The sequence below is a fragment of the Planotetraspora phitsanulokensis genome (assembly GCF_016863295.1).
GTDB lineage: Bacteria > Actinomycetota > Actinomycetes > Streptosporangiales > Streptosporangiaceae > Planotetraspora > Planotetraspora phitsanulokensis.
Genome location: NZ_BOOP01000021.1, coordinates 1 through 110,873, shown reverse-complemented (window position 1 = coordinate 110,873; position 110,873 = coordinate 1). Strand labels below are relative to the sequence as shown.

Here is a 110,873-nt window from a genome sequence, read left to right as displayed (position 1 = left end):
GCGACCGTTCCGAGCGAGGCGAAGCGCGCCGAGCGGACCGGGAGCATCGCTCCGAGCACCGCGAAGACCAGGAGATTGCCCACGATCTGTACGAATGCCGCCCCCGGCGACATCAGTGTGATCTGGTCAGCGAGGTCGACCAGGGGGACGAGGTGGACAAGCTGCAAGGTCCCCGGCGTGAAGATCATCCAGATCCAGGGAGCGGTTCCGACGACGACGGCGACGTCCGCGACGGCCGTGCGCCGAGGAGCGGGATGCCCCCGGCGGCTGCGGAAGCGCGCGAGGAGCAACGCGATCAGAGCCGCGACGGGAAGGGTCAGGACGGCCGCGATGACCACGTGTCCCCATGCGTTCCATGCCTGGTGCACCGGATCATGATGCCAGGCATGACGCGGCATGACGGAGGCTCGGTCGAGGTCAGCTCCCCGTGGTGACGGGCAGGGTGACCGGCCGATAGACCAGACCATCGGTCCAGGTCACCGACTCGGGCGAGATCGCCAGGCGGAGGGCGGGTCGCTGAACGACCAGAGCTCTGATCGCCTCGGTGAGCTCGACCCTGGCGAGGCTGGCGGCCAGACAGCGGTGCGGGCCGTACCCGAATGCCACATGCGGGTTGGGGGGATGGTCGGTGAAGCGGTGGATGTCGAACCGACCGGGATCGGGAAACGCGTTCGGGTCGTGATTGGCCGCGTTCAGGTTCGGCATCACGACCGTCCCCGCGCACAGCGAGCCGCCGGGGAGGTCGATGTCCTCCGTGATCCGGCGCATGAAGGCACTGGCGGGCGGCCCGTCGAACCGGAGGATCTCCTCGACGGCGGTCGCCGCCAGGGACGGGTCCGCGACCAGCTCAGCCCACTGGCCGGGATGCAGGAGCAGCCGGAAGACACCACGGCCGATCATCGACGCCGTCGTCTCATGACCGGCCGTGATGAGAGAGAAGACGGTGTTGACCAGCTCGCCCTCCGACAGCCGGTCCTCCTCGTCTCTGGCCTGGATGAGCAGGTCGATGAGGTCCGTGCCGGGCTTGGCGCGATGCTGGGCGACCAGCTCCGCGGCATAGGCCATGAACTCGGCGTAGCCCTCGTACCGCGCCTGCTCGGTGACCGTGGAGGTGGTCAGGAACATGTCCGTCCACCGGACGAACTGCTCGTAGTCGTCCATCGGCACGCCGAGCATCTCGCAGATGACACGGCCCGGCAGTTGCAGCGCGTATCCCTGGACCAGATCGAAGTCGTCGCCCAGGCCGTCGAGGAGTTCTCGGGCGATGTTCGCGACGCGGGGGCGCCACGGTTCGATCTGGCGCGGGGTGAAGGTGCCGTGCATGATCCGGCGGTAGCGGGTGTGGTCCGGCGGGTCCTGATTGATCAGCGCGTCCGGGTCGTCGTCGATCCCGACGCCGCTGACGAACCGCGGCAACCCCGGAAGGCGCAGGTTGCGGCTGGAGGTGGGCGAGGCCAGCAGCGCCCGTACGTCCTCGTACCTGACGGCCACCGGGACCCGGTCGCCGCTCGGCATGGGCGCCGGCTCAAGCGGCCCCGACTCGCGCCTGCGGGCGAACTCCGGTGACGGCGTCGCGAGTGGTCCCGGCACGATGTCCGGCCAAGTCCCGTTCGGATCCAGCTCGGTGGTCATCGCAACCCCTTCCGGTTCCGGGCACCCAGGGGAAGGCCCACGCGCAACGTACGAAATGGACTGTCGACCGTCAACAGGCGAATCAGGGGCGCAGAACGGGAGGGGACCGGAATGGCCATCCGGGAGACGGCCGCACCGAGGCTCTGACAGGCAGCGTCGACAGGCGTTGACATCCCCGAAACATCCGTCATATTTTATGAAAACATCGGAGCAATCAAGGCGCAAACCGTCTAACTGGCTGGATAACTCCCCAGTTCCGTCAGTAGAGATCCGATGAATGTGTCGGAAGGGAAATCGCCCATGCTTGAATCCTCCCGTCGTGACTTCCTCAGCCTCACCGGGGCGGCCGGGGCCGGTCTCGCGCTTGCCGGCGCCCGGCCGTTCGCCGCGCAGGCCGCACCGGCCCGTCCGGCCGAAGCCGCGCTCGTCCCGGACACCAAGGCCACCACGATCTGGTACCGCACCCCGGCCCGCGAGGACCAGATCATCCGGGAGGGCCTGCCGATCGGGAACGGTCGTCTCGGTGCGCTGACTGGCGGCGATCCCGCCGACGACGTCGTCTACCTCACCGACGGCTCGTTCTGGACCGGTGGGCGCAACGACACGCTGCAGAGCGACGGTCAACTGCCGTACGACTCGAATGGTTTCGGCAGTTTCGGGCTGCTCGCTCAGGTGCGCATCGCGCTTACGGACCACACTCCGGAGGTGTATACGGACTATCGCCGGACGCTCGACCTCAGCAACGGGATCGTGTCGGTGAGTTACCGAATCGGGAAGGCGCACTACCGGCGCGAGGTCTACGCCAGCCACCCGGACGACGTGATCGTCCTGCGACTCACCCAGTCCGGCGGCGGCAGCCACACTGGCACCGTATCCCTGGTCGGCACACATGGCGAGATCACCACGGCCGCCGGAAGCCAGGCGAGCTTCGGCGGCACGCTGGCCAACGGCTTGAGGTACGCGGCGGCGGTCACCGCGGTCGGCACCGGCGGCCGGATCGGCACCGACGGCTCCAAGGTCACCTTCGAGGGCTGCAGCGAACTGTTGGTGGTGATCTGCGGGGGCACCGACTACTCCCAGGACGCGGCGAAGAACTTCCGCGACCCGGCGATCGACCCGCTCGCCCTCGCCCGTACGAAGGTCGCCGCGGCCGCCGGTGTCGCCGGAACCACGCTGCTCTCCACGCACGTGGCCGACTACCGGCGGCTCTACGACCGGATGCGGCTGCGCCTGGGCGAATCGACACCGGTGCAGCGGGCGCTGGACACCTGGTCGCGTGTCGCGGTGCGTTACACCGACCCGACCACCCCCGACCCGGAACTGGAGGCCATGTACGTCCAGTTCGGGCGGTACCTGACCATCACCGGGTCGCGTGACCGACTGCCGATGAACCTGCAGGGCATCTGGGTGCACAACAACAACCCGGACTGGTTCGCGGACTACCACACCGACATCAACGTCCAGATGAACTACTGGCTGGCCGACCCGGCCGGGCTCGGCGAGAGCGCGCATGCTCTGGCCGACTACTGCGTGTCCCAGTTGCCGGTCTGGACCGACGTGACCCGGCGGCTGTTCAACGACCCCAGCAACCGTTTCCGCAACACCAGCGGAAAACTGGCCGGCTGGGCGATCGCGTTCTCCACGAACATCTACGGCGGCAGCGGCTGGGCCTGGCACCCGTCCGGCAACGCCTGGCTGTGCAACTCGCTGTGGCGGCACTACGAGTACAGCCTGGACCGTTCGTACCTGGCGAAGATCTATCCCGCGCTCAAGGGCGCGGCCGAGTTCTGGCAGTCCCGGCTCATCCCGACCACCGTCACCGAGCCGGACGGTACGACCCGCCAGGTGCTGATCGACGACACCGCCTGGTCACCGGAGCACGGCCCGGACGCGAAGGGCATCACGTACGCCCAGGAGCTCGCCTGGGATCTGTTCCAGCAGATCCGGGTCGCCTCCGAGGTGCTCGGCCGGGACGAGGACTTCGCGGCCGAGGTCACCGATCTCCAGGCCCGGCTCTACCTGCCCCGGGTCAGCCCGAAGACCGGCTGGCTTGAGGAATGGATGACGCCGGACAACCTCGGCGAGACCACGCACCGGCACCTCTCCCCGCTGATCGGCGTCTACCCCGGCGACCGGATCAACACCGACACCGGCCCGAAGGAACTGATCGACGGTGTACGGGCGTTGCTCACCGCTCGCGGCATGGACAGTTACGGCTGGGCCTGCGCGTGGCGGTCGTTGTGTTGGTCCCGGCTCAAGGACGCGGAGAACGCCTACCAGCTCTACCTGACCGTGCTGCGGCCGTCGATGAACAACGGCAACGGCACCGCGGCCAACCTGTTCGACATGTACAGCCAGGGCAGCTACACCATCTTCCAGATCGACGCCAACCTGGGCGGCGCCACCGCGGCGCTGGAGATGCTGCTCTACTCCCGGCCCGGCGTCATCGAACTGGCGCCCGCGCTCCCCCACGCCTGGGCGCAGAGCGGTGAGGTGACCGGCATCGGCGCCCGCGGCGGCTTCGAGGTGGATCTCGCCTGGCGCGACGGCAAGGTGACCAGCGCGACGATCCGCAGCGTCGGCGGCACCGAGACCGAGGTACGTTCGGGCGGCTGGCGACGCCGGATCACGCTCAAGCCGGGCGGATCCGTCACCCTGACCCCCGGCCGCTGAATCGCGGCCCTGGTTGGTGATCATGGGCGCTTCGGCAGCACATGATCACGCCAGGGCCGGCGAGTCGCCGGCGCTCGCAGCGTGCACGATCTGCTCCATTCGGGCATCCTGCCACTGACCCTTCAGCGGCGGACGCGGTAGCGGATGTGGGTCGCCTCTGGGGTGTCGACGACCCGCACGACGTCCAGCTCGACACGGGACGGCAGTACGTCGAACAGCCGGCGGCCGCCCCCGAACAGCACCGGGATCTGGTGGATCTGCAACTCGTCCAGCACCCCGGCCTCCAACGCCCGCTGAGCCGTGTACGCGCCGTGCACCAGCACGTCCCGGTCCCCGGCGGCGGCCTTCGCCTGCGCCATCGCGCTCTCGATCCCATCGGTCACGTAGGTCACCAGCGGATAGTTCGCGACCGAAGGGCCGGGCGGCCGGTGGCTGGGCACGAAGATCTGCACCCCGCGACCGTGGTGATCGCCACCCCAGTGATCGACCTGCTCCGCGGTCCGCCGCCCCACGACGACCGCGCCGATCACGTCGTATTCGTCGGCGAATTGCCCGGCTGGCCCGTTTCCCCTGCGCAACTCCCCGTCGGGCGTGAGGCACCACTCGTGCAGCCGGATGAAGCCGTCGCCGCCGGGATTGTCCGGCCCGTCGTTCGTCCCCGCGATGTACCCGTCGAGCGACATCGACATGTAAAGCACAGAAGCGGCCACTTCGACCTCCTGGGTTCCTGATTCATCCTCTGCATAGATCGACGACGACGGCATTTCTCATCGCCGGACCACGCCCGCCGCACCGTGTCGACGCACCGCCTTGGACGATCCCCCGCAGGGCCGCCGCAGGCAGGGACTACCCCAAGAACCCGGCACGATCTGCCCTTGTGGCCAGGCCGTTGGGACTGGAGTGACAAGAGTTGGTCATGCGGCGGTCGGACGCCCGCGCGTCGGGATATCAACGACTTACCGGTCTGTCATCGAAAGCCGCGATCAACCGTCACGTCCGGCCAGCCCAGCCGAAACGGGGAGAGAGCTGCATTGCGTCGAGTCGGCCTCGTCATCACGACCATCCTGGCGGCCCTGGCGGTGGTCACGACCACAGCGGCCGCCGATCCCTCTGTGGTGGTCAACGTGGCCCACCGCGGAGCGTCGGCGTACGCGCCCGAGAACACCATCGCGGCCTTCGAACTGGCCGCAGAGCAGGGCGCGGACATGTTCGAGCTCGACGTTCAGGAGACCCGGGACCACGAGTTGGTCCTCATGCACGACACGACACTGAGCCGCACCACCGACGCGGAGACGGTCTTCCCCGGCCAGAGCCCCTGGAGGGTCGGCGACCTGACCTTCTCGCAGATCCGCGAGCTCGACGCCGGCTCATGGTTCGGGTCGGATTTCCACGAACCGGTGCCCTCGCTCGGCGAAACGCTGAGTGCGATGCAGGGAAGCGGGCTCGGCCTGCTGCTGGAGATCAAGTCCCCGGACCTCTACCCGGGCATCGAGGCCCGCGTCGCGGACGAACTGCTCCGCAACCCCCTGTGGCTCACCGGGAACCGGGTCGTCGTCCAGTCGTTCGACTGGGACTCCATGCGCACCTTCCACGAGGAATTGCCCCAGGTGCCGATCGGCCTGCTCGGCACACCGAAGGCCGCGGAGCTCGACGACCTTGCGACGTTCGCCGACGAGATCAACCCGCCGTACGCGGACGTCACCCCCTCCTACGTCAGGAGCGTCCACGACGAGGGCATGCAGATATTCACCTGGACCCTGGACGACCCCGGCGACATGAGCCGCATGATCTCCTACGGCGTCGACGGCATCATCACCAACAAGCCGGACGTGCTGAGCGACCTGGCCGTCACTCCGCTCCGGCGCGCCGGCCGTGGGAAAGCCGAGGGCAAAGTCTCGAAGAGCTGACCGCCACGGCCACCCGGCAGTTCAACGCCGCGCTGCCGGGGGCTGACCAGAGCAGCGTCACTTCACGAACTCCCGCGCACCGCGCAGCCTGGTCTTCAGATGACCCTGAGTCAGGACGCAGTCCAACCGCACGTCGATCGGCCCAGGCACGTCGGTTTCCGCACGTCGGCCAGTCGGCAGCCGAGCCGGGTCCAGTCCATCACGCTGCGCGATAAGACATCCGAGCTCATAGCGAGTCATCGCATCCGCCCCGGCTACGTGATGGATCCCTGCACGATCAGAGTTCGCAAGCTCCAAGAGGGCCGCTGCCAGATCACATACATGCACTGGGCAGCGCACCTCATCGGTGAACAACATCCCGTGCATGCCCCCCGTGGCCAGCGAATGCACCAGGCGTTCATGTGGAGAGCCACCGTCGTCGCCGATGATCAGAGACGTCCGTGCGATCACCGCCGTGGGATCGATGACCTGGACAGCCGCCTCTGCGGCTGCCTTCGCCGCTCCGTACGGAGAGACCGGATCGGGGACGCAGTCTTCGGCGTAGGTGATCGCCTTACCTGAAAAGACGGCATCGCTGGACACGTGCACCAAGCGGCCGCCGTTACCGGAGATTGCGACGGCCACATGTGCGGCGCCCACGGCCGTCGTCACCCAGTCCGCTTGCCGGTAGGCCGCGTTGACGACGACGTCAGGGCTGAACGCGCCGATCAGGTCGGCCACGGCCGTACGGTCACCAACATCGAGCGGCAGCCAGTCGACTCCGGGTGCCGTTCCCGGCCGAGTCAGATAGGTCGCCGCCACGACATGGCCGTCCGTTGCAGACTGCCGCACGAGTTCGTTCCCGAGAAAGCCACTGCCGCCGACGATGAGGATTCTCATGGGCTGTGACCGTAGCGGACCCGACCAGCCCAGACCCTCACCTCGCCCGCCATCGACCCGGGAGAAGCCGAGCAGCCCAGGGATCACGCCGTGCGCAGCTACTTCTGCAGTACGTGCCCGACCCGGTCAGTCGGTGTCCCCGTACTCGTCGACATCAAGTTCGGCGTTCGTCGCCTGCAAGAACTCCAGGATCGGGCGATCAAGATGCCACCCGAGAGGCCGGCGTGGAATCGGCAGTTCCAGTAGAGAAGCGGGCTCATCGACCTAGACGTCACCGCTCCTCTGTAGCCTCTGCCTTCGGGGAAGGGAGCAGGCCATGACCGTGCAACCACACGACCTCATGCCCGGTGACTCGCCGTTGCCGGAGAAGAATCTGCGGGCCATACGGGCCGCGCTCGTCGTCCCTCAGGACCGCGAGGCCTTCGATTCCGGCCTGAAGGCGGTGCTCCACGAGGCCAGAGTCAGCCTTGACCTCGGCGCGCTGAACGCCTTCGTACACCGCTGGTGGATTTCCGCCTGCGACTCTGTGCGTGATCCCGAAGGCCGCCGACAGATGCACATCCGGGCTGGAGAGATCATGGCCGGTGATGTCGCCCATGAGGGAAAGTCGTGGCGCGAGATCCTCGCCGCCCGCGGAATCGACGTATAGGCGTACGAACTCGTCGGCGATCCGGTCTCGCCAAGCCTCTACGTGAGCAGGCAGTTCTTACGGCACGACCGGATGATCACGACCTCCCGCCTCCAGCGGTACTCGTGGCTCCGGGCTGATCGCTGAGGACGTGCGCGATGTCGTCGGGCTACCACGTCACCGCGAGTTCGCCGGCCAGGAACTTACGCGCGTTCTTGATCTGCGCCTTATTGATGATCTTGATGCGGTCCAGCCGAGCCTGATTCTTCGCGATGATCCTCTGCTGGCTGTCGCGATATGCCACCTGCCGTACGCCGGAGTAGTTCGTCTCCACCCTGCACGCCTCATCAGCGACGGCTGTCGCGATCTCCGCCGGGCTCCCCTGAGGATTGCCGAACTGCTCGTCCACCGCGCCTTTGCGCCATCTCGGATCTCCGAAGGCGGCCCCGGGATCCGGGTAGTCGAAGCCCGCATCCTGCATGCATTCGCTCCACACGCGCTCGGCCTCACGGATGCGAGCGTCCTTGTACGCGCCATCCGACGCCTCGTCGGCCAGCACGAGAAGGCCCTCCTCCTCGCGCACCGCGGCAGCCTTGCCACCAAGGAGTTCCAGGGACCCCTGGCCAAGGAGCGCCTCCGCCATGCCCATGCATCCGCCGGCAGGTACGGCCTTACCGCGGAACGTCCGCCTCCTGCCCTCGATGACGATGAACTGCTCATCGGACACGGAGTATCCCCCGGCGAAGTTCACGACGGGTTGAGCGGGCGCGCCCGCATAGCCGTACCTCTCCACCTGCAGGTCACCCATCCAGTGGAGGTAATCGGCGTTCCTGTGCCGCTCGGGCCACTCGGGGGACGGCGGAGGAGTCTTCAACTCCACGCCGTACGCCCGGGTGCAGTCGGCGAGCATCATGAACCGGGCCTTGTCCACGATCTTGCGATCGGCCGCGGACAGGTCGTATGCGTCCAGGGGAAGAGTCAGGTCGGCAGCGGTCCGCGGAGTCGGGACCGCACTCGCGGCCCCTCCATCCCCGGCCACGCCACAACCCGTCGCACCGATGACCACAAGGAGACCCACCAGCAGACGGCGCGCATTCATGGTGATCGCATCGGTCACGGCGGAACCCCATCCGGCAGATAACGACATTTCACAAATACTGCCGCTCAGCCACCTACCTAAAGCGTGCCTTGATCATGATGTGATCGGAAGGCGCCGCCGTCGCGCCACAGCCCGGCACGGAGGCATCCCTCCGCGCAGAGCGGTGCACACGCCATGCGGACCGCGGGTCAGTCCCGGCTGGATTCGAGATAGCCGCTCAGGTACGTCAACGACGCGGCGATGTCCTCACCCGTGCCATGGGGCCGGCGCAGTTCGTCGACGAAGACGGCGATGTCGGCGAGCCGCCACCAAAGCGGATAGAGGGCGAGGCCGGCCGACGTGACGGTCCGGCCGGTGGCCCGGGTGTATCGGGCGATTACGTCGTCCGCATCGCCGGCCGGGTCGTCTCCGAGCATGCGGGCGAGTGCGGGGGTCAGCATCCACAGGTCCCGCTCCGGCGGGGCGATCTGCACGGTGTCCCAATCGATGAGCCGGACTCCAGCCGGGGTGCGCATGACGTTCCCGGGGTGCGGTTCGCCGTGGGTGACCACCCAGGCCGCCGCGGTGTTCCGTACTTGGTCGACCCTGCGGTCGAAGTCGGCGAGCCAGCGCCGGACCCGCCCGCCGTGAACGGACAGGAGCTCGCGGGCCGGCTCGGCGTGAGGCCCGCCGGTCCATTCCCGATCGAGATCCCGCAGCGCCTCCTCCAGCCTGTCCCGACCGGGCAGCACCAGGTCGGCCCGTGACGCGGTGTCCGCCACGATCGGGGTCGCCTCGTGCAGCTCGGCCAGCAGGTCGACGACCTCGACGCGGTCCTCGGGACGGTGCGCGCCGAAGTCTCCGGCCGCACCCGCGACCATTGGATACACCGACAGGGCGTACCGCGAGGTCAGCCGCATGACCGGGGCGTCGGTCGCGGTCGCGACGGGTGCGAGGACGAAGTCGAGCCCCGCGTCCCGGTGCAGTGCCAGGGCGGTGGCGAACGATCGGCCGAGCCGGTCGAACGCCTCATCGCGTCCGGCGACATCGACGCCGAGGTCGTCGACCTTGACGAACGACGCCGTTCCACGCCGATCCAGCACGGACCAGTGGTAGCTGCCCGCACCCACCGGGAGGTACTCGACCGAGTGAGGCTCGATGCCCCAGCCCTCGGTCAGCGCCACCATCAGTTCGGCCTCTGCCAGACCCGCCGGCCTGTCCCTCATGCGCCGATCCGGGCACGGCCAGCGGTCACCACGTAGATCTCATCCTCGGTGTGCGGGCTCTGGTCGTCGACCCCACCGGCCGGGATGCAGTACGTCCCGACGGACAGGTCCGGCACCTTGAGCTGCTCAACCCAGTCGTTGGCGGCCCCGGCGGCGGGCTGCGCCCACTCCCCCGCACCTGTGATGATCTCCATGGTGGCCAGCGTACCGACGACGTGGCGGGCGGTCTGGTGACCGTTGAGAGCGCATCAATGTGTGCGAGTGAACGGCGATCGCGACGTGCTTCGCGGGTCGAAACGTGAGGGTCAGTCACCACCGCCGGCGCGCACGAAAAATGACTCGGCTCTCGTCGCCCTTGGTGCGATCATCAATCCGCTGAGGGCCTGCCATCGCGTGAGGGAGATGTGATGAGCGCTGCCGGATCGTCGGGTCCCGAGGTCCGCGTCACGACCGGGAGGTTGCGCGGGCGGATGGAGGACGGCGTCGCCGTTTTCCGCGGCGTGCCTTTCGCCCAACCGCCGGTGGGCAGCATGAGGCTGGCCGCGCCCGTACCCGCGGAGCCGTGGGACGGGGTGCGCGAGGCCGCCGAGTTCGGTCCGCCCCCGCCGCAGTCCACGATGATGGGCCTGGCCACCCAGATCGGTGAAGAGGCGGGCGCGAACTGGCTGACCGCCAACGTCTGGTCGCCTGACCTGGGCGCCGCCGACCTGCCGGTGATGGTGTGGATCCACGGCGGCGGCTACATGTACGGGTGGTCCGGCGAGCCGACCTTCGACGGCGGCCTGCTCACCCGGCACGGCGTCGTCGTGGTGACCTTCAACTACCGGGTGGCCGCCGAGGGCTTCGGACACTTCGAGGGGGCGCCGGCCAACCGTGGGCTGCTGGACCAGGTGGCCGCGTTGAGCTGGGTCCGGGACAACATCGCCGCCTTCGGCGGGGATCCGGGCCGGGTCACCGTCTTCGGCGAGTCCGCCGGCGCCGGCAGTATCGCCGCCCTGATGGCGATGCCCCGCGCGGTCGGGTTGTTTCGCAGGGCGATCGCGCAGAGCGTGCCCGCACCGTTCTTCACCACCGAGCTGGCCTCCGACATCGCCCGCACGGTCGCCGGCGAGCTGGGGCTGCCCCCGGTCGCGGGCGAGCTGGCCCGCCTGGCGCCACAGCGGCTGATCGACGCCGGTGACGCGGTGGCCGCGAAGATGAACGGGATGCCGCACTGGGGCCGGGCCGCGTCTGCCGGGACCCTGTTCGGCCCGGTCGTGGACGGAGCGGTGCTGCCCTCGGTGCCGTGGCGGGCGCTGGCGGGCGGGGCCGCGACCGACGTGGAACTGATCGTCGGCCACACCCGCGACGAGTACCGGCTGTTCACCTTCTTGAACGGCGACACCGGCCAGATCACCGCAGAGCGGGCCGCCACCGCACTGCGGATGTTCGCCCCCGACCCGGCCGCCTACCGCGCCGCCCATCCCGGCGCCGACGCCGAGCGGCTGTACGAGCTGGTGTACTCCGACTGGCTGTTCCGGATGCCCTCCCTGCACCTGGCCCAGGCGCACCACGCGGGCGGCGGCCGGGTCCACCTGTACGAGCTGAGCTGGACAGCTCCCGGCATGGAGGACGTGCTGGGCGCCTGCCACGGGCTCGACGTGCCACTGACCTTCGGCAACCTGACGGCGGGGGCGCACGGGATGTGGTTCGGGCCGGAGCCGCCCGCGCAGGCGACCGAGTTGTCCTCCCGCATTCGTACCGCGTGGGCCGCCTTCGCCGCGACCGGCGACCCGGGGTGGCCGGCGTACGAGCCGGAGGGCCGGAGCACCTGGATCCTGGACGCCACCCCGCGAGTGGCGGCCTATCCCGAGGACACGTCGCGCAGGCTGTGGTCGGGACACACCTTCGATCCGCTTCCGCTGGGCGCCCGATGAGTGCTCACCACGTTGGATGAGTGGCCGCCCGCGTCAGATCCCCTGCTCTCGCTTGACACACAGCTGACCGCCCGCCGGAGGCCGCTGACGTCCCGGACGCATGAACGCCCAGGTCCTCGGTCGAAATCATGTTGCGGCGGAAGACCGGGATGCGGAACGCTCCCGGCGTGAAGATGCACGACGACCAGCTGACGGTGTCGCCGGAGACGGTGCGCGCATTGGTGGACGAGCAGTTCCCCGAGTGGGGAAGCCTGCCCATCACGGTCATCGCCGCCCATGGGACGGTAAACGCCATCTTTCGCATCGGCGAGCGCTTCACGGCGCGGTTCCCTCTGCAACCCGGGCACGTCGACGCGACGCGCCGATGGCTCGAGTCCGAGGCGGAAGCGGCTCGTGAGCTGAGTGGTCGCACGCGGTTTCCCACGCCGGAGCCGGTCGTGCTGGGTGAACCGGGCGCGGGATACCCGCTGCCGTGGTCGGTGCAGACGTGGCTGCCGGGTGCCGTGGCCGCCGACGAGGATCCGGGCGAATCCATCGCATTCGCGCACGACCTGGCCGAGCTCATCGAAGAACTGCGTGCGATCGACACGCGTGGCCGCACCTTCGCCGGCAGCGGACGGGGAGGCGACCTTCACTCCCACGACGCGTGGATGGAGATCTGTTTCAAGCACAGCGAGCAGCTCCTGGATGTCCGCCGGCTCCGCCAGATGTGGCAGAACCTTCGAAGTCTGCCGCGCGAGACCGCCGACGTGATGACCCACGGTGATCTCATCCCCGGCAACGTGCTCGTGTCCGCGGGCCGGCTGGCCGGGATTCTCGACGTCGGCGGTTTCGGAGCGGCCGACCCGGCTCTCGATCTCGTGAGTGCCTGGCACCTGCTCGAGGCCGGGCCGCGGCAGGAGCTCCGCCGGGACCTCGAGTGCGGCGACCTCGAATGGGAGCGAGGCAAGGCGTGGGCCTTCGAGCAGGCGATGGGGCTGGTCTGGTACTACCTCGAAACCAACCCGGCCATGAGCCGTATGGGCCGGCGCACCCTGGAACGCATCGTGGTGGACGCGTCGTAGCGGGAACGCGCCTCAGCGATCGGCGAAGGCCGCCAGCAACGTCCGCAGCGACGCGGCCAGTTCGGTGCGCTGCCGCTCCGGCACCCGGCTCAGCACGGCGGCCTGCTCCGCCAGGCCCGCGCCGACGGCCTCGTCGACCAGTTCCCTGCCTTTCGCGGTCAGCCGCGCCCGGAGCGCCCGGCGGTCGCCCGGGTCGGGCACCCGCTCGACCAGACCCGCCCGCTCCAGCTTGTCGAGCCGGCCGGTCATGCCGCCGCTGGTGAGCATCAGCGTCGCCGACAGCCGACTGGGCGACAGCGTGTACGGCTCGCCGGAACGACGCAGCGCCGCGAGTACGTCGAACTCCCCCCGGCCGATGCCGAAACGGGCATACGACTCCTCCACCCGGTCTCCCATCTGACGGGCGATCCGGTAGATCCGGCCGAACACCTCCATCGGGAGCGTCTCCAGCTCGGGGCGCTCGACGGCCCACTGCTGGACGATCGCGTCCACCTCGTCGGCATCGATCAGGTCTTCACCGCGCTGCTGCGCCATGCGCTCAGTGTGCCATGTCTCACAACCTCTCAAATACTTAGCATTAAGTATCTTGGCACTAAGTTAGTTAGTGGCTAACGATTTCGGGAGGAACCAGCATGGTCAGGCGGAACCCAGGCGAGCGCGCGCTGGTGACGGGCATGACGATCGACGCGCTCGGCTCGGGGATGTACGTGCCCTTCTCGCTGATCTTCTTTCAGCGGGTCACCGGCCTTCCGCTCACGGTGATCGGAGTCGTCCTGACCGTCGCCGGCCTCGCCGGCATGGCGCTGCTCCCGCTCGCCGGCGCCGCCGTCGACCGTTTCGGCGCCCGCCGCATGCAGCTGATCGGGTACGCGGTGCGCGGCCTGGGGTTCGTGGCGTACCCCTTCGCGACCTCGCTGCCGGCGTTCGCGGCCGTCGCCCTGTTCACCGCCGCCGGCGACCGCGCGTTCCCCGCCATCCAGCAGGCGCTCGTGGGCGAGATCTCCACCGGCACGGACCGCGACCGGCTCAACGCGCTGGGCCGCAGCCTGCGCAACGCCGGCCTCGGCGCAGGCGGCCTGCTCGCCGCACTCATCGTCGGGCTGGCCGGCGACACCGGGTTCGTCATCGCCGCCTGGCTCAACGCCGCGAGTTTCCTCGTCGCCGCGCTGATCGCGCGGCGACTGCCTCGCCGGTCTCCGGCCGCTGCCGTGACCGCCACCGACACCGCCGGCGGCTACCGTGCGATCCTCGCCGACCTGCCGTTCCTGAGCCTCACCGGAGCGAACTTCCTGATCGCGTTCGGCTACTCGGCCCTGTCCCTGTTGCTGCCCGCGTACGCCGTCACCGTGTTGCATGCCCCGGCCGCGACGACCGGCGGGCTGTTCGCCGTCAACACCGCACTCTGCGCGCTCGGCGGGGTGCCGATGTCCCGGTGGGCCCAGCGGATCGGCCGGCGCTCCCGGATCGCGGCCACCGGTGCCGCCGTCTTCGCGCTGTCGTTTCTCGGTTTCGCGCTCATCGGGATGATCCGTCCCGGCGGCGCCGCCGTACTGATCGTCGCGCTGATCGGCATGATGATCCTGTACACCACCGGGGAGCTGGTCCACAGTCCAGCCGCGAGCACGCTGGCGATCGAGGCCGCACCTGCCGACCTTCGCGGCCGATACCTGGCGTCGTACCAGTTGTCCTGGTCACTGTCCGCCGCCCTCGCCCCCTCGGTCTTCACCGCCCTGCTGGCCGTCGACGGATCGCTGCCCTGGCTGTTCCTGATCGGCTCGGCGCTGACCGGTGCCGCCATCCTGCTCCGCTTCGACCGCCGCCAGGTCACGGCTGACAGGACCGACACGGCCCTGTCCGGCGATGCGGCGCGTCCGCCGACGACGTCGAGCTCGAGGGACCTGCCGTCGAAGGCCGTGCTCACTTCACCGCAACCTTGATCATCTCCATGGTGGCCGGCGTACCTCCGACTTGGAGGGGGCGTGGCGGTGCCGACACGCAGGGCAAGGAGGTGTCATCAACCGGCAAGGGCCCGCATGGATCCCCACACAGACTGTCAAGTAGCGTGTAAGGACGATATCCGGCTCTATGGCGGCTCTCCATCGTGGAGATGCGACGTCGGGGGGGAACCAATGGCTGGCCGACGGCAGGGGCCGGTCATGCGCCAGAACTGGCGGTTCTGGCGCTCCATCCGTGCTCGTTACGCCCTCATCGTGGGTTCGCTGTTCCTGATCGTTCTCACGGTGGTGGGTGGCTTCGTCGACGGCTGGATCCGGAGCAAGATCGATGGGGACGTCTTCCGCGATACGCGTCATGCCACCTTCGCATGGGCCGATGCGATGCGGCCCGGCTATGTGCCGCCGACCGAGTCGATAGGTCACGTCGACTATGTCCAGCTCATCGACGACCAGGGGCGCGTGGTGGCGTCCAACGCGGCGGCGGCGGGCAAGCCCCCGCTGACCACGGTCCGTCCTCCCCCTGACGACCGGATCCTCAATCTCATCGAATACCCGTCGTGGGACGACAGGAGCCTCCTGGTCACGGCCATGCGGCTCAGCCCGCAAGCGTCCTCCATGGTGTGGAACGGCCGGCCCCACTACGTCTACGTCGGTGTCGAGGAACCCCCCGGCCTGGCCAACCACTATCTGGAGATCGGCATCGGTGCCGCGGTTCTCTTCGCCTCCGCCACCGCGGCCTGGGCCACCTGGGTGGTGGTGGGCCGGACCCTGCGCCCGGTGAAGGCGATCAGCGAGAGGATGCGCGTGGCCACGGCGAGCGACCTGAGCCTGCGGGTCCCGACGCCGCCCGGCGATGACGAGATCGCGCAGCTCGCGCACAATTCGAACCAGTACCTCGAACGGCTCGAGCAGGCGGTGACCGCTCAGCGGCGTTTCGCCTCCTCGGCCTCTCACGAGCTCAGGTCTCCGGTCGCCGCTCTGCACACCCAACTGGATGAGGCGCTGACCTACCCCCAGGAGGTGAATCCGCTCGAGACCATCCAGACGGCTCTGCGCACCACGGAACGCTTCCAGGCGATCATCGACGATCTGTTGGCTTACACCCGGGTCAAGGAGACCCGCGCATCCGCCACCGAGCCGTTCGACCTCTCAGTCCTTCTTCAGGAGGAGACGGCCGCCCTTCCCTTCGGCACGCCGATACGGATCGATGCGACGTGCCACCCCACCGTCCTCGGCACCCGGGTGCAACTGGCCGGCGTCCTGCGCAACCTTCTGACGAACGCGCAGCGGCACGCCACCTCTCGCGTCGATGTCACAGCGGAGTGCACCGGAGAGCAGGCCGTCGTGACCGTACAGGACGACGGCAGGGGCATCGCACCAGAGGATCGCGAACGGGTTTTCGAACCCTTTGTCCGCTTGGAGGAGGGGCGGCGCCTGGATCCCGGAGGTGGTGGGCTCGGCCTGGCCCTTTCCCTCGAGACGGTCAACGCTCACGGGGGGTCGCTCACGATCGAGGACTCTCCGAGGGGAGCACGGTTCGTGCTCCGTCTGCCGGTTGTGAACGCGGACCGAGAGTCGGCACTGCCGTAGCCTGGCCGCGGCAGGTGCTCCGTACGACAGCGCAGGTGACGGCTGCGGAGCACCCCTGGAACGACGTCACGCGCTGAGCGCGGATCAACCGATCGGTGGATCGACTCAACCGTCCGGTGGAGCGGCCGATTCAGCCGCGACCTCAGGAGATCGGGCGATGTGCGGCCTACCGGGCGATTGCGAGGCTGAAGCCCGTCTCCACAACAGGAAGGGCTCACCGTGAACGCCCGAATCGCACCTCCCGCCACGATCTCCGACGAAGCCCTGAACCACCCGCACAGCGTCGCGGCGTTCCGCGGGATGAAGCTCGCCGTCGGCGGCTACGCCGGCTTCAGCCTGCTCACCCTCGTGGCCGTCTACCTGCTGCGCCACAACCCCGCACTGGTGAACGACACGGCCTGGATCCGCGGCGGGATCGTCGCCGGCACCTCTGTGCTGATGCTCTCCTTCGTGACCGGCGCCGCCCGCGGCCGCCGCCGGGCCTACCTGCGGTTGCGAATCGCCTCGGCCCTCATGGTGGTGTCCATCGCGGCCCTCGTCGTACTCCCCGGGCTCCTGCCGGCGTGGATGAGGATCGAGCAGAGCGTCTGCGGACTGCTCCTCGCGGCCGTCGTCGTGATCGCCAACGGCAAGCACCTGCGCTCGATGTTCGCTACTGCGTAGAACGCGTCGATGCGGCTAGATTGTCCGGTTGGAAAGACCTACGGTGGAGGCCCCATGAGTCGTCTGGTACCGCCTCGGTCTGCGGTGGTGACGGCCATGCCGTACGTGCTGCTGGCGATCCTGGTCGTCGTCACGGTGGTCGGCAAACGCTCGGCGGGCCACTCCCTGTTCATCGATCTGGCCCTGTGCGCACTGGCCGCGGCATGGATGTTGTGGATCTTCACGCTGCACCCCGCCTGGCGGGAGCGCGTGCCGGTCATGGCGGTGTTCTTCACCGGGCTGACCGCGATCATGACGGTCCTGGTGATCCGGGACCCGTGGTTCGGGTTCTTCACCGCCGCCGGATACATCTACGCGTTCAGGGTCCTGATCTGGCCGTGGCTGCCCGTCGGCGTCGCCGCGGTGGCGATGGTGTCGGGGACGGCGCAGGCGTACGGCGTGGAGAAGACGACCGTCTTCGGCCTGATCACGTATGTCGCCGTCATGGCCGCGAACGTGATCCCCATGGTCGGCTTCGCCTGGTTCGCCCGCCGTAGCGCCCGGCAGAGCGACGAACGCGACCGCGCACTCGAGGAGACACGAGAGGCGAACCGCAGGCTGGAGGCGACTCTCGCGGAGAACGCGGCCCTGCACGAGCAACTACTGGCGCAGGCGAGAGAGGCCGGCGTGAACGACGAACGACAGCGAATGGCACGGGAGATCCACGACACCCTGGCCCAAGGACTCACCGGCATCATCACCCAACTCCACGCGGCCGAACACGCCGCCGACGACCCCGCGGCATGGCGCAGGCACATCGAAGCCGCGACCGCACTCGCCAAGGAAAGCCTGTCCGAAGCACGACGGTCAGTCCACGAGTTGCGCCCAGAGCCCCTGCGGACGGCGCGACTGGGCGAGGCCCTGGCGAACGTGGCCGAGCGCTGGTCCTCGCTGCACGATGTGCCCGTCCAGGTCACCACGACCGGTACGGCACGAGCCCTGCGCCCGGAAGCGGAAGTCGCACTCCTCAGAACAGCACAGGAAGCACTGACCAACGTGGCCAAACACGCACGCGCGACCCGAGTCGGCGTGACACTCTCCTACATGGAGCACCAGGTCGCCCTCGACGTACGCGACGACGGCCGCGGCTTCGACCCTGCCCGGATCCACGACGACGCCACCGACGATTCCCGCGAAGACCACGGAGGGTTCGGCCTGATCGCGATGCGCCAACGAATCGAAGGCCTGTCGGGAACCCTGCAGATCGAGTCCGAACCGGGCGCCGGCACCGGAATCTCCGCCTGCGTCCCCGCCGAACCGGTGCGGGTCCCCGCATGAGCCGCCCCACCGGCCCGATCAAACTGCTGGTCGCCGACGACCATCCCGTAGTCAGAGACGGCCTGAGCAGCATGTTCGCACGCGAGCCGGGGTTCGAAGTGATCGGCCAGGCCTCCGACGGAGCCGAAGCGGTCCGCCTCGCCGAGGCCCTCCGCCCAGACGTCATCCTCATGGATCTGCGCATGCCCGGCATGGACGGAGTGACCGCGATCAGGGAACTCTCCGCACGCGGGAGCAGTGCGCGTGTGCTGGTGCTGACCACCTATGACACCGACAGCCACGTGCTCCCCGCGATCGAAGCGGGCGCCACCGGCTACCTGCTCAAGGACGCCCCCCGCGACGACCTCCTCCGCGCGGTCCAGGCAACGGCCCGGGGCGAGGCGGTCCTCGCCCCGTCAGCCGCGGCCCTGCTCATGAACCGGCTTCGCTCCTCCACGCCCGGGCCGGCCACCGCCACCCCCGGGCCACTCAGCCAACGAGAACTCGAGGTCCTCCAGTTGGTGGCGGCCGGGTCCACCAACCGGGAAGCGGCGGCCAAACTGTTCATCACCGAGGCCACCATCAAGACCCACATGCTGAACATCTACAGCAAGCTGGGCGTGAGCGACCGCGCCGCCGCCGTCACCGAGGCGTTCAACCGCGGACTGCTCGTCCCACGAGCACCGAGGTGACCGGCACTGCCCGTGCCGGGACACCGGTCCGTCAGGGGCGGTCGTCCGCCATGGCGCCTTTCACGTGACCTTGCTCTTCGGGCTCGACCAGGTCTCGCACGCACCCGGCCTGCCCGAGCGGTATCCCTTCTCGATCCACTTCAGTCGCGTGGACTGACGGCCGTGATCGTGAGCGAACGGATCGTTGACGATGCCCATGAACAGGTAGCGGAACTGCTGCCACGGAGGCATCTCACGGCGCATCGCCTTCACGGCCACTCCGGCGAAGCACTCGGCCTGCAACTCGAGACGCCTGCTCGCCAGGTCCGCCGTCGCGCGCTTCCTGGCGGCGCCGACCTCCGCGGCCTTGTAATCCAGGATGTGCGTCGAGTACTGAACGTGATGACCGTACTCGTGGCTGATCGTCTTGGACACGAAGGCGGCTGCCAGGGGATGCCGCAGCAGGTCGTCGGGGATGAGCAGGTAATAGGTGGCGGTCCCGCCGCAGTAGGCCCCGGTGTCGTTCTTCTTGGGCAGCAGCCCGCAGATCGGGTCGCGCACACGGCGCTGGACGAACTTCCGTTTGGGCGGCTCGAAATACATGTTCTCCGCCTTGAACGAGCGGGCCCAGATCCGATCCAGGCAGCTCGAAACAGACTCCATGTACTTCTTCATCGACCGCCAACTACCGGACCTGAGCGCGGGGATCTTGCAACTCCCCTTCATCTGGGGTGCGGCATAGAGCGGGCTGTTGACCGCGGCGGGGCGGCCCCAGGGGATATCACGTAACTGCGCCGTCGCCGGCAACGAAGCGGAAGGTGAGGGGGAAGCCGAAGGGGACGGCGTGATCGCGGGGGCCGCGGCCGTCCGCGGAGCCGCGAGGGGGACCGACGAGGGCGCGGGATCGGCCGGCGAACACGCGGCCAGGAGGAGGACACAGACCAACAAGCGCCGGGAGAGGCGAAGCATTTGCGGATCTTATCGACCATCTCCCACAAAACGGGCAGCTGCGAAAGGCCCCGATCCGGTACGGATCGACCGTACGGACGACTCGAACCGACTCAACGGAGCGACCCGAGAAAGCGCGCCTGGAGCAGATCCAGACACCACGCCTCAGGCCGCCTCACGATGCCTCACTTCTAACCGGCCATGCCGAGGAGTACAGCCGCGGCGCCCACGCCCAGCGTGAGCGGATAAGCCCACCACCTGGGCGGGGGGCCGTCCCTCAGGACCCGCACCCCCAGTGGGACGAGCGCCACGCACAGGCCGATGGTGGCGACGATCGACATCGGGCCCGTGCCCTTGAGCACGCCGATCGGCAGCGCGCTCATCGACGCCAGCGCGACGGATCTGGCGATTCCCAGCACACCTGCCCGCCACGCCCCGACGGCGAGCACGATCCAGCCGAAGAAGATCGCGCCTGACAGTGAGTGGAACACGTGGAACGCGCCGTAGGAGTCGGCCATCACCTTCTGCGCCGCCTCGACCCCCTGGACGTCGACGACCTGGAAGGCCAGGTGGTTGATCCCGGCGTGGAAGGCGCGTGCGAACAGCCCGGACAGAACCAGCAGGCCACCCCACAGCGCCCACCTCGTCTGGGTCCCCCACACGCCCCTGACCAGCGCCATGACGGCCGGCCACAGCAGGACGTCGCCCGCGACGAAGGCGCTGTAGGAGGCGGTCATCCGGCCGGGGCTCCCGGCGAACGCGGCGAGTTGCCGGGGGAAGAAGCCATCGAAATCCGCACGGAGGAGCACGCCGCCAAGCATCAGAACCGGCCCGAGGACAAGCCCGGCGCCCTCGACCCAGCGGCCGGGGAACTCGAAAGAGGTCGTGGTCATGCCGTCGATCCAACCGACGCGACCTCCGCCGCGCATTGGCCCAGGGGCCCGGCCTTGGAGTAGACCTGGCACTACCTCGGCTCGGCCTGCAAGAAGGCGAGGACGGCCAAGACGCGACGATGGCCGTCGGCGGCGGGCGGGAGGTCGAGCTTGGCGAAGATGCTCGCGATGTGCTTGGCGACCGCCGCATCAGTGACGAAGAGAGCCCGAGCTATCGAGGCGTTGGACCGTCCCTCGGCGATCAGAGCGAGCACTTCCAGCTCTCTCGGGGTGAGACGCCGCAGCGGGTCGCGCCGTCCGCTGAGCAGTTGCCGCACCACCTCGGGGTCCACGACCGTGCCGCCCTCCGCGACCCGGACCAGCGCGTCGACGAACTCGCCCACGTCGCCGATCCGCTCCTTCAGCAGATAACCGATCCCGGCGCCACGGCCGGAGCCGAGCAGCTCGGCGGCGTAGGTCTGCTCGACGTACTGGCTCAGCACCAGCACGGCCAGATCCGGGTGGTCCACGCGCAGCACGAGCGCGGCACGCAGCCCTTCATCGGTGAAGCCAGGCGGCATCCGAACGTCGACCACGACGATGTCGGGCCTGTGCTCCTCCACCGCGGCGACAAGGGAGGGGGCGTCACCGACCGAGGCGACGACCGTGTGCCCGAAGCGCTCCAGCAGGCCGGCGAGGCCCTCGCGCAGGAGGACGGAGTCTTCGGCGATCGCTACACGCACGGGATCTCCACTCGCATCGTCGTCGGGCCGCCTGCCGGACTGGACAGGGCCATCCTCCCGTCGACCACGGAGACCCTGTCGGCCAGCCCCGTCAGGCCGGTCCCGCCCGCGGGATCCGCGCCGCCCACCCCGTCGTCGCGGATCTCCATGATCAGCATGTCGTCGACCAGACGGCCGTGCACCTGAGCACGGCTCGCCTGGCTGTGCTTGGCGATGTTCGACAGAGCCTCCGACACGACGTAATAGGCGGTGATCTCCACGGCCTCGGGCAACCGCCGCGGCAGAGCGAGGTCCACGTCCACCGGAACAGGGGAGCGCCCGGCCGTGTCGCGGGCGGCGGCGGCGAGGCCGCGGTCGGTGAGTATCTGCGGATGCACACCGCGGATCAGCTCCCGCAGCTCGGCCAGAGCTCGTTTGGCCTCCTCATGGGCCTGCGCGACCTGCTCCGCGACCGGTCCGTCCGGCGGCAGGTCGAGCCGGGCCAGCCCCAGCTTCATGCTCAGCGCGACAAGCCGCTGTTGGGCGCCGTCGTGCAGGTCGCGCTCAATCCTGCGGCGTTCCATCTCGAATGCGTCCACCAGGCGTGCCCGCGAACGAAGCACGTCGGCCAGTTCCGCCTCCCGTGGAGCGAGCAGCGCCCTGATCATGGCTTCACGTGCTCCCGCCCAGGCGGTGACGATGTAGGCGGCCACCGGGAGCAGAAGTAGCCCTGCGGCCGAGGCCGTCAGCGCGGCGGCGAGCGGCCATCCCGCCTCCACGGGCTGGAGGACCGGCGAAAGGATCAGCACGACGGGGCCCCCGACGCTGAAGCAGACCACCACCAGGTCGATCCACCAGAGCGCGAGGACCGAGACCAGCGTCAGGCTGATCTCCCGCCACCGCCCGGCGTTCACCCGGGTGACAGGCACGGAGTCGACCAGGCGCATCCGCCAGCGCTCGAACCCCGCCACCAGCGGCACGACCATCCCCGCGGCGGCGATCCCGATGACGGCCATGAGCGGGACGAACCCCAGAAGAGAGATCGACACCGCGGTGGCGGCGACGGTGACGCCCAGCAGGGCACTCGACAGCAGGTACGCCAGTGACCGCCACGGCCACCAGGACCGCAGGAAGGACAGCGGACGCAGGGTGAGGGCCTCCAGGGCGGTCCGGGTGCGCACCCGCCAGAAGCTACCCGCTTGCTTGAGCGCCCTGACCGTGCGGGCAGGCGGTCAGGCGACATTCGGCGTCGCGTCGCGCCGGGGACACCGGCCGCGCGCCCGCGATGCGCTCCCCCACGCGTTGAGCAGCCCCGCGAGGCGGTGGCTTCGCAGGGCTGCCGTCGTCCGTCGGCGCTACTCGCAGTGCTGGGTCTCCCACCTCGCGCCCCGGTAGCTGTAGCACATGTAGCAGTCACCCTTCCACATGCACGGCGGCGCCGGGCGGGCCGTGTCGATGGCAGGGGCGGTGCGCTGACCAGACGCGCAGACGCTCGGCTCGGATGCCTGCGCGGTGCCGGCGGCGGTTCCGGTGACGATGAGCGTGGACGCGGCCAGCGTGACGGCGAAGAGTAAACGCTTGAGCATCAGAGATCACTCCCTGAAGTGAGGACCGAACCCCCGATGGAGGGGGATGACGAGCGTCGGTTCCGAGTCTCGGGATACGCAGATGTGGCGCTGAACACTACTCAGACTAATCATGACATCAGACGAGATCTCCCCGTCCGAGGCAAAACATTATTTCCGGCTCATCACTCCATGAGTTTTATTATCCGCATTCACCAGAAAAAACGGCATCACGCCCCAGTCGGCCGCTGCGACCCTTCGAGCCGCCGATTCGCATCGACCGCGAAAGCCGGGACGGCGCTTCCCCCGGGTCGTCAATACGGCGCCACCGGCGCAGAAAATGACCGGCAAGGAAAGCGGCGACGTCGGCGGCGGACTCCGGTGAGAGCGCCGCTCAGGCAGTCGTGGAACGCCGAGCACCCCTGTTCACTGTTCTGAACGCAATCTCTCCCACACAAGGATCACAACCCACCGCAAGTCCGCGCGGGCGACAGGAAACACAAAGTCATGCCGCTCTACTGAATAACCGTGCCGTCGTCTCAATACCCGCCAACTTCCCTAGACGGGCCCGGAACTCAATGCCCACGATGGATGTAGATCCGCAATCGCCGCGTTCAGGCGATTCGGGGAGGAGGCATCATGCCCAAAAATCTGCTGTCGGCGTCGTTAGGCGCCGCAGTCCTCGGGGCTCTGGTGTTCGGACTCAGTCAGGCGCCGAATGGCTCCACCGGCCCGAATTCGATGAACACGACAACGCTCAGCATGGCGAACCACGCAAAGACGGCTGCGGCATCTCCAGCGCAGCCGCCCCGCCCTGACCGAGAGCGCCGGCACTACCGCGAGCGGTTCCGCGAGCACCGCGTCCACGAGCGGTTCAGAGAGGACCGGCGGTTCAGAGAGGGCCGTCGGGCTCCCGTCCGCGAACGCGAACGGTTCAGGGAGCACCGCGTCCGCGAGCGGTTCGGCATGGAGCGCGGCCGCGAGCGATTCCGCGAGGAGCGCGGCATGGAGCGCGGTCGCGAGCGGTTCCGCGAGGAGCGCGGCATGGAGCGCGGCCGCGAGCGGTTCCGCGAGGAGCGTCCCTTCCGCGAGCGGTTCGGCGAGGAGCGCGGCCGCGACCGGTTCGGGTTCATAGACGAGGACTAGGAGGCGGATGACCCCTGGCCCCCAAGGCCAGGTGTGGGCGGCCGTGCGCAGGACGAGTTCGTCGTGCGGCGGTCGCCCATCCGGCGTTCCGCCCCAGTCTCTTCCAGCCGACCGGCCTCGGAACACGCCGGGCGGACCAGGGCCCACCCCGTCCGGCCGAATATCACCGGAGGCGCTGTCCGTGCTCCCCGGAGAGAGCTACGGTGATCCGGTGTCGGACATTTCACCACGGGACGAACGGTTACGCCGGTACTGGGACCGGCAGGCCGACTCCTACGATCGGCAGATGGCGTTCGCCGAGCGCCGCTTGTTCGCCGACACCCGCCCCTGGCTGTGCGGGCAGGCGGTCGGCGACACGCTGGAGGTGGCCGTCGGCAGCGGCCTGAACCTCCCCCACTACCCCGACGACGTGCGACTGACCGGCGTGGAGTGGAGTGCCCCGATGCTGGCGACGGCCCGGCGTCGAGCCGGCGCCCTCGGCCGGGGGGTCGATCTGCGGCAGGGCGACGCCCGGGATCTGCCCTTCCCCGACGAGCACTTCGACACGGTCGTGTGCACGTTCGCGTTGTGCGGGATCCCCGACGAACACGCGGCTCTCGCCGAGATGGCACGAGTCCTGCGGCCCGGCGGACTGCTGCTCCTGGCCGACCACGTGGAATCGTCAGCCTGGCCGGTTCGCGTGCTGCAGGCGCTGGTGGACGCGTTCACCGTGCCGATGTCCGGGGAGCATTACCGCCGGCGGCCGATGCGCCAGGTGTCCGCGATGGGGTTCACCGTCGAGCAACACGGGCGCTTCAAGCTCGGCGTCATCGAGCGGCTCGCGGCCAGGAAACCCCCGAGCGGCGGCACCGGTCATCCGAAGTGACGTGGACGCCCCGCCGGGGGCGGCGGGGCAGTTTTCGACCGGGCTTCGATCCCGAGCGACCCGGATGACCGATGTGTCGGACCGGTCACTCGACCACCTTGTCCACGAAGGAGTGCAGATTGGCCCGGGTACGGGCGACCTTCTCCTCAAGGGTGAGGGACTCGTGGACGACTCCGGCCCCCGCGGTCTCCTTCTTCCCCCGCGTGTAGAGGGAGCAGGCGAGGTCGATGCACAGGTACTGCCCGACCGAGTTGCCCTGGCGGCCGGCCTCCCCGGTTCGGCGCGCGGTCATCAGCGCCACCCCGCCGCCGGTGTGCGTGCTCAGGCACAGTGAGCACATGCTGCGCGAGGTGAAGCCGCGGGACGCGCCCGACGTCACCCGGAGCGCGATTCCCACGAGGGGGCCGTCGCGTTCGGCGATCAGATAGGCGCGTCCGGGTGCACCCGGATCTCGCCATCCGAGGAAGTCGAGGTCTTCCCAGGGAAGGTCCGCGAGATCCTGGGGGAGATCGAGACGCTTGGCCTCTCCCTTGGAACAGTTGACGAATGATGTACGAATGTCCTGCTCTGTGACTGGTCTCATGGGCGTGAGGTTAGCTAACTTAAACCTATTAAGCAATCCATTAAAGTGTGTAGGCGAGCGGAGAAGGGTGACACATGGCACGGGCGGGGCTGACCGCGGAACGTCTGACCCAGGCGGCCGCGGACCTGGCCGACGAGATCGGCTTTCAGAACGTGACCGTCTCGGCGCTCGCGCGCGGATTCGGCGTCAAGCCCGCGGCTCTGTACTCCCACGTCAAGGACGCTCAGGACGTGAGGGTCCGGGTGGCGCTGCTGGCCCTCGCCGAGCTCGCCGACAGGGCCGCCGCCGCCCTGGCCGGTCGTGCGGGCAAGGACGCGCTGGTGGCCTTCGCGAACGTCTACCGGGACTACGCGAAGGAGCATCCCGGGAGGTACGCCGCGATGCAGATCGAGCTCGACCCGGAGACGTTGGCCGCCAGCGCGGCGGTCCGGCACTCGGAGCTGACCCGGGCGCTCCTGCGCGGTTATGAGCTGTCGGAGCCCGACCAGACGGACGCGATCCGGATGCTGCACGGCCTGTTCCACGGGTACGTGAACCTGGAGAAGGCGGGCGGGTTCCGCCACACCCCCCGCGAGGTCGACGCCTCGTGGTCCAGAACACTCGACGCCCTCGATAGCCTCCTCAGAAACTGGCCCCCAGCCTGATGACCCGGGGCAGGAGCCCCCGACGACCATGCCACCACGCCTCGCCCCCCTGCTGGAGCAATTCGACTTCGCCCGCAGACGTCTCACCAATCGGCTGGCGGGCCCGCTGATGGACAGCGGCAGCGGCACCGACGTCGGCGTCGAGCCCATGACCGACGACGAGTACTTCTGGGAGCCGGTGCCCGGCTGCTGGTCGGTCCGCCGACGTTCGTCCGGTCCGGGACCGGGCGCGACCCTGCTGACCGGAACCGGCGACTGGGGCCGCGACGCGGCGCCGGCCCCGCACCCCGAGCCGCCGCCGTTCACCACCATCGCCTGGCGGCTCAGCCATCTCAGCGAGCTCCTCGCCATGCGCGCCGACCACACCAACGGCAGCCACGCCATGACGCGGGAGGAGTATCCGGTGGCCGCGGACGCCGCCACCGCGGTCGCGGCCTTGGACGCGGGTGCCGAAGCGTGGCGGTCGGCCCTGCTCGCCGCCGACGACCGTGCTCTCGACACCGTGGGACACAGCACCTACCCCTACGGCAGCGACCCCGAGAACCCCTTCATCGACATCGTGTGGTGGGTCAACCAGGAACTGCTCCACCACGGAGCCGAGATCGCCCTGCTCCGCGATCTGTATCGGGCTCGCCACCGCTGACGCGGCTCCGCTCGGCCGCCGGGCGCCGAGGTGCCGCATCTCACCGGTTCGGCGAGCACGTCCCGCCCGGCGAGGTCGCTATCCCCAGACGGCTCGCGCCACCGCGGCGCCGACGAACGCCGCTCCGAGACCGGCGACCACGCTGGCGACGACGTTGGCGACGGCGAAGAACCGTGCTCCCGTCTCGACCAACCGCAGCGTCTCGTACGAGAACGTCGAATAGGTGGTCAGCGCTCCGCACAGCCCGGTGCCCACCAGCAGTTGCACAGAGGACGGGGCGGCGCCCGCGGCCACTGCGCCCGTCAGCACGCCGAGGATCAGGCAGCCGACGACGTTGACGGTGAAGGTCCCCCACGGGAAGACGGTGTCGTGCCTGACCTGGACGGCCCGGTCCGTGAGGTACCGCAAGGGTGCGCCCACCACCGCGCCGGCGATGACCAGCAGCCAGTTCACCGAGCGGCCGCCCTGATCGCATGACGGACGACCTCGACCTCGTCCAGGATCGCCAGCCCCTCACCGACCAGTTCGTCGAGTTGGGGCAGGAACGCACGGATCCGCTCGGCGGCGTCCACCATGACGATGCACAGCGGAAGATCCTCGCTCAGCGACAACAACCGCGCGGTGTGGATCCGTGAGGAGGCTCCGTATCCCTCCACCCCGCGGAACACGCTCACTCCGGCGAGACCCGCCTTGTGTGCGCGGTGCACGATCTCACTCGACAGCGGCTTGTGATGCCACAGGTCGCTTTCCCCGATGAAGATGGTCAGCCGCAGCGCCGTCCCGGTCAAAGCGGTCATCATGCCCTCCATCCGATCAGCAGGCGTGTCAGCCTGGCGGCCGCCCAGACTCCGGCCAAGGCGGTGACCAGCGTCAACATCAGATAGGCGAGCCCCGTGCCCGCGTGCCCGGAGTTCACCAGCCGCTGGATGTCGACGGCGTACGTGGAGAAGGTGGTGTAACCGCCCAGGATCCCGGTGCCGACGAACGGGCGCACCAGCCGGTGCGCCGTCCACAACTCCGTGATCGTCACCATGAAGACGCCGATGATCACGCAGCCGCTGAGATTGACCAGCAGCGTGGCCCAGGGAAACGCGCCGGTGAGGGCGGGCCACAACAGTGACGCCCCGTAGCGGGCGCACGCTCCGATGGCGCCGCCCACCGCGACCACGAAGACCACCGGCCCCTGACCCTGCCACAGGTCTCGCCGCCACAACGGGACCGCGAAGTCGACATCGGAGTCGATCGGCTCAGACTGGGGCGCTTCCATCCGCATACCTCCTACCCGTGTGCGCACGCAGGCGCGTTCGTCACCAGGTAGGGACCGTTGGCGGCGCGATTCGCCGCGGTTCGGGTACGGCGGGCCCCACCGCCGCGCGACCTCCGGAAGGGTGACCGCTCCCGGCCAGTCTATCGGGGGGTTCTCCTGGAGCCCCCGGGGGATCACTCTGGCGCGCGATCCTCCGGCCTCCGTCGAGCCTCCCGATCCGGCCGTCGTCCCGCACCGGCCCGGCCTACTTCTCGGCGGCCCTGCGGTAGACGCAGAGGTTCACGCCCGCGCCGCTGGTGACCGTGGAGACCAGTTCGAACGTGGACCGCGAACCGTCATCAGGGAAGATCGTCTTTCCGCCCCCGAGGATCACGGGCATGATCACGAGCCGGAGTTCGTCGACCAGGCCCTCGCTGAGGAGGGCGCGGCCGAGCGTGGGGCTTCCCATGACCACCAGGTCGCCGCCTTCGGTCTCGTGCAGCTTCCGGATGCGGGCGACGGCCTCGCCACCGGGGATGCGCGTGGTGTTCCACGTCAGGTCGCCGTCGCCCAGCGTCTCGGACACGACGTACTTCGGGATGGCGTTCATCTGGTCGGCGAACGGGTCGCCGGCCCGGCCGGGCCATGCCGCGGCCATCGTCTGCCACGTGCGGCGTCCGAACAGCAGCGCCTGGGCGTTCGTCATCGCGCCGTCGAAGGCGCCGCCCGCGATGTCCGGGTCGAAGAACGGGTGTGACCAGCCGCCGTGGGCGAAGCCGCCGTCGGTGTCCTCATTCGGTCCGCCGGGCGCCTGCACGACGCCGTCCAAGCTGATGAACTCGACGATCACGATGCGCATGGGACTCGCTCCTCCGGGTCGTGTCACTGGGTGGTGGTTGAACGCTACCAACCGACAAATTCATGCGTCAAGACAATTTTATTTTTCGGTGTGAGGATCTTCGGCGCGGCCGGCGAATACGCTGTCGAGCATGATGAGGCTGGAGCGACTCCGCACCGACCATGCGCCCGCCCTGCTGGTCTTCGAGCGGGAGAACCGGGAGTACTTCGCACGGTCGATACCGGATCGCGGGGACGCGTTCTTCGTGGAGTTCGCCGCCCGGCACCGCGCCCTGCTCGCCGAGCAGGCGATCGGGATCTGTCACTTTCACGTCATCGTGGACGACGAGGGAGACCTCATCGGCCGCGTCAATCTCGTGGACGTCAAGGACGGCGCCGCCGAACTCGGCTATCGGATCGGCGAGAGCGCCTCGGGCCGGGGCGTGGCGACGGCCGCGGTCGAGGAAGTGTGCCGCCTGGCCGCCGCCACCTACGGCCTCGCCTCACTCGTCGCGGTCACCACTGTCGACAACCACGCGTCCCAGGCCGTGCTCGAACGCAACGGGTTCACCGCTGTGGAGGACATCAACATCGAAGGGCGTCCGGGCGTGAGGTACCGGCGCCGGCTCGTCGACGCGCCTTGATCGCCCGCGCCGTCCGGCACGGTTCCACGTGCGCGCATGACCCCGCCGCGTACGACCGGCGGAGGCGTTCATCACCTCCGCCTCCGCGGAGTCCGGCGTCCGGGTGAGGGCGGCGACCTGGTCGAAGAGAGCAGCCAGGTCGTCGTCGATCGGCTGATCCGGCGCCGGCATCGCACCCCAGCTGTCCCACGGCAGGAGCTCCACGTTGAGCAAGGCGGCGGCGTCGCGCATCAGGTTGCCCGCGATCCACCAGTACCCGGCCTCGCCGATGACGCTCAGCCCGAAGACGCCGGGATCCAGTTCCCCGGCCCGGCACCGGGTCCAGGCTTCCCCGGCGGTCAGGAAACGATCGCGCGGGACGTCGGTGACGTCGAAGTCGATCGGGAACATGCCGCTCTGCCGCTGGTCGATCTGCGGATCGACGAGGATCCACCGCCCCCGCGCGTCGTTCCAGTACTCGCAGACCCAGTGGTCCTCGAACCTGCCGGCCACGAAGTAGCCGCCGAAACCGCACCGCGCCCGGGCGGGGACCCCCTGAGCCCGAAGCAGGGCGACCAGGAGCACCGTGAAGTGCCGGCAGTTGCCGGCGATCCGGGCATCCGGCTCTCGTGCGATCTCCAGCGGGCGATCGTCACGACCGGCGATGCGGTCCAGCAGCCGCTCCACCGGCCGAATGTGCACGCTGCCGCGGTCCTCGTCGGACAGTTCCACCCCGTAGGCCGGTGCGATGTGCTCGTGGACGATGAGACCGTGCCCGATGGAGGCCAGGCCGGCGACGTCGCGCGGGATCACCGCGTCGAAAAGCCGTTCGTGGCGGCCCGGGGAGGTCATCACCGACGGGCTGGTGTAGAAGGACGCGGACTGCCGGTGGAGCTGCATCGCTCACCTCGCGAATCGGGGGGCGTCGGGTGATCTGTCAGCTGCCGCCAAGCTTGCCAGAGTGGCCCGACACTTTCGGCGCGTCCTGTCTGCCCCGGCGCCTGGGGAGCCGCATGACGAATCGGGCGCCCCGTGCGCTGTCCTGGATGGTCAAGGTGCCCCCGTGCGCTTCGGCGATCTCCCGCGCGATCGCCAGCCCCAGCCCGGTCCCCCCCGCGTCCCGGTCGCGGGAGGCGTCCAGCCGGGTGAACCGGTCGAAGACGATCTCCCGATGTTCGGGGGCGACGCCCGCCCCGTCGTCGACGACCTCCAGGACGGCGTCCGTCCCGTCCGCCAGCACGGTGACGGTGATCTGCGAGGAGGCGTGGCGTTCGGCGTTGTCGAGCAGGTTGACCAGCACGCGGGTGATCCGCAGCCGGTCGCAGTCGATGACGACGCCCTGCCGCAGGTCCTTGACGATCATCATCCGGTAGGTTCGCCGGTCCAGTTCGGCGCTCACCAACTGGCCCAGGTCGGTCGGCTCGCGGCTGAGGGGCGCTCGCGCGTCCAGCCGGGCGAGGGTCAGCAGGTCGCTCACGATCGCCTGAAGCCGGTCCACCCCGGCGAGCACCGCCACGGTCATCTTCGGCCAGTCGGTCCCCTGCGGGTGCATGAGCGCCTCTTCCAGTTGCGCCCGCATGGCGGTGATGGGGCTGCGCAGGTCGTGTGAGGCGTCCGAGGTGAAGCGCCGCAGCTGCTGGTAGGCGCCTTCGAGACGGTCCAGAGTGTCGTTCACCGTCTCGGCCAGCCACTTGATCTCCTCGTACTTCCTGGGCACCGGGACCCGGCGGTCGAGGGCGGTGGCGGTGATCTCCGCCAGTTCCGCTCGGATGGCGTTCACCGGGGCCATGGCCTTGGTGAGATCACGGAAAGACCAGGCTGTCATCAGCGCCGTCACCAGCAGGGACACGCCGATCGCCAGAAGCAGCGCCGTGGTGCTCCCGTACCAGGGGACCACCCGGACCGCCACGTAGAGGAGCCAGACGCCTCCCGGCTGGTAGACCTTGTACGACGCGACGGTCATGCAGCCCTGCAGCCCCGCGGGAGGGCACAGGACCCGGGCGGCCCGCACGTTGCTGTTGGTCGAATGGAAGTCGGCCATCGGCGGCTTGCCGACGAGCTGGGGTGTCGCCGCGACCACCTGGCCGCGGCTGTTCACGACCTGGATCGCCTCGACCCTGCCCTGTGTCAGCACGGACGGGAGAGGGCCCTGCCGGATGAGGGGGACGACGCGGTTCCAGGCCGCGGTGGCCCGGGTCTGGGCGCCGTCGGCCTCCTTGTTTCCCGCGAACAGAAGGAAGAGCAGGCTGACCCCGATACAGAGCAGCACTGCCGCGACTCCGGTGGCCACTGTTCTCCGGGCCCTGAACGATGGCCGGTACCAGGCTGGCATCTGTCCCCCGAACGCGATTGCTCACCCCCTACTAGTCAAAGAAACCGCACATTTCAACAACAACGTCCCGAAATAGGGCAAAGCTTCGAGGGTGGGAGTGGCCCACCCCCTCCGTGAGGCACTCGATCCGTCACCACCCGTCCCCCGCCTCACACCGGCATTGACCTCGCCGGGCTTACCTGTCAGTCTTTACTTACAGGTGAAATCACGAGGCGACAGGATTGGGACTCTGACCAGTGAGGAGCTGTTGGCCCTGCTCGCCGCCGTCGGTCATCCGCAGCGGCTCCGGGTCATCGCCGGGCTGTCCGCCGGCCGGGTCCACGTCAGCGAACTGGCCCGGCGGCTCGGCATGTCCCGCCCCCTTCTCTACCTGCATCTGGAGCGGCTGGAGAAGGCCGGGCTGGTCACCGGAGACCTTGAGCTGTCACCGGACGGCAAGGCGATGAAGTATTTCGAGCTGGTGCCGTTCGACGTCCACCTGACGGTGGACGTGGTCCTTGCGGCGCTCCGCGCAGACGAAGAGGAAGGGCTCAAAGACGTGCAGGAGACCCCGAGTTGAAGAACATCATCGTTCCCGTCGCGGCGCTGTTCGCGGTGTTCACCGTCGTCGCCGTGGGCCTCATCTACTACTTCCGGTTTCTCCAGCACCGAGCGGACGCGGCCGTGATGGCGAGATACCAGGAGCTCGCCGAGCAGTCGGGCCAGAACCAGGAACGGCTGAACGCCCAGCTCGCCGAGCTGACCTCACGGCTCGCCGCCGTCGAGCAACTCCTGCGAAGCGTCGGATGACCGGGGCGCGGTCGCGCAGATCGGAGTCCTGAACCACCTGATGAAAGGCCGGGGCGGCGAGCGGCAACTCGCCACCCCGGAAACGGAAGTCGTGCGACCACGCCGAATCGGCGTGCCTTGAAGCGCACACACCTCCAAGGGAAAGGAGAGCAGCTCATGCTGCTCCGAGGCAAATCCCATCGAGGGCGGGCCGAGTCCGCCCAAGTCGTCCCCCGGCCACTCACGGTACGCATGGCGAGCTGGAGTGCCACCCATCCATGGCGGGCGATCGCCACCTGGTTCGTGTTCGTGGCGCTGTGCCTGGCAGCGGGCTCACTGGCCGGGACCAACAGCGCCACGAGCGCCGACTACCGGGTCGGCGAGGCCGGCCGCGCCGAGGCGATCGCGGCGGAGGGCCACCTGGCGCGCCCGCCGACGGAGCGTGTCCTCATCGAGTCCCCGTCCGGTCCCGTGGACGCCGTGGCGGCGGACCGGGCCGTCCAGGAGCTCACCCGCCGGATGCGCGCCCTTCCCGAGGTGGATCGGGTGGAACCCCCGGTCCGCTCCGAGAACGGCGAGATCGTCATGGTCTCGATCGTGATGAACGGCGAGGAACTGGCGGCCAAGCGGCACATCGGGCCGCTGATCGAGCAGACCGCGGCCGTGCAGGCGGCCAACCCGGGCCTGCGCGTCACGGAGACCGGCAGGCCGTCGATGAGCCAGGGCCTCGACGAGCAACGCTCCGACGACCTCCTCCTCTCCGAAATGATCACCTTCCCGGTGACGCTGGCGGTCCTGCTGCTCGTCTTCGGTTCCGTGCTGGCCGCCGGTGTGCCGCTGTTGCTGGCGGTCTCCTCGATCGCCGCCTCCATGGGACTGGCGATGGTCGCCTCGCACGCGCTGCCGGACGCGGGTGTGGGCAACAACGTGATCCTGCTGATCGGCATGGCGGTCGGCGTCGACTACTCGCTCTTCTACCTCAAGCGAGACAGGGAGGAGCGTGCGCGTGCGGGGGGCCGCGTCAGCCCGGCGGCCGCGGTGGAGATCGCCGCGGCCACCTCGGGACGGGCGATCGTGGTGTCCGGCCTCGCGGTGATCGTCTCGACGGCCTGCCTCTATCTGGCCGGTGACGTGATCTTCTCCTCCCTGGCCACCGGGACCGTGATCGCCGTCCTGGTGGCCATGGTCAGCTCGCTGACCGTTCTGCCGGCCGTGCTGGCCAAGGCCGGCGACCGGGTCGAGCGCCGCCGGGCCCGCCGTGCCGTACGCCCGGCTTCCGGACGCGCTGGACGTGCTGGATGGCGGGACGGCGAGCGGCAGGACGGCGGGCGGGTGTGGGCGGCGATCCTGCGGCCGGCCACGCGGCGCCCTGTCGTCACCCTGCTCGTGGCCACGGTGGCGATGCTGGCGCTGGCGCTGCCGGCCGTGACCTTGAAGCTGAACGTGCCGGGCACCGACACGTTCTCGCGGAAGATCCCGGCCGTGCGGACCTGGGACCGGCTGACCACCGCCTTCCCCCATCTGCAGGCGACGCATCTGATCGCGGTCCGGGCCGACCCGGCGCGCTCCGGCGAGGTCGTCACCGCGTTGCGGGACCTCGCGCGGCGTGTCCAGTCGGATCGGCGATTCGCCGCGGACCCGGTTCCGGAACCGAAGACCTCCTCCGACAGGCGGGTCAGCACGCTCGAGCTGGCGGTCCCGTTCCCGGCGGGTTCGCAGGAGGCGCGGCAGCCGCTCCAGCGCCTGCGGTCCGAACACCTCCCCGTCACGGTCGGCAGGGTCGCCGGAGCCGAGGCGGCCGTCAGCGGGGACGTCGCCAGGGACGTCGACTACGTCTCGCACCAGAACGAGAAGCTCCCCTGGGTGATCGGCTTCCTGCTGGTGGCGACGTTCGTCATGACGGTGGCGGCGTTCGGCTCCGTGGTGCTCGGCCTCGTCGGAGTGATCCTCAACCTGCTGTCGGCCGCGGCGGCCTTCGGCCTGCTCGTCGTGGTCTTCCAGCACACCTGGGCGGAGGGCCTGCTCGACTTCACCTCCACCGGATTCATCGGGTCCCGGGTGCCGTTGTTCCTGTTCGTCATCCTGTTCGGACTGTCGATGGACTATCAGGTGTTCGCGGTCAGCCGCATCAGGGAGGCCGCCCTGCGGGGCGTGCCGACGCGTGAGGCGGTGGTCGAAGGCATCGGCGGCTCCGCCAGGGTGATCACCAGCGCGGCGGTCGTCATGGTGTCGGTGTTCGCCGCCTTCGTGTTCCTGTCGCTGGTCGAGATGAAACAGATGGGCTTCGGCCTCGCCGTCGCGGTGCTGCTGGACGCCTTCGTCGTACGGACGATGATCCTGCCGTCGATCATGACGCTGCTCGGCGAGGCGAGTTGGTGGCCGTCACGCACGATGCGGCGGCGCCGAGCCGTACCCGGCCTGGCGGACGTCCGGCCGGTCGGCGCCGCGGATTGACGCTCGGCCGGAGGATCGGCGAGTCGCCGGGCGCCTGGTCACTGCGGCGTTCCCCGCCCTGTGACCAGGCGTTCGACGACCTCTCCGAGCGGGGCCCTGAGCCGGGTGACCACCTCGTGCGCGTGCCGGCCGTTCAGGGCGGCCCTCGCGGTCATGCGGTCCTCGGCCAACTCCGGCTCGTCTACCGCGAGCAGCCAGTCGGCCTGCCGTTCCAGCGCCCGCGACGTGCTCCAGAGCGCGTCGCGGGGCGACGGGGAGTACTCGATGAGGCCCGCGTAGCCCTCGGCGACGTCCTGCAACGCGAGCAACGCCTCCCCCGCGGCCGAGGTGTCGCCGAGGGCGAGTTGTTCCGCGAGTTGTTCCGCGAGCAGGAAGGCGGTATGGCAGAACCGTTCCAGAGTCTGCGTGCTCAGCCAGACCAGGCCGCGGTCGTACCGTGTGGTCCACAACCACCCGTCCGGCCGCGCGTCGGGCCGGGAGAGCTCGATGGATCGGCGCCGGGCCGCCAAGGCGTCGGCTTCCCTGCCGGCCACGATCATGATGTCGGCGTATCTGGACAATGCTCGCGCGAACGGGAGCCGTTGGTCGCGATCATCGGAGGTGCAGTGCCGCCGATAGTCCGCGATGGAGGACTCGGCCGACTCCCTGGCCGTCTCCATGTCGCCGGCCATGCCGTGAAGTTCGCTCAGCGTCAGGCGGACCTCCGCCGGACGCAACGGATACTTCGCGTCCGGCGCCGCCGCCAGTTCCTCGACCAGTTTCAGCGCCTGGGTGGCATCCTTGATCCCGCCCTTGATCAGAGCAGTCGCCTTGGGGGTCCACACATCCGGAGTCCGCGCCCACAAGGACTGGATCTGGGCACGATTGCGCAGGTAGTCCGCGAGGACCTCGATGACGTCGCGGTCACCCTTGTCGTTCCGGTGAAGCCTGCTCGCCGCACGGATCGCCCGGCCGGCCGCGCCCATCGCGATTTCGTAATGCCCGTCGAGAAGGAGCAGCGCGGCCTGCTCACCGTAGTGGTTGCTCTCGCGGGCGAGCTCGGTCCAACGCTTCTCGGAAAGACGCACGGGGGCATTCCTCCGTCACCGGTGGGCGGCACAGGAATATGTCTTATCGAATTAAACACGCATAAGGCATGCCAATGCCGGTCATTCCGCCGGGCCGACGTCCAGATGGGTCGTCCGAGGCGGCCCCGGGGTACGGCCCGCCGGAGGGTACTCGCAGTCGAGCTGGCTGACGTCCACGTCTCTGCTGCTGGTCCAGCTCTCGCCTTCCCGGGCGGTGTAGACGAACGTGCAGGCCCGGCCGTGCGAGTCGCTGAAGTTCGAGACGAAGATCTCGTCGTCGTTGGCGCACCCCGTCAAAACCAGTGCGGCCATCCCAAGTCCCGCAAATCGCACAATGGCGCTTCTGCCGGTCATGCTCGGATGTTAAGCCGCGAATGCGAAATGCCACCTTACATCGCGGTGAAGATCGGGGATCACCCTCCGGCTTCCTCGCGGCCCAGCCCTGAAAACGAGGGAAGTACGCTGGTCAGCGTGCCGGCCGCAGTCACCAACACGCTTGGAGAGTTCCTCCGGGCCCATCGCGCGCGCCTCGACCCGGCGGATGTCGGCCTGCCAGGGGGTGGCGACCGCCGAGTCGCCGGACTGCGTCGCGAAGAGGTCGCCGTGCTCGCCGGAGTGAGCATCGACTACTACGCCCGGTTGGAACAGGGACGGGAGCGCAACCCGTCCGCGCAGGTCCTGGATGCGATCGGCCAGGCGCTCAGGCTCGACGCCGACGCCCGAGGCCACATCTTCCGGCTCGCCGGGCTGAACCCGAGCACGGGCCCGTACGCCTCACGAGACCTGGTCCATCCTGCCCTGCTGCAACTGCTCGAGTCGTTTCCCTCCTCCGCCGCATACGTGCTGAGCCCGGCGTTCGACGTGCTCGCCGTCAACTCCGTCGCCGCCGCGCTGCTGTCCCCCTTCTCCAGCATGACCAACATGGTCAGGGTGCTGTTCCGGCATCCGCAGGCGCGGGCCGTGTTCGTCGAGTGGCCCACGCTCGTGGAACAGGTCGTCCACGCCCTGCGCCTCAACGCGGGCCACTACCCGGACGATCCGCGGATCCGGGCGGTCGTCGGCGAGTTCCTGGAGACCTCGCCCGAGTTCCGGGACCTGTGGCGCGACCAGACCGTGGGCGGACTCACCCGCATGTTCAAGGTCTTCGTCCACCCGGTGGCGGGCCGGATCGAGCTGACGTACCAGACCTTCGACGTCCGCGACGCTCCCGGTCAGCAGTTGCTCGTCGGCACGCCGGAGCCCGGCAGCCGCAGCGCCGAGGCCCTCGCCCACCTGGGTTCCCCGCACTCCACGACCTGACCGGCCTTCCGGCCCTCAGACCTCGTTGTTCCACATCCGGAACACGGTGCACTCACCTTCGTCGCCGAGGGTGACGACCCAGAGGTTGTCGAAGGTCCCGAGCTTCGCATAGACGCCGGTTCCCTTGATGGCGAACGTGTCACCGTTGACGACCAGCAGGGACCAGTCGAAGGTCCACCCTCCCTCCTGCCACGGCGCTCGGGCCCGCCAGCCGTCGATGATCTCCTGGCGGCCGATCCACGCCGTCTCGTACGGCCATTCGTACGATTCGGCGTCCTCGGCGAACAGGGCCTTGATGTCTTCGGGATCCCCGGTGGTCCACGCCTTCACGTAGCCGTCGACCCAGTGCTCGACCTGTTGTTCGGTGATGACCTTCGCCATGATCGTCGCCCTCCATGAGGTCTGGACTCTGATCGTGCGGCCCGGCCATGTGGGAATGGAAGGCCGTGTCTTCCTGGGGGCGCCACACCCAGGAAGACACGGCCTTCTCCGTTCGCGACAGCACCCGCACGCTGGGTCCCGCGGCGCACCTGCCGCGAGTCCGGCGTCTTCCAGGAGTTCTCATGCACAGCCCGTCCACCGCTCCCAGCAAGATCGTTCTCATCACCGGAGCCTCCAGCGGCATCGGTGAGGCGACGGCCCGCCGGCTGGCCGCGGACGGCCACCACGTCGTCCTCGGAGCGCGGCGCGTGGACCGGCTCGCGGCGCTCGCCGACGAGATCCGCGCCTCAGGCGGCCGAGCCGATCATCGGGAGCTCGACGTGACGGACCTCGGCAGCATGCGCGCCTTCGCGGAGTCCGCCCATGACCGGCTCGGCCGCATCGACGTGCTCGTCAACAACGCGGGCGTGATGCCGCTGTCGAGGGTCGACGCGCTGCGCGTCGAGGAGTGGAACCAGATGATCGACGTGAACCTGCGCGGCGCCCTGCACGGCATCGCCGCCGTTCTGCCGTACATGCGGTCACGAGGCGCCGGTCACATCGTGAACGTCGCCTCCACCTCGGCGCACCGGGTCGACCCCACGGCGGCCGTCTACTGCGCCACGAAGTACGCCGTCTGGGCGCTGTCCGAGGGATTGCGCCAGGAGAGCCGGGACGTGCGCGTGACCGTCGTGAGCCCGGGCTTCACCCGGTCGGAGCTCACCGACCGCGGCGGCGACCCGGAGGCACAGGCCGCCGCGCGGGCCGCGGCGGAACAGCTCGCCATCCCCGCATCCGCCGTCGCGGACGCCATCGGCTACGCCCTGGCCCAGCCGGACGACGTCGACGTCAACGAAATCGTCGTCCGTCCCACCGTCCAAGGCTGATCGCGTTCCCCGGTCCGGATGTCGATCTGTGCCCACGGTGTCAGGGCTCGGGCCTCATACATCGCGAGCAGTCGCGTCACGTACGCGGGCATCGCCGCGAGATCGGCCGGCTGCCTGTCATTGAGCCAGGTCCACGCCTCGGGGTCCTTGCCGGCCTCCAGCAGTCCCTGGGCGTGCTCGACGGCCCGTCCTCACTGCGGCGAGCCAAGGAGGTATCTCTGCAAGGTGGGTCCCAGCCAGGCGGCGATCTCTTCGCGCGTCATCTCGACGACGGGTGGCAGGCGCAGGACGTAGCGGCACAGCGCCACGCCGAGCATCTGAGTGGCGACGAGACCGGCTCGCCGAGCGGCGGTCGCCGGGTCGCCCGACAGGGTGGCGGCCATGGGACCGAGTTGCCCCGCGAAGATCGCCCGCATCCGTCCCGCGACTTCCTCGTTGGTGACGGCGGTACGCAGGAGCACCATGAGCGCCTCGTCCGCCTCCCAGCGTTCCACGAAGTGGGCCGCCAGCGTCGCTCCGATCCGGTCACCGGGGACACCTTCCAGGTCGGGGAGCTGAAGGTCGAAGTCGGCCGCGGCGGCGAACAGTTTCTCCTTGTTGCCGAAATAGCGCATCACCATGGCGGGGTCGATGGCGGCGTCGGCGGCGACGGCCCGGATGGTCGTGCGGTCATAGCCGTCGGCGGCGAAGCGCTCGCGGGCCGCGGCGAGGATCGACGCCTTGGTGTCCTCGGAGGATCTCCTCATGCCAACGAGCGTAGGCCAACAACTGTTGACACGGCTATGCGAGAGGCGCATAGTTATGCCAACAGTTGTTGACCAACAAGCGTTGACCTTCGGAGGTCGCACATGCTTCCCACCACCACAGATGTGCTGATCATCGGCGCCGGCCCCACCGGGCTCACCGCGGCGATCGGACTCGCGCGACAGGGTCGCCACGTCACCGTGGTCGACGCTCAGCCCACAGGCGCCACCACCACCCGGGCCGCCGTCGTGCACGCGCGCACCCTGGAGTTGCTGGAGCCGTACAACGTGGCCGGCAGGCTCGTCGCCCGAGGCATCCACGCATCCCGCTTCACCATCCGCGACCGTGACAAGGTGCTACTGCCGGTTTCCTTCGACGGCCTGCCGACCGCCTACCCGTACACGCTGATGATCTCCCAGGAGGTCACCGAGTCGGTGCTGCTGGAGCGACTGACCGAGCTCGGCGGCCAGGTGCTCCGCCCGTACACCGTGACCGGGCTCACGCAGGACGGTGCGGGAGTGACCGTGAGGTTCGCGACCGGTGAGACCGTACTCGCGTCCTACGTGGTCGGCGCCGACGGGATGCACAGCACCGTGCGCGAACAGGCCGGCATCGGCTTCACCGGCGGCGCCTACGACGAGTCGTTCAGCCTCGCCGACGTGCGCCTTTCTGATGGACTCCCGAACGACGAGGTGATCCTCTACTTCTCTCCCGCCGGGTTGGTCGTCGTCGCGCCGCTTCCCGGCGGCGTCCACAGAATCGTGGCGACCGTGGCCGATGCGCCGAAGGTGCCCGGCGTCGAGTTCGTCCAGCGCCTCCTCGACGCCCGCGGCCCGAAGGCGACGCGGGCGATCGTCCACGAGGTGGTGTGGGGGTCGAGGTTCCACGTCCAGCACCGGGTCGCCGACGCCTACCGAGCGGGGCGGATTCTGCTCGCCGGAGACGCAGCCCACGTGCACAGCCCGGCCGGCGGGCAGGGCATGAACGCCGGGATCTCAGACGGAGTCGCACTCGCGCAGTCCCTGGACGCCGTCCTCGGCGGGCAATCCCCCGATTCCCTCGACGCCTACGGCGCCACCCGCAGACCCGCGGCCCAGCAGATCGTGTCCCTCGCCGACCGGCTCACCCGCCTCGCCACCGTCGACAGGCGTGTCCGGCCGTTCCGGAACGTCATCCTCCGCCTACTCGCCACGATCCCGGCCTTCCGGCACAGGCTCGCATGGCGGTTGTCCGGTCTCGTGTACCGGTGAACGAGGGGGGCGTCCGGGTCATCCCGCCGACGACGTGGCCGGGGTCTGGGCCAGGAGCTCCTTCACCCGCGGGACGACCTCCTCGCCGTACAGCCGGATCGTGTTCATGAGCTTCTCGTGCGCGAGGGTCCCCGAGCTGTACTTGAACTCGAAGCGGTCGACGCCGAGCGCGCGCACGGTCTTCGCGATCTTCGCGGCCACGGTCTCCGGCGCTCCCACGTACAGCGCCCCCTCGTCGGCCTCCGCCTCGAAGCGGTCGCGGGTCGTGGGACCCCAGCCCCGCTCGCGGCCGATGCGGTCGTGCATGGCCCGGTAGTGCGGCCAGAGCTCCTCGCGCGCCTGCTTGTCGGTCTCGGCGAGGTAACCCGGCGAGTGCACGCCGACCGGCAGCTTCGGAACCTCGAGCTGGGCGAGCGCGCGGTGGTACAGGTCGACGTACGGCGCGAACCGCTCCGGCTGACCGCCGATGATCGCGAGCATGAGCGGCATCGCATAACTCGCCGCCCGCACGACCGACTGGGGGCTTCCGCCGACGCCGACCCAGGTGCGCAGCCGGCCGGACTCCGTCTTGGGGTAGACGTGCTGGTCCTTCAGCCCGGGGCGGAGCTTGCCCTGCCAGGTGACCGGCCCCTCCGGAAGCAGGTGGAACAGCAGGTCGAGCTTCTCCTCGAACAGCTCCTCGTACTGCGCGAGGTCGTAGCCGAACAGCGGGAACGACTCCGTGAACGAGCCGCGGCCCAGGATGATCTCCGCCCGGCCGCTGGACACCGCGTCCAGCGTGGCGAACTTCTCGAACACGCGCACCGGGTCGTCGGAGCTGAGCACGGTCACCGCCGTGCCGAGACGGATGTGCTCGGTACGGCCGGCGATCGTCGCCAGCACGATCTCCGGCGCCGAGATGGCGAAGTCGTCGCGGTGGTGCTCCCCGAGGCCGATCGCGTCGATCCCCAGGCTGTCGGCGAGCACGGCCTCCTCCACGACGTTGCGGATCACCTGCGCGTACGACAGCCGGTTTCCGTCCGCGTCCACGGTGACGTCCCCGAACGTGTCGATACCGAACTCAAGTGGTGCGGACATCCTTCGCCTCTTTCTCGACTGCCCAAAGCTGTAGACGCCAACGACCTCGGCATGGCGGGAATTCCGATACGCCGCCCCTTGTGACATGCGCGACGAGGCGAGGCCGCCAGGCATCATGATCGGGCTGCGCCGGCCGGTCTCCGGGCCAGGGGGAAGGCCTGCGGAGCGCTCTCCGCGCCCTCGCGCTCACGCGGCGCGAACCCGCACAGCCCCCGCCGTTCAGCCTTCGGCGTCCTGCGGATACCAGCGCAGCTCAACGGTGTTGCCGTCAGGGTCCAGCACGTAGATCGAGGTCGCGTTTCCGCGCGCACCGAACCGGCCGACGGGCCCCTCGATCACGGTGAAGACGCCCGAGTCGACGACCTCCTGCCAATCCAGTGGTTCCACGACCAGGCAGATGTGGTCGACGTTCGATTCGCCCCGGGGACGGCGCACCATGTCGATGATCGTCTCCGGGGTGACCCTCACGGAGGGGAACCCGACCTGGCCCGCCCGCCACTCGGCGACGCGTACGGGCTCCAGGCCGAGAACCCCGCAGTAGAACTCCAGCGCGCGCTCGACGTCCTCGACGTTGAGCACCAGATGGTCGAAAGCCTTCACTCGCATGACAGTTACCTCGATTCCAGGGCCAGAGTCTGGCCCAGCCAGTCGGTGTTCGGAGGGACCGGTGTGGTGCTCGCCGGGCCACGTCCAACGATGCTCCGGACGGCGAGGCCGACCAAGCCACGATGAGGCTACGATCGTTGACTCGGATTCAACGATGGAGAGTCGCCATGCTGGAGCGCCACGAACTCGAGACTTTCCTGACGCTCGCCGAGGAACTGCATTTCGGCCGTACGGCCGAGCGGCTGGGGGTGACGACCGGGCGGATCAGCCACGTCGTCAAGAAGCTGGAACGCCGCATCGGGGCGCCGCTGTTCGAACGCACCAGCCGCGTCGTCCAGGTCACTCCGATCGGCCGGCGACTGGCCGACGACCTGGCGCCGCTGGCGGCTCAGATGGACGAGGCGATCCGCAGGGCCGTCGAGGCCGGGCGAGGCGTCAGCGGACGGCTGCGCGTGGCGTTCCTCGGCGAGTGGACCGGGCCGGTGTTGCTCAGAGCCGTCGGCGTTTTCCGCGAGCGCCACCCCGACTGCGAGGTCGAGGTACACGAGGTGCAGTTGTCCAACTCGAGGGCGAGCCTGCTCGACGGCTCGATCGACCTCCTCATCGCGTCGTACCCCTTCGACGGCATGGCCTGTGGACCGGCCCTGCTGTCCGAGGGCCGGTCGCTGGCCGTGGCCGCCGATCACCCGCTCGCCCGCGAGACGTCGGTGTCCCTCGAGGTGCTCGCCGAGCACCCCGTGATCCAGTACCCCCAGGTCACCTCGGCGGAGTTCAAGCGCGACCGCACACCCGACCACACCCCGTCGGGCCGGCCCGTGCCGAAGGGCCCGGCGGGCAACACGTTCTCGGAGATGTTGTCGCTGGTCGCGATGGGCAGGGGCGTGCTCCCCGTGGGCGAGCACAGCCGCCGGTACTACCCACGGCCGGACATCGCCTACGTGCCGATTGACGACGCGCCCCCGATCGAACGGGGCCTGGTCTGGCTGGAGACCAACACCACGGCCCGGGTACGCGAGTTCGTGCGCGCCGCCACCGACGCCGAGCGCCGGGCTCATCGGGCCGGCGGGGCCGACGGCTGAGAGGACGGGGGCTGTGTGGACGGGGGCTGCGATCCGAAGGCCGACAGGAACCGGTCGCGGAAGTCGCTCATCTGCCAGACCGGAGCCCGCGGACCGGGCTTCAGGCCGTCCTGCCAGCCCCACCCGGAGATCCGGTCCAGTACGGCCGGGTCGTGGGCGACGATCGTGATCGGGACGTCCCGGTCGGCGCCGACCCCCGTGATGAGCGGGGCGGGCTGGTGGTCGCCGAGGAAGACGAGCACCAGATCGTCGTCGCCGTACTTCTCCACATAGGAGATGAGGCTGTTCAGCGAATACTCGATGGAACGGCCGTAGTCGGTGCGCACCTGCCTGAAGTCGCTCCACGCGGAGCCCTGCGACACTCCCGCCGAGGTCATGCCGTTGAAGGCCGAGCCGTCGCCGACATCGTCCCAGTCGACAAGACGGGGGATGGGCGTCCAGGGCGCGTGACTGGAGACCAGGGGGATCTCCGCCATCACCGGGGTGTGGCCCGGCGCCGCCCGTTCGGTGCGCTGGAAGTTCGACAGGGTGTACTGGTCGGGCATCGTGCCCCAGTTGAACCGCGGGCCTCGATACCCGAGGTCCGGGGCGGTGTAGATCTTGTCGTAGCCGAAGAACGCGCCCTCCGGCCAGGGCTCGGTGGAGCCCGGCATGACGGCGACCGTACGCCAGCCGGCCCGTTTGAAGGCGCCACTGAGGGTCAGGCGGTCGCTCTTGAGCAGGTTGTCGGAACGCTGCTGGTTGTCGATCCACAGACCGGACATCAGCGTGTCGTGGGCCAGCCAGCTGCCGCCTCCCGACGTCGGCGAGATGAGGAACGCGCTCCGCGAGCCGAATCCCGCCGCGCGCAGCCGGCTCGTCCCGGCGTCGAGCACCGCGCCGACCTGCGACGCGAAGTTCGGATCCTCGACCGCGTCACGCCCGTAGCTCTCGACGAAGGAGACGATGACGTCCTTGCCGCGCAGTGCGCTCAGCAGTTCGTCGGACGGTGTGTCGCGGAAGGCGTCGACGGAGGCCTCAGCGGCGAACGCCTCCTGATCGTGCAGGCTCGCGCCCACCTGGGTCAGCTTGTCGTCGGCGACGGCGGCGACCGGTAAGCCCGGGACGATCTGCACGCTGAGCACCGCGCAGACCACCCAGGTGATCCCGAGCGCGGCGACGGCGCCGGTCGCCGTGCTGTTGTGCCGGACCACCAGGCGGCTCAACCGCAGGACGGACAGCACCATGACGACGAGCACGGCGACGGCGAGGGCGCCCACGCCGATCACGGAGCCGATCGCGCCGGCCCGCCCGATCGACGCCGTGAGGAAGTCGACGGCGGCGGGGAAGAACGACCAGTCGAACACGGGGTTGAACGGCCGGTCGAGGACCGCGGAGAAGCCCAGGTCAGTGATCTTCCAAATGGCCAGCACCCCAAGGGCCGCCCCGGCGACCACCGCCACCACCCGTCTCGCCCTCGCCGGCAGAACGAGGATGAAGGCGACGGTGAGCAGCGCCTCGACCGGGATGCGCACGAACGCCCCGGGCGTGAGCCGGCCGACCTCGTCGGGGGCGATGAGGGCCAGCAGAACGAGCAGGCAGGCCAGGTAGGTCGTCACCCGGGCGACGACGGAGCGCAGGCGTCGGCGAGAGCCGGGGCCGTCACCCGCCGTGCCCTCCTCCGCCGTCAGGTCCTCCTCCGCCGTCGTCCGTCCCTGAGGCTGCGGCTGATGAAAGCGCGTGATGAGCGACAAGCCGAAAGTCCTTCCCCTGCGAAGCCGGTGGCGCCGCGACAGGCCGTCGACCGTGTCGGGGGCGCCACCTGTGTGTACGTCCGGCGGCCGCCGCCGGTTCAGCCGCGGTGCTCCCGCCGGCCACGTCCATGCCACGTGACCGACACCGGAGCCGGGGAGAACGGGGGCTGCGCCCGGCCGGGGGCCGCGGTTAGTCTCTTGAGGTCATGTCTGAGGAAGAGGTACTCCAGGACGCGCCGCATCGCCGGGTCGTGCGAGTCGGCGACACCGTCCGCAGGCCCAGACAACCGTGGACACCGGCCGTCCACGCCCTGCTCCGCCATCTGGAGGGCGTCGGGTTCCCCTACTCGCCACGCGTGCGCGGAATCGACGAACAGGACCGCGAGGTCCTGACCTACCTGGACGGCCGATCCGGGCCGCAGAGCTGGATCGAAGTTGCCGGTGACGCGGGCCTGGTGTCCTCCGCCCGTCTGCTTCGCGACTTTCACGACGCGGTGGCCGGCTTCCGTCCGCCCGATGAGCTCAGCTGGTTCACGGGCCAGACCCGGCCGGCCGACGGCGAACTGATCTGCCACGGGGACTTCGGCCCCTGGAACGTCGTCTGGCGGGACGGGCGTCCGGTCGGGCTCCTCGACTGGGACTACGCCAGGCCGGCGGACCGCCTGTACGACGTCGCCTACGCGCTGGAGTACTTCGCGCCCTTCCGCGACGACGACGAGTGCCTGCGCTGGATGGCCTACCCCCGGCCTCCCGACCGGCGCCGCCGGCTGGAACTGTTCGCCGGCGCCTACGGCCTGACCTCCCTGACCGGCCTGGTCGACGCCGTCATCGACGTCCAGCAGGACGGCATCGACCAGGTCCGCCGCCTGGCGGATGCGGGATACCAGCCGCAGGCGGGCTGGGTCGCCGGCGGCTACCTCGGCGAACTGGAGCGGAAGCTCGCCTGGAGCCGCGACAACCGGCACCTGTTCGAGTAGCCCTCCGCACCGGCACACGGCGTCGGGTGACCGGCCCGCCGGAAATGGTGATCACTGCAAACGTCCAGAACGTAAAAGAATCATCGAATCTTCGACCGCGAGTGTAAGCGTTAAGTAAACAGAGCATTACTTAGCGTGAGCATCGTGGATCGGGTCCTCCTGACCCCGACCATCACCCCGGCCACCCCGGACAGCGATGCGGACAGAAGGGAGACATCGTGAAAGTCGCCAAGAGGGTCGCGTCCGCACTGACCATCTGCGCCGCCACAGGTTGGCTCGCGGTCGCCGCTCCTCCGGCCCACGCGACCGCCCCTCCGGCGGGCGCACCCGCAATCCGGACCGTCACCTGCAGCTACCAGCTCACGAACCTGCGCACGGGCGGCTACCTCAACGTCCGGACCTCGCCCGCCTCCACCTCACGGGCGGTCGGCACGCTGAAGCCGTCCGACGGGACGTTCACCGGAAGCTGCACGTCCACGCGCGGCTGGTTCTCCGTCACCTCCTCCAACGGCCGCTCCGGCTGGGTCTCCGGCCACTACCTGCGCAGGACGGTGCACCGCGCCGCCGTCCCGACGATCCCGTCCCTGACGTGCAGCTACCAGGTCGCGAACGTCCGCCGGGCGAGCTATCTCAACGTGCGCACCGCCCCCGGCGTCACCGCGCGGCGGGTCGGCACGCTGAGGGTGTCCGACGGGCGGTTCTCCGGCGGGTGCTCCTCCAGCCGCGGCTGGGTCGCGGTCAAGTCGTCCAACGGCCGAACCGGCTGGGCCGCCGCGCACTACCTGCGCAAGACCAACCGGACCCCCCTCGCCGCCTCCGCGTCGCGCCCATGGGGGTGCACCTACCAGCTGACCCATGTCCAGCCGAACGGCGTCGTCACCGTCTACAACGGTCGCGGCACCGCCTACCAGCCGGTCGGCACGCTGCGGCTGTCCGACGGGCGGTTCGGCGGCGGCTGCACCGCCAACCAGGGCTGGGTCCCCGTCACGTCCTCCAACGGGCGGCCCGGATGGATCTCCGACTACTACCTCCAGCGCGTGACCGGCTAGCGCGCACCGGCCATCCCACGCCTGCCTACCCGGCGGAGGGCACCTGCTGACCGGCCCGCGCCCGCCAGGCGGATGCGGCCTGCTTCCGAGATCGCCGGCACTCGGAAGCAGGCCCACCACCAGGGGACACGCGAGACGTCCCGGGCCGCGGGGAATCGTCAGGGCGCCCCCGGGGCACCGGGGAGAACCAGATCCCAGGAGCTCTGCGCGGTGTAGGTGGCGAGCTTGTGCCTCAGGTCAGGTCCGAGCCGATCAGGGCCGGCAATAGGTCGTCCAGGGAGCGGATCACGGTGATCCCGTCCAGGGGGGTGGCCCCGGTGGCCGCCCTGTCGAGCCAGTACGAACGGAGCCCGGCCGTATGGGCGCCGACGGCGTCGATCTCGTACTTGTCGCCGACGTACGCCACCTGGTGCGCGGGCAGGCCGAGGGCCGCGCAACCCGCCAGGAAGATGCGGGCGTCCGGCTTGGCGGCGCCGTGTTCAAGGGCGCAGACGATCGCCTCGCCGAAATGGTCGAGCAGGCCGATCGCACGCAGTTTGCCCTGCTGGTGCGAGAGCGACGAGTTCGACACGATCCCCAGCCGGAATCGGGGCGCGAGTCTCCTGAGCACGGGGTCGGCGTCGGGGAAGGCGGCCCACACCTCGTCGCGCAGTCCCCGGTACCGCGCGAACCAGAGGTCCGCCTCGTCGTCGGAGATGCCGCCGAGGGGAACGCGGCCCACGTGCGACAGGAACCTCCTGGCCCGGGTGATCTGCTGTCCGGCGAAAGTGAGCTTCCCCTCGAGGAACCGGGCGTACTCCTCCTCCATGATCTCCCGCCAGATGGCCACCGCGTCGTCGGGCGAAGGGAAGAGCCCCAGGAGGCCCTCGGCCGTCAGGTGCCGCAGCACACCGGTCCGCTCCGACGACGAGTAGTCGAAGAGCGTGTCATCGATATCGAACAGAACCCCACGGATCGTCACATACCCACCATGCCATCACCCGCTCCGGACGCCGGACCCACGGTCAGGCGGAGACGGGACGGCCGAAGGTGACGGCGCCGAGGACGGCTTCCGGGGCGTTGGCGCCCAGCGCCGCGTCGGGACGGGCGCCGAGCGCGTCGTTCACGGTCGAGAACGCGACGCGCAGCGCCACGAACACCGTGATCGCGAAGATCTGCGTGTCGTCGAAACCGGCGTCGCGCAACTTCTGGACATCCCCCTCGCCGGTGGCGTTAGGGTCGCGGGCCACCTTCCGCGCCCACCCGGCCAGCGCCTGCTCGGCGATAGTCAGCGCGTCGTCATTTCCCCGGAGCACCCCGGCGGCCGTCTGCTCGCCGGCCGCGTCGGCGAGTCTGGTTCCGTACGCCAGCGAGCAGTACGAGTCGCCGAACGCCGAGGCGCACGCGGCGACGAGCACGGCCCGCTGGCGCTGGGTGATGCCTTGGTCCGCGAGGGAACTCCGCATCAGGTCGAAGAGCCCGTCGGCCGTGGCGGGCTGGTGGGCCCACAGCCGGGTGAGGTTCATCACGTAGCCGAGATCCGCGATGTCCTCGTCGTAGAGGCGCTGCGTGTCGGCGGTGGGATCGGGAGCCCGGAGAAAGCCAGTTGCGTCCATGGCCGTACGTTCCCCTCGGATCGAGACCCGTGCAACCATGTCAGACCCGCCGGACACCGACGGCTTCCAGATACTCGGCCTGTGCGACGACCGTGCCGTCGTCGGCCCGGTTGTACGCACGGGCGACCTCGGCGAGGTCGTCGGAGAAGCGCTCCAGGTCGCGGCCGGGAAGGGTGCCGGACAGCCGGGTGATGGGCCCGTAGTGCTGCCGGAACCACTCGGAGTAGTGCTCCGGCGAGTGGTAGCGGAACGCGTACTCCTGTGTGACGAGGCCGGTCCACTCCACGCGGTCGCCGAAGATCTCGGCCAGGTGATCCGGAGTGCCCCACAACGTCGCGGGCCGCACTCCGGCCGGTGGCGGCGCCCACTTGCCCACCGTCCTGAACAACTGGCCGATCATGCCGCTCGGCGTCCAACTGGCAAGTGCGATCTTCCCGCCCGGCGCCGTGACGCGTACCAGTTCGTCGGCGGCCCGGTGGTGATCCGGCGCGAACATGACCCCCACCGTGCTCAGCACCAGGTCGAACGACTCGTCAGGAAAGGGCAGCCGTTCGGCGTCGCCCTCGGTGAACGTCACCGGAAGGTGCTCGACCGCCGCCCGCTCCCGGCCCTGGGCCAGGAGGTTGACCGCGTAGTCGACGCCGGTGGCCTCGGCGAACCTGCGGGCCGCCGCGATCGCCGCGTTGCCCTGCCCGCAGGCCACGTCCAGCACCCGCTGCCCCGCGCGTACGTCCGCCGCCTCCACCAGGCGTTCCGCGATGATCTGCAGGGTGTTGCCGACCCGAGGGTAGTCCCCCGTCTCCCAGCCCGCCCGCTGGGTCTTCTTTATCGACTCGAAGTCGACGTCCGTGTCCGTCATACGTCCTCCTCAGGCGGCGCCGCCGACGGCGGCGCTCTCTCCGGCATTCGACCCCGAGCACGCGCGTCGCACATCCGTGCTCAGTACGGAAGTCCGATCCGTGGAATCAAGGAGGATTCGTCCGTACCGAGTGATACTCACTCCATGGGGCCAGATGTCTTCCCGGATCCGCTGCGCACGGCCGGAGTGACGCCGCGAGAGCTCGAGGTCTTCTGGCTCGTGGGGGACCGCCTGCAGAACAGGGAGATCGCCGACAAGCTGCGGGTGTCGGAACGGACCGTGGAGAGCCACGTGTCGTCCCTGCTTCGCAAGCTCGGCGGCGCCGACCGCCGCGCACTGGTCGACACGGCGGCCCGGCTTCAGGCTCGCTGGAGTCCCGGTGAGGTGTTGCCACGGCCCCTGTCGTCCTTCGTCGGGCGGGACAGGGAGACCGAGGACCTGTTCAGGCTCGTGAGCGACCATCGGCTGCTGACGCTGACCGGTCCGGCGGGGGCGGGCAAGACGCGGCTGGCGCTGCACGTGGCCCACTCGCTGAGCACGCTGCCGGCCGCGATCCTGGTCGACCTGGCGGCCGTGCCACCCGGTGACGCCGTGGAACGTGCCTTCGCGGACGCCCTCCACGTCTCCGACGACGAACGCCGTCTCCACGCCCTGCTCCGCGAGACGCTCTCCGAACGCCGGCACTGGCTGATCGTGGACAACTGCGAGCACGTGGCGGCCAACGCGGCGGCGTTGCTCGCCGACCTGCTCGCCACCACCCACCTCCGGGTGCTGGCCACCAGCCACGGCCCTCTGGGCCTGGCGGGCGAGGTCGTGTACGACACCCCGCCCCTGCAGGTGCCCGAGGAGTCGGACGATCCATCAGCAGTGCTGGACGCGGCTTCCGCGCGGTTGTTCGCCGATCGTGCGGCCGCGGTCTCCCCCGGCTTCCGCGTCACCCCGGAGAACGCCCGCCACGTCGCGATGATCTGCCGCCGGCTGGACGGCCTCCCGCTGGCCATCGAGCTCGCGGCCGCCCGGATCCGCTTCTTCTCGCCGGTCGAACTGCTGGCGCGCCTGCACGACCGATTCGCGCTGCTGACCGATGGGGCGCAGGGCATGCCGAACCGGCATCGCACGCTGGAGGAGGCCCTGAGGTGGAGCTACGAGCTCCTCGGCGACGACGAACGCCTGCTGTTCGAGCGATGCGCGGTGTTCCCCGGCGAGTTCGGCTACGACACCGCGGCGGAGATCCTCGCCTATCCCCCGTTGGACTCCACCGACCTCGTGAGACTCTTCCCGCGACTGCTGGACCGTTCCCTCATCTCCCGACGCCGCGGCGACCACGTCACCGAATACCGCCTGCTCGACAGCGTCCGTCAGTTCGCGCATCGTCGACTGGCGGAACGCGGGGCCGCCGACGCGGCGCACGAGCGGCACGCCCGCCACCATCTCGAACACGGCGTGGCCCTGCTGGCCGATCTGCGCGGGCGGGACCAGGTCGCCGCGTTGCGCTGGTTCGACCGGCACTGGGCGGACGTGCGCACCGGGATGAGGTGGGCCATCGACCAGGGGGACACGACATCCGCGTGGACGTTCCTCGCAGGCATCGGCACGGGATGGGAGATCCTGGGGGCGCGCGGCGAGTTGTTCGACTGGCTCGAAAGGCTGCTGGAGCATCCGCTGCCGCAGGGCGGCCTGGGCATCCATGCCGCGGTGACCTGCGCCATCCTGCTGGCCTACCAGGACACCGGCCGGGCCCGGGAGTTCGCCGACGACGCGTGCGAACGGGCCGAGCACGGAACCGAGCGGGACCAGTCTCTCGCGCTGCTCGCCCGCGGCTGGGCGAGGGTGCACAGCGAGTCCCGCACCGCCGCGATCGAGCCGCTGGAACAGGCGGCGTCACGTTTCGAACGGCTCGGCGACGGCTGGCATCGTGCTCTGGCGATGTCGTTCCTGGGGATGGCCACACCGGACATCGCCGCCGGCCTGGAACGGATGTCGGAGGCGGCCGCCCTGTTCGGCCGGCTGCACGACCGTGTCAAACGCGCCAACTGCCTCAACCAGATGGCCATCCGCGCGATCGAGAACGGGACCCGTCTCGACGACGCGGTGGGCTGGCTCGCCGAGGCCGGACGACTGGCCCGGTTGAGCGCCAACAATCACGAGCGGCTCCACACCGAGATCTTCCAGGCCTCTCTCGACCAGCGCCGAGGAGACCACGCGGCGGCGCGTGTCCGGTTCGACGGCCTCATCTCCGAGTTCCGCCGTATCGGCGACCGCCGCTGCACGGCCCGCTGCCTCATCGGTCTCGGCCGCGCCGCGGCGCACGACGGCGACCACGAGCGGGCGCGGCGTCATTTCACGGACGGGGTGGAGATCACCGTCGGCCTCGGCGACCACCGTTCCACCGTGAACGGCCTGCGCCTGCTCTCCGGCGCCGAACACGCGACCGGCGACTCCAGACGCGCGGCCGTCCTGCTCGGCGCCGCCGAACGCCTCGATCCCGGACACGACGGAGACACCGTGCTGCGGACGGCGCTGGGCGAACGGCTCGGATCCTCCGGGCTCGCCTCGGCCCTGTCAGAGGGACGTCACATGCCGCTCGCCGACCTGCTCATCCACTGACCACGCGGAGGACTCAGGCGAGCCGCTTGTAGAAGAAGCTGCAATCTTCGAGGACGCCGGCCGGGCTGGTCGCGTAGTCGGGGACGACACCGAACCGCGTCCAGCCGGCGGAGGCGTAGAGATGGTCCGCGGGGCTGCCGGTCACGGTGTCGAGGAGCAACAGTGTGGCTCCCGCCTGCGAGGCGGCCTGTTCGGCGGTGGCGAGGAGCGCTCGGGCGAGCCCCCGGCCGCGGGCGTCGCGGTGGACCATCAGCTTGACGACATCGGCGCGGTGCCGGCCGTTCGGCTTGCCCTCCAGGGCGAGGCTGACGGTCCCGGCGACGCCGTCGGGGCCGTGTGCCGCCCAGACGATGAGGCCGCCCTCGGCCACGGCGGGCCGCCGCGCCCGCCACCAGGCCACCGCCGCGTCCTGGTCGAACGGGAGCAGGAAGCCGAGGGAGGCTCCCCCCGCGACGACGTCCACGAGCAGGTCGGCCAGGCTCTTCACACTGCGGTCGAAGTCATCGGTGGACAGGCGGGTGATGGTGTGCAACGTGGCTTCCTCTCACGGCAGGACGATCATCAAGGCGTAACGGGCCGGATCGGGACCGGGGCAGCGGAAGCGCGACCGGTCCCACAGCCGGAACCGCAGGCAGTCCCCCGCCCGGATCTCGTGCACGACGTCGCCCACGGTGACCTCGAGCACGCCCTCCAGCATCCAGATGTGCTGCTCCAGACCCGGCACGGGCGGTTCGTCGTAGGAAATGTCCGCACCCGGCCGCAGCAGCCCCTCGACCAGCTCACCACGCAGTCCGGGGTGCGGCGGGGAGACCGAGCGGCGGGTGAACCCCGAGCTCTCGTCCCGCCACACCATCTGCTGACCGGCGCGCACCAGTCGCGGCGGCTCCTCCTCGACCTCGGCCAGCAACTGCGACATCGTCCGGCCGTACGCCGCGCACAACCTGTTGAGCAGGGTCGCGGTCGGGCTGATCTCCGTCCGCTCCAGCCGCGACAACGTCGAACGGCTCACGCCCGTCCGCCGCGCCAGCTCGTCCAGGGACCAGCCGCGCTCCTCCCGCAACCACGCGAGCCGGCCCGCCAGACGGACCTCCACCTGCGCGTCGTGCGGCGCGACTTCATCTCTCACATGAGAGACGCTATCTCATATATGAGACAGCAGCGGAAGCGTGCACGAAATGGAGCGACCCCCGGGAACCTGTCCATGTCCCGGGGGTCTGTCAGTGCCGCCACATCACGGCGCCGGCGGCGTTTAAGAGAGTGGATCAGTCCTCACGATGTGCGCTCTGCCATTGAGCTACCGCGGCATGGTTGGAGCCGCGCGCCGGACTCGAACCGGCATCTCAACAATCACAGTCCACTCCCGGTCGATCCGGCACTCGACGGCGATGCTGAATCTGGAGCGAGAGTCTGAGTCTGAACGGCTGCCTCTACCAGTTGGGCTACCCGGGCCCGCGTGCCCGGGAGAGGAATCGAACCTCCGCTGTCACCGTCGTTCAGGCTGAGCTTCATCTTCAGCTTGCGCTCCTTGCGCACCCATCCACGCAGGGATGGGGGTCTGTGGGGCTACCTCAGCAGGTAGCCGAACACGGCGTCACCGATCCTGCGGTCGACGACCTCCGTGCCGTTGGCCTCCTCACGGGCGTACTTCACCGCGTCCTGGAGCTTCTGCACCCTGCCCAGCAGCTCGTTGACACGCCGCTGCGGCAACGCGCCGGAAAAGGTGACCTTGGTCCAGTAACCGACGACGACGTCCTCGTTGTAGACCTGAACCTGGGCAGGGTGCTTGTCGGTCGCCTCGGCGAGCACGTGGTTGCGCGGAACCTTCTTCGTCCGCGTCGTCTTCACCGGCTCCGTGCGCCAGGTGTCGGTGTTCTCGTCGAGCGTCCACGTCTCGGACGGGTCCAGCGTGGGCAGCTTGCTTATGAACGTGTGCAGGTCGACCAACTGCTTCTCCAGGAACAGCAGGTAGGTGACCGGGACATCGGTCAGGAGAGTCTCGCCGTCCACCGTGACGCTGGCCTTCGCCGAGCAGTTCGCCCAGTCCTTCGTCGCCGTCACGTCGAACAACCGCGTCAGCGCGGCTCCCACGTCCCCGAGCACGTTGCCGGCCTGCACCTGCACCCTGGTCGACTCGGGCGGAAGCTGCTCGCCCTCGTCGTCGATCGGCTGGTACGACCGCGAGATGCCCGACAGCAGCGGGCTCTTCTGGATGGTGTGGTAGGCGTCGGTCACCTTGCGCTGGGCGTCGGCCTTGACGCCCTTTTCCACGGCGAGGATCTGGTTGAGCTTGGTCACGGGGGTTCCCTTCCGTCGGGACGCGGCGTGGCGACGTCGGCCGGCGGATCAATCGCGGCATTTCGAGCCGCCAGTACAGCCCACCAGCGGATCTTGCGTCAACACATATACGCCCGCGGAAAGCGGGCCGAACTCCACAGGCCCGCGGTTCGTCTAAACAGCGAAGGCCGTGGTGCGGCCACCTGTTCGCAGGCGGTCAAACATGCAGTTCATCGAAGTCACGGAACTCTGCGGAGTGCGATCCGCGGTCATCACGTTCCGGCGAGCCGGCAGCGCCCTCCGGTTCGTCGTCTATCCGATGGTCCATCTCGGCGAACCAGGCTTCTACGCCGAAGTGGAACAACGGCTGCACTCGCACGACTTGCTGGTCGTCGAAGGAGTGGCGCACTCGCCCGCGGGACGCGCCCTCTCCGCGGCCTACCGGCACCTGGAAGGCAGCAGCCGGTTGGCACTGGTCGTCCAGAGAATCGACCTGCACACCGTCGGGGTTCCGTTCATCAATCCCGACCTCACAGCCGAGGCCGTCAAGGACGGCTGGCGACGCATCTCCTTATTCCAAAGAGCCCTCGTACGGCTTCTCGTCCCCGTGTACGTCATCCAGATGCGGTTGTTCGGCACCCGCCGTGTCCTCGCCCGCCACCTCGCGGTGGAGGAACAGGGCGACGTCGACCCCGCTCTCAACGACTTCCCGGACGCGTTCGACGAACTGATGCTGCACTCGCGCGATCGGCTGCTCGTCAGCGCGATCCACGCCATCCACCAGGAGCGATGCATGGAACAGATCCTCGTCGGCGTGATCTACGGCGCGGAGCACATGCACGCCGTGGTCGACGCACTCTGGCGGCTCGGTTACCGGCCGTGCGACGCCGAATGGCTGACCGTTTTCGACATCGATCCACCCGTGTCGCTCAACGACTGACCAGCGCCGCCATGGCCGGCTGCCCCCGACGAGGTACGGTGCGGGAAGGAGGACGGACGGCATGACGGACAAGAAGATCACCACGATAGGCCGCTGTTACGCGTGCAAGCGCACCTTCGCCTTCGATCCGGGAACCGTCATGATGTTCTCGATCGACCCGGAAACGGGCCTAATTCCAGGAATGACCGTCTTCGGTGGGATGCGGGAGCCGACACCGGAAGCTCTCGCACGAGCGATCGACGTGCCGATCTGTCCCGATTGCGTGAGTAAGGCGAAGCAGTTCGTCGAAGCCGACGATCCGTCCGTCGGCTGGAAAAGGTGGCCGGCGGACGAATGACGAGCGGAACCGCGGCCACGGGCGGACGGATCTCTCCGCGGCCACGGGAACCGCGGCGTGGATTCACGCCGCGGCGGTGACCTCGTCTCGCGGCGTCAGCGAGGCGAGCCCCCGCCAGGCGAACGTGACACAGCCCAACAGGAGGAACACTCCCGACAGGACGCCGCTGACAAAGGGCACCCATGCGACGGCGGACGTCGCCGCCAGCACGAGACCGATGACGCCGAGCACGGTCAGAATGACGCCCGGGACGGCGATGCCCCACTGCTTCCAGACCGGCGCCAGCACGATGAAGTGCACACCCACGACGAACGCGATCCAGGCGACGTTGGTCTGCTCGGGCCGTCCCCAGGCACGGAGCACCGCGATGCCCCCGAAGAGCAGGACGGCCTCGGCGACGACGACCAGCCAGTAGCCCCTGCTGAACATGGGCGCCGCCGGCCCCGGGATCGCGATCGGTTCGGTACGACCGGTCTTCACCCGCCTGACGGCGAGGAACCACATGACGACGACGCCGATGAGACTGAGGACGGCCAGCCCGCGAAGGACGCCACCGATCACGGCGTTCAGCGGGTCGGCCGCGTTGATGAGCACGAACACCATCCCAAAGACGGCACCGATCAACATTCCGGTCATACGTTGCATGACGGGAACCTTATCGACGGCTTGATCAATAAGAAAAGCTCGGCGCCCACCTCTCCAGCAGACCCGGACGGCTCTCAAGCACGGTTCCCGCCTCCTCCATATGGGGAGGACAGGGGCGCCGTCACCGAGGCGCGCAGAGCTGAGTCGTCACGACCGGCGGGCCGACAGGGCGACCACCGCAAGCACCACGAGGACCGCGGCCAGCGCGACCGCCGTGTACCAGCCGTATGAGATGGAGACGCGGAAGCTCATTCCGAGTGCGCGCAGATCGTCGGCCGTCAACATCCCCGCGCTGGGATCCTTGGAGTGCAGGTCGTCCTGACGGATCCAGAACGCGGCCATCGACGCGGCAGCGACGCCGCCGGGCACGACCGCCCAGGCGGCGGACAGACGCCGGGTGAGCGCGTCGGTGACGGCGACGGCCATCGCGGCCACGGCCATGACCAGGGTGACGACTCCCCACTGTGTCGCAAGACCGGCGACATCGGCATTGTCGACGGGCACGGTGATCGACCCGAGCAGCTTGCCGACCCTCCCCCAGGGAAGGAACGTCGAGGCGCCCAGGAAGAGGGCCGCGACCGCGACCGCGTACGCCGTTGCCCGGCGGCCTACCCCGGCCTGCTCGCCGCCTGGCGCCGCCGGCCGCGCGACCGGCCGGGTGGGCGGCTCCTCGACCGGCCGAACGGGCTCAGGTGGAAGCAGCAGGGTGCCCGATGCCGAGGCCCGCGCACCTTCGATGAGCAACGTCTCCGGCGTCGACGAGGACGGCGTCCCGCCGAGCAGGCGGAGCAGGATCGCCCGTGCGGTGGGGCGCCGGGCGGGGTCCTTGGCCAGGCAGTCGGTCACGATGCCGTGCAGCGCCCCCACGAGTCGGCCGAGGTCGGGCTCGCCGGTCAGGATGCGGTGCATCACCGCGGGGATCGAGTCCTGCCCGAACGGCGTGGCGCCGTTGGCGGCGTAGGCGATGGTGCACGCCCAGGCGAAGACGTCGGCCGCCGGGCCGACCTCGCCCCCCTCGATCTGCTCGGGCGCCATGAACGCGGGCGTGCCGACGATCGCACTCGACAACGTGCCGGTCGCGTCCAGGGCGCGGGCGATGCCGAAGTCGATGACGCGTGGCCCGTCGGCGCCCATGATGACGTTGCTGGGCTTGAAGTCGCGGTGCACGATCCCCGCCTCGTGGATGGCGGCGAGCGCGGTCACCGTCGCTATCGCCAGCCTCTCCAGAGCGGGCCCCTGAGGCGCCCGGCCGGCCGCGATCACCTGGGAGAGCGCCGGACCGTCCACGAACTCGCTGACGATGTAGGGCCTGTCGCCTTCCACGTCCGCGTCCAGCACGCGTGCCGTGCAGAACGCCGCGACCTTTCCCGCGTGCGCCAGCTCCGCCGCGAACCGTGCGCGCGCCTTGGCGTCCCCGCTGAACCGGGCGTGCAGCAGCTTGACGGCGACAAACTCGCCGTTCTCCCCCACGCCCCGGTACACCAGGCCCTGGCCGCCCTCGCCGAGCAGACCGGCGATCCGGTACGCACCGATCTGGCGGGGATCATCCGTGCGAAGCGGCTGCGACCCTTGCAATTGAACCTCCACGCACGCGGAAACGGAGGTGACATTACCGGAGCCAGTGGTTCTTCCGACACGAAACGATCGTTAACGCGGACGGGATCCGGTCAATACGATCCCGCTCCGTAGGGCAGCCCGCCGGTGTGATCGCCGCTTCCTCCATCGGGGCCGGTCGAGGGGAGCCGTGCCGGCTTCCAGACCCACGAGCCGTCCGCGTCCAGCGGGATGACGTCAACGGTCTGGAGCCCTCGCCGTACCTCGAGGTCGCCCGCGGCCGAGCCGCCTCGCAGCGCCACGGCGACGTCCGGCATTCCCCGGAGGTTCCCCTCCTTGTACCGGGTCAGCGTGCGCGCCAACACGAACTGCCCCGCATCGGTCAGCGGGACCCTGCCGTTCGCTCGGGCGACCCGCCACGTGACCTCTCCGACGGCCACCCCGACGAGTGCGATCACCGCGCTCAACGGCTGCCGCTCGAAGGCGGCGAGCACCACGACGCCACAGGCGATCCCCGTGGACAGCCTCAGGAGCCGGCGGCTCCAGCCGGGAGCGCTGTAGCCCGCGGGCAGCAGCAACCTCTGGCGGGTGAGCCGTTGCGGCAGGTCGGCGATCGCGGGGCCGCCGTACATCTCGGCGCACAACTCGCCGACGGTGAGCCGGCCGTCGCGGGACGCCAGGATGGTCATGGCGGCGTCCTCGACCGCGTTCGTTCCTCTGCCGGCCGCGAGGACCTCGATGTGCCCGTCACCGGCGAGCCGTACGGCCTTGGCCCGGACCAGGGCCGCCAGCCCGGTCACCACGGCCCGGCGCGGGCCACCCGCGAGGTAGGCCAGTTCGTAGAGACCCGGATGGCGTTCGACGGCGCCGCGCGGCACCCGGCGTGAACGGCGGCGCGCTTCGCGATCCGTCAGCGCGAACAGGACGACCATGAAAGCGGAGCCGAGAGACAACAATTCGACTGACAGCTGCGACATCCGGTCACCTCGCGCGCCCGCTGCGAATACACCCAGCCAACGAGCACGGCACGCGAATCGGTTCCAGACCTGGCCGGGACGACGATATCGCGGGATCGTGAGCGTCGCCGTACGGCCACGGCCCGGTCAGTCGTGGCGTTGCGGGGGTGGGATCGCCGCGCCGGTGTCCCACACGTTTCCACTGTTCTGCGACAGGAAGGACTTGGTGCTCAACAGGATCGGGCACTGGTAGAACGAGTGGCGGCCGAACCGGTTGCCCACCACGCGGATCCCGGAGATCGAGGTGCCCGCGTCCTTGTGACTGAAGTTCAGAGTGCAGCCGCCGCCGTCGAGTGAGTTGTTCTCGATGAGCGAGTCCCGCGCCGAACTCTGGTAGGCCGCGTTGGCGTCCTTCGAGGTGGACATGTCGATCGTGTTGTGCCGGAGTGTCACCCGGGCGACGTCGCCGAAGGACTGCACGCCGTCGTTGTGCGTGGGTCCGCCACCCTGGTTGGGGTCGCTGCTGAACGACCTCATGTCGTGGATGTAGGAGTCCTGAACGAGCGTGTCGCTGTAGGCCTTGATGCCGTCCACGCTGCCGTGGATGTTCGCGCGATAGATCTTGGTGTCCCGGGCCCAGATCCCGTCGATGGTCGCCGACGGATTCGACGGCACGAATTCGGAGTCCTCGACGACCGTCCCGATCCCGTTCTCCGCGTCGAGGAGCGCGGCGTTCCTGCCCGTGGCCCGGCCCCGGAACACGCAGTTCCTGAACGTCACGTTCCTGCCCGCCACCTTCACGAACCCGTGGAAGTCCATGCCCACGACGATCTGCCCGGTCCGCGAGAAGACCTGGTCACCGTTGACGACCTTGAGCGCGGTTCCATTGGGCACACCCGTGGTGGCCGCGGTGGGGAAACCCGACGCGGGCCGGGGAGCCGTCGCGGTGCTCCGGGCGATGGGGGTCGACTTGTGCGTGAGCTTCGCGGCCAGCTGGGGTGACGCCGGCTTCGACGAAGGGGTGACCCGTGGCGTCGGCGCGGGCTGCGCCTGCGGCACCTCCTCCGCAACCGCGTCACCGGCGCCGCTCGCCGCACCACCGCTCGCCGCCGTGGAGGCGGTGCATCCCGACAGCAGGAGTGCGGTGATCGCGAGCGCCACTCCGCAGACCGCGCCCGCCGCACCGTCCTGTCGCGTACGGCGAAGCCCGCTGGAGTGGTGGGCGGACATCACAGGCCTTCCGGAAGCGGCTCGGTGCGGAACCTTCGCGTCAGCCCCGGAATCGGGTCGACGCCATCGACATACGTGAACACGTCCATCACGGCACTCCCGACATAGGCAACCGATCGATCGTAACCAGTCCGTAGCCGCATGAAGAGGTAATCACGAATCCCTCGCCGGGCCGCGGACGGCGCCGCACCGAACCGTCCCGTGGCCGACACAGCGCGTCCCCTTGCTCAGATGATGTCCGGACGGCAGAGCACCGGTCACTCGCGCTCTTCGTACCGTTTCTCGAGCTCCATGTGTTCGTCGAGACCGATCAGCGTGTTGAACTCCTCGAAAAGGATCATGTCGTCGAGCACGCCACGGGTGTCGCCCTTGGCCGCGAGCTCCGCCAAGTAGGTCCGCAACCCCTTCGCGGCGGCGAAGGCCGTTCCGACGGAGAAGAGCGCGAGCGCGTAGCCCATCTCCTCGAGCGCCCGAACGCCCGGGGTCGGTGTGCGGCCACCTTCGACCTGGTTGCTCAGCACGGGAACCGTGCCGCGGAAGGCCGCGCAGATGCGCCGCATCTCGTCCTCGCTCTCGGGGGACTCGATGAACAACATGTCCGCGCCCGCCTCGTGATAGGCCGCGCCCCGGTCGAGGGCCTCGGCGAGTCCCATCGTCGTGCGCGCGTCGGTGCGGGCGATGATCACGAAGTCCGGGTCGCTCCGCGCGTCGACCGCGGCCTTGACCTTCTCGACCATCCCGCTCACGGGGATCACCTGCCGCCCGAGCATGTGACCGCAGCGTTTCGAAGAGGTCTGGTCCTCGATGTGCATGCCCGCCGCACCCGCCTTCTCGTACGCGCGGACCGCACGGCGGACGTTGAGCGGATTGCCGTACCCCGTGTCACCGTCCGCGATGAGGGGCAGGTCGACGGCGTCGCAGAGGTCGGAGACCCGCGTCGCCATCTGCGACATCGTCAGGTAGCCGACGTCCGGCATCCCCAGCAGGCCCGCGGAGGTCTCGAAACCGCTGAGGTAGATCGCCTCGAACCCCAGGGATCGCGCGATCCGGGCGCCGGTGCCGTCGTAGGCGCCGGGGACGACCAGGATCTCGGGTGCGCTCACCAGCTCCCGCAACCGAGTCGTCCGCTTGATCGTCGATTTCGCCATCGATCACACCGCCTCGTTCACCGATACGCAGTGGCGGATCATCAGTAATTTCGAGGATATAAGCGCATTTAAGGCGACAAAGCGCTCAGGGCTCCCGCCATGCGCCGGGAAGGCGGGCGAGGCCGCGCGCGGGCGACGGGCGAGGTCCCATTAGGGTGCCATTCCGAACGAACATTGCGGAAAGGCAGCAGGTCGTGAACTCTGTGGATGTCCCGCCGAGCCGGAGTCGAGCACGCAGGTACGCGGCCATGATCGCCGCCCTGGCCGTGATCGCCGTGTCCCTGGCGGCCAACCTGTCCCGGCAGGAGCCCGGCATCGCGGCGCGCGCCGACGCGATCGAGCAGTTGGTCACCCTGCGGCCCGACGGCAGCGTCATGCTGGCCCGGCCCGGCGTGGTGCGTCCCGTCCTCGAGGTCTACGAGGACTTCCAGTGCCCCGTGTGCCAGGAGTTCGAGCGCGGGAACGGCAAGGTGGCGAGGCAGGCCGTGCTCCGCGGAGAGATCGTGTTGCTCATCCACCCCATGACGATCTTCAGCGAGTCGCCGATGCACGAGAACTCGCATCGGGCGCTGTCGGCCTCGTTGTGCGTCACGGACCCGGAGAAGTGGCTGGCCTACCACGACGCCCTGTACGCAGGTCAGCCGGCCGAGACGCAGGACGGCGGGTTCGCCGTCCCCGAACTGGTGGCCCTCGCGGAGAAGCACGGCATCCCGACGGACGACTTCGCCGCCTGCCTCACGTCTGAGGAGACCTCCGACAAGGCCGACGAGATGTCCCGGACGGCCTTGTCGAAGGCGGTGCAGGGCACGCCGACGGTCCGCGTCGACGGACAGGACATCGACTGGAGCGCCCCGTGGGGAGGCGCCGAGCCCGAGCAGCAGGCCACCACCGTCTGAGCCGTCGGCCCGGCGCCTTCCTACGCCGTGGCGGCCTCGGGGTGGGAGCCGGTGGCTCCGTCGATCAACTCCCGCAGGATGTCCATGTGACCCGCATGGCGGGCCGTCTCCTCGATCATGTGGATGAGCACCCAGCGCATCGACACCGTGGCACCGTGCCATGCCGTGCCGACGGTGTCGACGTCGACCTCCTCGACGACCTTGTCCGCCGCCGCCCGCGCCCGCTCGTAGAACGCCAGGATCTGCTCGGTCGTCTCGTACGGCAACACGTGCATGTCGACGTCCGGGTCGTCCTCGTCGGCCGGGAACGGCTCGGTCTCCCGCCCGAAGGTCTCGCAGAACCAGCCGTACTCCACACTCGCCAGGTGTTTCACCAGGCCGAGCAGGGTGGTGCCCGACGGGGTCATCGGCCTGCGAAGCTGCTCGTCGTCGAGCCCCCGCAGCTTCCAGACGACCACGTCGCGGTGGCGGTCGAGGCTGACATGCAGGCTGGTCTTCTCGTCGGCGGTGTACGGCACGTGTCGCATCATGGGCACGACCGTAACAACCCGCCCCGACACTCCTCCCACCGTGCCGCCCCGGCCTCAGCCCTCGTCGAGCAGGGCGCGGACTCTCGGGACGACCTCCTCGGCGAACAGGCGGAACTGCGTATCCGGCGCGCCCGTCGGCCAGAAGACGAACGTGTCGAAACGCAGCCGGGTCGCCCAGTCGGCCAGGGTCTCGGCCCACGACTCGACGGGGCCGTTCAGCCCCTGACCGCCGGTTCCGGGCCCGATCGTGCCCAGCACGTTGTAGATCCGCCGGATCCGGTTCGGGTCGCGGCCCGCGTCCGTCGCGGCCTCGTCGATGATCTCCTGCAGCGGTGGCACCTCGCCGGGCGAGATGTAGATGTTCAGCGGGCACACCCATCCGTCGGCCAGGTCACCGATGAGCCGGAGCATCCGCGGCTTCTGCGCGCCCACCCACAGCCCGATCTCACGACTCGGCGGAGGGCCGGGATGGTAGCCCTGGATCCGGTGATGGTCGCCGAGGAGGGCGAACGGGCGAGCCCCCCAGGCGGCCCTGATGACCTGCAGGGCCTCCCGCGTGGCCTCGACGTTCTGGGCGGGCGTCCGCGACGGGCCACCCATCCCGGCGATGGCGTCCGCGAACGCCCCCGCGCCCACGCCGAGCTCGATCCGGCCACCGCTGAGCAGGTCCAGCGAGGCGGCGGCCTTGGCGAGCATCGCCGGCGGCCGCAACGCGAGGTCGGCGACGTCGGGGAAGAATCCGATCCGCTCCGTCCGGGCGGCCAGGTGGGTGATCAACGTCCAGACGTCGAGGAACCCCGGCTGGTACGGATGATCCTGGATGGCCACGAGGTCGAGCCCGGCGGCGTCCGCGATCCGTGTGAGGGTCGTGATCTCGTCGATGGCCGCGGCGTCGGGTGTGACCGACACGCCGAACAGGACGGGCGGGCGCGAAGCGTTCACTGCCCTGTTCACTGCCCTGTTCACTGCCATGGCCACCTTCTCCACTTCCGCAACGTCGGGTTGATCGACTTCTCCTCGAAGTCGAGGTGCTCCAGCAGGTGGGTGCCCAGGTCGGTGAGCGCATTGGCCAACTGCCGGCGAGTGCCGGCGTTCTGACCGTCGCCGAGGGCCTTCGCGAGGTCTTCGACCGTGTCCAGGAGGACGGCCACCTTCTTGTGATCGGATTCCAGGCGGTCCACCGTCCGCCCGAGAGAGGGGTCGGCCCGGCGCAGGGCGGGGAACAACATCGCGCTCTCGGACTCGTGATGGTGGTGGACGAACCGGCAGTACTGCAGGCAGTTGACGCGCAGCTGCCACAACGGCCCCCGCGTCTGCAGGGAGCGGATCGTCGTCGTGATCTGTGAGACGGCGGCCCCCGAGGCGACCTTGGCGGCCAGCTCCTGCACGGTCCGGAGATCCTGCCGGACCATGTCGTGAACCCAGGCGAGCTCGCGCACCAGATGCTCCCCGGGCGCCCCCGGTGAGACCTTGCGTTCAGTCATACCGTGGACCGTACCAGATGATTGACGCTCTTCAATTATTTATGACTGGCATATCGTTGACAGTCTGTTAGCATGCGGACATGGCACTCGAGGACGTCCCGACGGCGACGAGCAGCACGGACCGGCTCGGGTTGCTGCTGGCCCGGCACGGAGCGATCGCCAACGTCCGCATCCGCGACGCACTCGGCGCCAACGGGCTCACCCACCGACAGGGCGTCGCGCTGATGAACCTGGCGAGCGCCGGGCGGATGAGCCAGCAGGCGCTCCTGGAGACCCTTGAGGTCGACCCCAGCGTCCTCGTGGTGATCCTCAACGACCTGGAGCGCGACGGTCTCGTCGAACGTCGCCGCGACCCCGCGGACCGGCGCCGCCACATCGTGGAGATCACGCCCGCCGGAAGGAAGGCCCAGTCCGTGGTCGAGGACGCGATCGCGGCCGTGGAGCGCGACCTGTTCGCCGACCTCGACGACGAGCAGGTCGCGCAACTGCGACTGCTCCTCTCGCGCGTCAGGACCTCGATCAACGATCCGGCCTGCACGGAGGCATGACCACGCCGCCCGACCATCACACCGGGACCGCGACGTCGATGATTGCGACGTCTTAGCCCACCCTTCTCCGCTCTTTGTGACGTTCGTGATGATCTGTGTCTTACGTTCATTCAATGACCTATTGTGACGCAATACACTCAAAGAGTTACTGGTTGTCCGTGTTGCGCAATGACGGTCCCGCGTCGCTTGTGGTGTTCCTGGTGGCGGTGCCGCTGTCGCTGGGCATCGCGGTCGCGTCGGGGGCGCCGATCGCCGCCGGCCTGGTGGCCGCGGTCATCGGCGGAGTCGTGGCCGGCGCGATGGGCGGATCGGTGGTGCAGGTCAGCGGTCCCGCGGCTGGCCTCGCGCTGGTCGTGGCCGAGCTCGTGCACAAGTTCGGCTGGCGGGTGACCTGCATGATCACATTGCTCGCGGGGCTGCTGCAGTTGTTGCTGGGCCTCGCCCGCGTCGCGCGGGCGGCGCTCGGCGTCTCGCCGGCGGTCGTCCACGGCATGCTCGCCGGTGTCGGCATCGTGATCGCGTTGTCGCAGGTGCACATCGTTCTCGGCGGCAAACCCCAGAGTTCCGCCCTGGACAACGTGCTGGCGTTGCCCGCGCAGATCGTCAACCACCACGGCCACGCCGTCCTGATCGGCCTGCTCACCGTGGGAGTCCTGCTGGTGTGGCGGCGGCTGCCGAAGGTCCGCGTCGTGCCCGCGCCGCTGGCGGCGTTGCTGATCGCCGCGGTGCCCGCGGCCCTGCTCGGCTGCCTGACCAAGATCGACCTCTCCGGCGGCTTCTCCTCGCTCCAGCACCCGCTGCTGCCGCAGGGCGAATGGTTCGCCGTCGTCTCCGCCGTCCTGCTCGTCGCCCTGCTCGCGGGCGTGGAGTCGTTGCTCACCTGCGTCGCGTCCGACCGGATGCACTCCGGACCGCGGGCGAACCTCGACCGGGAGCTCACCGCGCAGGGCGTCGCCAACGTCATCTCCGGCGCGTGCGGCGGGCTCCCCGTGGCCGGCGTGGTCGTGCGGACGACCACCAACGTCCGGGCGGGGGCGCGCAGCCGCTGGTCGGCGGTGCTGCACAGCGTCTGGATCCTGGTGTTCGTCACGGCCTTCGGCTGGTTGATCGGCCTCATCCCGATGGAGGCGCTCGCCGCGCTCCTGATGTTCATCGGCGTTCAGATGGTCAACCTCGGCCACGCGCGCAACCTCCGCAACCATCGGGAGATGCCGATCTACTTCGTGACGATGGGCGGCGTCGTGGTGATCGGGCTGGCGGAAGGCGTCGCCATCGGGCTCGGTCTGGCCGCGCTGCTCGCGCTGCTCCGGCTCACGAGGGTCTCGGTGCGGGCGTGGGCCGCCGACGACGGACGCTGGAGGATCGCCGTCGACGGCTCGCTCACGTTCCTCGCGGTCCCCCGGCTGACCAAGGCGCTGGCCGCCGTACCGGCCGGAGCCGCCGTCGACCTCGACCTCAACATCGATTTCCTGGACAACGCGGCCTTCGAGGCGCTGCAGGCGTGGCGGCTGGAGCATGAACGAGGCGGCGGCACCGTCGACGTCGACGAGGTGCACGGCGAGTGGTACGTCAACGCGCGCAGCGGCGCGCGGACGTCACCGGGGAAGACGCACATGCGGCACGACCAGTGGTGGCTGCCGTGGGCCTACCGCCGTGGCGGCCTCGACACCGCTTCGCCGTCCGGCGCGGAGCGGGAGCCCGGACACGCGGACCGCGCGGACGCCCCCGACGACGCCGACGCCCAGGCCGCCGTCCTCGGCGCGGTGCCGGTCGCCGGCGGCGAACAGGCGGACGACGATCCGGCGCTGCCCGGCCTGATCGAGGGCACGCGGGAGTTCCAGCGGCGGACGGCGCCGCTCATGCGTCCGCTCCTGCACGGGATGGCCCGGCGGCAGGCGCCCACACACCTGTTCATCACCTGCGCGGACTCGCGGGTCGTGCCGAACCTCATCACCGCCAGCGGCCCCGGAGATCTCTTCACCGCGCGCAACATCGGGAACCTGGTGCCCCGCGCCGCGAGCGCGCCGCCCGACGAGTCGGTCACCGCCGCGATCGAGTACGCCGTGGGGGTGCTGGAGGTGCGGACGATCACGGTGTGCGGGCACTCGGGATGCGGCGCGATGTCCGCCCTACTGGGCACGACGCCCGACCTTCCCGGGCTGCGCGGCTGGCTCCGCCACGGACGGCTCAGCCTGGACCGGTTCCGGTCCTTCGAGGAGTCGGAGGACGCGCTCTCCGACGCGAGCAGGCTCGACCTGCTCTGCCGGATCAACGTGATGCAGCAGCTCGACAACCTGCGCACCCATCCGCTCGTCGACGAGCACGTCCGGTCGGGACGGCTCGAGCTGACCGGCCTCTACTTCGACATCGGGACGGCCCGCGTGCACGTGCTCGACGACGACGGTTTCGTCCCGGTTCTCGAGCGGTCGGCGACGGTGTGACCACCGACGCGAACGTGGTCATGCGCTCGGGGAATGCGCATGACCACGTGACGGCAGAGAGTACCTAATCGGCTGACGAGCGACTTATCGGGCGGTCCCGCCGTGCACCTGCGCGCCGGCCGTCCGGGCTGCCGCGGTGCGGGCGGCCGGGGCGGGCCGCACGTCGGGACCGGGCAGGTCGCGGCTGAACGCGTAGACGACCGCCGCCGTGACGATGGCGCCGGTGTTCAGTGCGAGAGCCTTGTCGTCGATGTTGGCGATGGTGTCGCAGGCCTGGTGGTAGCAGCCGTCGTAGGCCTCGCCGGCCGTACCGCCGAACAGCGCCTGCTCCTCGGGCGTCTTGGTTCCCTCAGCGCCGGTGAACAGGCCGCCCGAGGGGATGCCGACGGCGATGAACGGCCCGTAGTCGGAGCGCCCGTCGAAGTCGGTGCCCACGTGCCCCTGCCTGAGCGTGTCGAAGTACTTCGCGAAGAGCTTCTCGATCTCGTCGGAGCCGGGCGGCCCGGCGGGGGAACCCGTCGCGTCCGAGTCGTCCCCGTCATAGATCTTGAACGCGTAGTTCGGCGAGGCGACCATGTCGAAGTTGAGGTACAACTTGATCTTGGCCGCGTCCGCCGGAGACAAGTTCGCGACATAGTGGTCGGAACCGAGCAGGCCCAGTTCCTCCGCGCTCCAGAACGAGAAGCGCAGCTTGTTCCTGGTCGGGATCTTGCCAAGCGTCCGCGCCGTCTCGAGGATCGCCGCGCTGCCCGAGCCGTTGTCGTTGATCCCGGGACCGGCGAGCACGCTGTCCAGATGGGCGCCGAGCTGGACCACCCTGTTCGGGTCACCCCACTTGGAGTCCGCGATGACGTTGTACGTCGTGCGCATCTCGCTCGTGGTGTCGGTCTTGAGGTGCACCACGGTTCCCGCGGGGCTCGCGAGGTCCTCGCCGACGGCGAAGCTCACGCCGACGACAGGGATCGTGACCGTGGGCGTCGTCAGCCGTCCCTGGAGGGTCTCGGTGCGGCCGGGCTGGCCCTCGTTGAAGACGATCACACCCGCGGCGCCCGCCGCCTGCGCGTTGTCCGCCTTCACCTGGAAGTCGCAGGTGCCGCGCTGGAGCAGGGCGATGTTCCCGGGGGCGAACGAGGCGAAGTCCGACGCCTCGCACCCTGACGTGCTGCTCGGCGTGGGCGCGGGCGGCAGCACCAGGTCGACGTTCTGCACGGTCGCCGTCACGTCACCCGCACCCGAGTACGTCATGGTCGCGAACTCCCCGACCGAGCTGCCGTCGGGCGGAGTGGGCGCGTAGGTCTTGGCGTCCGGGGAGGTCTGCTGCATCGTCGCCGTCGAGTGCTCCTGGAAGAAGGGGAACTCGAACGGCTGGATCGTGACCTTGTAGCCGGCCTTCTTCAACTGTCCCGCCACGTAGTCGCGGGAGGCGTCGAACCCGGGCGTGCCCGCCGCGCGGGTGCCGCCGTTGGCGTTCGCTATCGCCTGCAGCTTCTGCAGGTGCTGTTTCACTCCGGGAGCGGAGATCGATCGTGCCAGGGCAGAGGGATCGGGATCGGCACTGGCCGGTCCGGCGAGCGCCAGGGGTAACAGGAGCGCGGCGATCGCGGTGGCGACGCCGGCCCTGCGGCTTACGGGGATGCGCATTGGTCCTCCTTTGGATCCAATGACGGGAGATCCGCGTACCTTCCTCAGGGAACCTAACCTCAGTCAGGACTCCCGTGAAGGGCCCTCCCGAGCATCCGAACATGATTCAGCTTGTGCTGAATTCAGTTCTTGCTTTACCGTGAACGAGTGCCTGCCACTCCATCCGGTCCCCGTGTCGTCGTCGACGCGGACGCGCTGGCCCGCGTCGGCGTCGCGCTCGCCGACGCCACCCGCCGCCGTCTGCTGCTCACCCTGCTCGAAGGACCGGCGTTCCCCGCCGATCTGGCCGAACGGCTCGAGCTGACCCGCGGCAACGTCTCCAACCATCTGTCCTGCCTGCGCGGTTGCGGGCTCGTCACGACCACGCCGGTGGGCCGGCGCGTACGCTACGAGCTCGCCGACCCCCGCCTCGCGGGCGCGCTGGCCGACCTGGCCTCGCTCGTGCTGGTGGTCGAGCACGACGAGTGCCCGCCCGGCTCGCAATGTTGCGACGACGACGATCCGAAGCACGAGTCGAGGCCGACGCCATGACGGCGGCCTCGATCGGCCCGTCCCCCGCCAGGCGCCTGGCGCTCGCGCGGCGGATCCGCCTGCTCGTCGCGGCGACGATCACCTACAACGTCGTCGAGGCGGCGGTCGCTCTCACGGCCGGGGCCGCCGCCTCCTCCGCCGCGCTCGTCGGGTTCGGACTCGACTCGGCCATCGAGGTCGCTTCGGCTCTCGCCGTGGCCTGGCAGTTCTCCGGCGCCGACCACGAGCGCCGGGAACGCGCGGCGCTGCGGATCATCGCCGTCTCGTTCTTCGCCCTGGCCGCCTACGTGTCCTTCGACGCCGTCCACGCGTTGCTCGGCGCGGACGAGGCCGCCCACTCCACGACCGGGATGGTCCTCGCGGCGCTGTCCCTCGTGGTCATGCCGGTGCTCTCCCGGGCACAGCGCCGGGCCGGGCGCGAGCTGGGTTCGGCCAGCGCGGTGGCCGACTCCAAACAGACCCTGCTGTGCACGTACCTGTCCGCCGTCCTGCTCGTCGGGCTCGCGCTGAACGGCCTGTTCGGCTGGTCGTGGGCCGACCCCGTCGCCGCCCTGGTCATCGCGGTCGTCGCGGTCAAGGAGGGGCGTGAGGCGTGGCGCGGCGACGCCTGCTGTGCCGTACCGGGTGCCGCCGGAGCGGAGCAGGAAGAGGGCTGCGCCGGCGGATGCGCCTGCTGCGGGACCTGAGCCCGCGACGGTCCGCGCCCCGCGCGACCGGGACGGGTCAGCTGAGGAGGAAGCGGCTCGCCGGTCGGCCCGGCGCGACGCCGTCCGTCGCGTAGACCGCGCCCGCCCCCTGCGGGATCGGCTCGAGGCCGTACGCGGCGGTGGTGACGAGCAGCCGGCCGTCCACCAGGCAGACGCTGGTCGGCTGCGGGGTGGGCACGGGCACGACGCGGTCGAGGCGGCCGTCGGGCGCGTACCGGTGCACGGCGGATCCGCCCCACACCGCCACCCACAGATGGTCCTCCTCGTCCACGGTCATCCCGTCGGGGCCGCCATCCGCGATCGAGACGAACGACTCAGGCTCGCCGAGGTCGCCGGTGACGGGGTCGACCGTGTGACGGTCGATGCGGCCTTCGGCGCTGTCGGCGAGGTACATGGTCCGGCCGTCCGCCGTGAACGCCGGCCCGTTGGGGATCGTCAGGCCGGTGCGCACCGTGGTCACGCTCAGATCGGCGTCGACGCGGTAGAGCGCCCCCGCCCCGGGAGTCCCGTCGTACGGCATGCCGCCCGCCCAGAACCGGCCCGCCGGGTCGCAGACGGCGTCGTTCACGCGGTTGCCCTCGGGCATCGGCTGATCGATCCAGTCCAGCGCGCCCGTCGCCTGGTCGAGCAGCGCGAATCCCCTGCCCGCCGCCGCGATCCAGGTGCCGGGACGGCCGGCGACCGGGGCGACGGCGCCGAGCGGCACGTCGACCCTGAGCAGTTCCTCGGCCGGCCCCGGCCGATCGGCCGGGGCGGCCAGCAGCCTCCCGGCGAGGATGTCGACGAAGACCAGCCGTCCGTCGACCCACCTCGCCCCCTCGCCCAGCTCACAGGAGGTCGGGCTCCAGACGTCCATGTCTCACCTCGTTCAGCGCAGCGTGGATCCGGGCAGGGCGTCGAGCAGCCCGAGTTCGGCACGGGTTGGCAGTCCCTCCCAGTCGCCGGGAGACGCGACGGCGAAGGCTCCGGCGGTGACGGCGCGTTCGAGGCACCCGGCCAGGTCGAGGCCGTCGAGCAGGCCGGACAGGTGACCGGCGACGAATGCGTCCCCCGCCCCGACGAGGTCCGTGACGGGCACCCGCCGGGCCTTCACGTGGAGGGTCTCGGCGAGGGTGTGGCCGCTCGCGCCGTCGGCTCCGCGCTTGACCACGACCTCGGACACCCCCGCGTCCAGGAGCGCCGCCACCCGCTCGTGCTCCGTCGTGGCCGAGGCGGGAGCGACCAGTTCCAGTTCGTCGTCGGACGCGATCACCACCGACAGCCGGGACGCCAGCGGACGGAGGACCTCGGCGGCCGTGTCCCGCGACCACAGGCGCGAGCGGTGGTTCACGTCGAGGCAGACTTGCACGCCCGCGTCCGCCGCCGCGCGCACCGCCGCGTCGACGGCGGCCGCGGGACCGAGGCCGAGCGCCGGCGTGATGCCGGTGACGTGCAGCAGCCTCGGCGCGGGGTCGAGTGCGGGCAGCACGTCGGCGGTGTCCAGGTAGGAGGCGGCCGACCCCGCCCGGTGGTAGATGACCCGGGTCAGGTCGCCGATCCTGCGCTCGAACAGGATGAGTCCCGTGGGCCCCCTGCCGTCCGACCGCGCGTGCGAGACGTCGACGCCCTCTGCGCGGAGGGTGCGGAGCACGAGTTCGCCCGTCTCGTCCGCTCCGACCAGACCGGTCCAGCGGACCCGGTGGCCGAGGCGGGCGAGGCCGATCGCGACGTTGGACTCCGCGCCCGCTACCGACAGCCGCATCGTGCCGCCGAGCCTGATGGGGTCGCTCGCCCGCAGAGCGGCCATCGTCTCGCCGAAGGTGGCGACGTCGATCACAGCGCGTCCAGGAAGCTCTTGATCCGCTCCCTGAGTGCGTCGAGGCTGCCGCCCGCCGCGGCGTCGCCGACGAGCGGGGAGCCGACGCCGACCGCCACCGCGTCCGCGGCGAGGTAGTCGCGCGCCTCAGCGACCCCGACGCCGCCGACCGGAACGAACGGGATGTGCGGGAACGGGTCACGCAGCGCGCGCAGGTGGCGGACTCCGCCGAGCGACGCCGGGAACAGTTTGACGGCAGTCGCCCCCTCGCCGAGCGCGGTCACCGCCTCCGTGGGGGTCAGCGCGCCCGCGAGCACGGGCAGCCCCAGGTCGCGGCCGGTCCGCACGGCCTCGCTCACCGCCGGGGTGACGAGGTAGGACGCGCCCGCGTCCGCCGCCGCGCGGGCGTCGTCGGCGGTGACCACCGTCCCCGCGCCGAGGCCCGCGGACTCTCCGAGCGCCTGTCTCGCGTCCCGGATCACCCGCAGCGCGTCGGGGGTCACGAGGGAGACCTCGATGAACTCCACGCCCCCCTCGGCGAGCGTGATCACCGTGCGCAACGCGGCGTCCGCGTCGGTCCCGCGGACGATCGCGAGCAGGCGCCGCTCGGTCAGCGTCTCCAGAAAGATCTGTTCCTTCACCGGTTCATCCGTTCCGCGTTCATCCGTTTCGCGGCCAGGGGAAGCCGCGTGTTCCGCGCCGGTCACCATTCGGCGAGCCCGCCGTCGTCGTGCCGCCAGACGGGGTTGCGCCATGCGTGCCCGATCTCGTCCGCCCGGCGTACGGCGGCCTCGTCTATCTCCACGCCCAGTCCGGGAGCCTCCGGCCGCGCGGCGTGGCCGTCCACGAACTGGAAGACGCCGGGGTCGGCGACGTAGTCGAGCAGGTCGGCGCCCTCGTTGTAGTGGATGCCGATCGAGTGCTCCTGGATCAGGAAGTTCGGCGTCGCGAAGGCGACCTGCAGACTGGCCGCCAGCGCGATCGGGCCGAGCGGGCAGTGCGGGGCGAGTTTCGCGTCCCACACCTCGGCGAGCGCGGCGATCCTGCGTGTCTCGGAGATGCCGCCGGCGTGGGAGAGGTCGGGCTGGACCACGGCGATCCCCGCTTCGAGAGCGGGCCGGAAGTCCCATCGCGAGTAGAGCCGCTCGCCCGTGGCGACGGGGACGCTGCTCGCGGTCACCACGTCGCGCAGCAGGTGCGGCCGGTCGGGCAGGATCGGCTCCTCGGCGAACATCGGGTGGTACTCGGCGATGAGCGGCAGGATCCGGCGCGCGTCCGCGGCGGAGACCCGGCCGTGGAAGTCGACGGCCACGTCCCGGGCCGGGCCGAGCACCTGCCTGGCCAGCGCCACCCGGTCCACCACCGCGGCGACGTCGGCCGCGGTCGCGAGGACCGCCATCCGGCCGGCGGCGTTCATCTTGACCGCCGTGAAGCCGGCCTCGATCCGCTCCGTGATGCTCTCGGCCAGTTCGGCGGGCTCGTCGCCGCCGACCCAGGCGTACATGCGGACCCGGTCGCGGACCGGGCCGCCGAGCAGCGCGTGGACCGGGGCACCGTAGACCTTGCCCGCGATGTCCCACAACGCCTGGTCGAGGCCGGCCAGCGCGCTGGACAACACCGGCCCGCCCCGGTAGAAGCCCCCGTTCGCCATCACCTGCCAGTGGTCCTCGATGCGCAGCGGATCCTGCCCGACCAGATACTCCGCCAGGACGTGCACGGCCGCGCGCACGGCCTCCGCCCTGCCCTCCACGACAGGCTCGCCCCACCCGACGACGCCCTCGTCCGTCTCCACGCGGCAGAACAGCCAGCGCGGAGGGACGAGGAACGTCTCGATCCTGACGATTTTCACCGTCAACCCCGATTCTTGATCTCTTGCTCGTCCTTGGCCGCCTGCTCCAGCAGCACCCGCATGGCGCGCTCGGCGCCGTCGGCGTCGGCGGCGCGCACGGCGTCGAGCACGGCCTGGTGCGGCGGCAGGAAGTCGTCCTGGTGCCCCTCGGCGTGCACCAGCAGGTCACGGGCGCGCAGCCCGATCTCGATGATGTACTCCATCCGGATCAGCAGCTCGTTGTGCGAGGCCTCCAGAAGCTGGCGGTGGAAGGCCAGGTCGGCCTCGACGATCTCCTTGGCCCCCGACTCCGGGCTGATGGCCGCGAGCGTGGCGGTCAGCCGCTCGACGTCCTCCTCCGTACGGCGGGCCGCCGCGAGCCTGGCGCCGGCCGGCTCCACGATGATGCGCACCTCGTAGAGGTCGTCGAGCAGCCCGGAACCCGCGGGAGCCTCGAACTGCCAGCGGAGCAGGTCGGGGTCGAGCAGGCTCCACTCGGAGCGGGGGCGCACGAAGGTGCCGCGCTTGGGGCGGGCGTCCACCAGTCCCTTCGCGGCGAGTACCTTCAGCGCCTCACGCACGACCGTCTTGCTCACGTCGTAGGTGATCTCCAGCGCCTCCACGTCGAGGGTCGAGCCCGGGCCCTCGACGCCCGTGACGATCCGACGGCCGATCGCCTCGACGACCTGCCCATGTACGCCGCGGCCCGGGTAGACGCTCAATTTCGCCGTCCTCGAATGGGGGAATCTGTGATCATGCGGAATCTTTCCCCGCACGCCAGCCGCCGTCCACCGATACGCCGCGCCGGGTCATTTGGCCGACCCGATCAGCAGCCCGGAGATGAAGTAGCGCTGGAAGCGGAGGAACACGATCACGGTGGGGATCGCGGCGATCACGGTCGCGGCCGCGATGACGTTCCAGGACGAGACAAACTCGCCCTGCATGCCGAGGATGGCCGGGGTCACCGGGAGCTTCTGCTCGTCGCGCAGCAGGGTGATCGCCCACAGGAGGTCGTTGAACGTCCACGTGAAGGCGAGCGAGCCGAGCGCCGCCATGGCGGGCTTGGTCAGCGGCAGGACGATGCGCAGGTAGACGCCGAACGTGGTCGCGCCGTCGATCTTCGCGGCATGGGTGATCTCGTCGGGGATGCCCCGCATGAAGCCGTGCAGCACGAACACGTAGAACCCGAGGCCCACCGCCGTCAGCACGACGATCATTCCGATCCGCGAGTCGAAGATCCCGAACTGCTCGGTCAGCTTCAGCACCGGGATCAGCAGCAACTGGGCGGGCAGCAGGTTGCCGGCGAGCATCAGCAGGAGCAGGGTCTTGCGGAACGGGATGCGGTGCCTGGCCAGGCCGTAGGCCGCCATCGAGGCGAGCAGCAGCGTCACGACGACCACCGGAATGGTGATGATCAGGCTGTTCACGATCGACTGCCACTCGCCGGAGTCGAGCGCCTCGCGGTAGGGGTCGATGGTGAGGCCCTTCGGCACGCTGGCGAGCCCGGCGTCGGCCAGGTCGTCGAACGTGCGCAGCGACGTGACCACGACCAGTGCGAGCGGCACCAGCCAAAGGAAGGCGAGGACGGACATCCCGCCGTGGAAGAACCACGGCCGCACTCGCGACTTACGGGCCGTCATGCGGCCTCCTCCTCACGAAGGCTGCGGACGAGGTAGACGACGATCGTCCCCACGGTGAGCAGGAAGATCACCACGGCCAGGGCCGAGCCGTACCCGAGCTGCGAACCGAGCAGTCCGGTCGAGAACTGGTAGGTGCTCAGCAACTCGGACGAGTGGTACGGGCCGCCCTTGGTGAGCGCCCAGACGATGTCGAAGGAGCGCAGCGCGTCGATGACCGTCACGGCGAGCACCACGGTGGTGATCGGCCGCAGCTGCGGCAGCGTGACGTGGCGGAACCGCTCGAACGCGGTGGCCCCGTCCATCTTCGCCGCCTCGTGCAGCAGCGGATCGACGGTCTTCAGCCCCGCAAGGAACAGCACCATGATGTAACCGACCTGCCGCCACAGCGCCGGAACGATGAGGGCGTAGAGCGCCGTCTCCGGCTCGCCGAGCCAGATGCGCGCCTGGTCCTCCAGCCCGACGGCGGCGAGGAGGCTGTTGACCACGCCATCCGGTTGGAAGATCATCCGCCACACCAGCGCGGTCACGACCATGGAGAACACGACCGGCAGGAAGAAGATCGCCCGGTAGATCCCGATCCCCTTGCGCGGCTTGTCGAGCAGCAGCGCCAGTCCCAGGCCGCCCAGCACGGACAGCCCGCCGAACAGCACCAGCCAGATGACGGTGTTGCGCAGGGCCGTACGGAACGTCTCGTCGGACCACATCCTGGTGTAGTTGTCCAGGCCGACGAAGACGGGCGGGGCGATGCCGTCCCATTGGGTCAGCGAGATGTAGACGCTGTTCAGCGCCGGCCAGAAGGTCCAGAACATCTCGAGCGCGAACGGGATCAGCACGAACGCGAGGAGCACGAGCGTCTCACGGGACCCGCGCCGGACGCCCACGGAGAGGGCGCCCGGACCACCGCGCGAGACGGCCTTGGGAAGGGCTGCCATCGTCAGTTACCGCGCGCCTTCGCGGAGTCGTCCTGCCACTTCTTGAGGATGTCTCCGGCCTCGTCGGGCTTGTCGATGAACCGCACGAGCGCCGTGGTGAGCGCGTTCAACTGGTCGTCGTTGGAGTCGCGGTTGAAGAACTGGGTGACGTCGGCCGCCGAGGCCACCATGGCCCGGCCCTTCTCCAGCAGCGGCGTCGACACGGGCGACTTGGCGTTGCTGTTGGCCGGGATGAGGGTGCTCCCGGACGTCTTGAGGTAGAGCTCCTGCGCCTGCGGGGTGGCGACGTACTTCATGAAGGCGAGGGCGCCCTCCGGGTTCGCGGTGCGGGCGCTGGCGATGAAGCCGTCCAGCGGCGCCTCCTCCGCGACGGGGACGTTGGCGTCGATGATCGGGAACTGGAAGAAGTTGACGTCGGCCTTGACGTCCGCCGGCGTCGCGTCGCCGAGGAACGTGCCGGCCAGGAACATCGCGTCCTTGCCCTGCTGCCACTTCGCCGAGCCCTCCTGGAAGGCCAGGCCCTTGCCGTCCGGGTCGAGGTACGGAAGGACCTCACGCCAGGTGTCGAGCACCTTGGCGACACGGGGGTCGGTGTAGGACTCCTGGCCGGCGAGCAGCGCCCGGTGGAAGGTCGCGCCGTTGATGCGCAGGTTGAGGTAGTCGAACCACGAAGCGGTCAACCAGGCGGAGTCGGCCAGCGGAAGCGCGATCGGGCTGACGCCCTTGCCCTTCAGGGTCTTGCACAGGGCGATGAACTCGTCCCAGGTCTTCGGCTCGGAGACGTCCCACTTCTCGAATTGGGACGTGCGGTAGAACATGCCCCACCAGTAGTAGTTGGTCGGGACGAAGATCTTCTTGCCGCCGGCGTCCGTCGACAGGTCGGCGAACTGCTTGCTGTAGCCGTCCGCGGGGAACGCCGACGTCGCGTCGAGCAGCAGTCCCTGCTTGGCGAAGTTGCTCGCGATCTCGCCGGCGAACCAGGTGAGCATGTCGGGCGGCGTGGCCAGGGTGAGGTCGGCGCGGATCTGCTGCTGGAAAGCGGCCGGCTCCATCGTGTTGAGGGTCGGCTTGTACTGCGGGTTCGCCTTGGCGAACTCGTCCAGCAGCGCCTGCATGGCCTTGCGGCCGCCGTCGCTGGTCTCACGGGACTTCAACTGCAGCGCGGCGGACTTCTTCGTGCCGGATCCAGCGGCCGGCGAGGGGGTGCTGGTCGCACAGCCCGCGAGCGCGGATGCGACGCCGAAGGCGCCGACGCCGGCGAGGAAACCGCGTCGGCTCATGGGGTGACTCACAGGGGACCTCCGTAAGGAACCGGTGGGGGGTGGGTCCGGCCGAGACTGGGGCAACCCTGGCATTCCGGATCGAGCGCCGTCAATAACTATTCATAAGAAATGAAAATTGAGACCTCCCACGGACGCGTACGACCCACCCTGCGACGTCGCACGAAAGCGACAAAGCGGATGTAACGCCCCCTCCGTTCCGGCTCACCTCGGCCCGCCCGTCATGCCGTCTCGCCGGGCAGGGCCGCGACCCGGCCCTCGGCGTCCTCGGCGAGGGAACCCGATCGCCGGATCAGGGAAAAGCCGGTGAGGCGCACACCGCGCACGGCCGGGTCACCGGCTGCGAGAGACAGGAGCCGTATGACTGTGACGACCCGGCAGGGGGTGAGCGACGCCGCTGTCATCGAGCAGTCGTGGCGCGAGCCCGGGGTCTTCGCCGTGCTCTACGAGCGGCACGCACCGCACATCATCCGCTACGTCGCCCGCAGGCTGGGTGACGATCTCGGCACCGACGAGGCGAAATGGACCACGAAACCGGTCAACTGATCTCCGCTGCCGGGCGAGGCGTTACGCGGACTCTCGGACGATCAGCCTGGTCGGAAGGATGATCGGGACGGCGGGCTGCCCCTTGAGCAGGGCGAGCAGCAAGGTGACCATGGCCGCGGCCTGCTCGGGGAACGGATGGCGCACGGTGGTGAGCGGCGGCTCGGCGTAGCTCGCGGCCTCGATGTCGTCGAACCCCACGACCGCGACGTCGTCGGGAACGCGACGGCCCGCCTCACGCAACGCGCGGAGGGCGCCGATCGCCATCAGGTCGTTGGCGGCGAACACCGCGTCGAGACCCGGGTCGTCACGCAGCAGTTGCCGCATCGCGGTGGCGCCCGACTCCCGGGTGAAGTCGCCGACGGCCACGATGGAACGGCGGTCGGAGTCGCGCAGGACCGTGCGGTAGCCGGTCAGGCGGTCCTGCCCGGCGATCATGTCCGGAGGCCCGGCGATGGTGGCGATGCGCCTGCGGCCGCGGTCGAGCAGGTGCCGGACGGCCGCCTCGGCTCCTCCGACGTTGTCGTTGTCCACGTACGGCAGGGCGATGTTCACGGCCGGCCTGCCGTACGACACGACGGGGACGCGCATCCGCGCGAGCGCGGCCGGGATGGGGTCGGCGCCGTGCATCGAGATCAGCATGACGCCGTCCACGTGCCCGCCCGTCAGGTACCGCTCGACCCTGCCGTGGCTGGTGCGGTCGCCCACGAGCATCAGCACGACCTGCTTGTCCGCCGCCTCGAGCTCGGCACTGGCCGACCGGATGACCGTGGAGAACATCGGATCGTCGGAGAAGACCCTGGTGGGCGGCTCCGACACGACGAGGGCCACCGAGTCGGTCCGCTGCGTGACGAGGCTGCGCGCCGCCAGGTTCGGGACGTAGCCCAGCTCGTTGACGGCACGCAGCACCGCGTCGCGGATCCCCGGCGTGACCGTGGTCTCGCCGTTGACGACCCTGGACACCGTGGCGCGGGAGACCCCCGCTCTCGCGGCCACGGCCTCCAGGGTGGGTCGCTTCGTCATGCCTGCTCACGGGTCACGAGCTGGTCCAGCATGGTCTCCGTCTTCCGCGAGAGGGGGCCCGCTCAGGCCGGCCCGTTCCGTTCGATGACCCCCCGGTACCAGAGCGCGCTGTCCTTCAGCAGGCGGCGCTGGGTGCCGAAGTCGACCCGCACGAGGCCGAATCTCCGGTGGTACCCGTCGTGCCACTCGAAGTTGTCCAGCAACGACCACACGAGGTAGCCGCGGAGGTCGGCGCCCGCCTCGATCGCGGCGTGCGCGGCGCGCAGGTGCCCGTCCAGGTATGCCACACGGTCGGTGTCGTGCACCCGGTCGCCGACGACGACGTCGTCGAAGGCCGCGCCGTTCTCGGTGACGATCAGCCCCACCTCGGGGTAGTCGTGCGAGAGCCGTACGAGCAGCGAGGACAGGCCGTCGGGGCTGATCGGCCAGCCCATCGCGGTGGTCGGCTCGTCGGAGCCGTCGAACCCGATGCCCTCGGCGCCCGGCCAGGCCGGGTCGGCCGGCTCACCCGGCTTCGCGACGACGTACGTCGGGTTGTAGTAGTTGATGCCCAGCAGCTCGATCGGCTGGTGGATCACGTCCAGGTCGTCGTCGTGGATGTGCCCGAGGCCCGCACGGCGTTCGACGATCTCGAGCAGTTCGGTGGGGTAGACGCCGCGCAGCGCCGGGTCGAGGAACTGCCGGTTGAGCAGGATGTCGGCCCGGTTCGCGGCCTCGGCGTCCGCCTCCCCCGACCCGTGCGCGATGATCGGCGACAGGTTGAGCGTGAGCGCGATCTCCTCGACGCCCGCCGTACGCAGGGCCTGCGTGGACAGCCCGTGCGCGAGCAGCAGGTGGTGCGCGGCCCGCAGCGCGTCCGCGGCGTCCGTACGGCCGGGCGCGTGCACGCCGTTCCCGTATCCGAGGAAGGCCGACACCCACGGCTCGTTCAACGTGGTCCAGGTCCGCACCCGGTCGCCCAGGCGGGCGTGCACGGCCAGCGCGTAGTCGGAGAAGCGGTAGGCCGTCTCCCGGTTGGGCCAGCCGCCGTGGTCTTCCAGGCTCTGCGGCAGGTCCCAGTGGTAGAGCGTGACGTAGGGGTCGATTCCGGCGTCCAGCAGCCGGTCGACGAGCCGGTCGTAGAAGTCCAGCCCTCGCGTGTTGGTCGGCCCGGAGCCGTCGGGCTGCACCCGCGGCCAGGAGACGGAGAAACGGTAGACCCCGAGCCCGAGGTCGGCCATCAGCCGCACGTCGTCGGCGTAGCGGTGGTAGTGGTCGCAGGCCACGTCACCGGTGTGGCCCGCGGCGACCCTGCCGGGGGTGTGCGAGAAGGTGTCCCAGATCGACGGCCCCCGGCCGTCGTCTCGTGCGGCGCCTTCGATCTGGTAGGACGCGGTGGCCGCGCCCCAGAGGAAACCATCAGGGAAGACCAGCGTCTGCCCCCGAGTCTCGACGGTGGTGATCGTCATCCCTTGACAGCTCCTTGCATGATTCCTCCGATGATCTGCTTGCCGAGCAGGGCGAAAACGATGACGAGTGGCAGCGTGCCGAGCGTGGTGCCGGTGAGGCTCAGCGCGTAGTCGCTGACGTAACCCGCGGCCAGCGTGGACAGGGCCACCTGGACGGTGGGGTTCTCCGGGGTGAGCACGACCAGCGGCCAGAAGTAGTCGTTCCACGCCGACATGAACGTCAGCATGCCGAGGACGGCCGCCGCGGGGCGGGCCACCGGCAGCACCACGTGCCAGAACAGTCCCCAGGTCGTGCAGCCGTCGACGCGGCCCGCCTCGAGCAGCTCGGTCGGCAGCGCCCGGGACAGGAACTGCGTCATGAAGAACACGCCGAACGCGTTGACCAGGGCGGGGACGATGAGCGCGTACATCGATCCCGTCCATTCCAGCTTCACCATGATCAGGTAGAGCGGGATGATGCCGAGCTGCGTCGGGACCATCATCGTGGCCACGGTGATCAGCAGGAGCGCGTTGCGTCCCCGGAAGCGCAGCTTGGCGAAGGCGAACCCGGCGAGCGTGGAGAAGAACATGACCGCGATCGCGATCGACCCCGCCACCAGGACGGAGTTCAGCAGCGCCAGCGCGAACGGGACGGTGTCGAAGACCTTCTCCACGTTGGCGACGAAGTTGCCTCCCGGCCAGAGCGGCGGCGGCACGTCGGCCAGCGCCGAGTTGTCGCGGGAGGCGACGACCACGCTGTAGTACAGCGGGAGCGCCGAGAAGAACACCACGGCGATCAGCGTGAGGTAGGTGAGCGTACGGGCCTTGCCCGGACCCAACCGCGGGATCATGTCAGGTTCCCCCCCGAGCGGCGGGTGAGCAGGTAGTTGACGCCGGCGGCGATGACGATGAAGACGAACATCATCCAGGAGATCGCCGAGGCGTAGCCGAAGTCGAGCTTCGCGAAGTTCTCATAGATGAACAGCGAGAGCGTCTGGTACTGGCGGTCGGGGCCGCCGGTGGGACTGTAGGTGCCGAACAGCAACGGCTCCGCGACGACCTGCATCGCCCCGATGGTGGAGGTGACGACCACGAAGACGATCGTGGGCTTGATCATCGGAATGGTGATCTTCCGCAGTTGCGTGAACCCGGAGGCGCCGTCGATGGTGGCGGCCTCGTAGAGGTCCCGCGGCACGGCCTGCATGGCCGCCAGGAAGATCAGCGCGTTGTAACCGGTCCAGCGCCACATGATCATGGTGGAGATGGCCACGTGCGAGCTCGCGGTCCCGGCGTTCCAGTCGATGGCGCCGACGCCGAACCACGACAACACCCAGTTGATCAGCCCGTAGTCCCGGCCGAAGAGCTGGCTGAAGATGACCACGACGGCGACGACGCTGGTGACGTTCGGGAGCAGCAGCGTGACCCGGAACAGCGTCTGGGCCCGGAGCGGGCGGTTCAGCAGATGCGCCAGCCAGATCGCCAGCAGCAACTGCGGGACCGTCGACACCAGCCCGATGGACACGGTGTTGAAGGTCGCGTTCCAGAAGTACTCGTCGCCGAGCAGGAAGGCGAAGTTGTCCAGGCCGACGAACTTGTGGACGTCGGACAGCAGCGTCCACTCGTGCAGGCTCACCCAGGCCGTGTAGACCAGGGGGAACAGCCCGAACGCGCAGAACACCAGCAGGAACGGCATGACATACGCGTACGGCGAGGCCTTGACGTCGAGCCGGTACGCGAGTTGCCGGCTGAACCGTTCAGACCTGTGGCGCGGGACCGCCGTCGGACGGTCGGGGGCGCGGGTGGCCACAGCGGGTCCTCTCTTGGTTCGTGAGATCGTTGGGGTGGCCGGCTCGCTTGGTCCGAGCCGGCCACCCGGCGAGCTACTTGATCCGGTCGAGGTCCTGCAGTGCCTGCTGCCACGCCGCGTCGGGCTGCTGCTTGCCCTGTTCGACGCGTTGCAGGGCGTTGCCGAACGCGGTGAGCACGTCACCGGCCTTCGGCCCCACGTGCTGGGGCTTCAGCGCCTTGGCGGCGTCGGTGAAGATCTTGCCCGTCGGCGCGTCGCTGAAGAACGGGTTGGTGAAGCCCGTGATCGTCGGGTCGTCGTACAACGCGGGGATCGACGGCAGAGCGCCTGCGTCGGTGAAGAGCTTGAGCTGGTTGTCCTTGCTGGTGAGCAGGTCGATCAGCTCGGCGGCCTCCTTGGGGTGCTTGCCCTGCTTCGGCGCCATGAGGTGGGTCCCACCCTGGTTGCCGCCGCCACCGCCGGGCACCGCCGCGACGTCCCACTTGCCGGCCGTGGTCGGGGCCGCGTCCTTGATGCTGCCGGTCTTCCATGACGGGCAGATGATCGTGGCGAAGGAGCCCTTGGTCAGGCCGGTGTTCCACGGCGGGCTGAAGGCCAGCAGCTTGGCGGACTCGTCCGCCTGGAGCATCTGGACCGACAGGTCCCATGCCTTCTTCACATCGGGGTTGGTCCCGGCGACGAGGTTGTTCTGCTCGTCGTAGTACCCGACCGGGGCCTGGTCGACCATGGCGCGGAAGTTCTCACCCGGGCCGTCGAACCACTTGGCGCCCTTCACCTTGGCCGCGACGAACTGCTGGCCGACCCTGGAGTAGTCCTCCCACGTGGGCCAGAGCTTGGACACCTCGTCGCGGTTGGTCGGCAGGCCCGCCTCCTTGAACAGGTCGGTCCGGTAGCACATGGCCAGCCCGCCGATGTCGGTGCCGAGGCCCAGCAGCTTGCCGTCGGGCGACAGGCCCTGGCTCCACTTCCAGTCCAGGTAGTCGGCCTGCCTCTTGCCCAGGCCGTACTGGCCGAGGTCGTAGAACTTGTCGGCGAGCGGAGTGAACGTGGCGATGTATCCGGCCTCGACGGCCACCACGTCCGCGGCGCCCGCGCCGGTCGCGAGCTGCGTGGTGAGGTTCTTGTGGTGGTCGTTGAACTGCGCCCGACGCTCGACGATCTCGACGTTCGGGTGGGTCTTCTTGAACTCCTCGTACAGCGGCGCGAAGTGGAAGTCGCTGAACAGGCCGACGGTGAGCTTGATCTTCTCGGCCGGCTGACCTGAGGCCGCCGGTTCTCCCGAGCCGCCACCGCAGGCGGCCACGCTTACGGCCAGTAAGGCTGCGGTGAGCATCGGGGTGATGCGTCCGGGGCGAAGCTTGCCCATAGAACCCTCCTTGGGCCCCTCAGTGATCTTTTAGAGAGCGCTCCCTCACACCGTGGATTCCGGCGGCATTTCATGTCAAGGGCCCCACCGTAACAATGGTCGATACCTGCGGAACGGCGGGCGGATCGAATCGAGAGAGCGGTTTCTTCTGATTCATATGATTTCCCCAGCTCACAGGCATGTCTATCGCCGGAATCGCGAGTCTAGAGAGCGCTCTCTAGTTGTAACTTGAAGGATATTTCGGATGTGCGCTGCATTTCGGTTCGGTTAACAGGGTTCTTGACAGCTCTTCCTAACAGGTAGGACGCTCAGCTCCGGGAGCGCTCCCTGAACCCCCCGCCCGCCAAGGAGACCCCCGTGAGTCCATCCCGCAGTCCAGGCCGTCACCGCCTGGGCTTACTGGTCGCAACGGCGATCATCCTCATCACGTCCTGCTTCGTCCTGGTCCCCGCCGCCGCGGCCGACACCCTCATCTCGCAGGGGAAGACGGTCACCGCCTCCTCGGTGGAGAACGCGGCCTTCCCCGCCTCCAACGTCGTCGACGGCAGTCTGACCACCCGCTGGTCGAGCGCGTTCAGCGATCCCCAGTGGATCCAGATCGACCTCGGCTCCGTCCAGACCGTCAGCCAGGTCGTGCTCAACTGGGAGGCCGCCTACGCCAGGGCCTTCCAGATCCAGACCTCGGCCGACGGGACGAACTGGACGACCGTCTACTCCACCACCACGGGGACGGGCGGCGACCAGACGCTCGCCGTGACCGGCAGCGGCCGCTACGTCCGCCTGTACGGCACGCAGCGCGCCCTCCCCTACGGCTACTCGCTGCTCGAGTTCCAGGTGTTCGGCCCCGGCGGCACCACGCCGGGCTGCGGCACGGCCGACGCCGCACGTGGCCGCCCCGCCACCGCCTCCTCCACGGAGAACGCCGTCTTCCCGGCCGCCAACGCCGTCGACGGCGACGCGGGAACCCGCTGGGCCAGCGCGTTCAGCGACCCGCAGTGGATCCAGGTCGACCTCGGATCCGCCCAGCAGATCTGCGGCGTCACCCTCACCTGGGAGGCGGCCTACGCCAGGGCCTTCCAGATCCAGGTGTCTTCCAACGGCACGACCTGGACGACCGTCTACTCCACCACTACCGGCGCCGGAGGCACCCAGACCCTCGACGTGACCGGCACCGGGCGTTACGTCCGCATGTACGGCACGCAGCGCGCCACGGCCTTCGGCTACTCGCTCTTCACGTTCTCGGTCCGCACCGGTTCCGGCACCACGCCGACGCCTACCCCCACACCGACTCCCACCCCCACGCCGACCCCGCCCGACACGGGCGGCGACAAGCTTCTGTCGTACGGCAAGCCTGGCGTGGCCTCGAGCTCCCAGAGCGACGTGAACTGCTACGAGTGCACCCCCGCCCGCGCGTTCGACCGTGACCCGGCCAGCCGCTGGGCGACGAGCAGCACCACCGGCTGGGTCGACCCCGGCTGGATCTACGTCGACCTCGGCGCGACCGCGCAGATCCACAAGGTCGTGCTCCAGTGGGACCCGGCCTACGCCAGGGCGTTCCAGATCCAGGTGTCGCCGGACGCCGCCAACTGGACCCCGATCTACACCACGACCACGGGCCCCGGGTTCAAGCAGACCCTGACCGTCAACGGCACCGGCCGCTACGTCCGCATGTACGGCACACAGCGCGCCACGGCCTACGGCTACTCGCTGTGGGAGTTCCAGGTATGGGGCACCGGTGGGGCGCCCATCACCCCGCCCCCGCTGCCCCCCGACCCGCGCACCCCGCCGCAGCTGGTGTGGAGCGACGAGTTCAACGGCCCCGCCGGCAGCAAGCCCGACCCGGCCAAGTGGACCATCGACACCGGCACCGGCCCGAACAACGAGCTCGAGTACTACACGAACAACAACAACGCCTCCATGGACGGCAACGGCAGCCTCGTCATGGAGGCCCGCAGGGAGACGACCGCGGGTTCCGCCTGCCCCGGCGGGCCCTGCCAGTACACCTCCCACCGAATGAACACCGGCACCAAGTTCACCTTCACCTACGGGCGGGTGGAGGCCCGGATCAAGGTGCCCAAGGGCAACGGCTTCTGGCCGGCGTTCTGGATGATGGGCTCCGACTTCCTGACCGGGCGGCCCTGGCCGTACAACGGCGAGGTCGACATCATGGAGATCCTCGGAAAGGACACCAGGACGGCCTACTCGACGATCCACGCGCCGGCCTACAACGGCGGCGGCGGGATCGGCTCGCCGTACACGCTCCCGGGGAACGCGGACTTCTCCGCCGACTACCACGTGTGGGCCGCCAACTGGGACAGCAAGGGCATCGTCTACACGCTCGACGGCCAGACGGTGTTCACGCTCAGCAAGGACCAGGTCGAGGCGACACGGGGGCCATGGGTCTACGACCACCCGTTCTACCTCATCCTCAACCTCGCGGTGGGCGGCGACTGGCCCGGCCCGCCGGACGCGAGCACACCGTTCCCGTCACGGATGCTCGTCGACTACGTGCGCGTCTACCAGTGATCCAGCACTGATCCACGCACTGATTCACGCACTTATTCACGCGCTGGTTTCACGCGCTGGTTTCACGCGCTGGTTTCACGCGCTGGTTTCACGCACAGATTCACGCGCTGGTTTCACGCACTGATTCACGCGCTGGTTGCACACACTGATCCAGCACCGATCAGCCGGTGGCCCGGGAGCTCTCCCGGGCCACCCACCCCCCCACCCTCTGGAGTCCGTCATGTCCCCACCCAGCCATGTTCCCCGGCATGTCCCCCGGCACGTCCCCCGTCTGAGACTCGCGGCGCTCGCCGCCGCGCTGTTCGCCGTCCTCGGCGCCTCCGCGGTGTTCCTGCCGCGTGCCGAAGCGGCCGCGCCCCCGCTCTCGCAGGGCCACCCGGTCACCGCCTCCTCCGTGGAGAACGCCGGCGCCCCCGCCTCCTCCGCCGTCGACGGAAACCTGGGCACCCGCTGGTCCAGCGCGTTCGCCGATCCGCAGTGGCTGCAGGTCGACCTGGGCGCGACCGCCACCGTCAACCAGGTCGTGCTCAACTGGGAGGCGGCCTACGCCACCGCCTTCCAGATCCAGATCTCCGCCAACGGCACGAGCTGGACCACCCTCTACTCGACCACGACGGCGACCGGCGGCAACCAGACCCTCAACGTCTCGGGCAGCGGCCGCTATGTCCGGCTGTACACCACCAAGCGCGCCACCCAGTACGGCGTCTCCCTGTGGGAGTTCCAGGTCTTCGGCAGCGGCGGCACGACGCCTCCGCCGACCGGGGGCGGCGGGAACGTCGTGCGCGTCGCCGAGTTCCTCGCCGACTGCCCGTTCAGCCACCGGCTCCCCGACGACCCGATCATCTATCCGGGTCTGCCCGGCGCCTCCCACATGCACAGCTTCTTCGGGAGCACCACGACCAACGCGAGCTCGACCCTGACGAGCCTGCAGAACGCCAACAGCAACTGCAACCCGGCCGTGGACAAGTCGGCCTACTGGGTGCCGACCCTGTACAAGGACGACGTGCCGGTCGAGCCGGTCATCACCACGTTCTACTACCTGGGCGAGGGCGTCCGCGACGACATCATCGCGCAGACGCAGCCCATGCCCCTGGGCCTGCGCATCGTGGCCGGCAACGCCAAGGCCACCGCGCCGGACGCGACGACCATCTCCCGCTGGTCGTGCCTGCACGCCGGTCAGGTGAACCCCGGGAAGGACTTCGTCAACTGCCCGGCGGGCACGATGCTGGAGTCCTACCTCGACTTCCCGCAGTGCTGGAACGGCCGCGACCTCGACTCGGCCGACCACAAGAGCCACATGGCCTACCCGGTGAACGGGCAGTGCCCGGCGACCCACCCGGTGCCGGTGCCGAAGCTGCGCCAGGTCCTGCGCTACCCCGTCAGCGGCGACCCGTCGCACTTCCGGCTGGCGTCGGGTCCCGGTTTCACCATGCACGGCGACTTCTTCAACGCCTGGCCCGAGGCGGAGATGGCCCGCCGCGTCAACGACTGCATCCGTCCCATCATCAAGTGCGGCGCGGACGGCCACCCTTGACAGGCCCTTGACAGGCCCTTGACTGCCCCTCGCGGCGGTCACCGCACCCCCTCGGGGCAGGGCCTGGACACAGGCCCCGCCCCGAGGCCCGGTCGTCACATCTCCGTTCCGCCCTGGTTCATGAGGGGCCGTACCTCCATGGCGCCGAACCTGGCGTCGGGCCAGCGCATGGCGATCTCGGTGGCGCGTTCGACGTTCTCGCAGTCCACCATGAGATAACCGGCCAGATGTTCCTTCGCCTCCAGGAACGGGCCGTCGGTGACGGCCGGAACGCCGTCATGCGGGCGCACGGTCCTGGTGTTCGACGGGTAGGCCAGCGCCTCGCCCCCGATCAGCTCCCCGGACTCGGTGAGCTCCCGCATGATGGTGTCGACCTCCGCGAACAGCTCGGTGCGCTCGCTCTCCCGCAGCTCCTCCACGAACCCCGGGCGGTTGTAGATCAACAGCATGTACTTCATGGTCTCCCTCTCGCCGAGCGGCGCCGTCTGCGGCGCGTTCACCGGTACGTCGGAGCGGACGGCGGGTCCTCGACATGCGCCCCAGGGAATTCTCCGGCGACTTACTCGATTATTCCGATGGTTTTGGTAGGATTTCCCGATGCATTTCGACTACGTCATGGCGATCGGCTCCTTCCTGGTCGCGGTCGTCGTCGGACTGACCGGCATGGGCGGCGGCGCACTCATGACACCCATGCTGGTGACCTTCTTCGGCGTGCCGCCACTCGCCGCGGTCTCGAGCGACCTCGTCGCCGCCGCCGTCATGAAGCCCGTCGGCAGCCTCGTCCATCTGCGGCGCGGAACGGTCGACCTCAGGCTCGTCGGCTGGCTGTGCGCGGGCTCGGTTCCCGCCGCGTTCTGCGGCGTACTGGTCGCCAGGGCGCTCGGCACCGGTGAGGACGTCCAGGGCGTGATCCAGGCGGCGCTGGGCGTCGCGCTGCTCATCGCGGCGGCGGGCCTGGCCGTACGCGGCTATCTCGCCATGCGCGACAGGGCCGAGGGACGCACCTCGGCGACAGGACGCCGGACCGCCGCCCCGGGCGAGCCGGCCGCGACCGGGCTGCCCACCGTGACCGTACGGCGACTGCCGACGGTGCTGGTCGGAGTCGTGGGCGGACTGGTGGTCGGCATGACGTCGGTCGGGTCGGGCTCCCTCATCATCGTCGCGCTGCTCGCCCTGTATCCCGCGCTCAAGGCCAACCAACTCGTCGGAACCGACCTGGTCCAGGCCGTGCCGCTCGTCATGTCGGCCGCCCTCGGGCACGTGCTCTTCGGCGACTTCCAGTTGTCGGTGACCGCCGCGCTGCTCGCCGGGTCGATTCCCGGCGTCTACCTCGGCTCGCGCATCTCCTCCCGGGCTCCCGGCGGGCTGGTGCGCCGGGTCCTGGCGTTCGTGCTGCTCGCCTCGGCACTGAAGATGTTCGGTGTGGGCAACACGGCCACCGTCTGGGTGCTGGTCGGCGTGCTGCTCGCCGCGCCCGCCGTGTGGACCCTCCTGCGGGTCCGGCACGGCCTGCCCGCGATTCCGCGGAGGCGCTCTTCCGTCCCTGTTCGCGACGACGCCGCGGACACCCCCAAAATGGGGCATGAGACAACTGGCTCAGCCGCGAATTGAGATCAACGGCCGCCCGCCGGTCGCCGAGCAGGTCCCGCTTCCCCTGGTCAACCACGGCCACTTCACCGCCATGCAGGTCAGAGATGGACGGACGAGGGGCCTGGATCTGCATCTCGCGCGCCTGGACGGCGCCACCCGGGAGTTGTTCGGCGACGGACTGGACGGCGACCTCGTACGCGACCACATCCGGCACGCCCTCGGCGACGACGTCTCCGACGCGTCGGTGCGCGTCATCGTCTACTGGCCGGACGGCGACGACGCTGCGTCCATCGTGGTGACCGTGCGCCCGCCCGCACCCGACCCCAAGAGTCCGCAGAGCCTCAAATCGGTCGCCCACCAGCGGCCCGCCGCCCACATCAAGCACATCGGCGGGTTCGGGCAGTACTACTACGGCCGCATGGCCGTACGCGAAGGCTTCGACGACGCGCTGCTGACCGGGCACGGCGGGGTCGTCGCGGAGAGCGCCATCGCCAACATCGGCTTCTTCGACGGGACGTCCGTCGTCTGGCCCGACGAACCGTGCCTGCACGGGATCACCATGCAGTTGCTGGAGCCGCGACTGCCGGACATCGGGATCGGGTCCCGGCGCGGGCCGGTGCGACTGGCGGACGTCGCCGGATTCGAGGCGGTCTTCATCACCAACTCCCACGGGGTCGCCGCGGTGAGGCGCATCGACGACCTGGTCCTCCCCACCGGGCACCACGTCGTCGAGGCCGCGGCGCGCCTGTACGACTCCGTCCCCTGGGACGTCATCTGAACCCGGCTTGAGCCCGGTTCCCGGGCGACCGGCCTGACCGGGCTGACGAGCACGCCGAGTTTCGCGAAGGCGGCCGCACCGGCCACGTTCGTCCACCCGGGCGTCTTCGTCAGCAGGCCGCAACTCGACTTCGTGCGGTCGAAGGTGCAGGCGGGCGCGCAACCCTGGAAGGCCGCCTACGACCAGATGCTCGCGAGCAGGTACGCCTCGCTCTCCCGGACCCCCAAGCCGCGGGCGATCGTCGAGTGCGGGTCGTACTCCAACCCGAACAACGGATGCACCGACGAGCGCGAGGACGCGATCGCGGCCTACACCGACGCGCTGATCTGGTACATCACCCGCGACAGCCGGTACGCCGAGAAGGCAATCAGCCTGATGGACGCCTGGTCGGCCACGATCAGGGACCACACCAACAGCAACGCGCCGCTGCAGACCGGGTGGGCGGGGTCCTCCTGGCCGAGGGCGGCGGAGATCATCCGCTACACCTACACCGGCTGGCCGTCCGCGAACGTCACCCGCTTCGCGACCATGCTCCGCAACGTCTACCTGCCCAAGGTGATCAACGGCTCCAACAGCAACGGCAACTGGGAGCTGAGCATGATGGAGGCCGCGATCGGCATCTCGGTCTTCCTGGAGGACCGCACGAGCTACGACAAGGCCGTGGCCAAGTTCCGCGGCCGGGTGCCCGCCTACATCCACATCACGGCCGACGGCGCGCTCCCCAAGGCGCCCCCCGGCAGCTCGATCGACACCCGTGACGAGATCATCGGCTACTGGCAGGGCCAGTCCACGTTCATGGACGGGCTCACCCAGGAGACCTGCCGCGACTTCGTCCACACCGGGTACGGCATCGACGCCATCGCGCACTTCGCCGAGACCACCCGCATCCAGGGGCAGGACCTCTACCCGGAGATCAGCGAGCGGCTCCGCCACGCACTCGGGCTGCAGTCCAAGTACGAGCTCGGGGCGGCCGTGCCGTCCTCACTGTGCGGCGGCAGCGTCAAGCGCGGGCTCGGCCCGGTGACCGAGGTCGGCTACAACGCCCTGCACAACCGCATGGGCATCGCCATGACGAACACCCAGACCCTGACCCTCCAGCAGCGCCCCGCCGGGACCAACAACCTCTTCGTCGCGTGGGAGACCCTCACCCACGGCGACAACCCGAACTGACCCGCCGACCCCCCTGGCACCGCTCGCACCACGGCCCGCCGTTCCCCTCGTCACGGGGAGCGGCGGCCCGCGTTTCAACACCCGCGTCTCAGCGTTTCGGTGACCCGAGTCTCAGTGGCCGGGCATCCCGGCGTCGGGGATCCGGCCGCCCACCTGGCCCAGCAGGGCCAGATGCGCCCGTACGGCGGGCCTCGCCTCGGCCGCGAGCCGCTTCACCTCGATGGACGAGCCCTCACGCAACTCCTGGGCGATGCTGCGCAGAAGGCGGTGGTGATGATCGGCCTCGTGGGCCAGCCAGGCCCGGTCGAACGCCGCCCCCGTGTTCCGTGCCATCCGGCGCATCTCCGCCGCGCCCGCGGCCCCCGCCGTACCGGGCAGCGTCACCGCGACCTGCCGGGCGACCCGCTTGACGTCCTCGTCGAGCGCGGTGTGGTCGCTCACCAGCCGCTTCACCAGATCACGTACGGCCGGTGCGCTCGCCGTCCGCTCGACCGTCGGGCCGTGCTCGATCATGTCCAGGTTCGCCTGATGGGTCTCGATCAGGAACGTGCGGTCCTGCTGGTTCACCCCTTCCCGCGCGGCGGCGACGCCGACCGTTCCGCACACCACGACCGCGGAAACGCCCAGCACGACGGCGACTCTCGACAGCATGCGATCTCCCCCCGGTGGTTCGGCCGCTCTCGTTCACCTCACTGATATTTCGGATATAAGGACCTATACCCGGACAAAGTTGCTGGTCACCCGGCCCTGTGGCGGGCCCTGAGGAGAGGGGCACCGATGACCGAGCAGCACGCCGTCACCCGCACCCTCACCACGCGCGAGGTGGTCAAGCCGACTCCGGCGGAGCTGATGGAGGACACCGGGACCGGCCTGGACTTCGGGACGCGCCCCGACCGGATGCCCGGCCACCTCACCCCGGCCGACCGTTTCTTCGTCCGCAACCACGCGCCGACGCCGCGCCTCGACGCCGCGACCTGGACCCTGATGATCGAGGGCGACGGCGTGCGGGCCCCCGTCTCCTACACCTACGACGACCTGTGGCGCCGGTTCCCGATGGTCTCGGTGGTCCGGACGCTCGAGTGCGCGGGCAACCGCAGGGCGCTGTTCGCCGAGGAGACCGGAGCGCGCTTCGACGGGACCCAATGGGGACGCGGCGCCGTAGGCACGGCGGAGTGGACGGGCGTGCGCCTGCGCGACCTGCTCGAACCGGCGGGAATCACCTCCCGCGCGTGCGAGGTCATGCCGGAGGGCCTCGACGCGGCCCGCGCGCGCAGGCCCCTGCCGCTGGCGAAGGCCCTCGCCGACGACACCCTGCTCGCCGTCGCCATGAACGGCGAGGTCCTTCCCCTCGATCACGGCTTTCCGGCCCGGGTCGTGGTGTCCGGCTGGCTGGGCGCCGCGAGCATCAAGTGGGTCGGCCGGATCGAGGTGTCGGAGCAACCGCTGCGCGTGCCGTGGAACACCCGTGACTACGTGCTCTTCGGCCCAGGCCATCCGGCCGAGGGCACCCCCATCACCGGCGTTCCCGTGTCCGCCCTGGTCGAGCTGCCCTGGCCCGCCCGGCTCCGGCGGGGCCCCCAGATCGTCCGCGGGCGGGCGTTCGCGGGCGAACGCGCGGTCGCGGCCGTGGACTACCGCGTGGACGACGACCCCTGGCGGCCGGCGGTCCTGACAACGCCCGGAACGGCGGGCGTGTGGGCGCGATGGCAGTTCCACTGGAACCCCCGGCCGGGCGACCACGTGATCCGGGTGCGCGCAATCGACGACCAGGGGCGTGCCCAGCCCGACTCCAGTGCATGGAACGCTCTCGGCTACTGCCAGAACGCGGTCCTGGCCCACCCTGTCATGGTCGGCTGATCGCGCTCTCCTCCCCGCAAAATTGCCGGCTCTTACCGGCAATTGATTTGAATTCCTGCTAACGCCTCATATGCTCGCAATGGATCCCCCAATAAAGGAGTGAATGTTTGGCCGAGGACGGACCCCTCCCGTCAGGCATCGACGTGCACGTCCCGAACGCCGCACGGATGTACAACTACTTCCTGGGTGGAAAGGACAACTTCCCCGTCGACAGGGAGGCCGCCGAGTTCGTTCTCGCGGTGGCGCCCGAGGCCAGAGAACTGGCCCGTCAGAACCGGTCGTTCCTGCGCAGAGCCGTACGCCATCTCGCGGAGGACGCCGGGATCCGTCAGTTCGTGGACATCGGCACGGGGCTGCCGACCCAGGGGAACGTCCACGAGGTGGCCGGCGAGATCGACCCCGGCACCCGGGTGGCCTACGTGGACAACGACCCCGTCGTCCTCGCGCACGCCCGCGCCCTGCTCTCCAACGCCACCAACACGATCACCATCCCCGGCGACCTCCGTGAGCCGGAGAGCATCTTCGACACCCCCGAACTCCTGTCGCTGATCGATTTCGCCGAGCCGGTCGCGGTGCTGCTCGTCGCCGTGCTGCACTTCCTGCCCGACAGCGCCAAGCCCGCCGAGGTGGTCGCCCGGCTGCGCGACACGCTGCCGCCCGGCAGCTACGTCGTGTTGTCGCACGTCACGGCGGAGGAGCGGGTGACGTCCGCCCGCCAGGGCGCCGCCGTCTACCAGCGGGCCAGCTCAAGCGTCACGTTGCGCGGACGCGCCGAGATCTGCGGCTTCTTCGACGGCTTCGAGCTCGTCGAACCTGGTGTGGTGCGGCTCGACGAATGGCGGCCGGACCTCGACGCCTCTCTGGCGCACCGAGGGCTCGACCTGCCGACATGGTTCCTGTGCGGCGCGGGCCGGGTGCCCTGACCCGGGCCTTTCAACCGGCTCGAATCGGCTCGAATCGGCTCGAACGGCTCAACCGGCGAGGCACTCCGACATCTCGGGCTTGGGCTCCGGCCCGTCATGGGTTCTGATCGCCAGGCTGAACAGCGCGACGAGCAGGTCCGCGTCGTCCTCGGTCTCCAGCCGGATGCCGATCCAGTCGCGGTGCGGCTCGAGTGCGACCTGCCGCGCCCCTTCGAGGGCCGGCCGCATCCGCTCGATGAGCGGCACCGTCAGCCACAACTCGGCCTCGTTGCCGGTATGCAGATGGAGGATCTGTCTCGCGCCGACCGACACGCCTGCGCCGCACCCGCACTCGGCCGTCCCGGTCCGGCATTCCGGCCAGGTCTCCAGTTGCTTCAGGACGCGTGAGGCCATCGACTGCCTGGCGATTCCAGACACGCTCATGCACTCATCGTGGCTGCCAGAAAGATCAGCTGGAAGCAGATAACGGCAATCGTTATTCACCGGGCGTACACCTGCATCTCACCCATGGGGGCGAACCACCGTCAGAAGTCCGAAACGAACTTCCGGCAAGGCATCAAAATACGGTGAATATTGCGTTACGCACCGCGTGTCCCAATTCTCCTGAACGGTGACAGCGCGGAATGCTGTGCTCATCCCGGCGACAAGGGAGGATCTTCACATGCTTCGGCGGACCCGCCTTTTCGGACAGAAGACCCGCGTCACGTTCACCCTCCCCCTGGATCAACCCTCCGGCGCCGTCAGCGTCGTCGGCGACTTCAACGAATGGCGGCCGGGAGACCACGAGTTGCTGCGCCGCCGCGACGGCACACGGACCGTGTCCGTGATCCTGCCGGCCGGCGTCCACCGCTTCCGGTATCTGGCGACCGGCGGCCTGTGGTTCGACGACGAGACCGCCGACAAGATCGACCACCTGGGCAGCGTGGTCTACCTCTAGGTCGCTCAGATCGTCGGGTCGCCGGGCGTACCGGAACGACACCCAGGCCCCCGGTGAGGGGTGCCCGGGATGCCGCATGGTCGCCCCCGGTTACGCGAACTGGCCGGGCTGGTAGTCGCCGGCGGGCTGCTGGGTGATGACGTTCACCCGGTTGTAGGCGTTGATGATGGCGATGAGGGACACCAGGGCGCCGAGCTGCTCCTCGTCGTAGTGCTTGGCGGCGTTCGCCCAGGCCTCATCCGTGACGCCACCGGCCGCGTCGGCGATGCGGGTGCCCTGCTCCGCGAGCTCCAGGGCGGCGCGCTCGGCGTCGGTGAACACCGTGGCCTCACGCCAGGCCGCGACCAGGTTGAGGCGGATGGAGGTCTCCCCGGCGTGCGCGGCGTCCTTGGTGTGCATGTCGGTGCAGAAACCGCACCCGTTGATCTGGCTGGCGCGGATCTTCACCAGCTCCTGCGTCGCGGCGGGCAGCGTGGACCCGTCGACCACCTTGCTCGCTGTGATGAAGTGCTTCAGGGACTTGGTCGTGACCGGGTTGGTGAAGAGGTTCAAGCGAGCATTCATTGTGCACTCCTGCGTCGTCGTTGGTGCTTTCACCTCTCTGACGTAAGAAGTCGGCAGTCTGTGACACAGAAGACTGTGACGTGCGTCACCCCGCGGAACCATGCGGAACCGTGACGGGATCCACCCCGCGACATCGTGCCCTAGGCGGGTGCCTCTTCCGGAACCGTGACCGCCACGGGAACGTCGACCGTGGACCGGAGCCGGCCGCGCACCACCGAGGCGACGAAGGCCGCGCCGAAGGCGGAGCCGCAGAACAGCGCGATGGACGCTCCGGCCGCGATGTTCCACTGCGTGGAGACCCAGACACCGGCGAGCGCGCACGAGACGCCGACCGCCGCGGCGATGGGGAACAGCAGCGCGAGCCGGTCGGTGATCAGCCGCGCCGTCGCGGCCGGGCCCACCAGGAGGGCGACGGTGAGGATCGCGCCGAGGGCGGGCACGGTGGCGACCACCGTCACCTCGATGATCGCCAGGAGGGCGAAGTCGAGCACCGCGGTGGGCAGCCCGACGGCCGCCGCCCCTTCCCGGTCGAAGGCCACGAGCAGCAGTTCCTTGCCCAGCGCGGCCATCACGACGAGCACCACGACGGCGACGACGGCCGTGATCACCAGATCCGAGGTGCTCACCGCGAGGACGTCGCCCACCGTGTAGGCGGTCAGGTCCTTGCTGAAGCCGTCTTGCGCCGATACCAGGACGACGCCGAGGGCGAACCCCCCGGACAGCGCGATCCCGGTCGCGGCGGTGAAGTCCTGCCCGCGCGCCCGCGAGAAGACCACGACGGCGAGGACCACGAGCAGGCCGAAGACGCCGCCGCCGAGATAGAGGTCGACGCCCAGCAACGCGGCGACGACGATCCCGGGGAAGGTCCCGTGCGTCAGCGCCATCGTGAAGAACGGCAACCGGCGCGCGATGACGAACACGCCCACCACGCCGCCGAGGACGCCGACCAGGGCCGCCTCGATCATGGCCCGGTGGACGGTGGAGTCGAGCCAGGTCACCGCGTCATCTCCAGTTCAGGGGTGCCCAGCCGGGCACGGCTGAGCCCCACACGTCTCCGTACGGCTCCCGCCAGGGCGGCCACGCCGTACAACACGACGAGGACCAGGACCACGGTGCCTCCCGAGGCGAGGCGCAGCCCGTGGTAGACCGAGGCCTCGTAGCTGGCCGCGAGCCCGAGCCAGCCGCCGAGTGCGCCGATGAGGCAGGCGAGCGGCACGATGAACACGAGCCGGTCGGACAGGGCGCGCGCCGCCGCGGCCGGGACGATCAGCAGCGCGATGACCAGGATCGTGCCCACGGCCTGCACCGCGGCGACCACCACCAGGGCCACGGCGACGTTCATGACCAGGTCCAGCAGGCCGACGCGGATGCCCGCCGCCGCCGCGCCCTCGGGGTCGAACGTGCGCAACATGAGCGGTCGCCGCAACACGGCCAGCAGGGCGGCGACCAGGACCGTGACGACGGCGGTCTGCACGAGCTGCTCCTGGGTGACGGTGAGGATCCGCCCGAACAGGAACTGCGTGAGGTCGGAGGTGAAGGCGGTCCGCTGAGAGACGAGCACGACACCGATCGCGAACAGCGAGGTCAGCACCATGGCGAGCGCCGCGTCCTCGCTCACCCTCCTCCGATGGGCGAGCACGGTGAGCAGCACCGCCGTCACCGCTCCCGCGGCCAGCGCCCCCCAGAAGACGCCGTCCTGGCCGGCCATCAGGTAGCCGATGACCACGCCGGGGAAGACGGTGTGGGTCAGGGTGTCGCTCACGAACGCGAGCCGGCGCAGCAGGACCAGAACCCCGACCGTGCCGGCGAGCACGCCGAGGATGACCAGCTCGACCAGCGCCCGCGCCATGAACGGCAGTTGGAACGGCTCGAACAGGCTCATGTCTGGGTCACGATCACCCGGTCGCCGCGCAACTCCAGCGCGTGCCCGCCGTACGTCGCCCGCAGGCGCTCGGGGGTGAGGACCTCGTCGGTCGGCCCGAATCCGAACTGGTGCCGGTTGAGCAAGCACACCTCGTCGCAGGCGAGGTGCGCGATGGCCAGGTCGTGCGTGCTGACGACCACCGCGGCCCCCTGCTGCTTGAGCAGGGCTATCGCCTCGAGCAGGGCGTGCTGGCTCACCGCGTCCACCCCGTTGAAGGGCTCGTCGAGCAGCAGCAGTCGCGGCTGGGCGGCGATCGCCCGGGCCAGGAGCACCCGCTGGCGCTGGCCGCCGGACAGCGTGCCGAAGCGGTTCTTCGCGCGGTCGCTCAGCCCGACACGCTCCAGCGCCTCTGCCGCGAGGGCCCGGTCGGCCGCGGAGGGACGACGGAGCCAGCCGATCTTCCGGTAGCGGCCCATCATCACCACCTGCTCGACCGACACGGGGAAGTCGGGGTCGAGGGTGTCGGCCTGCGGCACGTAGGCGACGTCACGGCGCGCCTGCGCGGGCGTGACACCGAGCACCTCGATCCGCCCACGGACCGTGGGGACCAGCCCGAGAATGGCTTTGATCAGCGTGGACTTGCCGGCGCCGTTGGGGCCGATGAGCGCCACGGCCTCGCCCGACCGGACGGTGCCGTGCAACTCCTCCAGCACCGGTACGTGCCCGTAGGCGACACTGGCCTGTTCGAGGACCAGTGCCGCCGTACGGTCTTGCTGCTGTGTCATGTGGAGGAACCCTTGAGGGCGGTGACGATCGTGTCGGTGTTGTGCTCTTCCATCTGGAGGTAGGTGGCTCCCGCCGACCCCTCCGGACCGAGCGTATCGCCGTACAGCGAGTCCTCTCCCGCCTCCACCTTCACACCGGCCTCGCGACCGATCGCCTCCGCCGTCTTGGGCGGCAGGGACGACTCGGAGAAGATCGCGGTGACGCCGGTCGCCTTGATCTTGGCGACGAGATCGGCGATCTGCTTGCCGGACAGCTCCGCCGAGGTGTCGAAGCTCGGGATGATCGAGCCCACGAAGGTCAGCTTGTAGCGGTCGATGTAGTAGCCGAACGCGTCATGGTTGGTGACGAGCTTGCGCCTGTCCGCCGGAATCGAGGCGATCTTCGTGGCGATGTCGGCGTCGAGCGTGTCGATCTTGGCGTTGTACGCCGCCAGGTTGGCCTCGTAGGCGGACGCGTCGGCGGCGTCCTTGGCGGCGAAGGCCTTCTCGATGTTGGCCGCCATGATCTTCACGTTCATCGGGTTGTGCCAGATGTGCGGGTCTCCGTCGGCCTCCTCCTCGGACCCGTCGCCCTGGCGGATCGCGACACCCTGGCTGGCGTCGACGATCGTGCCGTCGAAGCCGGCGGACGTGATCACCTGGTCGAGCCACTTCTCCAGGCCCACACCGTTCTTGACCACGACGTCGGCCTCGGCGATCGCCTGGATGTCCGCGGGGGACGGCTCGTAGTCGTGCGGGTCGACGTTGGGCTTGAGGATCTGGTGGACCACCGCCTTGTCACCGCCCACGTTCCGGGCGAAGTCGCCGACCTGGGTGGTGGTGGCGACCACCTTGAGGGCGTGGGGAGCCCCCGGGCTTCCGCCGGACTGCGACGAAGACGACGAACCGGAGCCACAGGCAGCCGCGAACATCACGACAAGGGCGGCGACCGGCAAGGTTCGGGCAAGAGGGGAATGCACGACAGTCCTGTTCGATTCGACGTTTGTAGACGTATCGAGGAGATACACCCGAATCGTGGCGTAAATGAAAATGATTGTCAACTTCGTTTTGGCGCCCGGAAACGACGACGTGCCGATGACACAGGTCATCGGCACGCCGGCGGTCGTTGCGGGAGGGCCCGCTCCTCGGATTCCTCAGTGACGTGCGCGGGCTCCCAGCACCGCGCGGGCGACACCGGGGTCGTCGGAGAAGACGCCGTCGATGTTCTGGTCGTACAGCTTGTTCAGGTAGCCGGTGACGTCGCCGGTCGCCCGGGCGTAGACCGGGCTCGCCGAATCGCCGCGCCGGTAGTCCACCGGGAGCTGCGAGTTCTCCGGCCGGACCGTCCAGGTGTGGACGTCGAGGTGGGCCCGGTGGGCGTCCCTGACCAGGGTGGTGGGAGCGACCGTACGGCCGTCGGCGCCCACCGGAAGGATGCGGGTGGTCGCCACGCCGACGCCGTAAGCGTAGGACGCCACGTCCTTCAGACCCGCCGGGGTGACCATCTGGTCGTAGGTGAAGCCGTCACCCTTGGCCACGTGGTCGTACGGCGCACCAGACCCGTTGACCAGCTGGATCAGCCGCAGCTTGGTCTTCTTGTGCAGGTCGCGGATGTTCGCCGTCTCGAACGACTGGATGAACACCGGGTCGGTCGACTTCCGCCAGCCGTGCCTGGCCAGCGTGGCGAGCAGCGGCTCCTCGAGCGACAGCCCGATGGAGTCGAAGTAGGTCGGGTGCTTCGTCTCGGGGTAGACGCCCACGCCGTACCGCTGGGCGAGGTCGATCACCTCGTCGAAGGTCGGGATCGGCGCCAGGCCGTTGAAGGCCGTGTTCTCCGGGCGCAGGTCGGGGATGCGCTCCTTGGCCCGCAGGGTGCGCAGCTCGGCGAGCGTGAAGTCCTCGGTGAACCAGCCGGTCACCGCCACGCCGTCGATGGTCTTGGTGGTGCGTCGGCTCGTGAACTCGGGGTGGTCGGCCACGTCGGTGGTCCCCCCGATCTCGTTCTCGTGCCTGGCGACGAGGATGTGGTCCTTGGTCGAGACGAGGTCGGGCTCGATGTAGTCGGCGCCCAGGCCGATGGCCGTCTCGTAGGACAGGAGAGTGTGCTCCGGCCGGTAGGCGCTCGCGCCTCGATGGCCGATGACGATGGGCTCTTGGTCCCGCTTGTCGGCGGTCGCCGCGCCGGGCTGGATCAGCACAGCGGCAACCGTACCGCCCGCGAGAAGGGCCAGAGCCCCGGCCACGAACTTACGGATCATGGTCATGAGCGGACCATAAGTGGTGTAAGCGACTCTCACATTAAGGCGAGGTGCCCACTCGGCGACGCCTTCACCACGCCCCCGCCCGGGCCCCGCCGGAGGCTTCGGTTCCCCCGGCAGGGCCTGTGCGTAGGCGCGCCGGGCCCTCAGGCCCGCAGTACGGCCAAGCCGGCCTGAGCCTGCGTGCGCATCATCGGGACGAACTGCCGAGCGGGCTCGGGAAGGGCGGACAGCACCGACTCGACCTCCTCCGGGGTGCCCACCTCGTCGAAGAATCCGACCATGAGGTGGGCCGCCTCGGTCGGCGACGTCGCGATGACCTTCTGGGAGAAATCAGCCCAGGCCTCCGGCGAGACGTGGTCGCGCAGGGCCGGGAACAGGAGGGGTTCCTCCTTCTCGAGATGGCGATGCACCAGGTCGCGAACGGCCATCGCCGCCTCCCGCAGGGCGGCACGGTCGACGCCGTCGCGAATCTCCACCTCACCGAGCGCGTCCAGGACCGCGTCGAGCTGCACGTGCTCGGCGCCGAGGGCGGCGAGGCCGTCGGCGGCCCCCGGCTCGACAGCGGTGATCATGGGCCAGAGCAGCCCGTCTTCACTCTCGTGGTGGTGATGCAGGTTCGCGACGAGGAAGTCGCGCAGCTCGGCCAGCGCCGTACTGGGGACGGTGGGCCGCCCGGTCGCCTCGACCAGCAGTGAGGTGGCCGTTCGGTGCATTCCGTGCGCGAGACGGGTCTCGATGATCGCCATAGGTTCAGAGTTCTGCATGCGACGACGGTATTGAATATAGGACCCTATGGTCAATATTGCCTTATGTGATCAATATGATGGATAATCGGTGGATGGGCACGTACCGCTCTCCCCGCCGCGCGGACGCGGCCGCCGACACCCGTGCCGCGATCCTGCGGAGCGCTCGGGAGTTGTTCCTCATCCACGGCTACTCCGCGGTCACGGTCGCGCAGATCGCCGCAGGCGCGCGCGTCGCCGTACCGACCGTCTACAACAGCGCCGGGGGCAAGACGGGCATCCTGGCCGCCCTGCTCGCCCCCGCCGTGAACGACCCGAGCGTCGTGGAGGCCCTCGACGCGGTGGCGGCGGCCACGGATCCGGGCGAGGTCGTCGACCTCACGGCCGCCCACACCCGGCAGGACCACGAGCGGCACTGGGACATCCTGTTCGGACTGCTCCACGACGGTCTGGGAGAGGCCGCCGCCACCGAGGTGCACAACGCAGGCATCCGCGCCTACATCGAGGCGTTGACCGCGGTGGCCGATCGCCTGGTCGCCTTGGACGGGCTGCGACCCGGCCTGGACCGGGAGACGGCCGTCGATCTTCTGTGGTTCTACCTCGGCCAGCGCTCCTGGTTCGTCCTCGTCGGCGAACGCGGCTGGAGCTTCGACCGTGCACAGGAGTGGCTGGCCGCCTCCGCCCGTCAGGCGTTGCTGCGATGAGGCCTGTCGTGACCTTCCTGTTGTGACCTTCCTGTTGTGACCTTCCTGTTGTGACCTTGCTGTCGTGACTTCCTGCGGTGATCCGCCTCGGAACCCCGGCCGCGTATGAATCGCGAATCCCCGGGCAGTGGGGTGCTGCCCGTGAATCGGAACCGCAGCTTGGGGTGAGGTCAAAATGGTCCTGCTGGGCCTTCTCCTGATCATGGTCGCGGCGGCGGCCGTGATCGAGATATCGATCAACGAGACCGCGACGACGATGCCCGTCACCATCTGGGACTGGACGGTCAATCTGAGCCCGCTCGAACTGTTCGCCGCCGGAGCGGCGACGGCAGTGGTGTTCCTGGTCGGCCTTCTCATGGTCAGCGGCGGCTTGCGCCGCTCGAGCACCAAGCGCCGCAAGGTCCGCGAGGCGCGACTGGCCGAGCGGCAGCGCCTGGCACAGCTCGAGGCGGAGAAGCGCGATCTCGAGCGGAAGCTGGAGGGAGCCGAGACCCCCGCGACCGCGACCGCGACCGGGCCCGCACCCGACCCCGCGACCGGCTCTGTGACCAGCCCTGTTGCCGGCCCTGTGACCGGCTCCGCGGCCGAGCGGGACCTCATGGCGACCCGCGACGCGGACGTCCGCGAGGCCGACACGCGCGAGATGACCCGGCCCGGCCGGGTGGAGCGCGACCGCACCGACGAACCGCCCGGCAGTCGCGTCACGGTCCCGGCCCAGTCGTCGTCCGACCAGCTCGTGGCCGGCCGGCGTGGCACGCCCCGCTCCGACCACAGCGGAGACCCCCGCGACCCAGGCGAGCCCGCCTGACCCGGCCTGACCCGGCTCCCGCGCGCCCCGCGCCGTCATCCTCCGAGGCGGCGCGGGTGCGCGCACGTCAGGATTTCCCACCCGCGTGCATGGACTCGAGCTCGTCGAGTTGCCTGACGCGGCTCACGTCCCACCCGGCGTCCTCCGCCAGGAGGGCGAGCGTGAGGGCGTTCCGTACGGCGGCGCCACCCACGTCGTTGTTGAAGTAGACATACGCGTCACGCATGTCGCCCGCTTCGCGCAGCCGGTCGAGCCAGCTCTTCAGCGCCTGTTCCCCATAACTCGGCCACGCCCGGCCCCGGCCCTCGTGGAAGCGCAGGTAGGCCCACTCGGCCGTCCGCCACAGGGGCGACTGCGGCTTGCCCCGCCTGTCGGCCCAGCAGAGGGCCGCACCGTGTTCGGCCAGGACTTCCCTGATCTCGTCCGTCCACCACGAGTCGTGCCTGGGCTCGACCGCGACCTTGACCTTCTTCGGGAAGCGCGCGAGGCACCGGCGCAGCCGTTCCGCGTCGGCCCGCAGAGTGGGCGGCAGTTGCAGCAGGATCGGGCCGAGCTTCCGGCCGAGCCCCTCCGCCACTCCCATGAGCCGCTCGACCGGCTCCTCCGGATCCTTCAGTCGTTTGATGTGCGTGAGGAACCTGCTGGCCTTCACCGCCATGACGAAGTCGTCGGACGTGCGCTGCCGCCAGCTCTCGAACGTCTCCCTCGTGGGCAGGCGGTAGAACGCGTTGTTGTTCTCGACGGTGGCGAAGACCTCGCAGTACCTCTCCAGCCAGAGCCGCTGGGGCACGCCGGAGTAGATCATGTCCCGCCAGTCGGCGTACTGCCAGCCGGAGGTCCCGATGAACATCGGCATACGACCCCCCTACCCCACATTCGGCATAGATCGCCCAAACAGGGGCAGGCGAATTTCGGATCGGAAAATCGCAGAGAAAGCAGCTACGAGAGGGGCGAATGATGATCCGTGGGAAGACGATCGCGTTTCTGGTCGCTCCCGAGGGAGTCGAGCAGGTCGAGCTGTCCGAGCCGTGGAGGGCGGTCGAACTGGCGGGCGGAACACCCCGGCTGGTGTCCATCCGGCCTGGCCGGGTCCAGGCGTTCAACCACCTGGACAAGGCGGATACCTTCCCGGTCGACATGACCGTCGACGACGTGTCCGCCGCGGAGTTCGACGGGCTGGTCCTGCCGGGCGGCGTGGCCAACCCGGACATGTTGCGCACCGAGCCGAAGGCCGTCCGGTTCGCGAAGGGCTTCTTCGAGAACGGCAAGCCGGTGGCGGCCATCTGTCACGCGCCGTGGACGCTCATCGAGGCCGACGTCGTACGCGGCCGTACGCTGACGTCGTGGCCGAGCCTGCAGACGGACCTGCGCAACGCCGGGGCGGAGTGGGTCGACCAGGAGGTCATGATCGACACGGACGGCCCGAACACGCTCGTGACCAGCAGAAAGCCCGACGATCTCAAGGCGTTCTGCCAGGCGGCCCTCGACGCGTTCAGCGAGTGATCCGCACGCGATCCGCACCTAGTCGGCATACGCCTTACGGGCGGGGAACGAGCTCTGCCATGCTTTCACGCGGCACCATCGCGGCACGAGAGCGCGGAGAAATACAGGCATGACCGAGGTGTTCACGCTCGGAGAGGCGCTCGGCGTCGTCTCGGCCGACCGGATACGACACGACATGACAGCCCGTCTGGACGTCGAGGGCCCAGAGCTGACGGTGTCCGTCGGTCTCGCGCGGCTCGGTCATCAGGTCGCCTGGCTCGGCCGGGTGAGCATCGACGAACTGGGTGCGCGCACGCTGAGCGTTCTGCGCGGCGAGGGCGTGGACGTCTCACACGCCCGAGTCGACGAGACCGCCCCCACCGGCATCGTGATCCGGCAGCGGCGGATCGGCCGTCTGTCGCACGAGGTCTACTACCAGAGCGGCTCCGCGGGGTCGCGCCTGTCCACGGGCGACGTCCCCGCCGAGGCCGTTCAGGCGGCGCGCGTCCTGCACATCACCGGCATCACCCTGGCGCTCAGCGGATACGCATGGAGCGCCGTGCACCACGCGGTCAAGCTGGCGCGCGACGCCGGGGTGCTCGTCTCCGTCGACGTCAATCACCGGCCGCATCTCTGGGAGAGCGCCGACGAGGCACGGCAGGCGCTGACCGAGCTGGCCTCCTCCGCCGACATCCTGTTCGCCAGCCAGGACGAGCTGCCGCTCGTCGAACCTGCTCTGGCGGGCGTTCCCGAGCTGATCGTGACCCGTGGGGCCAAAGGGGCGAGCGCGACGGTCGACGGTCTTCGCTACGACACCCAGGCGGCGCCGGTGACGGCCGTCGACGCCACCGGTGTCGGCGGCGCCTTCGTCGCGGGATATCTCAGCGCCCTCCTCGACGACCTCCACCCCGCCGACCGGCTGAAGCGGGGCATCTCGCTCGCCGCGTACGCCGTGGCCGGCCACGGCTCATGGCAGGGGCTGCCCACTCGGGGCGAGCTACCTCCGTGAGGTCCAGGGCGTGCTTCTGACCCGGTCGAGGCCGGGGTCGTAGAGGGGCTCCGCGACGATCCGCGCGCCGACCCAGCCGCCGTTCACGCCGATCTCCACACGCGTCTCCGTCATGACTTCTGTGGCATCCGCGGCGTCCGCGACGCCGACCGGCAGGTACGCGTAGGCGATCGACCGGCCGACGCGGCAGCCGTACCCCCCGCTGGTGACGCGGGACACGGGCCGGCCGCCCAGCCGTACCGGCTCGCCGCCCAGGCAGACCTCACGCTCGTCGTCGACCACCAGGCAGCGCAACGTCTGACGCGGCTCGGGAAGAGCCGCCCGCCGTTCCGGCCGTACGGCGAAGCCGAGCCCGGCTTCGAGCGGTGTCGTCTCGGGGGTGATGTCAAGCCCCCAGATCCGGTACCCCTTCTCCAGCCGCATCGAGTCGAGGGCGCGATAGCCCGCCGGACGCATGCCGTACGGCAGGCCGGCCTCCATGAGCGCGTCCCAGAGCGTCAGGCCGAACTCGGCCGGGCAGTAGAGCTCCCAGCCGAACTCGCCGACGAAGGTCACCCGCTGGGCCAGCACCGGGACGTGACCGACGCTGATCTCCCTGGCCCGCATGTATCCGAAGGTCAGGTCGTCGTCGCTCAACGCGCTCAGGATGTCGTACGCCCGGGGCCCCCACAGGCAGTAACAGGCGTAGGCGGAGGTGACGTCCCTGACCTCCAGGCCGTGCCGGCGCAGGATCTCGGCGTCGTGGACGCCGAAGGCCGTGCCGGTGACCACCCTGAACCGGTCCTCGGCGAGTCTCGTCACGGTGACGTCCGCGTCGATGCCGCCGCGCTCGTTGAGCACCTGGGTGTAGACGACCGTGCCGACAGGCCGGTCGAGGCCGTTGCCGCAGGCCCGCTCCAGGTCGGCCAGGGCGTTCTTGCCCGAGACCTCCAGCTTCGAGAAGGACGTCTGGTCGAACAGTCCGGCGGCGCTCTCGGTCGCCAGGCACTCCTCACGGATCGCGGGTGACCATGCCCTGCCCGCCCAGCCTCTCGGCCCCGGCCCTCGCGTGTCGCCGGACGCGTCGCTGGACGACCTGTCGGACGACCTGCCGGACGACCTGCTGGACGGCGCTGTCACGCCGAACCAGTTGACCCGCTCCCAGCCGGCCTTCTCCCCGAAGGCCGCGTCAAGCTCCACATGCCGTACCCACGCGGGCGAGCGGCGGAGTGGCCGGGCGGCGGTGCGCTCCTCGCCGGGATACACGATGTCGTAGTACTTGCTGTAGGAATCGAGCGCCTTCTCCCGCGCCCATCTGGCCGAGCGCGCGTGGGCGCCGAACCGGCGGACGTCCATGCCGAAGACGTCGTACTCCGGGCTGCCGTCGACGATCCACTCGGCCATGACCTTGCCCACGCCGCCCGCCGCCGCCAGGCCGTGGACGCAGAACCCGGCGGCGACCCAGAAACCCCGGACGCCCGTCTCACCCAGGAGGAACTCGCCATCCGGCGTGAACGCCTCCGGCCCGTGGACCACCTTCCGGAACGCCGTTTCTGGATCAGCCTGGGCGCCCGCGCCGATCTGGGCGCTGATCTGGGCGAGGTGGCCCGGCAGCCGGTGGACGGCCGACTCCCACGACTCCTGAAATTTCGGCATATCTGGGGCGAAGAGCGTCCGCGGCTCGGCGAGTGGGCGATCGACGTCCCAGACCTGAGGCGTGCGGATGTATCCCCCGACGAGGATCCCGCCGCCGTCCTCCCTGAAATACACGATGTTGTCCGGGTCGCGCACGGTCGGCGTATCGGCCGGGACGCCCATGGGCTTCGTCACCACGTACTGGTGCTTGATCGGCACGATCGGCACGTCGACGCCCGCGAGGCGTCCCACCGCTCCGGCCGCCGCGCCCGCCGCGTTGACCACGGTCTCCGTCCGGACGACCCACTCGTCGTCCCCTGAACCCGTGGCCGCGGCGCGGAGCCGTACGGCGCGCACCCGACCGTCCTCGACCTCCACACCGGCTACTTCGACCCCGGTGAAGATCTTGACCCCGAGCTTCCTGGCGCCTTCGGCGAGCGCCCGGCCCAGCCTTGCGGGATCGAGCCAGCCGTCGCCGGGGAGCCACAACGACCCCCGGACGTCTCCGACCTCCATGGCGGGAAAACGCTCAAGAGTCCGCGCGGCGTCGAGCATCTCCATGTCGAGGCCGTATGTCTCGGCGGCGCCCGCCTGCCGCAGGAGCTCCTCCTGCCGTTCGGGGGTCGTCGCGAGTCGCAACCCGCCGACGCCGTGCCAGCCCGGATCGAGCCCGGTCAGCTCCCGCAACTCGGGGTAGAGGCCGGCCGAGTACATGATCATGCGGGTCTGCGTCACCGTCGACCGGAGTTGCCCGACGAAACCGGCGGAGTGCCAGGTCGTGCCCTCGGTCAGGTCATGCCGCTCGACCAGGATCACGTCCGTCCAACCGAGCCGGGCGAGATGGTAGGCCACGCTGCATCCGGCCACGCCACCACCGATGACGACGACCTGTGCGTCGGCGGGAAGTTGCGACATCGGAACCTTCCTGTAACACCTGGCCCGCACAATCGGATCAATGGTCTGAAGGTAGACCAAAAGGAGCCGGGCATGCCAGATGCCGTCGAGGACGCACTGGAGCTCGTCACGGCCTGGGCCGGTCGGCCGGTCACCTCCACGACGATCAAAGGCGGACTGAGCCACCACATCTCCCGGCTGGAGACCGAGGACGGCGAACGCTGGCTCCTTCGCGTCCTGAACCCCTCGATCGCAGCGGCCGGACTGGGCATCCCCCTGGACCAGGAGATCGCGAACACACTCCACGCCGCCTCCACCGGGATCGGCGCTCGAGTCCTGCACGTGATGCCCGGCGCGATGGTCCTCGAATACCTCGACGGCGTCACGCTCGACGCTCCCGCGGTGCGCACCCCCGCGATGATCGAGAAGGTGGCGGCGGCCTGCCGGCGGCTCCACGCCGGACCGCCCTTCGTGAACGACTTCTCCATCTTCCGCAAGCTCGACGAGCTGGTGGAGCGATGCCGTACCCGAGGGCTGCGTCTCCCCGCGGGATACGAGGACGTGCTGCCCGTCGTGGTCGACATCGAGGCCGCCCTCGACGCGCGTCCGTTGCCGGCCGTCCCGTGCCACAACGACCTGCTCGCCGAGAACCTGATCGCCACGGGGCCGGACGTCCGCATCATCGACTACCAGCTGTCCGGCAACAACGACCCCTGCTTCGAGCTCGGCGACATCGCCGCGGAGTCCGACTTCGACCCCGACCAGGTCGTACGGCTCACGCGCGCCTACTTCGGCGATGACGACCAGGTCGCGCGAGTGCGGCTGAACCTGATCATGTCCAACCTCACCTGGACGTTGTGGTTCGTCGTCCACCAGGGCCTGGTCCGCGACCAGGCGTTCCCCGGCCTCGACTACAGCGCGGAGGCCGCCGACAAGTTCGCGCAGGCCGTACGAGATATCGAAGATCCGAGCTTCGGCCATCTGATCGACGGCCGGACATCCCCCACCTAGAGGAGGCCTCATGGCGCAAGCCCTCGACGACGACGCCAAACGACTAGCCGAGCTCGGTTACAAGCAGGAACTGTCCCGGTCGTGGAGCGGTTTCTCCAACTTCGCGATCTCCTTCTCCATCATCTCGATCCTCGCCGGCTGCTTCACGACCTTCGGCCAGGCGTGGAACAACGGCGGCCCGCTCGCCATCTCCGTGGGCTGGCCGCTGATCTCGATCTTCATCCTGATCATCGGTTTCTGCATGTCGGAGCTGGTCTCGGCCTACCCGACCGCCGGTGGCATCTACTGGTGGGCGGCGAAGCTCGGCAAGCCGATCCACGGATGGTTCACCGGCTGGCTCAACCTGGTGGGCCTGATCGCGGTGACCGCCTCTGTCGACTATGGATGCGCCACTTTCCTCAACATCACCATCGGCCGGTTCAGCGACAGCTGGGCCAACGGCAACGCGCTGCACCAGACCTTCCTGTTGTTCGCCGTCGTCCTGGTGCTGCACGCTCTGATCAACATCTTCAGCCACCGGTTGATCTCCATCCTGCAGAACATCTCGGTCTGGTGGCATGTCTTCGGCGCCGCGGCCGTGGTCCTCATCCTGATCTTCGGGCCGTCCAGCCACCAGAGCGTCGGGTTCCTGTTCGAGCAGTTCAACAACTCCGGCTTCGGCGGCGGGGGCACCTCCGGGCCGACCTTCTGGCTCTACGTCCTGCCGCTGGGCTTCCTGCTGACCCAGTACACGATCACCGGCTTCGACGCCTGCGCACACGTCTCGGAGGAGACGCACGACGCGGCCAGAACCGCCGCCAAGGGGCTCTGGCAGTCGATCTTCTACTCGGCGATCGGCGGCTGGATCCTGCTCCTGTCGTTCCTGTTCGCCGCCACCGACGTCGACGCGATCAACAAGGAGTTCGGCTTCGTCGGGGCGATCTTCACCTCGGCGCTGTCGTCGCCTCTCGCGACCGTCATCTTCGGCATCTCCACCATCGGGCAGTTCTTCTGCGGAATGAGCTGCGTGACCTCCATGTCGCGGATGACCTACGCGTTCTCCCGTGACGGCGCCGTGCCCGGCTGGCGGCTGTGGTCGCGGGTGGACCGCAACCGCACCCCGGTCAACGCCATCATCGGCGGGTGCGCCGTTGCTCTCCTGATCACGCTGCCCGCGCTGTACGCCCCTCCCGGAAGCGCCACCCCCGTGGCGTTCCTGGCCGTGGTCTCCATCGCGGTGATCGGGCTCTACCTGGCCTTCCTCATCCCGATCTGGCTGCGCCTCCGCGCCGGCGACTCGTTCCGGCCCGGCCCCTGGACACTCGGCCCCAAGTACAAGGTCCTGGGCTGGATCGCCGTGATCGAAATCGCCATCATCTCGATCTACTTCATCCTCCCCATCGCACCGGCGGGCGTGCCTGGCAACGCGGACTTCGCCTGGACGTCCGTGAACTACGCCCCCATCGCCGTCGGCGCCGTCCTCATCGGCATCGCCCTGTGGTGGAGCCTGTCCGCCAAGAAGTGGTTCACCGGCCCACGCCGGACCATCGACGAGGTCGAGTCGCCCGAGACCGTCGCCTGATCCTCCGGTAATCGCCATCCCGTACGGCCCGCCCCACCCGGCGGGCCGTACGGTTTCCGCCCCTTGCGATGCGACGGGCCTGCGGGGCTGCGACGGCTTTG

Annotated in this window: 113 protein-coding genes and 1 pseudogene (1 of these 114 running past the window's edge); 47 read left to right on the top strand and 67 right to left on the bottom strand. The window is 69.5% G+C overall.

What is annotated here, in order from left to right:
• Together Pph01_RS22920 and Pph01_RS22915 are read right to left on the bottom strand one after the other, a co-directional pair.
• A protein-coding gene (locus tag Pph01_RS22920; RefSeq protein WP_204075203.1) for a VanZ family protein crosses the window boundary here: on the bottom strand, positions 1-368 show its 5' portion. 151 nt of this gene lie to the left of the window's left edge; the window shows 368 of its 519 coding nt (coding positions 1-368); its start codon is at positions 366-368; the stop codon falls past the left edge of the window.
• 49 nt (positions 369-417) lie between these two features.
• Complete coding sequence (locus tag Pph01_RS22915) at positions 418-1,632, bottom strand: cytochrome P450 (RefSeq protein WP_204075202.1); 1,215 nt, start codon at positions 1,630-1,632, stop codon at positions 418-420.
• Between the two features lie 300 nt (positions 1,633-1,932).
• Here Pph01_RS22915 and Pph01_RS22910 point away from each other — a divergent pair, with 300 nt between their 5' ends.
• Positions 1,933-4,305 (top strand): glycoside hydrolase family 95 protein, encoded by a 2,373-nt coding sequence (locus Pph01_RS22910; RefSeq protein WP_204075201.1) that lies wholly within the window; start codon positions 1,933-1,935, stop codon positions 4,303-4,305.
• Positions 4,306-4,427: 122 nt separating this feature from the next.
• Here Pph01_RS22910 and Pph01_RS22905 read toward each other — a convergent pair whose 3' ends face one another.
• Positions 4,428-5,015 (bottom strand): dihydrofolate reductase family protein, encoded by a 588-nt coding sequence (locus Pph01_RS22905; RefSeq protein ID WP_204075200.1) that lies wholly within the window; start codon positions 5,013-5,015, stop codon positions 4,428-4,430.
• A 321-nt stretch (positions 5,016-5,336) separates the two neighbouring features.
• Here Pph01_RS22905 and Pph01_RS22900 point away from each other — a divergent pair, with 321 nt between their 5' ends.
• Entirely contained in the window at positions 5,337-6,212 is an 876-nt protein-coding gene (locus Pph01_RS22900) for a glycerophosphodiester phosphodiesterase (RefSeq protein ID WP_204075199.1), read from the top strand.
• A 57-nt stretch (positions 6,213-6,269) separates the two neighbouring features.
• On the opposite strand, the gene Pph01_RS22895 is transcribed toward Pph01_RS22900, so the two are convergent.
• Complete coding sequence (locus Pph01_RS22895) at positions 6,270-7,091, bottom strand: SDR family oxidoreductase (protein ID WP_204075198.1); 822 nt, start codon at positions 7,089-7,091, stop codon at positions 6,270-6,272.
• A 316-nt stretch (positions 7,092-7,407) separates the two neighbouring features.
• Between Pph01_RS22895 and Pph01_RS22890 the strand changes: the two genes are divergently transcribed.
• Positions 7,408-7,740 (top strand): DUF6247 family protein, encoded by a 333-nt coding sequence (locus Pph01_RS22890; RefSeq protein WP_204075197.1) that lies wholly within the window; start codon positions 7,408-7,410, stop codon positions 7,738-7,740.
• Positions 7,741-7,888: 148 nt separating this feature from the next.
• On the opposite strand, the gene Pph01_RS22885 is transcribed toward Pph01_RS22890, so the two are convergent.
• From Pph01_RS22885 to Pph01_RS22875, 3 genes are all read right to left on the bottom strand, one after another.
• Positions 7,889-8,836 carry a hypothetical protein gene (locus Pph01_RS22885; RefSeq protein WP_204075196.1) on the bottom strand — a complete coding sequence of 316 codons (948 nt, stop codon included), beginning with the start codon at positions 8,834-8,836 and terminating at the stop codon, positions 7,889-7,891.
• Positions 8,837-9,006: 170 nt separating this feature from the next.
• Complete coding sequence (locus tag Pph01_RS22880; RefSeq protein WP_204075195.1) at positions 9,007-10,023, bottom strand: phosphotransferase; 1,017 nt, start codon at positions 10,021-10,023, stop codon at positions 9,007-9,009.
• Positions 10,020-10,217: a hypothetical protein gene (locus Pph01_RS22875; protein WP_204075194.1), complete on the bottom strand. Its 198-nt coding sequence runs from the start codon at positions 10,215-10,217 to the stop codon at positions 10,020-10,022. Before Pph01_RS22875 ends, Pph01_RS22880 begins: the two co-directional genes overlap by 4 nt.
• A 213-nt stretch (positions 10,218-10,430) precedes the next feature.
• Here Pph01_RS22875 and Pph01_RS22870 point away from each other — a divergent pair, with 213 nt between their 5' ends.
• The gene (locus tag Pph01_RS22870; protein ID WP_204075193.1) at positions 10,431-11,939 is read left to right on the top strand and encodes a carboxylesterase/lipase family protein; all 1,509 of its coding nucleotides are present in this window, start codon (positions 10,431-10,433) and stop codon (positions 11,937-11,939) included.
• Positions 11,940-12,112: 173 nt separating this feature from the next.
• The gene (locus tag Pph01_RS22865; protein WP_239116953.1) at positions 12,113-13,003 is read left to right on the top strand and encodes an aminoglycoside phosphotransferase family protein; all 891 of its coding nucleotides are present in this window, start codon (positions 12,113-12,115) and stop codon (positions 13,001-13,003) included.
• A 12-nt stretch (positions 13,004-13,015) separates the two neighbouring features.
• Here Pph01_RS22865 and Pph01_RS22860 read toward each other — a convergent pair whose 3' ends face one another.
• A complete protein-coding gene (locus Pph01_RS22860; RefSeq protein ID WP_239116936.1) occupies positions 13,016-13,537 on the bottom strand; it encodes a MarR family winged helix-turn-helix transcriptional regulator in 522 nt (173 codons plus the stop codon).
• Positions 13,538-13,635: 98 nt separating this feature from the next.
• Here Pph01_RS22860 and Pph01_RS22855 point away from each other — a divergent pair, with 98 nt between their 5' ends.
• The 5 genes from Pph01_RS22855 (at position 13,636) to Pph01_RS22835 (ending at position 19,199) form a co-directional block, all read left to right on the top strand.
• Positions 13,636-14,940 (top strand): MFS transporter, encoded by a 1,305-nt coding sequence (locus Pph01_RS22855; RefSeq protein ID WP_204075191.1) that lies wholly within the window; start codon positions 13,636-13,638, stop codon positions 14,938-14,940.
• A gap of 192 nt (positions 14,941-15,132) precedes the next feature.
• Complete coding sequence (locus Pph01_RS22850) at positions 15,133-16,548, top strand: sensor histidine kinase (protein WP_204075190.1); 1,416 nt, start codon at positions 15,133-15,135, stop codon at positions 16,546-16,548.
• Positions 16,549-16,767: 219 nt separating this feature from the next.
• Positions 16,768-17,211, top strand: coding sequence for a hypothetical protein (locus Pph01_RS22845; RefSeq protein ID WP_204075189.1), 444 nt, complete (start codon positions 16,768-16,770; stop codon positions 17,209-17,211).
• A gap of 54 nt (positions 17,212-17,265) precedes the next feature.
• The gene (locus Pph01_RS22840; protein WP_204075188.1) at positions 17,266-18,528 is read left to right on the top strand and encodes a sensor histidine kinase; all 1,263 of its coding nucleotides are present in this window, start codon (positions 17,266-17,268) and stop codon (positions 18,526-18,528) included.
• Complete coding sequence (locus tag Pph01_RS22835) at positions 18,525-19,199, top strand: response regulator (protein ID WP_204075187.1); 675 nt, start codon at positions 18,525-18,527, stop codon at positions 19,197-19,199. The genes Pph01_RS22840 and Pph01_RS22835 overlap by 4 nt, the downstream gene beginning before the upstream one ends.
• A 60-nt stretch (positions 19,200-19,259) precedes the next feature.
• On the opposite strand, the gene Pph01_RS22830 is transcribed toward Pph01_RS22835, so the two are convergent.
• The 5 genes from Pph01_RS22830 to Pph01_RS22810 form a co-directional block, all read right to left on the bottom strand.
• Positions 19,260-19,853, bottom strand: coding sequence for a neutral zinc metallopeptidase (locus Pph01_RS22830; RefSeq protein WP_275412858.1), 594 nt, complete (start codon positions 19,851-19,853; stop codon positions 19,260-19,262).
• Positions 19,854-20,317: 464 nt separating this feature from the next.
• Positions 20,318-21,019: a hypothetical protein gene (locus Pph01_RS22825; protein ID WP_239116935.1), complete on the bottom strand. Its 702-nt coding sequence runs from the start codon at positions 21,017-21,019 to the stop codon at positions 20,318-20,320.
• Positions 21,020-21,090: 71 nt separating this feature from the next.
• The gene (locus tag Pph01_RS22820) at positions 21,091-21,741 is read right to left on the bottom strand and encodes a response regulator transcription factor (RefSeq protein WP_204075184.1); all 651 of its coding nucleotides are present in this window, start codon (positions 21,739-21,741) and stop codon (positions 21,091-21,093) included.
• Positions 21,732-22,901: a sensor histidine kinase gene (locus Pph01_RS22815; protein ID WP_204075183.1), complete on the bottom strand. Its 1,170-nt coding sequence runs from the start codon at positions 22,899-22,901 to the stop codon at positions 21,732-21,734. Before Pph01_RS22815 ends, Pph01_RS22820 begins: the two co-directional genes overlap by 10 nt.
• A gap of 174 nt (positions 22,902-23,075) precedes the next feature.
• On the bottom strand, positions 23,076-23,306 hold the full coding sequence (locus tag Pph01_RS22810) for a hypothetical protein (protein WP_204075182.1): 231 nt from the start codon (positions 23,304-23,306) through the stop codon (positions 23,076-23,078).
• A 618-nt stretch (positions 23,307-23,924) separates the two neighbouring features.
• Here Pph01_RS22810 and Pph01_RS22805 point away from each other — a divergent pair.
• Together Pph01_RS22805 and Pph01_RS22800 are read left to right on the top strand one after the other, a co-directional pair.
• Positions 23,925-24,431, top strand: a complete 507-nt coding sequence (locus tag Pph01_RS22805) for a hypothetical protein (protein ID WP_204075181.1) — start codon at positions 23,925-23,927, stop codon at positions 24,429-24,431.
• A 211-nt stretch (positions 24,432-24,642) separates the two neighbouring features.
• Positions 24,643-25,296 carry a class I SAM-dependent methyltransferase gene (locus Pph01_RS22800; RefSeq protein ID WP_308441911.1) on the top strand — a complete coding sequence of 218 codons (654 nt, stop codon included), beginning with the start codon at positions 24,643-24,645 and terminating at the stop codon, positions 25,294-25,296.
• A gap of 85 nt (positions 25,297-25,381) precedes the next feature.
• Here the strand turns inward: Pph01_RS22800 and Pph01_RS22795 are convergent, their stop codons facing one another.
• Positions 25,382-25,879 carry an FBP domain-containing protein gene (locus Pph01_RS22795; RefSeq protein ID WP_204075180.1) on the bottom strand — a complete coding sequence of 166 codons (498 nt, stop codon included), beginning with the start codon at positions 25,877-25,879 and terminating at the stop codon, positions 25,382-25,384.
• A gap of 74 nt (positions 25,880-25,953) precedes the next feature.
• Between Pph01_RS22795 and Pph01_RS22790 the strand changes: the two genes are divergently transcribed.
• The gene (locus Pph01_RS22790; RefSeq protein WP_204075179.1) at positions 25,954-26,523 is read left to right on the top strand and encodes a TetR/AcrR family transcriptional regulator; all 570 of its coding nucleotides are present in this window, start codon (positions 25,954-25,956) and stop codon (positions 26,521-26,523) included.
• Positions 26,524-26,551: 28 nt separating this feature from the next.
• Positions 26,552-27,166 carry a DinB family protein gene (locus tag Pph01_RS22785; protein WP_204075178.1) on the top strand — a complete coding sequence of 205 codons (615 nt, stop codon included), beginning with the start codon at positions 26,552-26,554 and terminating at the stop codon, positions 27,164-27,166.
• Positions 27,167-27,244: 78 nt separating this feature from the next.
• Here Pph01_RS22785 and crcB (Pph01_RS22780) read toward each other — a convergent pair whose 3' ends face one another.
• The 4 genes from crcB (Pph01_RS22780) to Pph01_RS22765 form a co-directional block, all read right to left on the bottom strand.
• Positions 27,245-27,619 carry a fluoride efflux transporter CrcB gene (crcB, locus tag Pph01_RS22780; protein ID WP_204075177.1) on the bottom strand — a complete coding sequence of 125 codons (375 nt, stop codon included), beginning with the start codon at positions 27,617-27,619 and terminating at the stop codon, positions 27,245-27,247.
• Complete coding sequence (locus Pph01_RS22775) at positions 27,616-27,963, bottom strand: DUF190 domain-containing protein (protein ID WP_204075176.1); 348 nt, start codon at positions 27,961-27,963, stop codon at positions 27,616-27,618. The genes crcB (Pph01_RS22780) and Pph01_RS22775 overlap by 4 nt, the downstream gene beginning before the upstream one ends.
• Complete coding sequence (gene crcB, locus Pph01_RS22770; RefSeq protein ID WP_204075175.1) at positions 27,963-28,433, bottom strand: fluoride efflux transporter CrcB; 471 nt, start codon at positions 28,431-28,433, stop codon at positions 27,963-27,965. The genes Pph01_RS22775 and crcB (Pph01_RS22770) overlap by 1 nt, the downstream gene beginning before the upstream one ends.
• Positions 28,434-28,677: 244 nt before the next feature.
• On the bottom strand, positions 28,678-29,271 hold the full coding sequence (locus Pph01_RS22765; protein WP_204075174.1) for a dihydrofolate reductase family protein: 594 nt from the start codon (positions 29,269-29,271) through the stop codon (positions 28,678-28,680).
• A 130-nt stretch (positions 29,272-29,401) separates the two neighbouring features.
• Here Pph01_RS22765 and Pph01_RS22760 point away from each other — a divergent pair, with 130 nt between their 5' ends.
• The gene (locus Pph01_RS22760; RefSeq protein WP_204075173.1) at positions 29,402-29,893 is read left to right on the top strand and encodes a GNAT family N-acetyltransferase; all 492 of its coding nucleotides are present in this window, start codon (positions 29,402-29,404) and stop codon (positions 29,891-29,893) included.
• A gap of 426 nt (positions 29,894-30,319) precedes the next feature.
• Here the strand turns inward: Pph01_RS22760 and Pph01_RS42890 are convergent.
• Both Pph01_RS42890 and Pph01_RS22755 read right to left on the bottom strand, forming a co-directional pair.
• Positions 30,320-30,724, bottom strand: a pseudogene (locus Pph01_RS42890) (transglutaminase-like domain-containing protein); the annotation flags it as partial.
• Between the two features lie 85 nt (positions 30,725-30,809).
• Positions 30,810-32,141: a sensor histidine kinase gene (locus Pph01_RS22755; protein ID WP_204075172.1), complete on the bottom strand. Its 1,332-nt coding sequence runs from the start codon at positions 32,139-32,141 to the stop codon at positions 30,810-30,812.
• Positions 32,142-32,451: 310 nt separating this feature from the next.
• Here Pph01_RS22755 and Pph01_RS22750 point away from each other — a divergent pair, with 310 nt between their 5' ends.
• From Pph01_RS22750 to Pph01_RS22740, 3 genes are all read left to right on the top strand, one after another.
• Positions 32,452-32,763, top strand: coding sequence for an ArsR/SmtB family transcription factor (locus Pph01_RS22750; protein ID WP_239116934.1), 312 nt, complete (start codon positions 32,452-32,454; stop codon positions 32,761-32,763).
• Positions 32,760-32,993, top strand: coding sequence for a hypothetical protein (locus tag Pph01_RS22745; protein ID WP_204075171.1), 234 nt, complete (start codon positions 32,760-32,762; stop codon positions 32,991-32,993). Before Pph01_RS22750 ends, Pph01_RS22745 begins: the two co-directional genes overlap by 4 nt.
• A 156-nt stretch (positions 32,994-33,149) precedes the next feature.
• Positions 33,150-35,426 carry an MMPL family transporter gene (locus Pph01_RS22740; protein WP_204075170.1) on the top strand — a complete coding sequence of 759 codons (2,277 nt, stop codon included), beginning with the start codon at positions 33,150-33,152 and terminating at the stop codon, positions 35,424-35,426.
• Between the two features lie 38 nt (positions 35,427-35,464).
• Here Pph01_RS22740 and Pph01_RS22735 read toward each other — a convergent pair whose 3' ends face one another.
• Together Pph01_RS22735 and Pph01_RS22730 are read right to left on the bottom strand one after the other, a co-directional pair.
• The gene (locus Pph01_RS22735) at positions 35,465-36,493 is read right to left on the bottom strand and encodes a hypothetical protein (protein WP_204075169.1); all 1,029 of its coding nucleotides are present in this window, start codon (positions 36,491-36,493) and stop codon (positions 35,465-35,467) included.
• A gap of 81 nt (positions 36,494-36,574) precedes the next feature.
• The gene (locus Pph01_RS22730; RefSeq protein ID WP_204075168.1) at positions 36,575-36,847 is read right to left on the bottom strand and encodes a hypothetical protein; all 273 of its coding nucleotides are present in this window, start codon (positions 36,845-36,847) and stop codon (positions 36,575-36,577) included.
• A gap of 117 nt (positions 36,848-36,964) precedes the next feature.
• Between Pph01_RS22730 and Pph01_RS22725 the strand changes: the two genes are divergently transcribed.
• The gene (locus Pph01_RS22725) at positions 36,965-37,792 is read left to right on the top strand and encodes a helix-turn-helix transcriptional regulator (protein WP_239116933.1); all 828 of its coding nucleotides are present in this window, start codon (positions 36,965-36,967) and stop codon (positions 37,790-37,792) included.
• Between the two features lie 15 nt (positions 37,793-37,807).
• Here Pph01_RS22725 and Pph01_RS22720 read toward each other — a convergent pair whose 3' ends face one another.
• Positions 37,808-38,173, bottom strand: coding sequence for a nuclear transport factor 2 family protein (locus tag Pph01_RS22720; protein ID WP_204075166.1), 366 nt, complete (start codon positions 38,171-38,173; stop codon positions 37,808-37,810).
• Between the two features lie 182 nt (positions 38,174-38,355).
• Between Pph01_RS22720 and Pph01_RS22715 the strand changes: the two genes are divergently transcribed.
• Positions 38,356-39,099 (top strand): SDR family oxidoreductase, encoded by a 744-nt coding sequence (locus Pph01_RS22715; RefSeq protein ID WP_204075165.1) that lies wholly within the window; start codon positions 38,356-38,358, stop codon positions 39,097-39,099.
• Positions 39,100-39,290: 191 nt separating this feature from the next.
• Here Pph01_RS22715 and Pph01_RS22710 read toward each other — a convergent pair whose 3' ends face one another.
• Positions 39,291-39,845, bottom strand: a complete 555-nt coding sequence (locus tag Pph01_RS22710; protein WP_204075164.1) for a TetR/AcrR family transcriptional regulator — start codon at positions 39,843-39,845, stop codon at positions 39,291-39,293.
• A 102-nt stretch (positions 39,846-39,947) separates the two neighbouring features.
• Between Pph01_RS22710 and Pph01_RS22705 the strand changes: the two genes are divergently transcribed.
• On the top strand, positions 39,948-41,093 hold the full coding sequence (locus tag Pph01_RS22705) for an FAD-dependent oxidoreductase (RefSeq protein ID WP_204075163.1): 1,146 nt from the start codon (positions 39,948-39,950) through the stop codon (positions 41,091-41,093).
• An 18-nt stretch (positions 41,094-41,111) separates the two neighbouring features.
• Here the strand turns inward: Pph01_RS22705 and Pph01_RS22700 are convergent, their stop codons facing one another.
• Together Pph01_RS22700 and Pph01_RS22695 are read right to left on the bottom strand one after the other, a co-directional pair.
• Positions 41,112-42,170 carry an LLM class flavin-dependent oxidoreductase gene (locus Pph01_RS22700; protein ID WP_204075162.1) on the bottom strand — a complete coding sequence of 353 codons (1,059 nt, stop codon included), beginning with the start codon at positions 42,168-42,170 and terminating at the stop codon, positions 41,112-41,114.
• A gap of 219 nt (positions 42,171-42,389) precedes the next feature.
• A complete protein-coding gene (locus tag Pph01_RS22695; protein WP_204075161.1) occupies positions 42,390-42,776 on the bottom strand; it encodes a VOC family protein in 387 nt (128 codons plus the stop codon).
• Between the two features lie 167 nt (positions 42,777-42,943).
• Between Pph01_RS22695 and Pph01_RS22690 the strand changes: the two genes are divergently transcribed.
• On the top strand, positions 42,944-43,855 hold the full coding sequence (locus Pph01_RS22690; RefSeq protein WP_204075160.1) for a LysR family transcriptional regulator: 912 nt from the start codon (positions 42,944-42,946) through the stop codon (positions 43,853-43,855).
• Here Pph01_RS22690 and Pph01_RS22685 read toward each other — a convergent pair.
• A complete protein-coding gene (locus tag Pph01_RS22685; RefSeq protein WP_239116932.1) occupies positions 43,828-45,588 on the bottom strand; it encodes a sulfatase-like hydrolase/transferase in 1,761 nt (586 codons plus the stop codon). The two genes, Pph01_RS22690 and Pph01_RS22685, sit on opposite strands and share 28 nt — an antisense overlap.
• A 206-nt stretch (positions 45,589-45,794) precedes the next feature.
• Between Pph01_RS22685 and Pph01_RS22680 the strand changes: the two genes are divergently transcribed.
• Positions 45,795-46,565 carry an aminoglycoside phosphotransferase family protein gene (locus Pph01_RS22680; protein ID WP_204075159.1) on the top strand — a complete coding sequence of 257 codons (771 nt, stop codon included), beginning with the start codon at positions 45,795-45,797 and terminating at the stop codon, positions 46,563-46,565.
• Positions 46,566-46,783: 218 nt separating this feature from the next.
• Positions 46,784-47,614 (top strand): SH3 domain-containing protein, encoded by an 831-nt coding sequence (locus Pph01_RS22675; RefSeq protein WP_204075158.1) that lies wholly within the window; start codon positions 46,784-46,786, stop codon positions 47,612-47,614.
• Between the two features lie 232 nt (positions 47,615-47,846).
• On the opposite strand, the gene Pph01_RS22670 is transcribed toward Pph01_RS22675, so the two are convergent.
• From Pph01_RS22670 to Pph01_RS22660, 3 genes are read right to left on the bottom strand one after another with little or no spacing between them, the layout of a single operon-like run.
• On the bottom strand, positions 47,847-48,575 hold the full coding sequence (locus Pph01_RS22670; RefSeq protein WP_204075157.1) for an HAD family hydrolase: 729 nt from the start codon (positions 48,573-48,575) through the stop codon (positions 47,847-47,849).
• Between the two features lie 43 nt (positions 48,576-48,618).
• Positions 48,619-49,209, bottom strand: coding sequence for a carboxymuconolactone decarboxylase family protein (locus Pph01_RS22665; RefSeq protein ID WP_204075156.1), 591 nt, complete (start codon positions 49,207-49,209; stop codon positions 48,619-48,621).
• Between the two features lie 40 nt (positions 49,210-49,249).
• Positions 49,250-50,068 (bottom strand): class I SAM-dependent methyltransferase, encoded by an 819-nt coding sequence (locus Pph01_RS22660; RefSeq protein WP_204075155.1) that lies wholly within the window; start codon positions 50,066-50,068, stop codon positions 49,250-49,252.
• Positions 50,069-50,212: 144 nt separating this feature from the next.
• Between Pph01_RS22660 and Pph01_RS22655 the strand changes: the two genes are divergently transcribed.
• Entirely contained in the window at positions 50,213-52,675 is a 2,463-nt protein-coding gene (locus Pph01_RS22655; RefSeq protein ID WP_204075154.1) for an ATP-binding protein, read from the top strand.
• Positions 52,676-52,688: 13 nt separating this feature from the next.
• Here the strand turns inward: Pph01_RS22655 and Pph01_RS22650 are convergent, their stop codons facing one another.
• The 3 genes from Pph01_RS22650 to Pph01_RS22640 form a co-directional block, all read right to left on the bottom strand.
• A complete protein-coding gene (locus Pph01_RS22650) occupies positions 52,689-53,207 on the bottom strand; it encodes a GNAT family N-acetyltransferase (protein ID WP_204075153.1) in 519 nt (172 codons plus the stop codon).
• A 12-nt stretch (positions 53,208-53,219) separates the two neighbouring features.
• The gene (locus Pph01_RS22645; RefSeq protein ID WP_204075152.1) at positions 53,220-53,801 is read right to left on the bottom strand and encodes a helix-turn-helix domain-containing protein; all 582 of its coding nucleotides are present in this window, start codon (positions 53,799-53,801) and stop codon (positions 53,220-53,222) included.
• Positions 53,802-54,238: 437 nt separating this feature from the next.
• Positions 54,239-54,970, bottom strand: a complete 732-nt coding sequence (locus Pph01_RS22640; protein ID WP_204075151.1) for a DUF7873 family protein — start codon at positions 54,968-54,970, stop codon at positions 54,239-54,241.
• Between the two features lie 202 nt (positions 54,971-55,172).
• Here Pph01_RS22640 and Pph01_RS22635 point away from each other — a divergent pair, with 202 nt between their 5' ends.
• Positions 55,173-55,889: a hypothetical protein gene (locus Pph01_RS22635; RefSeq protein WP_204075150.1), complete on the top strand. Its 717-nt coding sequence runs from the start codon at positions 55,173-55,175 to the stop codon at positions 55,887-55,889.
• A gap of 61 nt (positions 55,890-55,950) precedes the next feature.
• Positions 55,951-56,226: a hypothetical protein gene (locus Pph01_RS22630; protein ID WP_204075149.1), complete on the top strand. Its 276-nt coding sequence runs from the start codon at positions 55,951-55,953 to the stop codon at positions 56,224-56,226.
• 63 nt (positions 56,227-56,289) lie between these two features.
• Here Pph01_RS22630 and Pph01_RS22625 read toward each other — a convergent pair whose 3' ends face one another.
• From Pph01_RS22625 to Pph01_RS22605, 5 genes are all read right to left on the bottom strand, one after another.
• Positions 56,290-56,871 (bottom strand): hypothetical protein, encoded by a 582-nt coding sequence (locus Pph01_RS22625; RefSeq protein WP_204075148.1) that lies wholly within the window; start codon positions 56,869-56,871, stop codon positions 56,290-56,292.
• 147 nt (positions 56,872-57,018) lie between these two features.
• Positions 57,019-58,446, bottom strand: a complete 1,428-nt coding sequence (locus Pph01_RS22620) for a serine/threonine-protein kinase (RefSeq protein WP_204075147.1) — start codon at positions 58,444-58,446, stop codon at positions 57,019-57,021.
• A 92-nt stretch (positions 58,447-58,538) separates the two neighbouring features.
• Positions 58,539-59,402: a TIGR04222 domain-containing membrane protein gene (locus Pph01_RS22615; protein ID WP_204075146.1), complete on the bottom strand. Its 864-nt coding sequence runs from the start codon at positions 59,400-59,402 to the stop codon at positions 58,539-58,541.
• A gap of 126 nt (positions 59,403-59,528) precedes the next feature.
• A complete protein-coding gene (locus Pph01_RS22610) occupies positions 59,529-60,611 on the bottom strand; it encodes a right-handed parallel beta-helix repeat-containing protein (protein WP_204075145.1) in 1,083 nt (360 codons plus the stop codon).
• A gap of 257 nt (positions 60,612-60,868) precedes the next feature.
• Entirely contained in the window at positions 60,869-61,759 is an 891-nt protein-coding gene (locus tag Pph01_RS22605) for an isocitrate lyase/PEP mutase family protein (RefSeq protein WP_204075144.1), read from the bottom strand.
• Positions 61,760-62,007: 248 nt separating this feature from the next.
• Between Pph01_RS22605 and Pph01_RS22600 the strand changes: the two genes are divergently transcribed.
• Positions 62,008-62,655, top strand: a complete 648-nt coding sequence (locus Pph01_RS22600; protein ID WP_204075143.1) for a DsbA family protein — start codon at positions 62,008-62,010, stop codon at positions 62,653-62,655.
• Positions 62,656-62,675: 20 nt separating this feature from the next.
• Here the strand turns inward: Pph01_RS22600 and Pph01_RS22595 are convergent, their stop codons facing one another.
• The 3 genes from Pph01_RS22595 to Pph01_RS22585 are packed head-to-tail and all read right to left on the bottom strand — an operon-like array spanning position 62,676 to position 64,669.
• On the bottom strand, positions 62,676-63,185 hold the full coding sequence (locus tag Pph01_RS22595; protein ID WP_204075142.1) for a DinB family protein: 510 nt from the start codon (positions 63,183-63,185) through the stop codon (positions 62,676-62,678).
• Positions 63,186-63,239: 54 nt separating this feature from the next.
• Complete coding sequence (locus Pph01_RS22590; RefSeq protein ID WP_239116931.1) at positions 63,240-64,127, bottom strand: LLM class flavin-dependent oxidoreductase; 888 nt, start codon at positions 64,125-64,127, stop codon at positions 63,240-63,242.
• A gap of 20 nt (positions 64,128-64,147) precedes the next feature.
• Positions 64,148-64,669 carry a hemerythrin domain-containing protein gene (locus tag Pph01_RS22585; protein ID WP_204075140.1) on the bottom strand — a complete coding sequence of 174 codons (522 nt, stop codon included), beginning with the start codon at positions 64,667-64,669 and terminating at the stop codon, positions 64,148-64,150.
• Positions 64,670-64,749: 80 nt separating this feature from the next.
• Here Pph01_RS22585 and Pph01_RS22580 point away from each other — a divergent pair, with 80 nt between their 5' ends.
• Together Pph01_RS22580 and Pph01_RS22575 are read left to right on the top strand one after the other, a co-directional pair.
• The gene (locus Pph01_RS22580) at positions 64,750-65,217 is read left to right on the top strand and encodes a MarR family winged helix-turn-helix transcriptional regulator (protein ID WP_204075139.1); all 468 of its coding nucleotides are present in this window, start codon (positions 64,750-64,752) and stop codon (positions 65,215-65,217) included.
• 158 nt (positions 65,218-65,375) lie between these two features.
• Positions 65,376-67,658, top strand: coding sequence for a SulP family inorganic anion transporter (locus Pph01_RS22575; protein WP_239116930.1), 2,283 nt, complete (start codon positions 65,376-65,378; stop codon positions 67,656-67,658).
• 84 nt (positions 67,659-67,742) lie between these two features.
• Here the strand turns inward: Pph01_RS22575 and Pph01_RS22570 are convergent, their stop codons facing one another.
• Positions 67,743-69,299: a M28 family metallopeptidase gene (locus tag Pph01_RS22570; protein ID WP_204075137.1), complete on the bottom strand. Its 1,557-nt coding sequence runs from the start codon at positions 69,297-69,299 to the stop codon at positions 67,743-67,745.
• 147 nt (positions 69,300-69,446) lie between these two features.
• Here Pph01_RS22570 and Pph01_RS22565 point away from each other — a divergent pair, with 147 nt between their 5' ends.
• Together Pph01_RS22565 and Pph01_RS22560 are read left to right on the top strand one after the other, a co-directional pair.
• Entirely contained in the window at positions 69,447-69,830 is a 384-nt protein-coding gene (locus Pph01_RS22565; RefSeq protein WP_204075136.1) for an ArsR/SmtB family transcription factor, read from the top strand.
• Positions 69,827-70,516 carry a cation efflux transmembrane domain-containing protein gene (locus tag Pph01_RS22560; RefSeq protein ID WP_204075135.1) on the top strand — a complete coding sequence of 230 codons (690 nt, stop codon included), beginning with the start codon at positions 69,827-69,829 and terminating at the stop codon, positions 70,514-70,516. The genes Pph01_RS22565 and Pph01_RS22560 overlap by 4 nt, the downstream gene beginning before the upstream one ends.
• A gap of 37 nt (positions 70,517-70,553) precedes the next feature.
• Here the strand turns inward: Pph01_RS22560 and Pph01_RS22555 are convergent, their stop codons facing one another.
• The 8 genes from Pph01_RS22555 to Pph01_RS22520 form a co-directional block, all read right to left on the bottom strand.
• Positions 70,554-71,393, bottom strand: a complete 840-nt coding sequence (locus Pph01_RS22555) for an SMP-30/gluconolactonase/LRE family protein (protein WP_204075134.1) — start codon at positions 71,391-71,393, stop codon at positions 70,554-70,556.
• Positions 71,394-71,405: 12 nt separating this feature from the next.
• Positions 71,406-72,353 (bottom strand): sugar kinase, encoded by a 948-nt coding sequence (locus tag Pph01_RS22550; RefSeq protein ID WP_239116929.1) that lies wholly within the window; start codon positions 72,351-72,353, stop codon positions 71,406-71,408.
• Positions 72,350-72,973 (bottom strand): bifunctional 4-hydroxy-2-oxoglutarate aldolase/2-dehydro-3-deoxy-phosphogluconate aldolase, encoded by a 624-nt coding sequence (locus Pph01_RS22545; RefSeq protein ID WP_239116928.1) that lies wholly within the window; start codon positions 72,971-72,973, stop codon positions 72,350-72,352. The genes Pph01_RS22550 and Pph01_RS22545 overlap by 4 nt, the downstream gene beginning before the upstream one ends.
• Before the next feature lie 62 nt (positions 72,974-73,035).
• On the bottom strand, positions 73,036-74,181 hold the full coding sequence (dgoD, locus tag Pph01_RS22540; protein ID WP_204075132.1) for a galactonate dehydratase: 1,146 nt from the start codon (positions 74,179-74,181) through the stop codon (positions 73,036-73,038).
• Positions 74,182-74,183: 2 nt separating this feature from the next.
• Entirely contained in the window at positions 74,184-74,882 is a 699-nt protein-coding gene (locus tag Pph01_RS22535; RefSeq protein WP_204075131.1) for a FadR/GntR family transcriptional regulator, read from the bottom strand.
• An 87-nt stretch (positions 74,883-74,969) separates the two neighbouring features.
• A complete protein-coding gene (locus Pph01_RS22530) occupies positions 74,970-75,800 on the bottom strand; it encodes a carbohydrate ABC transporter permease (protein WP_204075130.1) in 831 nt (276 codons plus the stop codon).
• Entirely contained in the window at positions 75,797-76,732 is a 936-nt protein-coding gene (locus tag Pph01_RS22525) for a carbohydrate ABC transporter permease (protein WP_204075129.1), read from the bottom strand. The genes Pph01_RS22530 and Pph01_RS22525 overlap by 4 nt, the downstream gene beginning before the upstream one ends.
• A gap of 2 nt (positions 76,733-76,734) precedes the next feature.
• Positions 76,735-78,012, bottom strand: a complete 1,278-nt coding sequence (locus tag Pph01_RS22520; RefSeq protein ID WP_204075128.1) for an ABC transporter substrate-binding protein — start codon at positions 78,010-78,012, stop codon at positions 76,735-76,737.
• Between the two features lie 360 nt (positions 78,013-78,372).
• On the opposite strand from Pph01_RS22520, the gene Pph01_RS22515 reads away from it, so the two are divergent.
• Positions 78,373-78,558 carry a hypothetical protein gene (locus Pph01_RS22515; protein ID WP_204075127.1) on the top strand — a complete coding sequence of 62 codons (186 nt, stop codon included), beginning with the start codon at positions 78,373-78,375 and terminating at the stop codon, positions 78,556-78,558.
• A gap of 21 nt (positions 78,559-78,579) precedes the next feature.
• Here the strand turns inward: Pph01_RS22515 and Pph01_RS22510 are convergent, their stop codons facing one another.
• From Pph01_RS22510 to Pph01_RS22490, 5 genes are all read right to left on the bottom strand, one after another.
• Positions 78,580-79,578: a LacI family DNA-binding transcriptional regulator gene (locus Pph01_RS22510; protein ID WP_204075126.1), complete on the bottom strand. Its 999-nt coding sequence runs from the start codon at positions 79,576-79,578 to the stop codon at positions 78,580-78,582.
• Between the two features lie 62 nt (positions 79,579-79,640).
• On the bottom strand, positions 79,641-81,026 hold the full coding sequence (locus Pph01_RS22505) for a GH1 family beta-glucosidase (RefSeq protein WP_204075125.1): 1,386 nt from the start codon (positions 81,024-81,026) through the stop codon (positions 79,641-79,643).
• Entirely contained in the window at positions 81,023-81,856 is an 834-nt protein-coding gene (locus Pph01_RS22500) for a carbohydrate ABC transporter permease (RefSeq protein ID WP_204075124.1), read from the bottom strand. Before Pph01_RS22500 ends, Pph01_RS22505 begins: the two co-directional genes overlap by 4 nt.
• Complete coding sequence (locus Pph01_RS22495; RefSeq protein ID WP_204075123.1) at positions 81,853-82,812, bottom strand: carbohydrate ABC transporter permease; 960 nt, start codon at positions 82,810-82,812, stop codon at positions 81,853-81,855. Before Pph01_RS22495 ends, Pph01_RS22500 begins: the two co-directional genes overlap by 4 nt.
• 73 nt (positions 82,813-82,885) lie before the next feature.
• Positions 82,886-84,178 (bottom strand): ABC transporter substrate-binding protein, encoded by a 1,293-nt coding sequence (locus tag Pph01_RS22490; RefSeq protein ID WP_204075122.1) that lies wholly within the window; start codon positions 84,176-84,178, stop codon positions 82,886-82,888.
• Positions 84,179-84,535: 357 nt separating this feature from the next.
• Between Pph01_RS22490 and Pph01_RS22485 the strand changes: the two genes are divergently transcribed.
• Together Pph01_RS22485 and Pph01_RS22480 are read left to right on the top strand one after the other, a co-directional pair.
• The gene (locus Pph01_RS22485) at positions 84,536-86,704 is read left to right on the top strand and encodes a discoidin domain-containing protein (RefSeq protein WP_239116927.1); all 2,169 of its coding nucleotides are present in this window, start codon (positions 84,536-84,538) and stop codon (positions 86,702-86,704) included.
• A gap of 220 nt (positions 86,705-86,924) precedes the next feature.
• Positions 86,925-88,238 carry a DUF1996 domain-containing protein gene (locus tag Pph01_RS22480; RefSeq protein WP_204075121.1) on the top strand — a complete coding sequence of 438 codons (1,314 nt, stop codon included), beginning with the start codon at positions 86,925-86,927 and terminating at the stop codon, positions 88,236-88,238.
• Positions 88,239-88,333: 95 nt separating this feature from the next.
• Here the strand turns inward: Pph01_RS22480 and Pph01_RS22475 are convergent, their stop codons facing one another.
• The gene (locus tag Pph01_RS22475; protein ID WP_204075120.1) at positions 88,334-88,696 is read right to left on the bottom strand and encodes a YciI family protein; all 363 of its coding nucleotides are present in this window, start codon (positions 88,694-88,696) and stop codon (positions 88,334-88,336) included.
• 139 nt (positions 88,697-88,835) lie between these two features.
• On the opposite strand from Pph01_RS22475, the gene Pph01_RS22470 reads away from it, so the two are divergent.
• The 3 genes from Pph01_RS22470 to Pph01_RS22460 all read left to right on the top strand — a co-directional run bounded on the left by Pph01_RS22470 (position 88,836) and on the right by Pph01_RS22460 (position 91,776).
• Complete coding sequence (locus tag Pph01_RS22470; protein WP_204075119.1) at positions 88,836-89,849, top strand: sulfite exporter TauE/SafE family protein; 1,014 nt, start codon at positions 88,836-88,838, stop codon at positions 89,847-89,849.
• On the top strand, positions 89,821-90,606 hold the full coding sequence (locus tag Pph01_RS22465; RefSeq protein ID WP_204075118.1) for an aminotransferase class IV family protein: 786 nt from the start codon (positions 89,821-89,823) through the stop codon (positions 90,604-90,606). Before Pph01_RS22470 ends, Pph01_RS22465 begins: the two co-directional genes overlap by 29 nt.
• A 132-nt stretch (positions 90,607-90,738) precedes the next feature.
• Positions 90,739-91,776 carry an alginate lyase family protein gene (locus Pph01_RS22460; RefSeq protein WP_204075117.1) on the top strand — a complete coding sequence of 346 codons (1,038 nt, stop codon included), beginning with the start codon at positions 90,739-90,741 and terminating at the stop codon, positions 91,774-91,776.
• A 111-nt stretch (positions 91,777-91,887) separates the two neighbouring features.
• Here Pph01_RS22460 and Pph01_RS22455 read toward each other — a convergent pair whose 3' ends face one another.
• On the bottom strand, positions 91,888-92,427 hold the full coding sequence (locus Pph01_RS22455) for a DUF4142 domain-containing protein (RefSeq protein WP_204075116.1): 540 nt from the start codon (positions 92,425-92,427) through the stop codon (positions 91,888-91,890).
• A 126-nt stretch (positions 92,428-92,553) separates the two neighbouring features.
• Between Pph01_RS22455 and Pph01_RS22450 the strand changes: the two genes are divergently transcribed.
• Positions 92,554-93,633, top strand: coding sequence for a sulfite oxidase (locus Pph01_RS22450; RefSeq protein ID WP_204075115.1), 1,080 nt, complete (start codon positions 92,554-92,556; stop codon positions 93,631-93,633).
• 107 nt (positions 93,634-93,740) lie between these two features.
• Positions 93,741-94,556 (top strand): SAM-dependent methyltransferase, encoded by an 816-nt coding sequence (locus Pph01_RS22445; RefSeq protein WP_239116926.1) that lies wholly within the window; start codon positions 93,741-93,743, stop codon positions 94,554-94,556.
• A 48-nt stretch (positions 94,557-94,604) separates the two neighbouring features.
• Here Pph01_RS22445 and Pph01_RS22440 read toward each other — a convergent pair whose 3' ends face one another.
• The gene (locus tag Pph01_RS22440; RefSeq protein ID WP_204075114.1) at positions 94,605-94,979 is read right to left on the bottom strand and encodes a luciferase domain-containing protein; all 375 of its coding nucleotides are present in this window, start codon (positions 94,977-94,979) and stop codon (positions 94,605-94,607) included.
• A 238-nt stretch (positions 94,980-95,217) separates the two neighbouring features.
• Here Pph01_RS22440 and Pph01_RS22435 point away from each other — a divergent pair, with 238 nt between their 5' ends.
• Positions 95,218-95,493 carry an isoamylase early set domain-containing protein gene (locus Pph01_RS22435; RefSeq protein WP_204075113.1) on the top strand — a complete coding sequence of 92 codons (276 nt, stop codon included), beginning with the start codon at positions 95,218-95,220 and terminating at the stop codon, positions 95,491-95,493.
• Positions 95,494-95,583: 90 nt separating this feature from the next.
• On the opposite strand, the gene Pph01_RS22430 is transcribed toward Pph01_RS22435, so the two are convergent.
• The 7 genes from Pph01_RS22430 to Pph01_RS22400 all read right to left on the bottom strand — a co-directional run bounded on the left by Pph01_RS22430 (position 95,584) and on the right by Pph01_RS22400 (position 101,710).
• Positions 95,584-96,057 carry a carboxymuconolactone decarboxylase family protein gene (locus Pph01_RS22430; RefSeq protein ID WP_204075112.1) on the bottom strand — a complete coding sequence of 158 codons (474 nt, stop codon included), beginning with the start codon at positions 96,055-96,057 and terminating at the stop codon, positions 95,584-95,586.
• 140 nt (positions 96,058-96,197) lie between these two features.
• Positions 96,198-97,055 carry a metal ABC transporter permease gene (locus Pph01_RS22425; protein ID WP_204075111.1) on the bottom strand — a complete coding sequence of 286 codons (858 nt, stop codon included), beginning with the start codon at positions 97,053-97,055 and terminating at the stop codon, positions 96,198-96,200.
• On the bottom strand, positions 97,052-97,939 hold the full coding sequence (locus Pph01_RS22420) for a metal ABC transporter permease (RefSeq protein WP_204075110.1): 888 nt from the start codon (positions 97,937-97,939) through the stop codon (positions 97,052-97,054). Before Pph01_RS22420 ends, Pph01_RS22425 begins: the two co-directional genes overlap by 4 nt.
• Positions 97,936-98,706, bottom strand: coding sequence for a metal ABC transporter ATP-binding protein (locus tag Pph01_RS22415; RefSeq protein WP_204075109.1), 771 nt, complete (start codon positions 98,704-98,706; stop codon positions 97,936-97,938). The genes Pph01_RS22420 and Pph01_RS22415 overlap by 4 nt, the downstream gene beginning before the upstream one ends.
• Complete coding sequence (locus tag Pph01_RS22410) at positions 98,703-99,536, bottom strand: metal ABC transporter substrate-binding protein (RefSeq protein WP_204075108.1); 834 nt, start codon at positions 99,534-99,536, stop codon at positions 98,703-98,705. The genes Pph01_RS22415 and Pph01_RS22410 overlap by 4 nt, the downstream gene beginning before the upstream one ends.
• Before the next feature lie 303 nt (positions 99,537-99,839).
• On the bottom strand, positions 99,840-100,949 hold the full coding sequence (locus tag Pph01_RS22405) for a glycerophosphodiester phosphodiesterase (RefSeq protein ID WP_204075107.1): 1,110 nt from the start codon (positions 100,947-100,949) through the stop codon (positions 99,840-99,842).
• Between the two features lie 140 nt (positions 100,950-101,089).
• On the bottom strand, positions 101,090-101,710 hold the full coding sequence (locus Pph01_RS22400; protein ID WP_204075106.1) for a hemerythrin domain-containing protein: 621 nt from the start codon (positions 101,708-101,710) through the stop codon (positions 101,090-101,092).
• Between the two features lie 74 nt (positions 101,711-101,784).
• Here Pph01_RS22400 and Pph01_RS22395 point away from each other — a divergent pair, with 74 nt between their 5' ends.
• Both Pph01_RS22395 and Pph01_RS22390 read left to right on the top strand, forming a co-directional pair.
• The gene (locus Pph01_RS22395; protein ID WP_204075105.1) at positions 101,785-102,393 is read left to right on the top strand and encodes a TetR/AcrR family transcriptional regulator; all 609 of its coding nucleotides are present in this window, start codon (positions 101,785-101,787) and stop codon (positions 102,391-102,393) included.
• 175 nt (positions 102,394-102,568) lie between these two features.
• Entirely contained in the window at positions 102,569-103,201 is a 633-nt protein-coding gene (locus Pph01_RS22390) for a hypothetical protein (protein ID WP_204075104.1), read from the top strand.
• 67 nt (positions 103,202-103,268) lie between these two features.
• On the opposite strand, the gene Pph01_RS22385 is transcribed toward Pph01_RS22390, so the two are convergent.
• Positions 103,269-104,057 carry a DUF72 domain-containing protein gene (locus Pph01_RS22385; protein WP_239116925.1) on the bottom strand — a complete coding sequence of 263 codons (789 nt, stop codon included), beginning with the start codon at positions 104,055-104,057 and terminating at the stop codon, positions 103,269-103,271.
• 101 nt (positions 104,058-104,158) lie between these two features.
• Here Pph01_RS22385 and Pph01_RS22380 point away from each other — a divergent pair, with 101 nt between their 5' ends.
• Positions 104,159-104,704 (top strand): type 1 glutamine amidotransferase domain-containing protein, encoded by a 546-nt coding sequence (locus Pph01_RS22380; protein WP_204075103.1) that lies wholly within the window; start codon positions 104,159-104,161, stop codon positions 104,702-104,704.
• Between the two features lie 109 nt (positions 104,705-104,813).
• Positions 104,814-105,692, top strand: a complete 879-nt coding sequence (locus tag Pph01_RS22375) for a sugar kinase (protein ID WP_204075102.1) — start codon at positions 104,814-104,816, stop codon at positions 105,690-105,692.
• Here the strand turns inward: Pph01_RS22375 and Pph01_RS22370 are convergent.
• Positions 105,681-108,221: a GcvT family protein gene (locus tag Pph01_RS22370; RefSeq protein WP_204075101.1), complete on the bottom strand. Its 2,541-nt coding sequence runs from the start codon at positions 108,219-108,221 to the stop codon at positions 105,681-105,683. The two genes, Pph01_RS22375 and Pph01_RS22370, sit on opposite strands and share 12 nt — an antisense overlap.
• 72 nt (positions 108,222-108,293) lie before the next feature.
• On the opposite strand from Pph01_RS22370, the gene Pph01_RS22365 reads away from it, so the two are divergent.
• On the top strand, positions 108,294-109,211 hold the full coding sequence (locus Pph01_RS22365; RefSeq protein ID WP_204075100.1) for a phosphotransferase: 918 nt from the start codon (positions 108,294-108,296) through the stop codon (positions 109,209-109,211).
• Between the two features lie 10 nt (positions 109,212-109,221).
• Positions 109,222-110,772, top strand: coding sequence for an amino acid permease (locus tag Pph01_RS22360; protein WP_204075099.1), 1,551 nt, complete (start codon positions 109,222-109,224; stop codon positions 110,770-110,772).
• The last annotated feature ends 101 nt before the right edge of the window (positions 110,773-110,873 follow it).

Coding starts and splice junctions, on each gene's coding strand:
- Pph01_RS22915 (WP_204075202.1), bottom strand. CDS start 1,632: ATGACCACCGAGCTGGATCCGAACGGGACTTGGCCGGACATCGTGCCG.
- Pph01_RS22910 (WP_204075201.1), top strand. CDS start 1,933: ATGCTTGAATCCTCCCGTCGTGACTTCCTCAGCCTCACCGGGGCGGCC.
- Pph01_RS22895 (WP_204075198.1), bottom strand. CDS start 7,091: ATGAGAATCCTCATCGTCGGCGGCAGTGGCTTTCTCGGGAACGAACTC.
- Pph01_RS22890 (WP_204075197.1), top strand. CDS start 7,408: ATGACCGTGCAACCACACGACCTCATGCCCGGTGACTCGCCGTTGCCG.
- Pph01_RS22880 (WP_204075195.1), bottom strand. CDS start 10,023: ATGAGGGACAGGCCGGCGGGTCTGGCAGAGGCCGAACTGATGGTGGCG.
- Pph01_RS22875 (WP_204075194.1), bottom strand. CDS start 10,217: ATGGAGATCATCACAGGTGCGGGGGAGTGGGCGCAGCCCGCCGCCGGG.
- Pph01_RS22870 (WP_204075193.1), top strand. CDS start 10,431: ATGAGCGCTGCCGGATCGTCGGGTCCCGAGGTCCGCGTCACGACCGGG.
- Pph01_RS22865 (WP_239116953.1), top strand. CDS start 12,113: ATGCACGACGACCAGCTGACGGTGTCGCCGGAGACGGTGCGCGCATTG.
- Pph01_RS22860 (WP_239116936.1), bottom strand. CDS start 13,537: ATGGCGCAGCAGCGCGGTGAAGACCTGATCGATGCCGACGAGGTGGAC.
- Pph01_RS22855 (WP_204075191.1), top strand. CDS start 13,636: ATGGTCAGGCGGAACCCAGGCGAGCGCGCGCTGGTGACGGGCATGACG.
- Pph01_RS22850 (WP_204075190.1), top strand. CDS start 15,133: ATGGCTGGCCGACGGCAGGGGCCGGTCATGCGCCAGAACTGGCGGTTC.
- Pph01_RS22840 (WP_204075188.1), top strand. CDS start 17,266: ATGAGTCGTCTGGTACCGCCTCGGTCTGCGGTGGTGACGGCCATGCCG.
- Pph01_RS22835 (WP_204075187.1), top strand. CDS start 18,525: ATGAGCCGCCCCACCGGCCCGATCAAACTGCTGGTCGCCGACGACCAT.
- Pph01_RS22830 (WP_275412858.1), bottom strand. CDS start 19,853: ATGAAGAAGTACATGGAGTCTGTTTCGAGCTGCCTGGATCGGATCTGG.
- Pph01_RS22825 (WP_239116935.1), bottom strand. CDS start 21,019: ATGACCACGACCTCTTTCGAGTTCCCCGGCCGCTGGGTCGAGGGCGCC.
- Pph01_RS22810 (WP_204075182.1), bottom strand. CDS start 23,306: ATGCTCAAGCGTTTACTCTTCGCCGTCACGCTGGCCGCGTCCACGCTC.
- Pph01_RS22805 (WP_204075181.1), top strand. CDS start 23,925: ATGCCCAAAAATCTGCTGTCGGCGTCGTTAGGCGCCGCAGTCCTCGGG.
- Pph01_RS22795 (WP_204075180.1), bottom strand. CDS start 25,879: ATGAGACCAGTCACAGAGCAGGACATTCGTACATCATTCGTCAACTGT.
- Pph01_RS22790 (WP_204075179.1), top strand. CDS start 25,954: ATGGCACGGGCGGGGCTGACCGCGGAACGTCTGACCCAGGCGGCCGCG.
- Pph01_RS22785 (WP_204075178.1), top strand. CDS start 26,552: ATGCCACCACGCCTCGCCCCCCTGCTGGAGCAATTCGACTTCGCCCGC.
- Pph01_RS22775 (WP_204075176.1), bottom strand. CDS start 27,963: ATGACCGCTTTGACCGGGACGGCGCTGCGGCTGACCATCTTCATCGGG.
- crcB (WP_204075175.1), bottom strand. CDS start 28,433: ATGGAAGCGCCCCAGTCTGAGCCGATCGACTCCGATGTCGACTTCGCG.
- Pph01_RS22765 (WP_204075174.1), bottom strand. CDS start 29,271: ATGCGCATCGTGATCGTCGAGTTCATCAGCTTGGACGGCGTCGTGCAG.
- Pph01_RS22760 (WP_204075173.1), top strand. CDS start 29,402: ATGATGAGGCTGGAGCGACTCCGCACCGACCATGCGCCCGCCCTGCTG.
- Pph01_RS22740 (WP_204075170.1), top strand. CDS start 33,150: ATGCTGCTCCGAGGCAAATCCCATCGAGGGCGGGCCGAGTCCGCCCAA.
- Pph01_RS22730 (WP_204075168.1), bottom strand. CDS start 36,847: ATGACCGGCAGAAGCGCCATTGTGCGATTTGCGGGACTTGGGATGGCC.
- Pph01_RS22720 (WP_204075166.1), bottom strand. CDS start 38,173: ATGGCGAAGGTCATCACCGAACAACAGGTCGAGCACTGGGTCGACGGC.
- Pph01_RS22715 (WP_204075165.1), top strand. CDS start 38,356: ATGCACAGCCCGTCCACCGCTCCCAGCAAGATCGTTCTCATCACCGGA.
- Pph01_RS22710 (WP_204075164.1), bottom strand. CDS start 39,845: ATGAGGAGATCCTCCGAGGACACCAAGGCGTCGATCCTCGCCGCGGCC.
- Pph01_RS22705 (WP_204075163.1), top strand. CDS start 39,948: ATGCTTCCCACCACCACAGATGTGCTGATCATCGGCGCCGGCCCCACC.
- Pph01_RS22700 (WP_204075162.1), bottom strand. CDS start 42,170: ATGTCCGCACCACTTGAGTTCGGTATCGACACGTTCGGGGACGTCACC.
- Pph01_RS22695 (WP_204075161.1), bottom strand. CDS start 42,776: ATGCGAGTGAAGGCTTTCGACCATCTGGTGCTCAACGTCGAGGACGTC.
- Pph01_RS22690 (WP_204075160.1), top strand. CDS start 42,944: ATGCTGGAGCGCCACGAACTCGAGACTTTCCTGACGCTCGCCGAGGAA.
- Pph01_RS22680 (WP_204075159.1), top strand. CDS start 45,795: ATGTCTGAGGAAGAGGTACTCCAGGACGCGCCGCATCGCCGGGTCGTG.
- Pph01_RS22665 (WP_204075156.1), bottom strand. CDS start 49,209: ATGGACGCAACTGGCTTTCTCCGGGCTCCCGATCCCACCGCCGACACG.
- Pph01_RS22660 (WP_204075155.1), bottom strand. CDS start 50,068: ATGACGGACACGGACGTCGACTTCGAGTCGATAAAGAAGACCCAGCGG.
- Pph01_RS22655 (WP_204075154.1), top strand. CDS start 50,213: ATGGGGCCAGATGTCTTCCCGGATCCGCTGCGCACGGCCGGAGTGACG.
- Pph01_RS22635 (WP_204075150.1), top strand. CDS start 55,173: ATGCAGTTCATCGAAGTCACGGAACTCTGCGGAGTGCGATCCGCGGTC.
- Pph01_RS22630 (WP_204075149.1), top strand. CDS start 55,951: ATGACGGACAAGAAGATCACCACGATAGGCCGCTGTTACGCGTGCAAG.
- Pph01_RS22625 (WP_204075148.1), bottom strand. CDS start 56,871: ATGCAACGTATGACCGGAATGTTGATCGGTGCCGTCTTTGGGATGGTG.
- Pph01_RS22615 (WP_204075146.1), bottom strand. CDS start 59,402: ATGTCGCAGCTGTCAGTCGAATTGTTGTCTCTCGGCTCCGCTTTCATG.
- Pph01_RS22610 (WP_204075145.1), bottom strand. CDS start 60,611: ATGTCCGCCCACCACTCCAGCGGGCTTCGCCGTACGCGACAGGACGGT.
- Pph01_RS22605 (WP_204075144.1), bottom strand. CDS start 61,759: ATGGCGAAATCGACGATCAAGCGGACGACTCGGTTGCGGGAGCTGGTG.
- Pph01_RS22600 (WP_204075143.1), top strand. CDS start 62,008: ATGATCGCCGCCCTGGCCGTGATCGCCGTGTCCCTGGCGGCCAACCTG.
- Pph01_RS22595 (WP_204075142.1), bottom strand. CDS start 63,185: ATGATGCGACACGTGCCGTACACCGCCGACGAGAAGACCAGCCTGCAT.
- Pph01_RS22585 (WP_204075140.1), bottom strand. CDS start 64,669: ATGACTGAACGCAAGGTCTCACCGGGGGCGCCCGGGGAGCATCTGGTG.
- Pph01_RS22580 (WP_204075139.1), top strand. CDS start 64,750: ATGGCACTCGAGGACGTCCCGACGGCGACGAGCAGCACGGACCGGCTC.
- Pph01_RS22570 (WP_204075137.1), bottom strand. CDS start 69,299: ATGCGCATCCCCGTAAGCCGCAGGGCCGGCGTCGCCACCGCGATCGCC.
- Pph01_RS22560 (WP_204075135.1), top strand. CDS start 69,827: ATGACGGCGGCCTCGATCGGCCCGTCCCCCGCCAGGCGCCTGGCGCTC.
- Pph01_RS22555 (WP_204075134.1), bottom strand. CDS start 71,393: ATGGACGTCTGGAGCCCGACCTCCTGTGAGCTGGGCGAGGGGGCGAGG.
- Pph01_RS22530 (WP_204075130.1), bottom strand. CDS start 75,800: ATGACGGCCCGTAAGTCGCGAGTGCGGCCGTGGTTCTTCCACGGCGGG.
- Pph01_RS22525 (WP_204075129.1), bottom strand. CDS start 76,732: ATGGCAGCCCTTCCCAAGGCCGTCTCGCGCGGTGGTCCGGGCGCCCTC.
- Pph01_RS22520 (WP_204075128.1), bottom strand. CDS start 78,012: ATGAGCCGACGCGGTTTCCTCGCCGGCGTCGGCGCCTTCGGCGTCGCA.
- Pph01_RS22515 (WP_204075127.1), top strand. CDS start 78,373: ATGACTGTGACGACCCGGCAGGGGGTGAGCGACGCCGCTGTCATCGAG.
- Pph01_RS22510 (WP_204075126.1), bottom strand. CDS start 79,578: ATGACGAAGCGACCCACCCTGGAGGCCGTGGCCGCGAGAGCGGGGGTC.
- Pph01_RS22505 (WP_204075125.1), bottom strand. CDS start 81,026: ATGACGATCACCACCGTCGAGACTCGGGGGCAGACGCTGGTCTTCCCT.
- Pph01_RS22500 (WP_204075124.1), bottom strand. CDS start 81,856: ATGATCCCGCGGTTGGGTCCGGGCAAGGCCCGTACGCTCACCTACCTC.
- Pph01_RS22490 (WP_204075122.1), bottom strand. CDS start 84,178: ATGGGCAAGCTTCGCCCCGGACGCATCACCCCGATGCTCACCGCAGCC.
- Pph01_RS22480 (WP_204075121.1), top strand. CDS start 86,925: ATGTCCCCACCCAGCCATGTTCCCCGGCATGTCCCCCGGCACGTCCCC.
- Pph01_RS22475 (WP_204075120.1), bottom strand. CDS start 88,696: ATGAAGTACATGCTGTTGATCTACAACCGCCCGGGGTTCGTGGAGGAG.
- Pph01_RS22470 (WP_204075119.1), top strand. CDS start 88,836: ATGCATTTCGACTACGTCATGGCGATCGGCTCCTTCCTGGTCGCGGTC.
- Pph01_RS22465 (WP_204075118.1), top strand. CDS start 89,821: ATGAGACAACTGGCTCAGCCGCGAATTGAGATCAACGGCCGCCCGCCG.
- Pph01_RS22455 (WP_204075116.1), bottom strand. CDS start 92,427: ATGCTGTCGAGAGTCGCCGTCGTGCTGGGCGTTTCCGCGGTCGTGGTG.
- Pph01_RS22450 (WP_204075115.1), top strand. CDS start 92,554: ATGACCGAGCAGCACGCCGTCACCCGCACCCTCACCACGCGCGAGGTG.
- Pph01_RS22440 (WP_204075114.1), bottom strand. CDS start 94,979: ATGAGCGTGTCTGGAATCGCCAGGCAGTCGATGGCCTCACGCGTCCTG.
- Pph01_RS22435 (WP_204075113.1), top strand. CDS start 95,218: ATGCTTCGGCGGACCCGCCTTTTCGGACAGAAGACCCGCGTCACGTTC.
- Pph01_RS22430 (WP_204075112.1), bottom strand. CDS start 96,057: ATGAATGCTCGCTTGAACCTCTTCACCAACCCGGTCACGACCAAGTCC.
- Pph01_RS22420 (WP_204075110.1), bottom strand. CDS start 97,939: ATGAGCCTGTTCGAGCCGTTCCAACTGCCGTTCATGGCGCGGGCGCTG.
- Pph01_RS22415 (WP_204075109.1), bottom strand. CDS start 98,706: ATGACACAGCAGCAAGACCGTACGGCGGCACTGGTCCTCGAACAGGCC.
- Pph01_RS22405 (WP_204075107.1), bottom strand. CDS start 100,949: ATGACCATGATCCGTAAGTTCGTGGCCGGGGCTCTGGCCCTTCTCGCG.
- Pph01_RS22400 (WP_204075106.1), bottom strand. CDS start 101,710: ATGCAGAACTCTGAACCTATGGCGATCATCGAGACCCGTCTCGCGCAC.
- Pph01_RS22395 (WP_204075105.1), top strand. CDS start 101,785: ATGGGCACGTACCGCTCTCCCCGCCGCGCGGACGCGGCCGCCGACACC.
- Pph01_RS22390 (WP_204075104.1), top strand. CDS start 102,569: ATGGTCCTGCTGGGCCTTCTCCTGATCATGGTCGCGGCGGCGGCCGTG.
- Pph01_RS22385 (WP_239116925.1), bottom strand. CDS start 104,057: ATGCCGATGTTCATCGGGACCTCCGGCTGGCAGTACGCCGACTGGCGG.
- Pph01_RS22380 (WP_204075103.1), top strand. CDS start 104,159: ATGATCCGTGGGAAGACGATCGCGTTTCTGGTCGCTCCCGAGGGAGTC.
- Pph01_RS22375 (WP_204075102.1), top strand. CDS start 104,814: ATGACCGAGGTGTTCACGCTCGGAGAGGCGCTCGGCGTCGTCTCGGCC.
- Pph01_RS22370 (WP_204075101.1), bottom strand. CDS start 108,221: ATGTCGCAACTTCCCGCCGACGCACAGGTCGTCGTCATCGGTGGTGGC.
- Pph01_RS22365 (WP_204075100.1), top strand. CDS start 108,294: ATGCCAGATGCCGTCGAGGACGCACTGGAGCTCGTCACGGCCTGGGCC.
- Pph01_RS22360 (WP_204075099.1), top strand. CDS start 109,222: ATGGCGCAAGCCCTCGACGACGACGCCAAACGACTAGCCGAGCTCGGT.